Here is a 115343-nt window from a genome sequence, read left to right as displayed (position 1 = left end):
GAAGAAAATCAGCAGCAGTTGGCTCATTTTTTAGCAAATCACCCGGAATTTGTTCCAGATGAAGAGTTTTTGTCCCTTTTACCAGAGCATGTGAAACAAACAGCTATGATAGGAAAGGCTTGGGTACAGATTTTACCCCATCATTTCCGAAGTGATGGTTTTTTTATCGCAAAGTTGAGAAGAAAATAAATCACTCTTGAATCTCTGAAAGATAAGATACATTTGGTTAATGAAATCTGTATGGAAATGCCTATTGTCCCAGAAAAATGGGGAAAATCCTTGGAAGTACGGAGATTTTTCGAAAGCATGAACGGATACTTCCCATCTAGCTTTTTTCTTTGATATAATAGGAAATGTTTTTCGTTTGATAAAGTTGCGGTTTGTTGGAGCGATAGATATGAAATCATTTGTATACGACTATGGAACAGAAGATTGGACGAAATGGATAAAGAGTCAAGGCTATCCTGCCTTTCGATCAAAACAAATAATGGAATGGATTTATTCCAAACGTGTTACTTCTTTTGACGAGATGACCAACTTACCTAAAACACTCCGAGAAGAACTAACAACATACTTTGAATTCGAAACTCTGGAAACCATCACAACACAAACATCGCAGGACGGAACGGTTAAATTTTTATTTGGTCTTCATGATAAAAACGCGATTGAAACCGTTATAATGCGTCACCAATATGGAATAAGTGTCTGTGTAACTACACAAGTAGGTTGTCGAATCGGTTGTACGTTTTGTGCTTCTACTCTTGGAGGATTAAAACGAAATTTGACAACTGGGGAGATCGTCGCCCAAGTGTTAAAAGCACAACAGCACTTGGATCAAACAGGAGAACGTGTGAAATCTGTTGTCATCATGGGATCAGGTGAACCATTTGAAAATTATGACGCTACTATTAAGTTTATGCGCATCATCAATGAGGAAAATGGTCTTCATATTGGTCAACGACACATCACAGTTTCTACAAGTGGAGTAGTACCAAATATTTATCGATTTGCGGATGAAGATTGGCAAGTGCGTTTAGCTATATCCTTACATGCCCCAAATCAAGATTTACGTTCACGGCTTATGCCCATTAACCGCCGTTACCCTTTAAAAGATTTAATGACGGCATGCTGGTATTACCTTCAAAAGACAGGTCGAAGGCTTACGTTCGAATATGCATTGATCGGTGAAAAAAATGATCACGATGAACAGGCTCATGAATTAGGTAAGCTTTTGTCTGGAATGAACTGCTTGGTCAATCTCATTCCTGTCAATTTTGTCCCTGAGCGAAATTTCGTTCGTACTCCAAGGAAGCAAATTTTTGCTTTTCAACGTATTTTAGAGTCTTATCATGTCTCAACGACTATTAGAAGAGAACAGGGTCATGATATTGATGCAGCCTGTGGGCAACTTCGAGCTAAGCAACAAGGTTTACTAGAGAAATAAAGAAAGTATGGAGAAAGGGGTAAGCCGGCATGGAGATAGCACATCGGACTCACATTGGCCTTGTTCGTGATCTCAATGAAGATAGCATTCATCTATTCCGTTCCAAATGTAGACGAGTGGTAGCCATAGTCGCAGATGGAATGGGTGGACACCAAGCAGGTGATGTTGCTAGCCAGCAAACAGTTAAGATCATGGAACGTTACTTAGCACCAATTCAGTTTCAGCATACGACAGAAGATAAGAGCAATCACTTATTGCAAGCTGTTGGAAAAGCAAATGAACAAGTTTTTTCACTTGCCATGCGCAATAACCAATACCAAGGAATGGGAACAACAGTAGTTGGTGCTGTAATTGATCTAAAAGAAGTGGTTTTGGCACATGTTGGAGATAGTAGAGCATATATGTTACATGATGGAGGTTTGTACCAACTCACAGAAGATCATTCCTATGTAAACATGCTTCAAAAACATGGGCAAATCACAGCGGAAGAGGCAAAAAATCATCCACAACGCAATATGATTGTACGCGCGGTAGGTACAAGTGATGAAGTGGAAGTAGATTTGATCACAACACCATGGGAAAAAGACGATATTTTGCTTTTATGTTCTGATGGTTTGACCACGATGGTAAGTGAGAGAGAAATAGGCGAAGTGCTGTCTCAAGCAGGAGAGACAATGGATGAAAAAGCAGATCGTCTCTTGCAGATGGCATTAAATGCTGGTGGAAAAGACAATGTTTCTCTGATTTTGTTGAAACATAGAGGAGCGTCTAGCCCATCTTAAGTGGGACTTAAGGAGGAGCGAGGTGACCATGCAGATGGAAGGGAAGAAACTTGGGGGACGTTACGAGATCATTAGTCGAATCGGCGGCGGCGGTATGGCTGTTGTATATAAAGCAAAAGATATATTATTGCATCGAAACGTAGCGATTAAAGTTTTAAGTGAATCCCTAAGTAATGATCAAGAATTTGTTCGTAGGTTTGATCGCGAAGCACAGGCAGCTGCTAGTTTATCTCACCCGAACATAGTCAATGTATATGATGTTGGGCAAGATGGTTACATTCATTATATAGTGATGGAACTAGTGGAAGGTCCAACATTAAAACAAATGATATTAGAGCGAGGACAGTTAACAACAGCAGAAGCAGGTGATATCGCTGCTCAAATCTGCGATGGTCTCCAACATGCACACGATAATCAAATTGTGCACCGAGATATAAAACCACATAATATCTTGATTGGAACAAATGGCCGAGCAAAAGTAACCGATTTTGGGATTGCCAGAGCCGCGAGTTCTTCGACGATAACCCAGACTGGTTCTGTAATGGGATCTGTTCATTATTTTTCTCCAGAGCAAGCTCGTGGAGGACAGATAGGCTCAAAAGCTGATATCTACTCTCTTGGTGTTGTTTTATACGAAATGCTGACAGGTGAATTACCATTTGATGGAGATTCAGCAATCAGTATTGCTTTAAAACACTTACAAGAGCCAGTGATTGACCCAAGAGAATTAAACGAAAAAATACCTGAAAGTATGGTTAATATCGTTATGCGTGCTTTGGAAAAAGATCCAGAGATGCGTTATACATCGGTAAAAGCGATGATGCAAGATATCAATTATGCGTTGCAATTTGATAGTCGTCGTGAAAATCGGTGGGAAAGACCTACGAAAACGAGTGATATATTTCAAACCATTCCGATTTCAGCAGATGAAGAGACGGAAGTTCATAACGTTTTTCAGCCAAGGAACAATACAACATCCAATTATCAGTCGCCTGTACAACGCGAAGAAGTTCGTTCACCAAGACGATCCGATACAAAACATGCGACTAAAGTAGGACAGGAAACCATGGCAGGTTTGGAACGTTTCCGTAACGTCCCCAATGATAAAGATAAAACTGTTTTTCAACGGACTGTCATTTGGCTTGATAATGTGCAGGCAAAGTTACCATGGTGGCAAAAAGTATTGTTTAGTTTACTTACGGTTGGCATCATCGTATTTTTAGCGATCTATGGATTTAGTCTTGTTTGGGGTCTGATGTCTGGTACAGGTGATGATCCAACTCAGCAAACACAAAATGTTAGCATGATTAATCTTACTGGTAAGACACAAGATGAAGCTAAACAATGGTTTGAGACTCATGGTCTCAAGGAACCGAGTTTTGTCTATGGTGAAAGCTCAGATGAGAATAAAAATAAAGTGGTTAGTCAAACGCCCGAAGCAGGTGCGGAAATAAACTCGGATACCGCTACTAAACTCACATTAGGTGTGGGTGGTGCAAGTGATAAATTAAAAGTAATGGATTTTACTGGCATGTATGAAAGTAACCTAGCTCAATATACCAATTCTGATGAACTGGGTTACAAAGTAGATTACTCGAGAAGTCGTTGTTATAATAAAAATACAACGGATAAGGATTTGAAACAGGGTCAAATTCTAGAACAGACACCAAAAGCAGGAGAGAATATCGAAAAAGGTGGAACAGTATACCTATGGATATATGCTCCTAAGAGCGGTGGATGTAATGACATGCCTCCTTCGATGGGTGGAAATGCAAAAAATAAGGACAACAAGTTATTGGCTTACGGAAATCTAGATAAAGCTAGATTAGAAGATACGAAGGTACTAGCATAATAAAAAGAAAGGAGGATGTTTGGATGCCAAGTGGGCAGATCATCAAAGCAATAAGTGGTTTTTACTATGTGCGAGCAGATGAAGGGGAAGTCATTCAGTGTCGTGCCCGCGGCATATTTAAATTCGAAAAGAGAAAAATAAAACCATTAGTTGGTGACATGGTAGAGTGGGAAAGTACGGGGTTGGATCAAGGAGTAATTACTTCTGTCCAGCCCCGCTCTACTGAGCTCCTGCGCCCGCCAATTGCCAATGTCGAACAAGCAGTCGTAGTCTGTTCCCTCCGAGAGCCAAAGTTTCAATCTCTTCCATTGGATCGATTTTTGGTTCATGCGGAGAAAGAAAAGCTACGAATTGTAATTTGTTTAACAAAAAAAGATCTTGTGGAAGAAACTGAAGATATTGAGGCTGTTCGAGAAATGTATCGAAAAGCGGCTTATCCGATTGTAACTACTAGTATTCGTACAGGAGAAGGTATAGCAGAACTATTGGATTTGTTACGGGAAGAAACCACTGTATTTGCAGGTCTTTCTGGTGTTGGAAAGTCATCTTTGCTCAATCAGATTTTGCCAGAGAGTACCCAGCAAGTAGGTAGTGTCAGTGAAAAAATCGGGCGCGGCCGACACACTACCAGACAAGTAGAATTGCTATCTTTGATAGATGGCGGACAAATAGCGGATACCCCCGGTTTTAGTCAACTAGGACTCAAAGGCATGACAGCGGAAGAATTGACTTATGCATTTCCAGAGTACCATTCTTATCTCGAATCATGCCGTTTTCGTGGATGTTATCATCAAAATGAACCAGGATGTGCAGTGAAAGAAGGCGTAAAATCTGGAGAACTCAATGCAACAAGGTATGAACACTATTTACTCTTTCTCCATGAAATTCAGCAAGAAAAGAGGTATTGATCCACATGGTTAAAATAGCGCCATCTCTTCTTTCTGCCGATTTTTCTCGATTAAAGGAAGAAGTACGGGAAATTGAGCAAGCAGGAGCAGATTGGTTGCATCTGGATGTGATGGATGGCCATTTTGTCCCTAATATTACGTTTGGTCCGCTTGTAGTGGAGGCAATTCGTCCACATACGCTTCTTCCCTTTGATGTCCATCTGATGATAGAAAAGCCAGATACATATATCGATGCGTTTGCAAAAAGCGGTGCAGATTATATTACGGTGCATCAAGAAACATGTCCTCATCTTCATCGGACGGTTCATCATATCAAAGGTTTAGGTCTCAAAGCTGGTGTTTCTATTAATCCTGCTACTCCGATTTCCGTGATCGAACCTATTTTACCTGATGTTGACCTTGTATTATTGATGACCGTAAATCCTGGTTTTGGAGGGCAGTCGTTTATTACAAACGTACTTTCGAAGATAGCTGATTTACGGACTCTTATCGATCGACAAGGTCTTCAAGTGGAGATAGAAGTAGATGGTGGAATTGCGCCAGGAACAGCAAAACAGGTAGTCGAAAGTGGAGCAACTGTTTTGGTTGCAGGATCAGCTGTTTTTGGTCAAACCGATCGAAAAAAAGCGATTGACTTGATTCGATATGATTACCGTATAAAACAAGTATAAAAAATTCATTTGATTTAGCCATGTGTTTGATGGATATCCTTGAAATATAGGTACTTCCATCCATCCATGGTTTTTTGTTTAAAAAACCATAAAATTTGGTTTTGCTCGAGCTATTTTGATAAAATGATAGAGAATTATGTATATATGAAAGATGTGAATTTGAGGAGGAAGAAGTTTGAATCAACGCACGAAAGTCATCACACTAGTAGAAACAGCAATTGTAGCTGCATTAGCCATCGTGTTTAATATACTCACCCCTTTTCCATTATGGCCAAATGGAGGTTCCGTTACGTTAACGATGGTACCTATTGCGATTTTGGCATTTCGAAGAGGAGTCATTCCTGGGATTACAGCAGGTTTGATTACTGGACTCATACTTCTTGTTTTACCGGGAGCTTTTTATGCGCACCCTATTCAAGTTATTTTAGATTACCCATTAGCGTTTGCTCTTTTGGGATTTTCTGGTTGGTTGTCGATTAAGAACACCACGAAGCAGAGCAGTAAAATAATAAGAGTGGTGATAGGGCTATTTAGTGGTGGAATTTTAAGGTTTGTATCCCATTTTCTCTCGGGTGTGATCTTTTTTGCCGATTATGCTCCAAAAGGACAGTCTGTTTATGTTTATTCGCTTATTTACAACGCCAGCTATATTTTACCGGAAATTATCATTTCTATTATTGTAGTAATCGTACTGTTGTACGCTGCTCCAAAATTATTTCGCCCTTAAATGACAAAAAAGCGTGTGATAGTCGTTGCTGGTGGGACTGTTACAAAGAAATTTTTACAAGCTAATATCAAGGAAACAGATATTGTAATTGGTGCAGATCATGGTGTGATCGCTTTACTAGAAGCAGGAATCACTCCTCATGTAGCGATAGGAGATTTTGATACAACAGGACAAGAAAACATTCAGGAATGGAAATCGAAAGGAATGAGAGTTGTACCTCTCTCCGTGATGAAAAATGTGACAGACACTCATGCAGCACTAGAAGAAGCCATGACTTATGAACCTGATGAGGTTTATCTTTTTGGTGCATTTGGTGGAGGCAGGATGGATCACACGCTTGCTAATATAGGACTACTGGAGTGGTTAGCTTCTCATGGAGTACATGGGATTATACAAGATGAGACCAATCGCTTAAGTTTGTTGGTTGGTTCAGGTGAGCTCCAGCTCATCCACTCAGGTTATACCTATGTATCCTTAATTCCTGTAAGTGAAAAGGTGGTCGGTATATCGACCAATGGATTGACTTATCCATTGAAAGACGAGACTTTGATCCGAGGAGAGACAAGAGGAATCAGCAATGAAATGAAAGGGAAAATGGCAACTGTTTCGATTAGCAGTGGTAAATGTTTGGTGTCTTTGAGTAAAGATAAATGACTAAGGCACGCTTGAGGGGAAGGAATTTACTTTACCCAGTAAGTTTGGCTGTGTCAAAGTATCAAAAATAGATAAATTTTGTTCCCCGTTCTAGGTACAAATACCTATGGGTAGAATATATATAGGATGACAAACAGGAAATGTACCGAAGAAGAAGGAGGGAACTCGGTTGCGTTTTTATACATTGAAACTTCCTAAGTTCCTTGGTGGAATGGTCAAAGCAATCTTACATGTCTTTAAAAAAGAATAAAAAAAGCGACTCCAATATTTGGGTCGCTTTTTTTTGAACAAGACTAGTGAGACATTGTATAACGTTTTACGGGAAGCTGAGGAAGGAATTTCCATTTTTTTCGATTTTGCAACAGATCGACGAGAAATGGGGATTTCTTCTTCGTTTTGAAGATCGGCTAGTTTCTGATCGAATAATGGTGATGTCTTTGCTTGATGTTGTGATTAATGGTTAATTGTTGCAATTTATTTTTTGGGTTTCCTAATATTCAGTGACAGTAGATCAATTAGCACTTAGATCATCTACATTAGGGGCATGGTAAAAAGAAGCAGCTAAATTCAACTGGCTTAGGGTAGAACTTGAGTTATTTTGAAATTATTCCTTAATGTACTTTTTCGGGGATTGGGCAAAAATAGCTAGGTTGTTGAACTGGCTAGAAAAAATAATTTAATAAAAAGAACCTTGTCGATTTTTTATAGATGCTTCCGGCCGAACCATAACACTTGCTTACGACGGCAATAATCATGTACAAATCGTTACTGATTTTGCAAATCGATCCATCACATATGGATATGATGCAAATGGAAATTTACAGAGGGTTACTCATAAAGATACCGATGGAAGTACCTTATCGGTGGATCAGTATGACTATGATATTGCTCATCAGTTAACCAGCATTACAGATCCCAATAACAATAAAGAAACCATTGCTTACACATCCAATAAAGTAACTTCCATGAGTCATCCCATTACAGTCGGAGGAACGGTGCAAACTGCAACTACCACAATTGATTATGACACTGCTAACAATATTACCACCGTTACTGACCCCAAAAATCATGTAAGCAAATACACGCATAATGATAATGGGAATGTCGTGACCATGGTACAAGATTCTGGGGGATTAAATTATACAACGACGTATACGTACGATGGAAACAACAATTTAACCGATACCAAGGATGCGAATACCAATGCAGCAAGTGGTACTGCTACTACACACTATACGTATGACAACAAAGGAAACGTTCTATCGAAAACCAATCCGTTGAATGAGACAACGCAAACTACCTACGATTCCAACAATAATCCCATAACGGAAACCAATCCAAAAGGGAATCAGACCACCAATGAGTTTGATGATGAAGGAAATGAAACAGCAACTACCGATGCTGCTGACAAATCTGCTGCTACGAAATACGACACATATGGAAATGTAACCGAAGAAACAGAAGAAATGAGTGTTGGAAAAAACCTTGCCATCAATGGCAGCATGGAAATCGACCGGGATAGTGATGGTTGGCCAGATAACTGGAGCAAAACACCAACAGGAGCTACAACCATCAGTGTAGATTCAACAGGTTTAACGACCGATGGGATTACTCTTGGGAAAAAGAGCTTGAAAATCACCAATCCAACCAGCACAACAGCAGTGGACAGTGATCGGATTGCCTATGATGCTACCAAAACATATGTGTTTAGTGGTTATGCCAAGACATCAGGTGCAACAGGTCGAGCCATGATTTATGCATTTGGATTTAATACGACCAATGGAACTTATGTCGCTATTCCCAGTAGTTATATTACTGGGACACAAGACACCACTCGTTTACATGTTGTAATCAATCCAGGGGATTTACCTGCAGGTACCAACCAATTGGAGATTCGAGGATATACCACTTCTGGTTCCGGAACCTATTGGTTTGATGGTTTACAGGTAGAAGAGGGTTACTTTAAGCCTATAATGCACTGGAAAATAGTAGTTTTGAACGGGATACCGATCCTACCGATAGTTTTCCAGACCGCTGGACTTTAGTAGGGAATATTTCTTCTGGGGATGGGATCAATACCGTAGAAAAATACGATGGAAACAACGTGGTTGTGAGTTATACTTGGAATGGGATTCAGCCTGTAAGTATGACTCGTGGAGGTCAAACATATTACTATCAATTAAATGGACATGGAGATGTTGTCGCTCTTTCAGATTCTACAGGTGCTGTTGTGAACACGTATGATTATGATGCATTCGGAAATTTGATAAAGCAAACAGGCTCAGTTGTTAATCCCTACCTTTATGCGGGTTATCGATATGATAAAGAAACGGGATTCTACTACTTGCAAGCAAGATTTTATGATACTAAAACAGGAAGATTTATTACGGTAGATCCAGATACTGGTGATGAGTTAGATACTATTACACTCAATAAATATCTTTATTGTGGTAATAATCCAATAACCAACGTTGACCCCGATGGTAGTTCCTTTTTCTCACGGTTAGTGGGCTATTCAAAGTCAGTCCTTAAAAGTATAGTAAATTATGTATTTAACGATTTAAGGGCACACCCAGTCACTACAGTTGTTTGTTTAGGACTTCCCGGTGTGGGTAGTGGTTACAAAGCTTATAGGGCACTTAAACCAATTTCCAATTTGGCTAGAAGAACAGGTATTGGTAGGAAAATTTATAGAATTTTAAAGGCTGGATTAAGAGGTGCCGTAGCAGGTTGGATAGCTAGTACTTTTGCAAATCATAATACATTAAATGTAGTACTAAATAATGTGTTTAGGTATGGTGATCCTGATGGGCGATTTTTAAGAACTAGTTACGGGAAAAGGCTTAATTCTTATTTAGCGAACGCTCAAAGAAGAATCATAAGATATATTAATAATTTATAATACTGGAGTAGTACATATCTATTATTTGGTATGTACTACTAATCTTTATAAATGCGAGGGATTAGAATGGTATACCTTCTAAGGATTATGTTCGTTTCGATTGGAATTATTAATTTAATATATAGAAACAGAGGAACTAGTTTCTGGTTCTTTTTAAGTTTTGGGTTGACAGCAGTTTTTTGCCTTCTTTCATGGATTCAGCTTCAGAGAGCTGGGAAATCTTCTGAAATACTACTTTATGTTATTCTTTCAACTGCAGTATTGTTCTTAGGTATGTTTTACACATAAGGTGTTTAACCGAAAAAATAATATGTTTATGCTAATTTAAAACCAGAGAAGTGACTGAGATAATATAAAGAATTTAAATCCATAGGGTTGTAATTCGATACGATAATACATTACCTAGAATTGAGAGCCATATTTTAGCGGAATTTAGGTAGCTAGATCTATGGGAACTAAAATAATGTTAATTATTTTTAGTATTATTTTTATAATCGTAGGACTCTTATTTAAGAAAAAAGATACAAAGAATTCCTCTATCTATATTCAAGGTGATTTTATTGTTGCTTTGATTTTAAGTATATTGACATGGTATGTATATAAAGTTCTATTCATTGCTATTGGTATTGTTTTATTTATTTCTGGCTTTTACACCTAACACTAACGCCAATGTACCTTTCCTGAGGATATGCAAATTTACCCAACATCGTCAAACCATGTGATGGTTGTGGCATCCTGTTTGTCGGGTGATCTTTGTTTACAAACAGGACAAATAGCAGGAGAGGAATAAATCTCTGATATCATGAAACTCTAAAGAGAGAATATCTTTTTTCTAATGTTTTGGATATTCTATTTCCCTAGTTTGATGGGTATGTACGGTGACTCATTCTTGCACCAAATCCAAAAACATAAATATGTCTCACTTCTGATCAAGAATATCTTTGATAAACTTGGTTGGTGACTTATATGAATAGTTGCTTTTGTGATATGATTTTTTTGCATTTTTAAAATCAAAGATTTTTTCATGTCCTAAAAATACATTAAAGTCACCAGGCGCTTTTTGTTCGATTAATTCCATAAGCTTTTGAGCCTCGGGAAGAGTAAAAACATTATACATTGCCTCTTCAGATGTATAATTCCCTTCCATAACTAGTTGAATTTCTCTATTCTCTTGTGTAATGCCTTCACTTTTAATAGCTTTAGTTATATTTAAACTACTAACTCCAGGAAAAGTAATAAAAATAGGGAAGACTTCGCTTAAATAAAATTCTTGGAAAGCATACGGATTCCTAATATTCGTGCAAATACCAATTGATTTGACTTTAATTCGGTTGGAATCATTTTCATTTAAGGTTGTTAAGTGGTTTTGCGATCTGGAGTCAAATCTTTTTTCCATACCCAACATGTGACATGTTCCATCAAGGGAATATTCTTGGATTAGCTTCATAAGTTCTTGCCCCTCGGATGAGGACACAAATTTACTCATTGTTTTTGTAGACTCAAAATAAAATTCCATCATAAATTGGAGTCCTTCAAGATTTGACGGAATTTTTTCACTTACCTGTTGTGATACAGTGGTTAATTTTGCAAAAATAATAGCTGGTATCCTTTGAGTTCGAGGAAAGATATTCTCCCAAAAAAAATTTTGGAGATTAGCTGCATTTTCTACATCCCTATAAATAGTGATTGACTTTATCATAGGCAGTAATTTCCTTTCTTTGTTGTAGGGTGAATTAGAGTGAATCATTAATAACAATATTCAAAAATATTATAATAGTTTATTTTACTTTCTGCACCTTTTTTGTTTACTTCTGATTTTGATAATAGAGCCCTCTCCGATTACACAGGAAGGGGCTATTTGACGCTTACCGAAAGGAGCCTGACCTACCCAACATCTTAATGAAATTAAATTATTTTTTTTCTTTCGATGTAAATTGAACGAAGATCCGTTACTCTTCGGTCTATAGGTGAAGTGGGCCTAGTAGCAAAATTTTGGCCGTTTACCTAGGGCAAACGGCTAGAATGGAGGGTGTTATTTTTTTCTCCTCATCCATTTCCAGAAAAACGGAGCCGCATAAGAGCCCAAGGCCAAGATCCAAAAGGCATGACCAAAACCCCAATTTTCTCCAATTATTCCGCTGAACTGAACTGCGATACTGGTGGTCAGCATGTTAGCAACGATTAGAGCACTCAGGGCTGCTCCAGTATTACGGTCTTTCACGCTCTGGTCGTAAACCGATTGTCCCATGCACAGGTCGATGGAACGGGAAAACAACCCGATGAGAATTGCTCCTGCGAACAATACACCAGAAACTGGCCAAAAAGCCAATATTCCAGTGATAGAGGCAATGAGGATCACACTCGTCCAAATGACAAACGGATTCCCTTTCTTTGTCGCTACCCAAGCAGGGATAAAACCGGAAAGTCCATTGATCAGGCTCGCCAGAAGCAGATATTTTCCTGCATTGTCCGCCCCGATATAGAGTGGTAGATAGCTGTTGAAAACAGCATAAATTGCCACTACTGGACCAGCTAGAAGGGTAACATAGATAGCTGTGTGCCATGCGATACTGGTTGATCGTTGAGGCATGGATAGCTCTGCTTGGTCACCAACCTTATTTTTCTGTAGTTTTGGGTAAAGTGTTACCAAAGCGATCGCTCCAATTAGATTTGCTACTCCTACATAAAAGCAAATCCAATTCCATGCTTCAGGATTGGATGTCACAAACCAAAGCGCCAGTCCAGCTAGACCAAAATCAACCGCAGCGGTGAATGAACTCATCCACAGCTGAAACCTCTTAGGCACAGACTGACGGGGCAAAATTCCAGCAGGACTTCCACCCATGCCAACAGTAAATCCAGAGATAAGCCGAATCGCAATGTACAGCCAAATTTGTTGACAGTACATGTAGGCTATCAAAGCAGCAGAAGTGATCGAAAGCGCCCAAAATGAAACCCACTCAGGTTTATATTTATCGCACAAATGTCCACCCAACAATGCTCCAGGAATTGCAGCGATAAAGTAGGCCATCATGACGGTTCCGATAAATGCTCCAAGACCTTCTTCTTTTAGCACAAGAGGAAGACCTGCCAGCTGGATTCGGTCACTAATTGTTAGCATTACTCCAGCGATCATACTAACGAAAAGCTTTGTGTTCATCCACTCACGTGTGTGCGCAACCATTCTACGCAATTTCATTGTTTCTCCTTGATCGATGACAGTTATTTATTTGAATAGTCTATCTATTCTTCATTTTAATGCAAAAGAACAAATTAAAGTAGTTGTGAATTACGAATAAAGTTTGGTATCAGATTTGTCTGATCGGTATGATGTTTGTCCAGAAAGTAACAACTACCTTTTCAATCTTCTAAGTGGATTATTCTCTTAAAGATGTGGTAAAACAAGTATGTAGGATTTTTCCTATCATCAATAGAAAATAACGATAGAACGATAACGATTTTTAATAGATCAGAGAATCTGAAAGCATAGCGGTCGTTATACAAGATAAAAGGAGTTTTTTGCATGTTAAAAATAGGGTCACATGTATCATTTTCTGGTAAAGGGCTTTTAAATGCAGCAGAAGAAGCGGTTTCATATGATTCAAGTACATTTATGATCTACACTGGTGCGCCTCAAAATACAAGACGAAAAGCGATTGAAAAGCAATTTGTCGAAGAAGGAAAAGCAGTAATGGCTGATCATGGCATTGAAGAAATTATAGTCCATGCTCCTTATATCATCAACTTAGGAACCTATAAAGATGATAAATTTGAGTTTGCCGTTCGGTTTTTGCAAGAGGAAATTCGCCGAACAAATTATTTAGGGGTAAAAAATATCGTTCTTCACCCAGGAGCTTTCACGGAAAAAGATGTGGAGTATGGAATCGCCCGCATAGCTGAAGGTTTAAATCTGGTGTTAGATGGGGTGAAAGATACTGAAGTAAATATAGCGTTGGAAACAATGGCAGGGAAGGGAACGGAAGTTGGCCGTAATTTTGAGGAAATCGCTCAGATTATGGAGAGAGTGGAAGACAATCGAAGATTAACTGTCTGCATGGATACTTGCCACTTGCATGAATCCGGTTATGATATTGTTCATGATTTTGATGGGGTACTGGAGCTGTTTAATAAAACGATTGGTCTTGACCGCCTCGCGGTCGTCCATCTCAATGACAGCAAAAATTTCCGTGGAGCTGGAAAAGACCGGCATGCACCAGTTGGTGCGGGAATGATTGGATTTGATGCGATGAATTATATCGTCCATCATGAAAAAATCCGTCATCTTCCTTTAGTACTTGAGACACCATGGATTGGCAAAGAAAAAGGGAAAGAACGTCCTATGTACAAAGCAGAGATTGCCTTATTGCAGGGAGAGGTAGAAGCTCGATTTGGAGCGGATTACCTCGATCATGTGGAACGTTTGGAATTTTTCTTCCGCAAACATGAGGTAGAACCCAGAGATTTTGTTGTCCAGACATGGGAATTATTAAAGACAGATGCCAAAGCAAAGAAAGCAGATGGCAGGGAGCCAATTACACGTTTATACGATATGGTAAAAGAAGAGCGGTTATTTCCAGAACTCAGTGAAGAAGAAATCAATCATCGTATTATGGGTTGGTTTGCCGGAAAACATGTCTTCCGATCAGCATAAAAAATGGAACTCCAGTGGGAACTGGAGTTTTTTGTGATGGATAAGATCCATCACAAACCTACATATTAGCTAAAATGTTATAAAATAAAAAAGTAAGTTGATTTTTAAATGCTCAGAAAAGGGAAAAACATTTAACAGCGCAAGGAAAGGATGAAGAACGCACTATTTTTAATTTGCAAACGAGTATAGTGCTTTCAAAAATGAAGTATCATTATTCATACCTTTCATGCCACGAAATGAGAGAAGGGAGATTAATCATTTGTTATTGGAATGTTATATTGAGCGTATCGAAGATGAAGAACCTCTAGATGATATAGAAATATCCAATTCCAATTCCCTTGTTACAGTAGATAAATCCAATTATGTTGTATCAGGAGAAAAAGGAGCGATTGTCTTTACCTTTAATACTTTCATTCATCGAGGAAGTATGATGAAATACTTTAATGTGACGATTCATTCTTTGCGTTCCAATGGTGGATATAACGAAATAGAAGCAGAGAATTGTCATTACATCAATGGGCCATTGTGTTACGAGGTTCAATCGGAAGAGCTGGCTCTGCGTATAGTAGAGAGACTGGAAAAAGAAAATCAATTTGATCAAGAACATCTCTTCGAAGAGCTTATCACGCTTTACGGATATCTTTTTCAAGGCAAATAAAGAAGTGTTGCGTGTGACCTTTCCAGTATTTATTTTCCTATAGCCAAAAGCGGTGACTGAAATCAAAGGAGTTTTTATATGACGAAAGAACAATGGGAACACCTATCATTGGATGAACTGAAAGAACTATCTTTAGCGATAGATTTATTATATTCTGCTTCGAAAGATTTGGAAGCTCCGACAGAGAGAGTAGATACCATTATTCAGCTGCGTGAAAAAATTAGAAAGTCTTATAAACAACGATTAGAAGGGGAATTAGACAAAGAGTTGCAATTCATCCAAGGATTAGCAGATGAATCAGCGTGGTCAGCTGAGGAACAGTAGATTTTCAAATACAAGCGAAAAATGCTGAAGAAGAAATCGTCTTACAAAAAACACGAACAGCCCTCTCTCTATTTCATGTATAGCAGGGAGAGGGCGTTCATGCATGAGGTGCAGATCAGATGTTGTGCGTAATCCTTTTAGTCAAAATCCGTATGACGCAGATGGTTCGCCTCATACTAAACATTACTGCCAACTGTGTAGTCTCCAAGTGTGCCGTCGTGATTAATCACCTGTCCATTGTGATTTTCATCATCAAAAATAAAGCCCGTGATTAATTCTGCAGCCTGCGCAGGTGTTTTTACAAAATCTCCTGTTATATTCCCGTTCAAATCCGTCGTAACTGCTCCCGGCATCACCGCAAAGATCTCCACGGGTATATTCGTCTGTTCAAAACTCATTCCCCAAGACTTTGTCATAACATTCAAAGGTGCCTTAGCTGTTTGGTAAGCAAATGCATTGAAAATAGGATGGGGCTCAATAGGAATACTGATATTTACAATCGTGCCCTTATTGGCGATCAATAGTGGCAGCAAGCCTTTTGAAAGTGCAAAAGGACCAATAAAGTCAACTTGATGGGTTGCTTGTAATTCGTTCACTGTAAACTCCCATCCAGGTTTATACAAATCACCTGGAATGCCAGCATTGTTAACCAAGAGCGTCAATTCTGGGTAATTCTGCTTAATCATTGTCACTGCATTATCAATACTCTCTAATTCAGCAACATCCAACAGCACTAACTCTGCATTACCAAATTCTCGGAGGGCAGTTACTGCTGTTTCTCCGCGATTCTGATCACGTGCCCCAACTAAAACACGAAATCCCGCTTCTAACAAATGCTTTGCAATCTCAAAACCAATGCCTTTATTCGCACCAGTTACAAACGCTGTCTTGGTCATCTTTTTTTCTCCTTTTTATCGACATACTGCTGATAACGGGCAATCTTTCGTTCGACTCCCTGTAAACTTGTTTTACGCAGTTCCAGTTCTTTAAGAATCTCCTGACGATGAGCTTCTAACATAGCCAAACGTTTGGGAATCGTCTCATCGCCTTGCATTATCCAATCCACATACTGCTTTATTTGATTAATGGACATATCAGTATGTTTCAAATGTTGAATGGCCGTCAGCAGTTGAATTTGTGCTTCATTAAAGATACGACGACCTGCTAAATCACGTTCAAGCAAGGTTAGCAGCCCTCTCTTGTCGTAAAAACGCAGGGTCGACTCTGTTATGTGGAACATATCGGCCACTTCACTAATCGTGTAAGTTTTCATTTGGATACCCTCGATTCCTTACTGGGCATAGTATACCTGTTAAACCATGGTTTAAGTCAAGCAATACGTCAAGGGGACGGTTCTTGTGTCGCGCATAAAAGAAGTAAGACGATTGTTCGTTCTGCTTCTTTTATTTTGCGTAGTATCTGGTATTAATTTGTATCAATAGATCATTAAAATTAACAATATCTTTTCGATTATTTAAAAATTAAATCAAAGATTATATAACTGAAATATATTATTATTTAAATAACTCTATTTAGATAAAAAGATAGAACCTTTTATTTTCAATCCATAAGTAGAGTGAACAATAGATGGAGACGAGTGAGGTGTTGAGATGGAAACCATTATTGCCACACAAAATAAGGGAATTGGAACGATTCAATTCAATCGTCCAGCAAATGCAGTAAATGAAAAGATGGTAGAGGAGCTTGAACATGCAATTGCCCGTTTTTGTGACGAAAACGTAAAGGCAATCGTATTTCGCGGAAGTACAGATGTATTTGTCTCTGGAGGGGATATTGCATGGCATCAAACAAAAAACGGGGAACAAGTATATCCTGAAATGTTGCGTGTAGGTGCATTACTTGAAAAAATATCCCAAGTAGATGCGATAACGATTGCGGCAGTTGAAGGAAAAGCAATAGGAGGCGGCTGTGAAATCGTTGCTAGTTGTGATTTATGTTTTGCAGCAGAATCAGCCACGTTTCAATTTATTCAAGCGAGATTGGGTATACCCACTGCTTGGGGTGGAGCAAGTCGTTTGATGAACAAAATCGGTACGAACAAAGCACTTCATTTACTCTTATCAGGAGACGAGATTACTAGTCGTCACGCAGAGCGAATAGGCTTGGTTGATGCAGTTTATGAAAATGATGAATTTGAAAAATACGTAAAGAAGTTCACGAAAAAATTGATCGATATTCCTGAAATTGTAATAAATACCTTTAAAAATGTAGCTCAAAGAGTGGAAAGTGGCATCCCAACTTCGCAAATTTACCCATTAGAGGCGAAAGCCTGTGCTGAAAGCTGGGATCTCGATAAACATCAAAGAGCTGTTAAATTTATTTTGTCTCCATTAATGAAAGCACATCAAAAGTCAGACATCTAAGAAGGGGAAAAAATGGCATCCTTTAAATTCGGTCACTTCCTTGCACCAGAAAATATGTGGAAAGAAGCTAGTTGCTACGATTGGTATAAAAAAATGAGACATACTGCTCCGATTTCCTATGATCCAAAGCGAAGATGCTGGGATGTTTTTCGTTACAAAGATGCCCAGACCGTTTTGAAGAACTATCATGTATTTTCGTCTGAGCGATCCAAAGATAAAGTAGATAGTTTATTGAGTATGGACCCGCCAGAACATAAAAAATATCGCTCCATTGCAAATAAATCGTTTGGTAGTCATTATCGATTGCATATGGAATCATTGATCAGAGAAATAACCGCACAAACGATGGATGATATCAACAACAAAAGTCAGATAGATTTTATACAGGAAGTCGCTTTTTATATTCCGGTAATCATGATGATGCGCTTACTTGGTATAACAGAGAACCATTATCAAGAAGTTATTGACATGAGCATTGGAGGTTTAACAAGAAGCAATTCCGCAAATGAACTGAAAGCGGTATTAAAAAAAGTGAGAAACAGCATACATAATGGGAATCGTTTTTTTGAACGTCTCATAGAAGAGAAACAACGACATCCTCAAGATGATATGACTACTGATCTGCTTATGAGGCATGGAGATATCGAATTATCGAAAATAAGAGATTTCTTATACTCTGTCTTAACTGCTGGAAATGAAACATCCATTAATCTGCTTGGAAATACGATGTATCTTTTCTCCACACAGCCAAATGTATGGGCACTGCTACAAGAAGATCCTACACGAATTCCACAAGCGATTGAAGAGGTTCTTCGATTCCACTCTTCTGTTCATAATATCAATCGGATTGCAACAGAAAACATAGAGCTAAATGGATATACCATAAAGAAAGGGGATGAAGTAGTCGTATGGTTAGCCTCTGCAAATCGAGATGAAGAAGTATTTGCTCAAGCGGATGAGTTCCAAATCAATCGTTCACCAAACCCGCATCTTGCATTTGGGCATGGTATCCATACTTGTATAGGGAGTTCACTAGCGAGACTGGAAGCGAATATTATCTTCACCGCATTTATCACTAATTTTCCGAAAATAAGTATAATTGGGAAACCGATTCGAAATTCAAACTTTGTGTTCCAGGGGTTTGACCATATTTATATGGAATCTAACCAAATATAACCGGATACACCCTAGCTATCGTGCTAGGGTGTATTTGTTACCGAGTGTCCTTATTAAGATAGTGCCGTAATTCCGGTTTTTCGGTTTGCTCATGTTGTTAAAAAAGTGAAATGGGAATAGTTGAACTCATTCATTTGAATAGAAAAAGAAAGAATGATTTAATAAAAATAGAATTGCAATCTTTACTCAATTCAAGGAGTTCTTATGCGAAGTGTGTTTTCTATTTTTCCAAGAATGAGGACATGGTGGAGTCGACAATCCTTGAAACGATTTCCTGAGCCTACGAGGCGAATCATCCGAGGAGGCTCTCTGCTTACTTTTGCGGTGGGTTTTGTCTCTACTTCTCTCCCTCCCTATCTTGTTCAAAAGGGATTGCTAAAGAATGTAGGATACATCATGGCGATGTTCGCCATCTCTGAGTGTTTGACGGCGCTTATGGCAGGGAAGATGACGGATCGATGGGGAGGTTCTCGTGTCGTGCGAATCTTTCTCCCAATACCAGTCACACTTCCGTTTTTCTACCTGATGAGCAGTCGCCCGATAATGTTTATGGGGCTTCAGTTCGTACACGGCATGGTTAACACAATGGTATTGCTGCCATTGACCTCCATGCTGCGGGAACTTCACCCAGACGGGGATGAGTTGCGTAACGTAAACGCCATTGCTTCAGGTAGACAGTTCCTCATGGGAGGTGTAGGCCTGTTGACCGGATTGTGGTGCATGCAACAAGGATATGTCATGCTTTGGTTCTTGATTGGGACTATGGTGTACATGTTCGTTTGGAAAATGCTGAGCGTCCAAATCCCCTATCATCCACAAGAAAGGGAGAAAAATTCCCAACTTGGGCGGAGGATAGTGCCGTATGTGCTCACAACCGTTGGTGTGTTTGCATCATATAGGGTATTTTTGACTTATGTGCCCCTATATGTGACCTACGGGTTTTTCTGCGTTTGGATGGCGACATTTGCCAACTTTATAGGTAGTCTATGGATTCCCGAACTAGCTAAAAAGTTGGGGGACTTGCCTGTAATGGTAGGATCGATTGTTGCATTGGGAGGAAGTATCGCACTAATCCCCTCTGGCATACCTGTATTCCTCATCCTCGCAAGTGCGGGAATCGGCTTGGCCATACGAAGTTACGTAACCACAAGCACTCAGATCATTCTCAGTTTGACCTCCATAAAAGAGACAGGGTCGGCCATGGCACTGAACAATTTGTGCAGAGATATAGGCCAGTCTGCCGGCAACTGGGCTGCTGGAAATGCAGCCAATCTCTGGGGACTTGGAATCGTCTTTTGGACAGTGCAGCCGTGGCTTTTGGGATCACTGCTCATGCCGCTAATCGCCATTGTCTTCAAGAATAGGTGGAAAACACAGGGATAACTTCGCATATGCCACGCTTGCCTCTACAAGAGACAAGCGTGGTGCTGTTTAGAGAGACATTTTTTAAACAGGAGTGGTGTGTAAAAAATGAAGTTTATAGAAAAAATTTTTTAGGTGTGATATCTATTCCGTTGCCAAATTTTCTTCGCATACTCTGCAAACAAAGGTATACAATCAGGATTGCAATCGATTGCCCATCTCAGCTTGTCACATGCATCAAGCAGCAATAAAGAGTCTAAGGTAGGCTGCATGCTTTGAAAATCAGAGGCAGAGATACCATAACCTTGTAGAAAAACATGCATTTGTCCAATATTTGGAGTTCCGATGTCTATTTGAGACTTCAATAATTGCATTAATTCCCAATATGGAATGAGATGTACTTCGGCACATCCCCAATCTAATAGTGTTACAGTCCCTTTGTCATCGACGATCGTATTTTTTAAGGAAAGATCTCCATGTGTAAGGCCAAAAGAAAACGCCATCTGGGAGAGGTCTTCGAATTTTTGTTTTATTATTTTCGTATTTTCTATTGTGAAGACGCCTAATGAGATTAAGGGATCGTTTTCTGTTAAACTATTGATGTTATAATGAACAAAACTACGCCAAGTACCATCAAAGCCTTCATGAGTGGAGGCAGTGAAAGTACGGTTGGTTGGGTTAGATAAGATTTCTCCAAAACCATTTATATGGATGGCGTGAATTTGCTTCGTATACTCCCCTAATTTTCTCCAAATCATTTCTTTGTTCCAAGGGCTGTCTATGCCATTTTTTCCTGCTATGAATGTCTGAATCATATAGGTCACTTGATCCATCTCGCCAACAAAAAGTACTTCTGGTCCAGAGATACCTTTCCGTTTTGCCTGCTCTATACACCATTTTTCTTTTTCATAAATGGCTAATGTGTTTGGAGCTTCATTCATTCTTACAATAAACTCGGAAACATCAGTTTTTACCCGACAAACTCGGTTTACGGTTCCGTATCCGATAATGGGATGAATAGATTGGACTTTGTCTTCTGTGATTTGTCCACTAATCCTCTTGACTAGATCAAAGATATTTTTTGAAGGTAGCATGTCTATCTCCTGAAACACTATTTTCTTTGGGTTTATCCATTGTAGTTGAAAGAATAAACTGATTTATTAAATTCCTATTATATCATCAAATATTTTGATCTGAAGAGTAGGTATTTTTCCGATGGTTCTAATTGAGATTCGAAAATGAAAATGAGAATAAATGAGCACATAAGACAAAGATTGAGAATAAATTGTGATTCATTTGTTACATACTTAACAATTATAGGTATCCAAACAGAAAATAAAATGCATGCAAGCAAAAGAATCTATCGAAATGAGCGGAGTCAATCATTACCAATCATAAATGACTAGAAATAATCAAAAATTATTATATAATGAGCGTAGGTAAGCATTTTATATTAGGAGAGAATTATGTTCACAGAAGAAAGACATCAACAAATTTTATCTTATTTAAATAAGTATCAACGTGCTTCCGTTCCCGAATTAAGCCAAACGTTCCAAGTATCTGAATCTACTATCCGCAGGGATTTAAGTGAATTGGAACAAAAGGAAAAGCTGCGTCGAACACATGGTGGGGCTGTTTTCCTTGATTTTGTTCGCATGGAGCCAACGGTGAAAGAGAAGCAGACAACAAATTTAGCAGAAAAGGAGAGAATAGCGAAAACAGCCAGCGAATGGATTAAGGAAAAAGAAACGATTTTACTTGATTCTGGTACCACAACACTGCAACTTGCGAGACACCTTCATTCTTTAGATCTTACCATTGTCACAAATTCTGTAAGCGTTTTAACGGAACTACAGGATGCGAAAAACATAGAGTTACTCAGTACAGGAGGAACCGTTCGTTCACAGATTGGAGCGATGGTCGGGCCCTACGCAGAGGGTTTTATCAGAAGGATAAAGGTAGATAAATTGTTTTTAGGAATGAATGGTGTGGATGTAAGAAATGGTCTGAGTACTCCCAATGTGCAAGAAGCGCAAATGAAAAAAGAAATGATTTCAGCTGCCAGGCAAGTTATTTTGTTATGTGACCACAGTAAAATCGGTAAAATTACACTTCATCAGGTTGCATCATTATCTGAGATCGATAGGATTATTACCGATAAAAGTGCGCCTTTATCCTTTCTTGAAGACTGTGAGCAGTTAGGCATCGATGTGATAACGGTTTAATTATGTGAAAGAAGGTTCTTTATGATGAGAATCGCAACAGTATCTTTAAATCCCGCAGTTGATCAAACCATTGCGATCGAAAAACTACACATAGGACAAAAAAATGTGGCGATGAATACCCGCTATGACTTTGGAGGAAAAGGCATTAATGTTGCTCGGGTACTAGCTCATTTTGGCATACAGCCTACTGTAACCGGATGGCTTGGAAGAGAGGCTCAGCAGTACGAAAAACAGTTACATGATATGGGAATCCATTCCTCATTTGTATTTACGAATCAACGAATTCGAACAAATATAAAGGTTTTAGAGCAACATTCCGGTAAGATGACGGAATTAAATGAAGCCGGATTTCCCATTAGTGAATTGGAGAAAGACCGCTTTATCGAACACTATACTGGCCTGCTATCCAAGATAGATATGATAATTCTTGCAGGCAGTTTACCTCCAGGCATAGACCCAGCCTTTTATCGCTTTTTAATTGAACAAGCCAATAAACATCAGGTGTTGTCTTTTTTAGATACAAATGGACATTTACTAAAATACGCCTCAAAGTCTTTGCCATATGCAATAAAACCAAATCAAGAAGAATTAGAGGAATATCTAGGTTGCAAAGTACAAAATGAACAAGATGTTGTCGAAGCGGGTCTTGCCCTTATCGATCAAGGAATTTCATTAGTAGCGATTTCTTTAGGGGCAAAAGGAGCGTACTTTTTCAAACAGGGGCAAACAGTGAAGACAAAACCTCCACATATAGAAGTGAAAAGCACTGTAGGTGCAGGGGATTCTATGTTTGCCGGAATGGTTATAAGTGTGTTGAACAGCTGGGAGCTAGAAAAGATTGCGAGATTTTCCACTGCATTAGGATCAGCTACTGCTTCGAAAGCCGGTACACAATTAGGCAAGCCGGAAGATGTAGATAAATTACTTGATCTAGTCGAAGTTGAAGGAGTGAATGGGAGATGAAGAAAAAAATACTTGCTGTTACCGCCTGTCCTACTGGTATTGCTCATACCTATATGTCAGCAGAGGCGCTATCGGAGGCTGCAAAACGGAAAGATATTGATTTTAAAGTAGAGACACGGGGAGCTTCCGGAATTGAGAACAAACTGAGCAAAGAGGAAATTGACAAAGCAGATGCAATCATTATCGCAGCTGATGTGGATGTGGACGAAGAGCGTTTTCATCATAAATCAGTTACAAGAGCAAAGTTGAGTGAGGCAATAAAAAAACCCGAGCAAGTGATTGACAGGGCATTGGAGGAAGCTCAGCAGTTTGAACCAAGCAAAATAAAGACGAACGAGGTTTCCTCAAAGGAGACGAATCAAGCAAAAGGTTTGTATAAGCACTTACTCAATGGTGTATCTTACATGTTGCCACTGGTTGTAGTGGGCGGTATTTTGATAGCGATTTCATTTGCCTTTGGGATTAAAGCATTCGAGCAACAAGGAACATTTGCTGCTGCACTGATGGACATTGGAGGAAATAGTGCTTTTGCATTGATGATCCCTATTTTAGCTGGATTTATCGCTTTTTCGATTGCGGAAAAAGCAGGATTAGCCCCTGGTCTTATTGGTGGTATGTTAGCCTCTAAAATTGGAGCAGGATTTCTAGGCGGGATACTTGCAGGTTTCCTAGCCGGGTATGTGGCTAAAGCGTTGAAAGATTATATTCGTCTGCCAAAAAGCTTACAAGGTATTCATACGATTGTCATTATCCCTGTCGTTTCTTCCCTTATTGTGGGGCTGCTCATGATCTTTGTCCTTGGTACACCGATCAAATTGATTATGGATGGATTAGCAGCTTGGCTAAAGACATTAGGGACAACAAATGCTATTTTACTCGGTCTCCTCTTGGGAGCGATGATGGCAAGCGATATGGGTGGTCCGATCAATAAAGCTGCCTACACTTTTGGAGTAGGACTACTTGGAAGCGGAGTATATGGACCGATGGCTGCAATTATGGCTGCTGGAATGACACCACCTCTTGGAATCTGGTTAGCGACGCTGCTAGCTCGCAAAAAATTTTCTACAGACGAACGAGAAGCTGGGAAAGCAGCTGGCATACTAGGCCTATCCTTTATTACGGAAGGTGCGATTCCATTTGCGGCAGCTGATCCTATTCGGGTTATACCCTCTCTCATTGCTGGGTCGGCTATAACAGGCGCTTTGTCGATGGCATTTCATGTGTCATTAAAAGCTCCACACGGTGGAATTTTTGTGCTTGCAATTCCAAATGTAGTTACCAACATAGGGGCATATGTGATTGCAATAGCAGTTGGTATGATTGTGACAGCTGCCTTACTCGCACTATTAAAAAGAAATAAAGAAACGGAGATAGCAAAATGATAGCAGAGTATCTACTTCCAGACTCAGTTCAGTTGGATGTACAGGTAACATCCCGTGAAGAATTGTTGGAATATCTTGTAGAATCAATGGCTTCCAAAGGGTTGGTAACAGATGCCAATGTATATTTAGAAGATCTGTATACGAGGGAGAAACAAGGCTCCACCGCAATTGGTTTTGATGTAGCTACCCCACATGCAAAATCCAAAGGAGTTGCCAAACCAGCAATTTCACTAGCTCGTCTTGTCCAACCAATACAGTGGGATGAAGATGAAGAGGTATCATTGGTATTTTTAATTGCTGTACCAGAAGCACAAGCTGGAGATATACATCTGAAAATAGTAGCAAATCTTTTCCGCAAATTGATGCATGAAGATTTTCGTCAGTCATTAAAGACAGCAAATACAGCGGAAGAAATCTTAAATGCTATCGAAGATTAAGAGAAATATGAGTAATCGGAAAGGATATAAAGATCAATGATAAAAAAAGAGATAAAAGTAAATCTGGAACACGGTTTGCATATTCGACCTGCGAAAGAGTTTGTGCAAGTAGCAAGCCGTTTTAGTAGTGATATTGATGTGATCAAAAATAGCCAAACTGCAAATGGGAAAAGCATTTTAGGGATCGTATCATTAGGGATTGTAATGGGAGAAACCATTACTTTGGCGGCTGATGGTTCGGATGAAAACGAAGCGATAATTAGTTTGGAGAAGATTTTTATCGAAGGTGAAGCGTAATTCATTTTATTGAATAGTAGACGTATCTTTTGCACAGGCAGAAAATCATGATAGTAAACAAAATCAGGCAGGGGTGAAACCTAATTGGTTTTGTTTTTTTATGCATTTTTCTCGTACATTTATTGAATTTTATGTGTGACAAAAAAGCCGCTTCCTTGTCGCACTAGAAGCTTGCAAATATGAGGTCTGCCCCGAGCAGTACGTTAATAGCACTGATCGGAACAGGGATGGAACCTCACTTTCCTACATGTCGTCACAGGAAGGTTGATCAAGCACCGCTTCCAGTTTTTCTCTCTTCACGGGATTCAGGTACTTCAGTATCACATCACGATCCCAATGACGATAGCGGTAGAGTCGTTCCAATTTTTCCATTGTCAGCTCGTTCACATAAACGGGCAGTGATGGGACAAGTTCATCGTACATGGGAACGAGGGTACAGTTCAGGAGCCAGTAGTGCTGATTTCCCGGACTCATGACGGAGAAGTAATAGGGAATCTCCTCAGACTTCCCATGAGCGTGGAGAAACAAGAAAATCAGGTCAGAAACAAATTCCAGCTTCTTGACTTTTGATGAATCAACTTTTCTACTCACAAAGAGTTTGACTATTAGCCAAAAGTGCAAAAAAGAGGAGTATTATTTCCCCTTTTTCAACTGAGTTTGCATCAGAAATGACGTAAATAAATAGAAAATGCTATGATGGGTGTAACAGAAAGTTGAGTCTTTAACGTAAAAAAGAAGAGAGGGTTTTAGGTGGAGATTTCTGTTCCCACTAGTATTTTAATTTTATTTCAACCAACGAAAGCGGCAGAGCGAATTAGACAAAATCCAAGCTATTGGAAACCGCTGTTTTTAGTAAGTTTGTTTATAGCTGTTTATTTTTATATTGTTGATCCAGCAGGCAGCTTCTTGATGTCTGTCGTTGTTCTGGTATCGAAAATTTTATTATATCTCATCGCTGCGAGCATACAGGCGTTAATGATATTTTGTTTGTTAAAACTATTTAAGAAAAGCATCCCTTTTCGACTTGTACTGGCGATGGTAGCATATAGTCTGTTTGTACCTGAATGCGTATACTTTATTTTAAATTACAATTTACCGCTTGATGGGCCACATATAACAGCGTTGAGTTATTGGATAAACTCTTCTGGAATACAGACAGCGATATTGAATCTATTTGATCTCATGATTATCTGGGAAATAATCATAACCTTTTTTTGTTTACGACAACTTGCCTGTGTAACTAATTTACAGACGGGAGTGATAATGGGGGTTTACACACTATGTTATTTCTTATTGGAATTAACAACAAAATGACATGAAGCTATGAATAGGTTTTGTTAGAGGATTAAAGACAAGGGGAGGAAGGATTCCGAAAGATGAATGTTATACAAGCTAAGCATTTATTTAATCGTGATCAGGTAGTCGGAAATTATGATACCTGTAGTATCCACTTGGACTATAACGGTAATCCAATATTGTTTGCTTCCATCAAACATAAGAAAAGAAATATACATACCATTTTCCATATAAGAGATGAAGGGGTGCAGAAAATACTTCTTCCTCCTGTAGATGACGATTATCATACTGTTCAACCGTTAGGGGAGAACTGGCTGCTTGTGAATGCGAGAGTTCGGGATAATCAAACACATAATGCCTTTCTCTTCAATGAGAATCAGGAAATAGTGTCTTCTTTTCATATGGGTGATGGAATAGAAGATGTGCAGACGACCAAAAACGGAGATATTTGGGCGAGTTACTTTGATGAAGGAGTATTTGGAGGTACTATCGGGACAAGCGGTTTACTCTGTTTTGATCAGCAGGGGAGTATCACATTTGATTTTGACTCTTTTATCCAGAAACCAAGTAACAAAACTATTCCCTATATAGCGGATTGTTACGCCTTAAACGTCTCTTCGGATGAAACTGTATATCTATACTATTACACCGATTTTCCCTTGTTGGCTATCCATCATAAGACTAGTTTTGAAGTTTGCCAAGAGAAGGTATTTGATGAGGCTCCGATTGTTGGAAGTCACGCTTTTGCTGTCTGGAATAATAGTGTGTTATTTGCACATGGTTATGAACAAAAAGGAAAACTACATCTCTATTCTAAGTACAGCAAGGGGATTCAAACCTTTCAACCTATGAATGAAAAGAATGAAATTATTCATTATGACTATGCAGTGGCAAGAGCACATAACATGCTTTTAATTTGTAAAAATGATGTTTATTTAGTAGATATAGGAGAGTTGGTTTAGTTTTATGGTGTTTGTTCTTTTCGTATGGCAGGCTTCTCAAAGGTGTTATGCTCCAAAGTGAAGCAAGGATAAATTCGATAAATAGGATGGAGTTATTAGATTGCATGCGACATGTCTACTTATTGCAAATAGAATTACTATAAAAATAGTTAGCAAAATGTTATAATAATTACGAATTTGATGTGAGGGGAGAATTGGATGCAGCATTTACGTAAAACATTAGTGACTTTGACACTCGTCTTTGGCCTTTTATTATTTAGCTTTCCAAGTTTAACTCAAGCTCAAGTAAATCATGTAACATCAAATGCGAACTTAGTTCATAAAAAATGGTTGATCGAAACAAAAGTACTAGCATATCAAGGAAAAACATTAAATAGTGGTCGTTTTGGTCTTGGAAGCAAGAAACAATCGATCTTGCATGCTTGGGGTGGACCTGACGTGGACAATGACTATTATATCTACTTCTATGAACGTAGAATTGGTTTTGCATTTGATTTCAACTATTTCGTAAACTACATCGAATCCCAAGACAAGCGGCTCCAATCTATTACGTTGAAAGAAGTAAAATCGACGTACGGTAAAGCCACTCGCGAGTATGACACGGAAGGTGTCCATATATTGCAATATCCAGCTGGAAAGCACCAACTTCGGATCGAGACTGCTATTCCATCCAAATCCAATACCAATCCAACTATTTCTACAGTAACTATAAATTAGCAACAATAGGAGACCAGTTTTGCATAATCTATGCTAGCTGGTCTCTTTTTTGAGGATTTTTATCTGAGTGTAAACACAAAATCTTTTTTAATAAAAACGATCGAATCAATAAAAATGACTTTCAGTGAAAAATTGCTTTAATTAATCTCTATCCTATACTGGGATTTCATTAACTCGATTTTCCGTTTTAGATAGTCTCTCGCTTCTTTTGGTTCTATTATTTTAGCGTCCTCTCCCACTCCCCAAATCATATCGCAAAAAAATGTCAGGTTATTTATTGGGACTAACATTTGAATGATTCCACTTCCATCTTTCAGACGTTCCATAGCCTGCCCAAACCAACTGTTTGATTCAAGTGTTCGCACGCCTTTTTGCGTTATCTTGACAACTAGCATAGTTTTCTCTGATTCCTCTATTTCAGGGGTATTCCACTCCGTTACAGATCTTTGGTCCACATCTTCCCGGCAACGGATAGATTCATTCGATTTTGCAGATTGAATACGATCTGCGCGGAATAATCGATATGCTTCCCGCTGAAAACAGTATGCTGGACAATACCAATATCCTTGTGCCGCATAGAGACCGATTGGCTGTATATCTCTTGTGGTTATGCCTTTGCTGGAATTGTACTCGATCGTTACAGCACTTCGAACCATGATTGCTTCTAATAAAGTTCTCAAACACTCGGAAGACATGGATCGATAAGGGTTCCAAATGACCATCTTATCTTTTAATCGGTCAATTTGTTCTTTCACATCTGCTGGTGAGTAATGGTAAAACTTATGAAGTGCTGATGTTGCTCCCTCATCAAAAGGCAGAGAGCCAAAGTACTGTAAGGATTGGCAAGCAAAGAACATTGCGATCGCTTCACTTTCTGTAAATGTAATTGGAGGAAGCATCCTTTCTTGCAGTAACCGATAACCGCCTCCTCTTCCTTGCACAGAATAAATCGGAAACCCTAGTTCGCTCAATTCTTGTAGGTCACGTGTTATTGTGCGAGTAGAAAGCTGAAACTCATCAGCGAGTTCCCGAACCGTAAAAGCTTTTTTGGCATTAATCATCATAATAAGTTGAATTAAACGCTGTGATTTTAGCAAAACAACCTTATCCTTTACTTTTTTTTTATTTTAGCATGAAAATAAGACATGATCTGTCCTATTTTCATGCTAAAGTCATTTTGTAAACCATAAATGAAGAAAGAAGGCTGAAAATAAGATGGATAGTATACAAGATTTTGTGAGTAGATATAACAAAGTTTGGAATGAAGCAAATGTTGATCAACGCAGAAGAAGTATTGAAGAACTTTGGTCCGATGATGCAACCCATTGTACGGAGAACATAGAAGCACATGGACATGAAGCAATAGAGGTTCGAATTCAAGAAGCATATGAAGAGTTTGTTGAAAAAGGTGGATTTACCTTTGAGCTTTTTCAAACGATTTCCAGTCACCACAATGTAGTGAAATTTTATTGGAAGATGGTGCCACAAGATGGGGGTTCAGCAGCAGGTGCAGGTTCTGTCGTTGCTATTTTAGATCAAGATGGTCGAATCATATCTGATTATCAATTTACGGAGCCACTACCAATCACTTTATAAGAATCTTTTAAAATAAGAAAAAAAGTAGGGAATTCGATGAAGAGCTACCATGTAAATTTAGGTGCAGGTCTCGAAGGTCTTTATGTAAAAGAACACGATGTACCCGTTCCTGGTCCTCGTGAAGTACTTGTTCGAGTACGAGCGTGTTCGATCAATTATCGCGAGATGATGATCATTTTTCAAGGAAACTATTCTTTACCTATTTTACCTGATGTTATACCGATATCAGATGGTGCTGGAGAAATTGTGGAGATAGGTAAAGGTGTTACCCGAGTAAAGGTAGGTGATAGGGTAGCAGGAAATATATTTCCAAATTGGATAGATGGCTCCTTTCATTGGGATAATGCTGCTCAGCTAGGTGGATCGCTCAATGGAATGTTGGCGGAATATGTGGTGCTGAGTGAAGAGGGAGTTGTTCACATTCCAGACCATCTTTCTTATGAGGAAGCAGCAACCTTACCATGTGCTGGTGTTACCGCATGGAATGCATTGACAGGAGGACAATCGTTAAGAGCTGGTAATACGGTGCTTACACTTGGTTCAGGTGGGGTTTCACTTTTTGCTATTCAGTTTGCCAAACTCTTTGGAGCGCGTGTTATTTCCACCACGTCTGATGAAGAAAAAGCAAAACGATTGAGGGAGTTAGGAGCTGATGAAGTAATCAATTACCACACAACATCCGACTGGCATCTTGCTGTGCATGAGTTGACCAATGGACGAGGCGTGGATCGAGTAGTAGAGGTTGGTGGTGCTGGTACCCTCGAAAAATCCATTAAATCAACAACAGGTAGTGGAGAAATTAGTCAAGTTGGATGGTTAGCTAACTGGGATTCGTCTATTCCTATAAGTGCTATTGCTTCCAATGTCTTTACCCTTCGGCGGATCGCTGTCGGAAGCCGTGCCCATTTTACTGCTATGAATCGTGCTATTGCCGTTAACCGATTAAAGCCAGTGATTGATCGTGTATTTACTTTTGAAGAAGCTGGGTCTGCCTTTCAGTATTATAAGGAGCAGTCTCGTTTTGGAAAAGTGGTTATTCGTCTCAATTAGTAAAAGACGGAATATTTATTCTATTGCGGATATTGATAACAAATGAGGAGGCATACAATTATGAGTGAACATTTAAGCAAACAGCTAGAAGCTAGAGAGCAGGAAATGAAAAGCAACACACCTAGAGAGTATCAAATTCTTCAAGAATCAATCGAATACTTGCAACAGACAGGTCTTGTAAGTGGATTAAAGATGGGTGACACAGCACCTGACTTCACCTTGAGCGATGCACTTGGTAATAAGGTTTCTTTAGTAGAAAAAACAACAGATGGGCCAGTAATTTTGACGTTTTATCGTGGAGGATGGTGTCCTTTTTGCAACCTGCAACTAAGGGCTTATCAAGAGGCTTTACCTCAGTTTCAAGAATATGGAGCCACACTAATTGCAGTCTCTCCACAGAGTCCTGATAACACCTTGAGTCAACAAGAAAAAGAACAACTTACTTTTGTGATCGCAAGCGATATAGATGGGTTCGTGGCAAATCAGTATAATGTTCTATATGAAGTCTCAGGTTCTTTAAGAGAAGTATACGAGAAGTTTAACTTGAATTTGGAGGAATATAACGCAACAGACCGTTGGGTATTGCCGATATCTGCAACTTTTGTGATCGATAAGCAAAATATCATCCGGTACGCTCATGTTGATCCAGATTTTATGCGCCGGTTAGAACCAGAAGTGATTTTAGACGTTCTTAGAAAGCTATAAATATTGATATCTAAGACACCCGAAAAATCCGGATAAATAGTAGATTATCCGGATTTTTTTCGTTCTTTTTATTTATTTGAATCCACTCATGCTTGTAGTGGCGGCATACCTCGAGTGTATCCTGTGTACTTTTTTTTCTTTTTTGAGATGTTTGAGAAAAAGAGGTTATTTATATCTTTGCTTTATTCTATTTGATAAACACAAAATTTCATATTTTACAAATAACTACCATTTTGATATTATTTGGAATAGAGGGATAATTATTTCATATCCCTTATTTTTTATGTCTATCAGAGGAGTGAGAGAAATGGCTGTTGGAGGAGAATTAAGTGTTAGCGTTGATGTTTTAGGTATAGCAAATGCAATTGCAGATGCTATCAAAAAAGATACGAATCGCGATGGCTTTGTAAAAAATCTGATGGAACAAACTTTTTATGCCGTAGGTCAGCAGTACAATGTGATGGTTTTTAATTTGAGTCAAGACTATGAAGATCATTTTAATGGGGTTAAGTTTTATGGTTCTGCGACGTATGATGGTGTCGTTTTTGGAATTTGGGCATTTGAAGATGGGGAATTTACCAATAAAGGGGATGGTGGATGGATTAATTGGGCATTTAGAGGCTGGTTTGACCGTGATGGCGGTCATGTAGCTTTTCACCGCCCATAAATATGTGCGATAAGGGGACAGGCTTTTACCTTATAGGAGAGTAAGATGTAAACAATCCAGTCAGGGTTAAAACCTAGACTGGATTGTTTGAATAGTTTTATTAAATATAAAGTACAATAAATCAAAAATAGACTATATTTTATCTCACCACATGATCTATTCTTATGTTATCAAAGTAGCTGATCTTTAAGATGAAGAATCATAATTTTTTAACAGTCTATATAAATTATGCGTCAGGGGATTCAGAATCCATTAATCTAGAAAAAATCGATTCATTTTGGAAAAAGATGCTTTTTCACACCCCTGAGATGAATGGTGAAAGGGAAGCTTGTTTTTTTGCTTCTTAATAGTCAGGTGGCTCTGCTTCTAGATGCTTAGGTATTCCTAGTTTATGATGAAAAGTCATATTCTCACCGCCTTTCCATAATTTTAATGATAGCTGATGGAATTGTTCTACATATTTTCCATAGAGATCGGGATTATCCGATTTGCATGTTTCTGCTAGTTTCATCAAGATATCCCATTCATGCTGGGTGTAAGAATTAGACTGAGCAATCAAAAGTGCATTTTCATACTGATAGTGTGCTTTGATCAATTGTCCTTGTTGAAGGTAACAATCACCTAAAGCAATTAGGGCACTCATTAAACGCAGGTTATCTTTGGTTTCCTCACCAAGCTGGATAGCTTGTTCTAGTGTTTTCTGTGATTTTTGAATATCCATTAATTCTAAGTATAGCAAACCTAATTCAGTGTAGGTAGAGACAGCAAGAGGGAGGTATTGTATTTTTCCTTTTAGTTTTAAGGCTGTTTTCAGGCAGTGTTTAGCGTTAGCGAATGATCCTTTTTTTCGATAACTTTCCCCTTGTGTTGTCCATAGTTCAAATATTCGATCGTAGAGTTTGTCTAAGCGAGCAAGGATAACTCCTTCTTCGGCAATTTGGATAGATTTATCATAGAGCCCAAATTTATTGAACAAAGTTGCTTGTAATTGAGCGAGGTTGGTTTTTGCTTCTGTACTTGCAATTAAGGATCGATTTTCTCTTAATTCTTCGGAAATGCGAAATGCTTCTTCATTTTGATTTAGTTTTTCAAGGTAAATTGCTTGGCTCAGAATTAGGTTATATTCAAGATAGCTTCGCTCACCCTTCTCTATAAAACTATTCATCCCTTTTTTTATAGCTAATATGGCATGATTTAGTTTTCCTTGCTTTCCAAATACCCTGCTAAGTCCATAGTAACATCCTGCTTGAATGTTTGAGTTTTGGATTGCTGGAAACTGATCTACATAACGGATCGCTCTCTCGAAAAATTCTTGTGCTTTAACCCAATTTCTTTTTTCTTCATAGATTTTACCTTGCAAAAAATAATACTCGCCAAACAAAGGATCATCTGGTTCAAATTGAATTTTATTTAATTCTTCCCATACTTCTGTCGTTTCAATCAAATTAATATCTTGTTCAATTGTCTTCAATAACAACCGAATATCTACCTGCTCATCCTCATCCCCATTTTTCTCTTCTAACACTTCCTCAATCTTTAACCCCAAATAATCACAAATTGCCACCAAGTTATCTTCTGCCACTTGATATGCCCCACATTCGATTTTACTCACCAAAGAAGGGGAGATGTTGATGGAGAGGGCTAAGTCTTCTTGGGTAATTTTCTGTTTTCTCCTCGCTTTGCGGATTTTCTCTCCTTGTTCATACGAAACAAATACCGTTGCTTTCATTGGATTTCACTCCTTCAATCACAATAAATTGTAATCAAGTTTCTTTTATTTAAGTAGAAAATGATAATTTCTATAAATAATTATGAATATTGGTAAAAATTATTGTACTACCTTATGCTTATTAAAGAAAGAGGTTTAAATGGGAAAAGGAGGAAAATAAATGGATTTATTGTTGAAAATCGAAGGAAGAGGAGAAGCGGTTCGTGATTTTATTACTTTTATGAAGACCGACGATCGCTATGCCATCTATACGAGTGCTAGGTATACCGTTGTCCTTAGAGAAGGATGTCGTTGAGTTTGTGTTTGAAGAGGGGGGAAGCAGTGGGGGAAGTACAGGTTTTTCAAATTGGAAGAGAGGTTGCTAGATTTCTTGTTGCTTATGGTGAGGGAATAGAACTTATTTCTTTAATGAAACAGTTTCGGCAAGCAAAAACACGTAGTATGTTGATTGAAGTTATCCATCAGATTATCTATCTAGGAGAAGCGGTCAAGGTTCAACAGAAGCGATTACAAGTCTCTCCGACGAAATGGGAAACACTCCTCTGTTTTATGGAAAAAGGTAATATCTCAGATGTCCGCAGGCTTCATATATTGATGATCGAAAGCATGGAGAAGTTTCAGGTTGATAAACTGCTGAAACTAGAGCAACATCTGGAGCAATTAAAAAGGAAATAGGAGGGAAAAGTATGCTAACGATGCATCTAAAAGGCGAGTATCACTACATAGAAGCATTTGTCACCCATCTCAAAACCCAACCCTTTTTTACCTTATTATCAGAAAATCAAATCAAAGCAGGGGAAGTAGAGTTAAACTTTACTACCAATCTATTTAAACCAAGTCTATCACCTCGATCAGTAGTAGAATTAGTGACAATCGATGAGCAAGTGATTCAAATCGAACTTCTTCACCCTGTAGAAATAAGAGTAGATGAATATATTCGGCAAATTTCCGGTTTCAGCTACGACATATTCGCTGCACCTCAGAGATAAAGAAAAAAGAGTGACCCATCGGTCGCTCTTTCTTGATCATGACTTTAACCAGTTATTTACACTGGTGTATAGCTTTATTGGGTGGTAATTTTTATAAGAAATACGCTATCCTTGCTAGGTGTAGGGCTCTATCCTTACAGTAAGATTATTTCATAAGAGATTGGGCTTATTTTCATTGACCTATATTCACTACATTTATCGGGCTATCTTGCTTATCGCTTGAAAACATAAAATAAACGTAGACAAGTTTCCCTTGATTTTCTCTTTGGACTTTGTACTTGATGATATGACCTTCACCATCATCACCAGAGCCATCATAGTCTGCCTTGCCTAATATCTTTCTCACTTCGGCAAGCGTAATGTCATGGTATTTGTTATCTTGAGTTACGAAACTATCAACTTTATAATTTTTTTCAGCATTTAGGTTAAAAGAAATTTTCCTTTTATTATAGTTTAAATATATTTCCTTAATACTTCCTTGATCAGGTTTTCCCCATTTTTCCACAATAGCATTAGCATCAGAGTCCAGACCAAATTCTTCACTATTAATTGCTTTTCCCTCAGCAGCCAACACCATCGTTTTTTGTAACAGTTGTGAATGGCTATCTTCATTGGTTGTTGGGGTAGAATTACTCGGATTCGTGTTAGAAGTAGTTTGAGTACTATTGTTATTAGATTGGGTACTATTATTATTGGTTGGAGTATTTGAACTAGATGAAGGTGTGTGGCTTGTACAACCACTTAATAATAGAAAACTAAGAGAAGCAATTACAAAAAGTTTTGACAGTTTCAGTAAGATCATCTCCAAATAGTAAATATTATCGTAAAAATGATAACTAATGATTTATTCATCTTGGTTCTTCCTCAAAGAGAAGAATTCGTTTAATGTGCATCAGGAGGTATAACTTGCAGATATTTTGGTCTATTCAATCGTTTTCAGGGATTTTTAGTTTTCTCACCACACTTCATTATCTGTTATTTCTGAATATCTATTCATTTTAAGTATAACAAATCTAGTTGTGAGTAGGAAAGTATGGATCGAACACCTTCGTCCTGTTGAACAGTGGATTTTGGATGAAAATTTTCGAAAAGTCAAATAAAAATGATATACTCGGTACGAAAGAGATAAAAAAACTATCGCTAGGAGATACTGTTGAAAAACAGATTCGTGATCGCCTTCTTCATGAGTGTCATGGTAGGAATGATGACAGGATTCTTCTGGTCTCCGCTATCGAGGATATATGAGACAGCTGGATTCGAAGGACTTGTCCCATATATCCCCCTGAGTTATGGGGTAGGATCGCTGCTTTTCGTTTGGTTGTATACCAAAAAAGACCTTGATCCAGAGAAATGGACTTTTCTTTCTTCTCTTGGGCTAAGTAGTGTCATGTGGGGTATGGCCGCTACATTCAAATGGCCATCCTCCCTGCAACCTCTCCTACTCATGGCCTTCCCACTAATGTATGGTGGGATTTGCGGAATGCTCTTTATGAGTACGGATACATTCTATCGATTTCAATTGGGCAAACGAGCCAAGGCTCATCAGAGGGGAGTAGCACTTAAGGCTACTGTTTTTTCTTTGGTTTACCTGGTGTCCAGTTCATTGAGTTTTTGGGTATTGGATAGTTTGCATTCTGTCTATGTGTGGGTAGAAATGGCTGCTTGTACACCTCTCGTGATTGGTGTTCTAGCTTGGTGTATCTTCCCTAAGAAAACCGTTTGGGATGCGATTTGTCTTCGATCTCGAAGTATCCACCGTCTAAACATCGTCCAGAAAAAGCAAGGGAAAGAGCGATCGGCAGATACAAAAACAAAAGAGCCTCTCTTTCCGCTGTTTGTACTGGTAATCGGCCCATATACGCTGGCTGGATATGTTCTAGGATATGTGTTTCTGAGGGATGTTGTCCTCTGGGCATGGTTGGCAACACCGGCAATGATTGCTTTTTGGTACTTCTGGATTCGATTGTTTCGTCAGAAACAACCCATTCAGGACCAAAAGGAGATTGTCATGACTACTCGGTTGTTTTGGATTCTGCTACTGAGCGATTTGCCAAGTCAAATGCCTGTGAGTTTAGGTCCTCTCTATGTACCATTGCTGCTGAAAAATGTAGCCTTGGTCAGTTTCGTTCTGTCGGGATCACTCTTCGGTGGGATCGTAGGGGGATGGATTGCCACCTTGATTCCTCCTCAATATAACCGTCAGACTCTCACAATTTGTTTTATCCTGACGGGAACAGGATTGACATTGGTTGCGATGCAGACAACGGCCACTCCAGATGCTGTCTTCCTGTCCCTGTTTCTGATTGCTGTTGCAAGTTCGCTGTCGGTCACGATTCGATCCCAGCTCCTATTTCGGCATATGAAACAAAAGACTGGTGCTGTAGGTGCTGCGAAATTGATTAATGCCATCACCTTTATGATGATGTTTGTTCTCGGATGGATGACACAGCGATTTGGATTGCCATACAAGGCAATTTGGGGATTGCAACTCGTTCTGCTTCCGGCTGGTGGTATCGCTCGGCACTATTTGGTACAGTATTTCCGAATCCAAGAGGAGCAAACTTGGAAAGAGTGTCGAGATGAGCTGATGCAGCCAGTCGTCAAGGGCATTCGCTCCTTGGTACTCGCCATGGTGATCTACACAAGCCGACCGGTATCTCCGATGAAGAAAATCTAGCTTTACTATCCCTGCTAAGGGAGTACAAATCCCCTGTCCATGTGTTCCAATAGGACAGGGGATGGCTGTTTATTAGGATTCTCTTATATCGGCATCGTTTGTAATCGATAAGAAGAATATCACCCCATACGTTCATATTAATCCAAACGATATGCAGTTTTCCTTCTATCTTACTTTCCTTGGTATGCTTTCTCTAATTCAGCAAGGTCAAACTTTTTCATGTTTAGAAAGGTTTTTGTAACGCGGTTTCGCTTTTCTCTATCATCTGTCCGCATCATTTCATCCATGTTTTTGGGAACAATTTGCCATGAAAGTCCGTATTTATCCTTTAACCATCCACATTGCTCTGCCTCCGGCACTGCCGAGAGTTTCTCCCAATAGTAGTCTATTTCTGCTTGGTCTTCACAATTTACGAGAAACGATATCGCCTCATTAAAGGAAAAGCCATGAGGATAGGAACTGTCCATAGCAGAAAATTTTTGACCTTCCAAGGTGAAGGCAGCAAATTTTAACATCCCCTCTGCATTAGGATCTTCTCCTTTTTCATAATGTGCAAATGCATCAAAATTGGCATGCGGAAATACGGAGGTGTAAAAGTTTATCGCCTCTTCGGCTTTCCCGCAAATATCACCAGTAAACATAAGAGCAGGAGTGATCTTTTGTGTGAACTCCTGAGTATTATACATGATTTGCCATGAAAGTCCGTATTTGTCTTGCAACCATCCATATCGTTCGCTAAATGGATAGGAGTCAAGCATCATCAAAGCTGTTGCCCCTTCAAACAACTTGTCCCACAACTTATCAACTTCCTCTGTTGTTTGACAATGAACCATAAAAGAAATGGAAGGATTAAACTGAAAATGAGGTCCAGCACTGATCGCCATAAATTCCTGTCCAGTCAACACAAAAGAGACTATATCGCAGTCTTCTGATGGAGTACCTTCAATGGTTGTGATGTTTGTGATCCTTGAGTTCTCCCCAAAAACAGATGTATAAAACTCGGCAGCTTCTTTCGCTTCTTGATCAAACCATAAATGAGGGATGATTTTTTGCATGTTTTCGCTCCTTTCTTTTTCCATATTGTATCCAATAATGAAAGAGATATCGAACGTAATTTCGGGATGAATACATATTGATCAAATCGAGGATTTGAGGCGGAAATTTATGAAAAGTCAAATAAAAATGATATACTCTGTACGAAAGAGAGAAAGAATCAATCACTAGGAGATACTGGTGAAAAACAGATTTGTGATCGCCTTCATTATGAGTATCATGGTAGGAATGATGACAGGATTCTTTTGGTCCCCGCTATCGCGGGTGTACGCTGGAGCTGGATTCGAAGGACTTGTCCCGTTTGTCCCTCTGAGTTATGGTGTAGGATCATTGCCATTCATTTGGTTCTACACCAAAAAAGCTCTTGATCCAGAGAAATGGACTTTTATCTCTGCATTGGGGCTGAGTGGAGTCATGTGGGGGATGGCTGTTATTTTCAAATGGCCCTCTTTCCTAGATCCATTCCTGCTCATTATTTTTCCGGCGGTGTATGGTGGATTTTCAGGTATGCTCTTTATGAGTACGGATACATTCTATCGATCTCAATTGGGCCAACGAGCCAAGGTGCATCAGAGGGGAGTAGCACTTAAGGCTACTGTTTTTCCTCTCGTTTACCTGAGTTTCAGTTCCGTGAGCTTTTTGGTAATGGATAAAATGCTTCCGAACTATGTATGGGCAGTGATGGCTGCTTGTACACCTCTGATGATTAGTATCCCGGCTTGGATCATTTTTCCTAAGCATGCGAATAATGCGGGTCAACGGTCGAAGGCCGTACAGAAGAAACAGGTAAAGGAGAGGTCGGCAGATAAAAAAACAAAGGAACCTCTCTTTCCGCTCCTTGTACTGGTAATCGGTCCGTATACACTAGCTGGATATGTGCTAGGGTTCGTGTTTCTGAATGCTGTTGTCCTCTGGGCATGGTTGGCGACACCCGTGATGATTGCTTTTTGGTGCTTTTGGCTGCGACTGCTTCGGCAGCGACAGCAGATTCAGAACCAAGAGCAGATCGTTTTGACTCCAAGGTTGTTCTGCCTTGTGGTGCTGACTTATTTGCCAAGTCTACTTCCCGTCACCATCGGCCCCCTTTATGTACCACTGCTGCTGAAAAATGTTGCTTTGGTCAGTATCGTTCTATCTGGAACCACGATCGGCGGTGTGGTTGGTGGATGGATCGCACCTTTGATTCCTCCACAGTATAATCGTCAGACATTGACATGTTCTTATGTCCTGACAGGAACAGGGTTGACATTGGTTGCATGTCAGACAACGGTCACTCCGAGGGTTGTGTTCGTGGCGATGTTTCTCAATGCACTAGCTAATGCACTCTTGTCTACGATCCAGTCCCAGCTCCTGTTTCGGCATATGGAGCAAAAGACAGGTGCTGTAGGTGTGGTGAAATTGATGGTTGCTGTCGATTATTTGATGATGTTTGCTCTCGGATGGATGACACAGCGATTCGATTTGCCATACAAGGCTATTTGGGGTCTGCAACTGGTGCTGCTCCCAGCTGGCGGTATTGCACTGTACTATTTGGTACAGTATTTTCGAATCCAAGAGGAGCAAACTTGGAAAGAGTGTCGAGATGAGTTGATGCAGCCAGTCGTCAAGGGCATTCGATCCTTGGTATTCGCCATGGCGATCTACACAAGTCGACCGGTATCTCTGATGAAGAAAATCTAGCCTTCCTATCCCTATAAGGGAGAACAAATCCCCTGTCATGTGTTCCAACATGACAGGGGATGGCTGTTTATAAGCTACATAGGGATTGTATGTGAAAGGTGAAATAAACTTGGTAGAATATTGCGTATTCAGCTTATAAAGTGAGCAGTACCATAATTACCAATAGTGTGAAAAGTCGATCAGAACTATGAAGCATATATGGATTTATTTTTTATTTAAATATTAAATTTACATTATAATTAGATATGGGAATCTTATGATGAATATGAATATACTTGCTGTTTACTATGTTTAAGTCCGTTATTCTCCTTATTTCAATCTAGTTTAACAATACATTAATATAAATGAAATAATCCTTTAATATTAAATATCAATCGTTTGTTTATAATTTGAATAATCCTATTGATTATATAAATGTAATTAATAGGATAAAAATGGGGAGGTGTATGGAAGTGAAGAGAGGGAAGTTGTTAGGATTGACCTTTATTTTTATGCTTTCTATTTTCGCCTCAGGATTTGCGCTGGAATGGAATAAAGCTTATGCTTTGAGTTATCCCAGTGATACAGATCCTTATACAACTGGTTGTGCGTATAACAAGCCAGTTACGTATGCAACAAAGCATATTTACAAGAACGGAAAAGATATTGGATATGTGCAACTAAAAGGTAGTGCAGGATGCCATACTGCTTGGGGTTATATCTATCTATACAATAGCGCACCGTCTAATGGATATGCGGATGCGTATATTCGCAGAAGTGATGGAGCACAACGCGATTGTGCTGACTCTGGTGGAAACGGAGTAGTAAATAAAAATCAACATTCTTGTTATACTCCACAACTTTGGGATTATAGTCCTTACACTTCATATGCCCAAGGTTTTGCCGATATCTATGGGGATACAGTAAGTGCGAAAACAGGATCATATTAATAATAGTAGAGCTTAAATAGGGTCAAATGAAAACGAATTCAATACGCAAAAGAGCGGCAATGGCCGCTCTTTTGCGTTGGCAGGAAGTGTGAATTTGTTGCTGGAATCACATTTCCTTTTAAGAAGGGTCTACTTCGTCATAGGATAGAGTGACAACTTTTGTATAATCTCCTTTCGCGATCTCTTCTTTGGTTGCGTTTTGCTTTAATTCTTCTTGATCATCCATACCATTTGCAATGGTAGGCTCTTTTTGTTTGTCTTTTTTCTTCATAAAATAAATCACTCCTTTTTTGTATTATTACCAGTTGGCGTGATTTATATGGATTTAGAGGATATGCTATTTTTTACAGATATTATGATGCTTAAAAATCAGCTTTCGTACTGTCCCATGGGGAAATCGTTGTATCTACACCTTTGCCAGATTCGATTTGATCTTCTATTCCTTTGCCATCTTGCCATTCGGTGACCTTTTCGCCTCCTGATCCAGCCCAAGGATTTTTCAGCATATCATCAGAACTGCCCATTAGTAAAACCTCCTTTAACTAAGATGTTTTAATATGTGCGGTGAAACCCCGAAAAGGGACTTTTAAAAAGCGGAGATAGCCATTTGAAGAGAGATTCATCGATGATAATTTCGGAAAAAGAATACATGATATACTTTTCTAAAAAGCAGCAAGGAAGAGAATATATGAAAATTTTAGTTGCGGATGACGAGAAAAACATTACGGATGCGATTGGATATGCATTGCATCGAGAAGGAAATACGGTCGAAGTGGCATATGATGGGGAGGATGCCGAACAAAAAATTGCTGCTTTCCAGCCTCATATTGTTATCTTAGATATCATGATGCCAAACCGATCAGGCTATGAGATTGTCGAAGATACGAAAAAGGGATAAAATGGGAATTATTTTAGTGACAGCTAAAACAGATATCTCGGACAAGGTTCTTGGTTTGGACTTAGGTGCTGATGATTATATTACGAAACCTTTTGATATGCGAGAATTGCTCGCACGAGTGAAATCGTTACTCAGACGATTTCAAAAGTTTGACCAAAATGAAAATGAAATGATCCGAATCCATGATCTACAAATCGAGTAGAAGAAGCGAAGAGCCGAGTTGGAAAAACAACCCCTTGACCTAACCCCCAAAGAATTCGATTTATCTATGTATGTGTTTACTTTAAAGCACTAAGCTAATTTACTTCAAACGAAGGAAAGAAAACTCTCTATATGCTCCTTTATTTCATTTATTCATCATCCAAGAACTTAATATTATTGTTAGCGGGCAAAAATTACTTCTTGTATATGGCAATTTCAGATTTCTGAGAACGAATTTAATAATGAAACTCTGATAAGTTTTCTTCATGAAAAAATCACCCCTGTGAAGTTAGATTTGTTGGTCTAACTTTTGGGGTGCACATCAGATGAGGGTTTTATTATATTTCACAAAGTGTTGGTTAAATCCATTCACTAGTATAAATTAACCTTCCCTACAAAATTCATTAATCATTTGTGTCTTTATCTCCTCAATAGGAAACTGCTCAGGATAAGTAGAGATCATCAACATGATACCTTGAAGGGTTGAGGAAAAATATAGTGATCTTTTTCTTGGTTCTGTGGCTCCTAATCTCTCAAATATCTCACATTGGAATTGAAATTGTTTGGAGTATTCGTCGGTCAGCAATTTTCCATATTTGGCTACTGTTTCATCTGACTCGGGGTGAGTTTGCAAATGGAGATAGAACCGAAATATTTCAGGATTTTGATGTACATTATCGAGCGCACCATTGATGATGTGTTTCAATTGGTCAGTGGGTGATGCATAAAGCATTGCTTTTTCCATCACTTGAACTAATTCACCGATCCGATATTCAATCATGGTAGATAGGAGCTCTTCTTTTCCTTTGTAATAATTGTAAAGGAGTCCTTTGGAGATACCAGCGTGTTTGGCAACGTCGTTAATAGAAGTAGCGTGATATCCTTGCATCATGAATAATTCCATTGCTGCGGTACGGATTTTTTCTATGGATATTTGCCGTATTCGTTCATTTTCTTCCTGCGTTCGTGGCATGAGTTATTCCTCCAAGAAACGGGTAATATGATGAGTCAGTGCTTTAGGATGGGTTAAGGTTACCATATGATCGGCATCAGATAGGAGCACAAAACGTATATTTGGAACCCTTTGGAAGTGTTCTGCCACAAGCTTGTTATCAGGAAGTTCCACTTCACCAATGATAAATAGCGTTTTGACGGATAGGTGCTCCAATCGTTCGATTGCAGGCTTTGGCCAAACGGATTCAAACGTAGTCCATTCCTCGATTTTCTTTAGATGATGACGAAGCATCTCTTCCATTAGTTCACGATGAGGACTAGCCATCGTGATTTGATATAAAGGAGCACTTAGGGAAATCTCTGCAACTTTATCCATATCAGGTAAAGCTGAATTGACTTTTTTCATCCAATTTTTGAATTCTAACGAGCGTTCAAAGCCGGATAATTCAGGTGCAATTAATATAAGTTCTGATACTCTTTCTGGATATTGCAATGCGAAGTCTGTGGCGATCTGCCCCCCCATTGAATGTCCAACTAGGGTAGCTTGAGCGATTTGAAGATGATTAAGCAAATCGAGTAAATCTTGTATATAGTTAGCAGGTTCTACAGGTGATGGAGATCTACCGGCACCACGGCCGTCTACTGCGATCACTTTATAGTTTTTGGCTAAAAGAGGTACAACAAACTTCCAATCACGCAAATCAGCGCCACCACTGTGGAGAAGAATGATTGGTTTTCCAGTACCACTTACTTCATAATATAAATCCATAACAATCCCTCCATTTGATGATTGTTGTAGAGGCTACTTATCATTTTATTATTGGGTGGACATTTGGTCAATGAAAAATCGGAGCGCTTTTAAAAATGCAGAAAGCACTTTCGATCTATATATATTTGTTATTGTCAGCAAAGATGGATCGATTTAATAAAATAACGATAAAACCCTATGAAAGAAGCTCATCATCGCTTATGCTTGATGAGCTTCTTTCATGTATTCCTCCACTTGATCGAAAAACTCTCGAAATTCAAACGCCATTTCATTCCATCCATTCCTTATCATCCATTCGATCATATTTGCCATATGAGGACGTCCGGATGGATAGTCTTCGTGAAAGCCTAATTCCAGTAATGGCTTCATTCGACCGATCATCTGAAACCCTAGCGTGATAAAATCAAACTTACTTTTTGCAAGCGGTATCAAATATTTCAGACTTCTGCATTCTTTTTCCCAAGACTTCAATATACGACGTTTGGTGAATGTTACTTTTTGTGTTTCGTATACCATTTTAAACCTCTTTGTATGTATTTTGGAAAATATTATAGCATTTCGGTTAGTGAAATTGTTCTAGTATCCTGTTTTGTAACAAAAAAATAATTTGAGTATTACAAATTTGTAATTTTTTTATTCCGTGTACTACCCGAGTTTATCATTTTTAGTCAATAAAAGTGAAAGAGTAACAAAATAGGAGTATGTTTCGTATCTTGTAATATATGAAATTTGTGCATATTCTATAAATAGGAATCAACTTCATAACCTACTATAACAAAGAAAATGGATAGGGAAGTTGATGAGAAAGGGTTCCCGACTCGAAGAAAGGCAGATTCATGCGAAAACCGGACCCGGACATCTGGAATAGAAAGACCATCCTCACGGTCTTTGTTCTGTTTATTATTGCACTCAATATCGATATCTATGGTAGTGCTTATACCTTGTGGATGAGCCTCCATAAAATGTCCTCCTTGATCACAGCAATGGTGATTATTACGACACTTGTCGAAGTAATCGGTTGGTCAATCAGTGGGGTATTGATTGATCGATATGGGACAAAGAAAGTGCAGTTTATCTCTTTATTGATTTTGCTCATCACAGGAGCGATAGGGGCGATGCTGGGTGGACTTGTCGTCTTGGGTTGTCTTCTCATGCGATTTATGGTCTGTGGGATTGCGTTGACAGCAAACACGATCCAGATCAGAGATCTGCTACCAAAGGAAAAGCAGGGCAAGGGCTTTGGTCAGCTGTTTATGGTGGGTTTTTTTGGCGGAGTAGTTGGTGCAGCCATCGGGTCTTGGTTGGCGAGTGAATACCAGGCTGTATGGAAATGGGTTGGACCCATTCTGACGATCTTTGGGATCATAGTCTTGATGTATACACAGCAGTCCAATCGAGTACCGGAGAAAGCCTCCATTCGACCTCATCCAGAAGTATTCCGACTGAGCGTTCCAATGATGGGCATCATGGTCATCCAAAGTGTGTTTATCGCTTATGTTGTGATCGATTTGGGTGTCGAAAATGGAACCATCGTCAGAGTGGGCAGCTATGCTGGCAGCGGTTTGGCTGGTTGGATCGTACCTAACCTGCTCAAGAAGATCAAAGAGAATGAGAAGGCATTTATTCGATTTGGTGTGGCTATCGCATCAGTGTCCATGCTCTTCTTTTACTGGCCCAATGTCGTAGGGCTAATGGTAGCTTCCTTTGTTATTGGGGTTATCTTCAGTGGGATTCAAACTCAAATCCTGGGAACAAAGGTATATCTCCTCACTGATCAAAAGGGAAGAGCGGCCTCAACCAGCCGTCTGGTTCAAGGAGGGAGTAGGATTATCGGTATCTATGGTCTTGGAATGATTCGAGACCATGTGGGAGAAACAATGTGGCTCGTTCTGCCGATTATTCTCCTGCTCTCTCTTCCTGTATTTGAGTGGACTTTTCGCCGCTGTTCTGCATGGAAGAAATAGAGTTAGGAAGCCACCTAAAAAACGATCACTTCCAATTCTGAAGAACTGGAAGTGATCGCCCTCAAAATCCTACAAATGATAGTAATAAGTTAAGGTCTTACTTCATTGGTTGTTACAAAAGTGGAAAGTGAACTTTTTATCTATATAAATAAAAACAAAAATCCAGTTCCGGTTGCCCGATCTGGATTCGTTTGCATCTATCCGATTATACACGAGTTACCTTGCCGGATTTGAGTGCTTTTGTGCTCACGTACACACGTTTTGGTTTTCCATCAACCAAAATACGAACTTTTTGTACGTTTACGCCCCATTTTTTGCGGGTTTTGCGATGGGAGTGACTTACATTGTTACCTGCATGTCCTTGTTTTCCTGTGATAAAGCAACGACGAGCCATTGTTACACCTCCTAACACTAACGTTTGCCATTGTAGCATATTCTGGGGGCTTCTTGCAATCCACTTTCCTTCTTTAACTGGTTTATTGTACAATGAACAAAAGCCATTTTAAAATATCATGCCATATAAGGGGAATTGTTTGTAATTTATATCCATTACACAAAGAATACTATTATATCTGAGTCATATAAGGAAGGTTGATGAAATGAGTTTACAATTTTCAAACAAACTCGGTCACATCAATGTTGCAAATGATGTAATCGCAACTTTGGCTGGTGTCGCCGCACTTGAATGTTATGGTTTAGTAGGTATGGCTTCCCGTAGTCAACTAAAAGATGGGATTACGGAATTGCTAAGAAGAGATAATTCTTCTAAAGGAGTAGAAGTACACACGGATAAAGAAAGTGTCACGATCGATATGCATATTATAGTTGGTTATGGTACGAAGATTTCAGAAGTAGCCAAAGGTGTACAATCAAGAGTGAAATATACCTTAAATGAGTTACTGGGCATTCAAGTAGAACATGTGAACATTTTTATTCAAGGCGTACGTCTAGTTAACGAAGATTAAGGAGGTCCTCGGTTGGAAAAAGCAACGATTAATGCACCTCTCTTTCTCTCGATGATGAGAGCTGGAGCGATGGAGTTGACGAATAATGTAGAACGAGTGAATGCGCTCAACGTCTTCCCAGTTCCAGATGGAGATACTGGTACGAACATGAACCTGACGATCACGTCTGGTGTTGCTGAAATGGAAAAAAAAGCGGCAGAGCCAGCAGTAGGTAAATTAGCGGAAGCGCTTTCAAAAGGCCTTTTGATGGGAGCTCGTGGGAATTCTGGAGTGATTTTATCTCAGTTGTTTCGCGGGTTTGCAAAAGCTGTGTCCAAAAGTGAAGTCATCGGTCCAAAAGAACTAGCAGATGCTTTTCAAGCAGGAGTGGATACAGCATACAAAGCAGTGATAAAACCAGTAGAAGGTACGGTTTTAACCGTCGCAAGAGAGGCGGCAGCAGCAGGTGTATTCCAAGCGCGTGTAGCAGATGAAGCTCTCCAAGTAATGGATGCCGTTGTAAAAGAAGCGCGAAAGTCACTGGCTCGAACTCCGGATATATTGCCAGTATTGAAGCAAACGGGTGTAGTAGATGCAGGAGGGCAAGGATTGGTATTTGTTTATGAAGGGATGAGAAAAGTGCTAGCTGGAGAAGAAGTGTCACTTGAAGCAAAACCTACATCCAATTTGCCAAGCTTAAAAGATTTGGAGCACGAAGCACATGCTGGTGCAAATATAGATCCTGCAACGATCATACATGGATACTGTACGGAGTTTATGATTTTACTATCTACAACAAGACGGAAAACTCGTAAATTTAATGAAGTTCATTTTCGTGAAGAGATTTCTCAGTATGGAGATTCCTTATTGGTTGTTTCTGATGATGAACTGGTCAAAGTACATATACACGCAGAGCATCCTGGTGATGCAATAAACTATGCTTCCACATATGGTGATTTAACCCGGATTAAGATTGATAATATGCGTGAGCAGTTTGAAAACGTTACCGGAGTTGATGCCATTCATCAAGCACCTATCGAAAAAAAGACACCAGAAAAGCCATATGGGATTGTAGCAGTAGCTACAGGACAAGGAATAAGTGACATATTTGAAAGCGTTGGGGTTGATGTCGTGATCACTGGCGGTCAGTCGATGAATCCCAGCACAGAAGACTTAGTAAAAGCTGTGGACTCGATATCAGCAGAACATGTATTGATTTTACCAAATAACAAAAATATCATTTTGACAGCAGAGCAAGCAGGCGAGTTAGTAGATGTCGATGTAACCGTAATTCCAACGAAAACCATTCCACAGGGATTGTCTGCTTTGCTAGCATTTGATGAAGAAAAAGAAATACAAGATAATAAAGAAAAGATGAACAGAGCTCTTACTTCTGTTCAATCTGGAGAAGTAACCTATGCAGTTCGTGATACGGTTGTGGATGGGGTTACCATTGAAAAAGACGATTTTTTGGGGATTCGGGAAGGAAAGATTATAACTGCCGGAAAAAATATGTTAGAAACTTCCTGCGAACTCCTGTCTAATATGATGACATCAGAGACGGAAGTAGTTACCGTACTGTTTGGCAGTGATGTATCTGAAGAGGAAACAAATGAATTAGTTGCTCGCTTAACAGAGTCATATCCAGATGTTGAATATGAGGTTTATGAAGGTGGTCAGCCACTTTATTATTTCTTATTTGCAGTGGAGTAGGAGAAGGGGGAATGGTATTGGCGCGTGTTCATGTGTTTACGGATAGTACAGCAGATATTCCCAAAGAACTTCAAGAGGAATTAAATATTCGTGTTATTCCATTGAAGGTACATTTGGATAACCAATCTTATTTAGATGGAAAGACCCTCACACCAGAGGAGTTTTATCGCAGATTGGAAGTAGCAGAACAACTCCCTACTACTTCACAGCCATCACCTATGGATTTTTGTGATGCTTATAAACAAGCAATCGCAGATGGTGCTGAAGAGATCATCTCGATTCATCTTTCCTCTGCATTAAGCGGTACCTATCAGTCAGCTGTGTTAGCAAAAGGAATGTTGGAAGAGGAAGCAAATGTAAAATTAACTGTTGTTGATTCTAAATCTGCTTCTTATGGTATTGGGGTTGTTGTAGTAGCAGCAGCAAGAGCAGCGCTTGCTGCTAAAAGTCTAAAAGAATGCCTGGAGATTGCAAATTATTATATTGAAAATCAACAAATATATTTTTTAGTGGATACATTGGAATACTTGAAAAGAGGCGGTCGGATTGGAAAAGCGGCAGCTGTGGTTGGGTCTCTTTTAAATATTAAACCCATACTTTCCATCAACAAAGAAGGAGAAATCTATTCTTTAGAAAAAGTTCGCGGTAAAAATAAAGCATTTGGTCGTATTTTAGAACTTGTCAAAGAAAAGATCCCGGATGGTGCTTTGTCAGCTACAGTCATTCATGCTGATGCACCTGAAGAAGCCAGTCGATGGATGGAAAAGTTAATGGAACAGCCTGAATACGATATTCGTGAGAAAGTGATTTCTTCGATTGGTCCTGTTGTCGGTACACATACAGGGCCTGCTACCCTTGCTTATATCCTAGTTCCTTTAAAGAAAGAATGATGAGATATGAAATACCGTACTGTATTTGATATTATCGGTCCTGTAATGATTGGTCCATCGAGTTCCCATACAGCAGGTGCAGCAAGAATCGGGCGAACAGCTAGGACGATATTTGGTCGAGTTCCTAAGGAGATTACCATCACTTTGTATGGATCATTTGCCAAGACATATAGGGGGCATGGTACTGATATTGCGTTGGTAGGTGGAATACTGGACTTTGACACTTATGATGAGCGCATGCCACTATCATTACAAATGGCAAAAAAAGCAGGAATAGATGTTCTGTTTGTCGAATCAGAAGAAATAGCAGATCACCCAAATACAGCTCGTATCCTTCTTTCTGATGATCAAGGAAAATTAGAAGTAGTCGGTATTTCCATCGGTGGCGGAAAAATAGAGATTGTAGAGCTAAATGGCTTTGAATTAAAGCTTTCAGGAAATTCTCCCACTCTTCTTGTGCTTCATAAAGATCAATTTGGTGCTGTTGCCGATGTAGCTACTATCTTAGCGAAGCATGAGATTAATATTGGCTATATGCAAGTAGCTCGTAAGGAAAAAGGTTTGGAAGCGCTAATGTCTATTGAAACAGATCAAAGTGTCACACCCGAATTATTAAAAGAAATTCGTCAAAAATCGGGTATGTACTCGGTGACAGTGCTAAATAATTAGAGCCACCGCTAGTCGGTGGTTTCTATTTGATAACAAGCTTTTTGGAATGGTGTTTAGTGAAATAATTGTCATTTTTATTTCGAAAGGAGTAGGACCTGTGAATTTTCGAAGCGTAGCAGAATTAGTGGAACTAGCAGAAACAGAACGGCTGAAAATTTCCGAAGTAATGATTCGACAAGAAGTTGAAGTGATGAATCGATCTCGTGAAGAGATCTGGCAGGAAATGGGGAGAAATTTGGATGTGATGGGACAAGCCATCGAACGAGGTCTATCCCAAGATAGCCGTTCGGCTAGTGGCTTGTCTGGTGGAGATGCGAAACGCATTCAAGCTTATAAAGAAAATGCCCCTGTACTACTCTCAGGAGAAACAGTATTGGATGCAGTAGCAAGTGCAACCGCAGTCTCCGAAGTGAATGCAATGATGGGGATCATCGTGGCTACTCCAACAGCTGGTGCATGTGGTATATTGCCAGGTACAATTTTTACGACAGCGAAGAAGTTTCAGTTGGACCGTGATGCGATGATAGCAGGCTTATTTGTATCTGGCGCCATAGGGTATTGTATTGCCAACAATGCATGTATCTCAGGGGCGACTGGTGGCTGTCAAGCAGAAGTAGGAAGTGCTACCGCAATGGCGGCAGCAGCAGTGGTAGAAATGGCAGGTGGTACTCCTTCGCAAAGTGCAGAAGCAGTTGCCATTGCGTTGAAAAATATGTTAGGACTCGTATGTGATCCTATTGCCGGTTTAGTAGAGGCTCCATGTGTAAAACGAAATGCAATGGGAGCAGCGATCGCAATGGTTGCAGCTGACCTAGCATTGGCAGGGGTGAAAAGTATTATTCCTACTGATGAAGTAATCAGCGCCATGTATAAAATTGGTCGAGATATGCCTGTTGCACTTCGTGAAACGGCACTTGGCGGATTGGCGGCCACTCCTACTGGAAGAGCCTTAGAGAGACAAATTTTTCAAAATACAAAGGAAGACGAATGACAAAACTTACGTATATTCCCGTTACTGAATTGCCCGGAGTGGGACCAGAGAGAGCAATACATTTAGCTGAGCTAGGTATCAAAAGTATGGAAGATCTACTTACTTATTACCCTTTCCGCTATGATAACTTTCAACTAATTAGTCCAGTTGATGCTCCACATGAAGAAAGGGTAACTTTTCGTGGAAGGATAGTCGGCAGTCCCAGCATGCGTTGGTTTGGAAAAAAACAATCTCGTCTGACGGTAAAGATGGAAGTAGATAGTATACCCATTACGGTGATGTGGTTTAATCAGCACTATTTGAAGCCGAAACTTTCATATGGCTCTACGATTATGGTGACAGGAAGATGGGATCGTGAAAAATTATTGATCAATGGGGAGAGAACGTTTTTTAGTCAAAAAGAACAAGAAGCTCAACTTGGTCATTTTGAACCTATTTATTCCGTGACCAGTAAAATAAAAGTGTCTTGGTTAAGAAAACTCATCATGGAAGCCTTTAAGGAATATGGTAGTCAAATTGAAGAAGTGTTACCTGCAAGCTTACGTTCTAAATATCGATTGATACCAAGAGCAAAGGCAATGTACTTTCTTCATTTCCCAAGGGATATAAAAGATAGTCAGCAGGCACGTCGAAGCATTGTTTATGAAGAGTTATTTCTGTATGAATGCCGTTTAATATGGTCCAGGTTACAAAATCGCCGTGAGACAAAAGGGATATCTAGAGAAATCGACGAAGGAAAATTGCAAGAAATGATAGACGATCTAGCATTCCCATTGACTGGTGCACAGCAGAGAGTAGTAGACGAAATTTGTGCTGACCTGAAATCTCCGTTTCAAATGAATCGCTTATTACAAGGAGATGTGGGTTCTGGAAAAACAGTTGTAGCGGCAATCGCTCTCTATGCGAATTACTTATCTGGTTATCAAGGTGCTATGATGGTACCTACTGAAATTTTAGCAGACCAACATGCAACTTCCTTGAAAGCCATTTTGGAGAAATGGGGATTACAAGTAGTAACACTCACGGGAAATATGAAAGCTGCTAGCAGGAGAGAAACGTTAGAGCAGATTCAGCAAGGTTCAGCTGATGTGATAGTTGGAACTCATGCATTGATCCAAGAAGCTGTCGTGTACCAAAAACTAGGTTTGGTCATCACGGATGAACAACATCGATTTGGAGTTAAACAGAGAGGTACACTTCGTGAAAAAGGGGAGTTTCCAGACGTTTTGATGATGACAGCTACCCCAATTCCACGAACGCTGGCCATTTCAGTTTACGGAGAAATGGATGTTTCGATTATTGACGAGATGCCGGCAGGTCGTGAACCTATTGCAACCTATTGGGTGAAAAAAGAAGCATGGAAAAGAATAATCGCGTTTGTGGCAAAAGAATGTCAAGCAGGTAGACAGGCATATATTATCTGTCCATTAATAGAGGAATCTGAAAAGTTAGATTTGGCTAATGCAGTAGAGTTATTTGAACAAGTTACATTGGAATTATCTCCTATTCGTGTCGGTCTATTGCATGGTCGTATGAGTTCTGTTGAAAAAGAGGAAATCATGAGTCTCTATGAACAAAATGATGTTCAAGTTTTAATTTCGACCACCGTAATTGAGGTTGGAGTGAATGTACCCAATGCTACTGTTATGGTCATCTATGATGCGGATCGCTTTGGTTTAGCACAATTGCACCAATTAAGAGGGAGAGTTGGCCGTGGTGGAGGAGCGTCAACTTGTGTGTTAGTTGCAAATCCAAAATCAGAAACAGGAAAAGAACGAATGGAGATTATGACAGAAACTACAGATGGATTTGTGATTTCCGAAAGAGATCTGCAAATGAGAGGGCCAGGCGATTTTTTAGGAGTAAAACAGAGTGGTTTACCAGAATTTCGTCTAGCTGATCTTACCCATGATGAGCGAATTTTAGAAGTGGCCAGAGCAGATGCAAAGGAAATTTTTCAGTCTAAAGCCGGGATAACCTCAGAAGAATACCAAGATTTATGGGAAAGAATGCAAACTGATGAATCCATATTAGACTAAAAGGTAGCAGAGAGCTACCTTTTTTATTTGGGAAAAATTCAAAGCGTTAGAGTTGAGTTACATACGAAATTTTCCCATAATGATTACTGAAAAACTTTTTGTCAAAATAAGTGATTATATATTTAATTGACAAATGAAATATTTTATTTTTAATATAAAAATATGGATTGTAAATTCTTTTCACATTATTAACTGACTAAAAAATGCAGCAATTATTCTAACACAAAAACCAAAGGACAGGGAAAGCAGATGAGCATACTCATTCTTAATCAAAACAGCTATGAGTTTTTTCCTTACAAAAAATGGCTAGAAGATGTACAGGAAGAAATTTTGTTTCTTACCCATTCGTCAGTGGGGGAACAGTTTGAAAGTAACCATTTTTTGTATTTTGAGTCTTTTCCTAATTATGAATCTGGTCTGGTAGATTTTAGAGCCAAACAACTTTTTGAGAAGTATCATTTTGATACCATTATCGCATTACATGAATTTGATCTTTTGCGAGCTGCAAAATTACGAGAGAGCTTGGGAATAAAGGGTCAATCGTATGATAATGCATTTCGCTATCGAAATAAAATAAAGATGAAATCAGTTTTACAACAGAATGATAGAATAGAAATTCCTCACTTTCAAGAAATGAATTATCCTCTAGATGCTGTTCGTTTTATCGATCAATATAACTATCCTGTAGTCATAAAACCTGCTGACAGTGCTGGATCAATGGGGACAAGCGTGATTCATAATGAAAAAGATTTGGAAAAATTAGCATCCGATATGACGATGTATCAGTTTGCTAGTCATCAACCAACAAATAATCTATTGTTGGAAACATATGTACCTGGCGAAATGTATCATGTCGATGGGTATATTCAAGACAATGAGCTGATTCTCATCTGTGCCTCGAAGTATTTAGAAGATTCATTGATATACTTAGATCAAAACGATATAGCTGGTAGTTTTACACTGCCCCCGGACAGTCCACTTAGTAAACGACTCATAGAAGAAACAGAAAAAGTAATTCATACTCTTGGTTCTGCTGATAGTTTTATCTTTCATGCTGAATTCTTTCATACCCCTGACGATCGTTTAGTATTTTGTGAAATTGCTAGTCGACCTGGCGGAGCGAGAATTGTGGATATGATAGATGTCGCGTATGATTTTCATATTACAAAAGCATTAACCCGAGCTTTTTGTGGGAAAGAAAAAACATCATCAGCTGTGAGCTTAAAAAGATTGGCGGGTCATGTTGTGCCTATTCCCCAAAAAGGGACACTGGTAGATGCTCCAATAGAGGCGCCTTTTCCTTGGATCGTCCAATATCGTTTAAATATTAAGTTAGGGACTAATTTTGATGGAGTTGCCTATAGTTCTCAACATATAGCCTATATGATTGTTGAGGCGGATACAGAAGATCAATTAAAAGAAAGGCTGATAGAAGCCAATAATTGGTTCCAACAAGCGTGTGTTTGGGAAAAATCTGAATAATATTGGAGGAAGAGAGTGATGGGCATAAAAAGATTTTTTCCCCCATACCCAGCAGGAGTTTGGTATCTTGCTGGGGTAAACTTTCTTACACGTTTTATTACTTTTATGATGCTTCCTCTGTCCATCATTTATTTGGGGAAGATAGGATATGATGAGTCTGAAGTTGGATGGATTTTAGGAATTGGATGGATTATTGGTGCCTTTGGGGGGCCATTAGTAGGATATTTGGTCGATAAATTTGGTTCAAAGCGTGTATATGTGGTCATTCTCATCCTATGGTCGGTATCGTTTGTTGGATATGGATTTACCCAGTCTTTTTGGATATTGATGTGTTTGGCAATACTCAATGGATTTTGCCGAAGCACGGTTGAGGTTGTCATATTATCTCGAATGTTTGCTTCTGTTCCAACTGATCAGCAAAGTAACATAAATCGCTTCCAATATATTATTTTGAATTGGGGAGCGATTATTGGGACTGCGGCTGGTGCATATACTGGAAAATATGTAGAACAAAATTGGTTTACGTATATGGGACTTGTATTTCTAGTACTAATTGTCGTAGATAGATTTATTCCTCAAGTGAAACAAGAGAAGGAAGAGCAGACAGATCAAACGCAACCTAATCCCTCCTTGGCAGAGGTATTGCGGATTATTTCCAAAGACCGTGTGTTACTACTTCTACTATTTTCAGGTATTTGCTATATGGTAGGATATATTCAATTGGACTCTACCATTCCTATTGCATTAAATGAGCAAAATCAGATGCATACCTATGCATTTTTAAACGTAGAAAATTCCTTGTTAGTTATTGTCCTAGCAGTGCCAATTATGAATTGGGCTTCTAAATGGAGACCTTCTGTCGTTGTGTTTATCATGTGTCTGTTTGTTAGTCTTTCTTTACTCTGCTTTGCATTTCCTTACGAACCTTTATATTATGTAGGTGTCTTGTTTTATACGATTGGAGAAATCGCCTTTTTCCCACTCTGGCGTCAAAAAGTAGCTGATTTAGGCGGTCCTATGAAAGGGACATACCTGGGGTTAACCAATTTTTCTTACTTAGGCTTTTTCTTTGGTAGTTTTTTAGGAGGAACATTTTTTGAGCAAGGTGGGAGTCTGCTTGTTTTCTCGATCATGGCCATAATTGTGCAATTTACTTTTTTGTTCTACATTTTTGCAGTGATGCTTCAAAACAAAAACGAGAAAGAAATGATATCTAGACAGGAAGCATAACAAAGGAGAGAACTTATTGGATTTTTCGTCTTTTTTCGCCTATCCGCTTGCGGATATCCCTTACGTAGTAGTCGCCTTATTGCTGGCATTTACCATACATGAATTAGCTCACGCCTATACTGCTTATCGATTTGGTGACCCAACTGCAAAAAATGAAGGGAGATTAACTTTAAATCCACTTGCACATATTGACCCGGTGGGGACGATTCTGATTTTTTTAATGGGGTTTGGTTGGGCCAAACCAGTTCCGGTTAATCGATTTTATTTTAAGTCTCCAAGGATAGCAGGAGTATGTGTAGCTTTAGCAGGTCCAGTTAGTAATTTGTTACTTGTTTTTGTGTTTATGAGTATTTTAAAAATATTTTTGCTATTGGGAGTATTGGAGAGTAACGTAGCCATTGCAGAGGTATTATTTCGATTGATTGATGTAGTGGTTCAGCTCAACCTCGTATTGTTTCTGTTTAATCTTTTTCCGTTTCCTCCACTGGACGGGTACCGGATCATAGAAGAATTGGTAAGTCCGAGTATTCGATTAAAAATGCAGCAATACGAACATTATGGATTACTTGTCTTCGTTATTCTGTGGATAACGCCACTCGGGGAATTTGTACTCACTCCTGTTTTTCAACATATAAGCCCGATGATATATCATTTTTTTGCAGCTTTATTAGGAATTTCTTTTCCTTAACGAAAACCACCAACTTCTTTATGAGTTGGTGGTTTTCTATATACACAATTCCTCTTTGCGTGATAGAAGTCCCTTTTTTTGATTTTTTAGTGAATTCATTTCATTTTGCTTCCAGATGTGATAAATTAACACATGAGTGAATATGTTAATTTAACATATAAGGGGCGTTTGTCATGAGTTCATCAAATCAAACTATTCTTTTACAAGAAATATCAAAGTTTAATTCAAAAGAAGAACAATGGGAACCTTTTGGTTGGTACCAACAGATGAGAGAGAATAATGCCGTTTTTTATGATGCAGAGCAGGATGTTTGGAATGTATTTTTATATGATCATGTGAAGACTGTGCTTTTTGATCACCAGTTATTTTCCAATAAAAAAGTACGAAGTTTAATTCCTATTCCACGGAAGATGGATAACCGAAGTAATATCAACTTAGTAGACCCTCCTGAACATCGGAAACGACGAGCTCTTCAGTCTCAAGCATTTATGCCAAGAAATTTGAAACAATGGGAACCTAGAATACAAGCTATTGTGGATGAGTTAGTCGAAGAGATGGAAGGCGAGTCTACAGTGGATATTGTGCAGAAATTAGCGATTCCTTTACCAGTTACGGTAATCGCAGAATTGTTAGGTGTTCCTTCTAAAGATAGGGGTATAATTAAGGCTTGGTCGGATGTTCTCTTTCTCCCCTATAACAAAGAGGCATACAGTGATATTGCCCAAGAAAAAGGTAAGGCTATGAAGGAATTCCAAGAATACTTGCATCCGATTGTCCAAGAAAAACGAAAACATCCTGTAGATGACATTATCTCGGATTTGACAAAAGCAGAGCTAGAGGGAGAACAACTAACGGTTGAAGAAGTGGTCATGTCGAGCATTGGATTGCTAGGCGCAGGTAATGAAACGACAACTACGCTTATTTCCAATGTATTCTATTCACTATTGTTTGACCAACCAGGCATTTATCAAGAACTGAGAGCTGACCTATCACTGGTTCCTAACATGATTGAAGAAGTGCTCCGCTTCCGTTTTCCAGCTACTATGGATCGAAAGGTAGCGATAGACACGAATGTTTTTGGGCATGAGATGAAGGAAGGACAAGCAATAGTAGCATGGATTGGCTCCGCAAATCGAGACGAAGCTCAATTTGGTCATGCCGAAGAGTTTGATATCCACCGCCAAGGAAACCAACGTCATCTCACATTTGGAGCAGGTCCCCATTTTTGTTTAGGCGCCCCCCTCGCCAGAATGGAAGCCAATATTGCTTTAACGACATTCGTGAAACGGATTGCGAATATACAAAAGGTAGAAGGATTTAAGCTTACAGAGCATTTAACAGATTCAGTAATCGGTCAAGCGTTAAAAAGTTTCCCTATTCGATTAATGAAAGCATAATAGGGAGAATATTACCATAAATACAAAAAAGGCGATCCTCATGGATCGCCTTTAATTATTAATGCATAGCAGGAGTGGCAGGTGCAAATGCATGAACTAATGCATTTGTTGTTTGCTGATCATATTGAGGAACTTGGTAATGTCCATTTTTATTTCTCCAAAGGAAGAGTTCATAGGTCATTTCGATTGCATTTGGAACGCCATCTGCAATGACTCTGCGGACGACAGGGTTGGTTACTTCTGTTGCAGCCATAGCTTTCGAGGAAGCCAACCCTTTTACCAAATTGAGCATAAATCCTGAAATACAAGCATCATCGATGGCATTAGGTTGTTTGGGTTGTTTAGGGGTAGGAGATGGTTTTAATCCATAAACAATAGACTCATTGTTTTGATTAACCATTTGATATCTATTGGTTCCATGAGCTGGATCTTGTCCTGTCGAAAATGCTTGCACAAGCATATTGTATTCATCAAGAATAAATTGATATTGATTGTTGGCGATTTGAACTAATTCTTGATTTTTCAGTTGACCACGGAACATTGCATATTGTTCCAATGCACCGATCATACCGCCTAGTATTTCATGTACATCATTTAGTTCATGACCACCGTGGTTATAGGTAACAGAGCCAGTCTGCATGTTTTGTTGTGGTCTTTCATTTTGGAATCCATTTTGTGGTGTTTGCATCGAACATTCCTCCATCAGATTGATATAATTACTCTCCCCTTAGTCAGGAAAAATATTCATTTTGTTTGATACAAATTTCTCTAAATGAAATCGAAAAAAGACTTGAAATAAATATCATTTTATAATTATTATTATATAGGAAAGATAATCAATTACAGATAGGAGCATCTACTTATATGAGTGAACGCTTAACAACTAATCAAGGTTCTCCAGTAGGAGATAATCAAAATTCACGTACCGCTGGGCAACGAGGTCCTACACTGTTAGAAGATTATCATTTATTAGAAAAGTTGGCACATTTTGATCGAGAAAGAGTACCTGAGCGTGTTGTTCATGCACGAGGTGCAGGGGTGCATGGTGTTTTTACCGTCCATAATAGTATGGAGAAATATACAAAAGCTGCATTTTTACAAAAGAAAGGTAAAGAAACTCCTGTATTTGTTCGTTTTTCTACGGTGATTCATCCAGCTGGTTCTCCAGAAACAGCTCGTGATCCACGGGGATTTGCAACAAAATTTTACACAGAAGAAGGTAACTATGATTTGGTCGGAAACCATTTGCCGGTTTTCTTTATCCGTGATGCGATAAAATTTCCTGACATGGTGCATTCCCTAAAACCCGCACCAGATACCAACATACAAGATCCAGATCGTTACTGGGACTTTATGACTCTATCTCCTGAGTCTACACATATGCTTACATGGGTATTTTCTGACTACGGGACCCCTGCCAACTATCGTCAGATGAATGGCTTTGGTGTCCATACCTTCCAATGGGTAAATACACAAAACGAGCGCTTCTATGTCAAATATCATTGGAAACCTTTACAACAAGTGAGGAATTTGTCTGCGAGTGAAGCTCAAGTAGTTCAAGGTCAGGACTTTAACCATGCCACAAGAGATTTATTTGATCATATTGAAAAGGGCGATTTTCCAGAGTGGGATTTATACGTTCAAGTCTTCCCCATAGCAGACGAAGATGCTTTTATTGATAAATTCGAATTCGATCCCTTAGATCCAACTAAAGTGTGGTCAGAAGAAGAATACCCTCTGCAATTAGTTGGTCGTATGACTCTAAACCGAAATCCAAAAAACTTCTTTGCAGAAGTAGAGCAATCTGCTTTCTCACCTAGTGCATTGGTTCCTGGTATTGAACCCTCTGCAGATAAACTATTGCAAGGTCGATTGTTCTCTTATCCAGATACCCAACGTCATCGGATCGGGCCAAATTATTTGCAATTGCCAATCAATTGCCCATATGCTACAAAAGTGAACAATTACCAGGTAGATGGAAATATGCAGGCACGTACGGATATATCCACCATTAACTATGAACCAAATAGATATGATGATACGCCAAAAGAAACAGGCAGTAATGATGTAGAGAGTGAAACACCACTTACTGGTGCAGCTGGTAGGAAGCCCATATCCCAAACACTTAATTTCCGGCAAGCTGGTGAATTGTATCATTCCTTTTCAGCAGAAGAAAAAAATAATCTGATACACAATTTGACGAATGATTTGTCAGATGTAGATGAACGTACTAAATTACTAGCAATTTGCAATTTTTATCGAGCAGATAAGGAATATGGAGAAAGATTGGCTAAAGCATTGGGTGTTGATATCACACCGTATGTATCGAAAATATAAATAAAAAAACCAGCTTGTAGGCTATCCAGTCGATAAGCTGGTTTTTTACTATTAATACCAAAATCCATTGTAGGGGTTATTTTCATAACTATCCTGCTTGGATCGTTTGTATTTTTTTGTTTGTGAAACTTGGGAATTTTGTGTTTCGAAACATGATTCACCTACACACTCATCCGTTGGTCCGATGAGAGGCATTTGATTTTTTAATGGAGCTAGTGCTTTTTTTAGCAGTTTTGGATCTAAACAATACGTATGAGCAAAAACTTCAGTTGGCGTCTTGGTTAAAATATCAGAACCCGCAATATACTCTGGATAAGGTGCATCAAAGATGGCAAGTAGATGAGTTCCGTCTGTTGTGGCTACCTCCCAGTGCCACCAACCTTGAGGAATATTTGCAACTTGACCTGGAGTAATCGGAATGTCTGATTTTTTATTGGTAAAAGGATTGATAAGAGAAACGAGCGCCGAACCTGAAATACAATAGACCAATTCCGCAGCATTTTGATGATAATGTGGTTCTACTACACGGTTTTTGCTTAAAAAAATATCCAGCAAGGAAACATTTCCTAATGTGGTTAATTCATCTCTACCTAATTTATTTATAAAATTGCAATTATTGAGCGTGAAAAATCGATTTTGATTGACATCAGAAAAATATTGTACATCTGGGCTTTTGTAATCCATGTAACGTGTTGTCACAGCGATGTACTCCTTCCTAAATGGTGATTCCCTTGTAACATATGACTAGTCAAGAAATACGTGACAAATATCCCAAACAGCAAAAAAAAGATCCTCCAATTGCAGGAGGGATTAAAATTAGAAAACGACGATATCTTGGACAGTAGTATCTCGAATCGTTGGAAGAAGGTACTTTTTTTTCAATTTCCAATTTGAGATATCATACACTCCAACCAATCCTTGTCCATTTGCTGGGATTTGAGATAGCACATATAATTCATTGGCTTTTTGTTTTAGTTTGAAAACAGGTTGTGGAAGTTCAATTTGTTCGAGGATTCGATATGTTTTCCGATCGATCTTCGTCAATTTTTTACTGTTTTGAAATGAGATGAGCAAGTACCGTGACGTTGTAACAATATATTCGGGTCGTGAGTCAGGCAAAGTTTGATAGGTGATTTTCTTTGTTTTGCAATCGAAAATTGCGATTTGTTTTTGATTGGCGACAGAGGTAATAAATAAGTGATGATCGATGATTTGCATGTCATTTGCTTGGTCAATTTTGATTGGTATCGTCGCAGTAATTTTTGCAGAATCACGGTTTATTATATAAAGGACAGGCTTTCTTTGTTCTATAATCGTAGCAAAGACATAAATATAAGTTTGGTCAAAGGTTGCGATTCGCGGAAAGCCTGATACTATTGTCGATCGGCTTGTTTTTCCTTCCTGCCACTCCACTGTGCCAGCTTGTAGTGCTGAATTAAAAGTGGTGACACGAAAGTTTCCTGTTTGTTTCATATAAATAGGATAAAGGTGACTCTTTGCTTCTTTTAATTCATTATTTGCAAGGGTTAGCGAATAAATTTTATTTTCATATTGAACTGGGAAAAATAAATTTCCTGATCCATTATTTACGATTTGAAAAATGCCCATTGCGGGTATTTCAAATTCATCATCCTTATCTCCATTTTGGTCGAAAAGGACAAAAGCACTGTCAGGTATAGTGGCATTTGTGTAGATGGCCCCGAATGTATGGGTACTTGGCAAGGAGGAAACGGTGCAGCTTGTTATCAGAATGCTGATGCAAAGAAAATGTAGAAAATACCGGAGTCTCACATATCCATCTCCTTCTGTAAAACAGGTTATTTTCTATAAAACATAGAAAATAACCTGATGGCTTAACCTTGTGAGTAGTAGGGGATCGTATAGGGGCTTTTAATGAGATCAACAGGCCAAACGGCATAGCCTCCATAGTTGAGATCCCATCCTCGGTTATACCATGCCCTCCATACCAACTGAGAACAGTAGAATCGCGCTGTAGTGGTAATATTGAAAAAATTGTAATTGTACCCTTTGCCGATTTGTTCTCGGTTGTAGGCAGCTACATACTTGTAATCTTTTGAAGCAGCACCTTCTACCCACAAAGCTTTTACTTTTTTGTATCTTGTTTTCCAATCGTTCACCCAATGCCGTACGCCGTTTAATCCGATGGATTTGTTACCAAAAGATTCAACTACATAGCCAGGTACATCGGATACGATACCTGTGTGCCCACCAGCCCATTCAAATCCTGCGCTTGTGCCATCTAGTGTCACTAAAATATCTCCAGGTTCACCGATGGCATTGCCGGCTACAAATAAGGACTGCATATGTGCGTCTTTAATTTTTACGTGTTTTACAGCAGCTTCTTTTTGTATGCGTTCGATGGGAAGATTGTTATTCCATTTGTAGACTTGGTTTAATGTTTCCTTTTTAGCTTGAAGGGACATCTTAATTTTGTTAAAGTCAAGGGTGGCTGCATGACTGGTAGAGGGTATTAAAATAGTAAACAAAGCGATGAAAAAGGCGATAATCGAATAAAAAGAAAAGCGCATATTTTCACTCCCTTCTTTCCCTTATTGTAATTAAAATTCCATAAAATGTTCAATCTTTATTTTGTATTCGATTTGGTCAATTTGTTTATCCACTTTAACGACATGTGGAATAGACTAGAAAAAGATTGTTTTACTGGAGGTGGACAATTTTTGAGTAGAGAGCGAGAATATCAAGAGATTTCGGATTCCATCAATCACTTGGTTGGTCGAAAGGCAGTAACATCCAAAAAAATAAAAAATGTGGTACAAGAGGCAAAACATCTTCGTAAAACCCAAGGGACGTCTGGTTTAATGCGTTTTGCTTCAGCGTTGCCTTACAAGTTTTTCACGCCAAAAGAGTTGGATTATATACAAACTACTCCACAATATCGAGAACTATCTAATAGATTGATCGATTTGTTAGTTGTTGAAGGGGTCATATCCTCTTTTGAAGCGATGTTTTTACGCAAGCAAGTATAAAAAAAAGGAAGCGTAACTTTTCGTTCGCTTCCTTTTTGTGTATTGTTATTAGTAGATTAGGTCTAAGAAATCTGCTTTGCTGATATTACCAAAGTAATGCTTTACTTCTACATTTTGTAATGCTTGTTCTAAATCAGCACGGTCATATCGGATACCTTCTAATCTTTTTTCTACATCACTTACATCTCCAACACCAAAAAAGTCACCATAGATTTTACAATTTTTTATTACTCCCCGTTCACCGACATTTAAGCGTACATCAATAGAACCGATGGGAAAACGTTTGGATTGTTGAACATTAAATACAGGAGACTCTCCAAAGTTCCAATCCCAATTTTGATAACGGTCTTTAGATATTTGATGGATTTTTGTCCAATCGGAATCTGTGAGGATATATTCTGGTATTGGATAGTTACCTTCGAATATAGAATTTAACAAGGCGTCACGAAATTGTTTCATTGTAAGGGGTCTGTCGAGAAATTCGGAGATATTCGCTACTCGACTACGCACGGATTTGATCCCTTTAGACTGTATTTTGTCTTGTTTTACATGGAGCGCTTTGCTTACTTGGTCTAGGTCGACATCGAGCATTAATGTTCCATGACTAAACATGCGTCCACGCCGAGAGAATTGGGCGTTTCCGGATACTTTTTTGCCCTCCACTATAATATCGTTTCGACCACTTAGTTCTGCATGGACTCCTAATTTTTGAAGTGCTTGTATAACAGGCTCGGTAAATTTACGGAAGTTTGCAAAGCTCTTACCATCATCTTTGGTTAAGAAGCTAAAACTCAAATTTCCTAAATCATGATATACTGCTCCACCACCTGAAAGTCGTCGTACGACATGAATTCCATGTTCTCGTACATAATCGACATGAATTTCTTCGACTGTATTTTGATGTTTTCCGATAATGATGGATGGTTCATTGATATAAAAGAGTAAATAACTTTCCTGATCTATCTTTAAGTGCTCCAATACATATTCTTCAATTGCTAAATTAATTTTTGGGTCAGTAATATTACGATTGTCAATGAATAACATGGAAATTTCCTCCTAAGTTATGATAAACAAGTTCATCATAACGCGATAGAGATTGCATGAGAAGTATAATATTATTTATAATTGAATTGAAAAGGTGTGATTTGTAGTATCTTTTGCAAAAACAGGGGTACTATATTCAAATCTTTGTTAGAAATATGGTTCATGCAACGTTAAAATATGTGAAGTGTACGGATGGAAAAAACATGTTATTCTTATGAATGTATTGCCAGCATAACCATAATGGTAAACATGAAAAACAATACAAGGGTATGATATAAAGGGTTGTTATTGGATGAGCGAAAAGAAAAAAAAGAAAATACCAAATTGGTTTTTACAAATTCCACGTGCAATCCGCTACAATTACCTCAAGTTGTTACGGTCGCCTGAAGGAGGAAAGAAAGTTTCTTTAGGCTTTGCATTGGGATTTGGATTGGAAATGATTGTTTTACCTACCGCTTCCTTGATTTATATTCTGTTTTATCCAATCGTTCGCCTATGCGGAGGATCATTTCCAGCCTCTATCATCGGAAATGTAATTGGTAAATTGTCTTTTTTGCCAGTGATTTTGCTTCCTTTCTCCAAAAAAATAGGAGAGCTTATCTATCCAACCCCATATGAAGACCATGTAGTCAAGTTTCATCATATCTACCACCAGTTATTACAGGGTGATTTTCGTGTGGTCAAGGATATTTTTCGTGGGGGTCTGCACATTTTAATTGGTCAGACTATATTTGGTTGTATCTTGGGTATCGCTTCCTATTTTGTTATTTACTATCTTTATGAACGTCAGAGAAAGAAAAGGATGGCACAGGGAGATTAAGGGGAGATGGTCAACTGCTGAAGGAGTAGTTGATCTTTTTTGTTTATTCCACTTGTGTCTGTTTTCACAAAGCTTATATTTAGTATAATGGAGTAGTAATGCAAAAAAAATGACTCGCGAGCTTTTCGCGAGTCCATGGTATTTTCACCATATGGGAAAATACGAAATGGGAGAGGAGAAACCGGAGGAAGAGCTTATGGGGAAACGTAAGTCTTCTCCGCGGTTAGACAGACCTTAATGGGTACTGTCTTTATTTATTGTTGCCATAGCTTGCTTGTTTATTCAACAATTTGATATTTTTATCAAGAGAAAAAAAGTTGAAGGTGCTAAAGTTATGCGAATTATAGCAGGAAGTGCAAAAGGAATACGATTAAAAATGGTACCTGGAAACCATGTCAGGCCAACGACTGATCGAGTGAAGGAATCGCTCTTTTCGGTAATTGGTCCCTTTTTTGATGGTGGAAAAGGATTAGATTTATTTACTGGGACGGGTTCCCTTGGACTAGAAGCAATAAGCAGGGGTATGGATCAAGTTTATTTTGTAGATCAATCTGACGTTAGTTTACGAATTGCCAGAGAAAATGCGGTGCATTGCGGATTATCCGAACAGGCTGTATTTTTAAGAAGAGATGCGAGAAGTGTTTTAAAGTATTTTGCGACAAAATCATTGCAATTTGATCTGATTTTCTTGGACCCACCTTATCATGAAAAACTTTTGCAACCAGTTCTTTCTTTGATACAAGAAAAATCACTTTTATCGCAGGCAGGATTGTTGGTGGTGGAACATCCGCATACTTTATCGATTCTTTCATCTGATAGTAGCTTTGTTACTTCTAGAGAACTCTCTTATGGAGATACTATTATTACATTGTTGAAACAGAAGGGAGAAACATCAGCGTGAAGGTAGCTGTATATCCAGGTAGTTTTGATCCGATCACTTATGGTCATCTCGATATATTAAAAAGAGGGGCTAAAATATTTGATAAAGTGATCGTAGCAGTACTGATCAATTCAGCCAAACAACCTCTCTTTAGTGTAGAAGAAAGAAAACAAATGATCACGGAAGCCATCAGTCAAACTGATTATGGTGTACCAGTTGAAGTAGATAGTTTCGAGGGGTTATTGGTAGACTATTTACGAGATAAAGATATTCATGTCATACTTAGAGGTTTACGTGCCATTTCGGATTTTGAGTATGAACTTCAAGTTGCTTCTATCAATCGAAAACTAGCTAATGACGTGGAGACAATTTTTTTGATGACCAATAACATGCACTCCTTCATCAGTTCAGGAAGTGTAAAAGAAATTGCCAAATATGGAGGAGATGTAACGGATTTGGTACCTCCTCATGTAGTAACGGCTTTAAGAGAAAAAGCAGATGTCGTTTAAACCGGAAAATGGTCTTGTTGTTTTCGTATCCGTTTCAGCAAATAGAACAGCCAGAAGGACAAGACAACAAGAGAAAAAACTTGCAAGTAAACCCACCAGTGCATAGGATTGTGAGTGATCCCAGTTGTCCAAGTGGGTGCAATGGCTTGTAATTTGGGTTTGAATAATTTCCAAAAAGCGAAAGTCAAGAAAAAAGCTAGTACAGCATGCAGTATTCTCGCAAAGAAATACGGACGATAGCGAATATCACTTTTACTCAGCACACTTGCAACTTGTGCATGAATAGACAGACCATTCCAGCCGAGAAAAAAACTGACGAGTGCGAGTTGTATAAGCAGTGAAACGTTTGGGCTGTACTCGCTGATCATTTGAGAACCAATGGTCATCTCCAGTATTCCGGCAACTAAGGGAATGGATAGTATATCAGAAAGATGAAGCAATTGAAGGATTGGTTGTAAAATGGAGGCTAATAATGCTGTAATTCCAACATACGTAAAAACATGAATCAAAACAGAAAAGATAATAACAAAACCACCGATCATGAGTAGTGTCTGTACAGCAGAAGTAACTGCCTCACCAAGCATTTGACCAATCGGTCTTCCATCTTCTATTCTAGCATGATGCATGGCGGCAAAAGCTCTGATGAAGCGTTTGCCACCGTGATTAGCTGAGGGTGTAAGCTGTTTTTCTCTTGCGTGAAATCGCATAAGGAAGGCAACAATGAAACAACTTACATAATGAACTACTGCTAGGATCATACCCACTGAAGGATTTTCAAAAAAACCGATTGCAATTGCTCCAAAAATAAATAGTGGTCCTGCGGTACAAGCAAAAGAGACAAGACGTTCTCCTTCTTCTTTTGTGATTAAGTTTTGTTCTCTGAGTCGAGTAGTGAGCTTGGCTCCCATCGGGTTTCCTGAGATGAGGGCAACAGCCATAACAAATCCACCAGAACCAGGTACACGAAATAAGGGACGCATAAAAGGTTCAAAAAATACACCTAACAAGTGGACAACCCCGAATCCCATCATGAGCTCTGCAGTAATAAAGAAGGGTAGCATCGCAGGAAAAACGACATCCCACCATATTTTTAACCCTCGCAAAGAGGCTTTAAATGCAATTTCGGGATAGAATACTAGCGTAACCGCAAACAATAGAGCAAACATACCTAAGAATAAAGTTTTCGATTGACTTTGAAGGCGATGGGAAATCATTGCCATACTGTAGTTCGCTCCTAACTTCAATTGTAACGTTACTTTATCGTACGCGGTTGTCCTACATAATATGAGTTGTTTGAAAACAGTTTCCTGGTTATAGTGAAACTTAAAATTGAATATTTTTCTACAAATTGGCAAATCAACAAAGATAAGCAGCTTACATTTTTCTTATTTTTTATGGAAGTTTTTAAGCGTGGGGTGATGTGGTGGGTAGGCCTAAAGTAGGGATTGCATTAAGTGCCGGAGCAGCGAGAGGATTTGCGCATCTAGGTGTATTGCAAGTTTTAAAAGAAGCAAATGTTACAATTGATTATATTGCAGGAAGCAGTATGGGAAGTTTTGTTGGTGCACTTTATTCCAATGGTTTAGATTTAGAGATGGTGAAACATCTTGCTATTCATTTAAAACGAAAACATTGGGTAGATGTCACACTCCCTGGATTAGGATTTATTACAGGAGATAAGATGCAAGCCTTGACTAGACTCTTAACCCATCATAAAAACTTAGAAGATCTACCAATACCACTTGCAGTAGTAACCACGGATTTAATAAAAGGAGAAAAGTTAGTTTTTCGAACAGGATCGGTAGCTGACGCTGTTCGTGCAAGTATTTCCGTACCTGGTGTTTTTGAACCGGTTCCTTATGGGGATAAGTTGTTAGTCGATGGAGGAGTAGCAGATCGTTTGCCTATTTCCGTTGTTCGTGACATGGGGGCAGACTTTGTTATTGCTGTCGATGTGTTGTCCAAATCATATGATGTGCAAGTTAAAAATATTTTTGATGTGATTACCCAAGCGATTACGATCATGGAGCGCCAAATTTTAGAACAACAGGATCTGGCTGCGGATTTTCTTGTTGCACCAGAGGTGGGCGACATTGCTCCAACTGCTTTTCATCGAGTAGAAGAATGTATACGCCGTGGGGAACGAGCTATTCGTCCTTATTTGACAGATTTACTAGATAAGCTAGCCAATTGGCAAGGGGAGAACAAACATGAGTGAAACATCCAGTAACAAACAAGCGATCCGGTTGTTATGGCTTTCTATATTACTTTTAATCATTGGTATTTGCTTTCTCATACATGTTCCCTACTATGCAATGCAACCTGGAGATGCAATTGATACAGGAACAGTAATTTCAGTTGATGGAGGTTATACGGAAAAAACAGGTGACTTTTTTTTAACAACCGTTGCGATGAAACAAGCTAATGTGTTTGATTATCTGTTAGCAAAAGTGAATAAAAAAATAGAGCTAGTACCCATAAAAGAAGTATTAGCTGAGGATGAAAACGATAAACAGTATGAACAACAACAAGTTGAGAATATGTTAGAATCCCAACATAGTGCTGTTATTGCTGCTTTTCATCAATCTAAAAAGCCCTATCGTGTTACATACAAAGGAGTAGAAGTTCTAGGAGTAACTTCAGGAGCAAAAAATCATCTGAAAAATGGTGATATCATTCAATCCATCGATGGAAAATCCACACTCACAACGTATCAGTTATTGAACTTGTTTAAAACAAAAAAAGCCGGGGACAAGGTGAGCGTAGAAGTACTGAGAGCGAATAAAAAAGTAACAGAACAAGCGACTTTGATTTCATTAGATACTGGCAACAATAAAGAAAAACGAGTTGGACTAGGTTTTCTTCCGATGGATCGTTTGCTTTCTTTGACCTCTAATCCAAAAGTAAATTTCAAAACGAATAATATTGGCGGACCATCTGCAGGTCTCATGTTTACATTGGAAATCTTGAATCAACTGACTTCAAAAGATTTAACCCACGGTTATGAAATTGCTGGAACAGGGACGATTTCCCCAACAGGTGCAGTAGGACAAATCGGTGGTATCCAGCACAAGATTGCCGCAGCGATGGAAAAAAATGCAACAATATTTTTTACCCCAAAAGATATTTATGAGGGTGACGATAATGAAGCGATTGCCAAAAAGACTGCAAAAGAATTAGGGGCAAATATGAAAATCGTTCCTGTAGCTACGCTTCAAGAGGCGATCGATTATTTGAATAAATTGAAGTAGATAATGAAAAAACAACTATCTCATTTGTTTGGTGAAGAATAGTTGTTTTATGTAAAGAGAGAGATCCTTCACCATCTCTTATCGGATCTTTGATATTTCCGGTAGAAAAATACTCTTAAATAGAAGAGATAATGGGTAAGATACAAGTATGTTTTCCACAAGCTAAGATGTGTAAAGATAAATAGGTTGACACCTAAATTTGATATCTCGTATAATTCACCTGTTAGGGAGTGGGCATATTGATCATTACAATAAACCAAATAAATCAAAAAGCTGAAGGTGTCTATCCTTTTCAGGGAAAGGTTTATTTGGAAGATTTAGTGGAAGAAGATCCAAATATTGTGAAATTGGAACCGGTTCAGGTAGAGGGAGAAGCAAGTAAGCTAGACTCCCATCTTTACCAAGTTTCAGCGAAACAAAAATGTGTCGGGAAATTGATATGTTCCAGATGTCTGACGACTTTTCCTACTTCATTGGAATCTTCTTGGTTTGAGAAGTTTACAGATAAGAAGGAATTGACCATAGACACAGAAGAAGAGACCATTCATCTTCTTATAGACGGACAGATTGAGCTTGATCAGTTTGTTAGAGAACAATTGGTGATCCATCTTCCCTATGCCCCGCTGTGTAAACCTGATTGTGCAGGTCTTTGTCCGGAATGTGGGGCAAACAAAAATGAGAACTCTTGTGATTGTAATACCCAGCGGATTGATCCGAGGCTTACGAAGTTACAAGATTTGCTTACAGAAGATAAAGATTCTGTATCCTAGCACTCTTTTTAGATTTGTAGTATAATGTTTCACATTGGAATTTTTTTTAGGAGGTGACTTTCCCATGGCAGTACCTTTTCGTCGTACATCCAAAACACGTAAAAGATTGCGTCGTACACACTTTAAATTAACAGTAGCAGGTATGGCTACTTGTGAAAAGTGTGGATCAGCTAAATTAGCTCACCATGTCTGCAAAGAGTGTGGACATTACAAAGGCGCAGAAGTTGAAGGCGTAGTAAGCCAATAAAAAGTCGGTGATACCGGCTTTTTTTTGTAGGACATCATACATATATTCAAAATAGGAGATGGTTCCCTTTCTTTGTGATTGCCAACTGAAGTCATTTTTTGTATACTAATTTAGTACTTGGTACTAGAATGTGGTCATAAAAAGGGGCTGATTCCGTCATGCGCCTGTCCAAAAAAATGCGTCAATCTCGATTGGTTCAATCATTTCAAGAAAATCCTTTCTTGACGGATGGAGAAGTAGCCAAGCAATGTCAAGTCAGTATTCAAACCATTCGTTTAGACCGTATGGAGCTCGGTATCCCTGAGCTGCGAGAACGATTAAAGCATATGGCAGAAAAAAGTTTTGATGAAGTGAGATCCTTGTCTCCAGAAGAAGTAATTGGAGAAGTGGTTTCGCTTGAGCTGGACCAGAGTGGGGTTTCGGTGTTAGAAATCAGTGAAGACCATGTGTTTGAACGAAATCAAATCGCAAGAGGGCATTATTTATTTGCGCAGGCGAATTCTTTAGCTGTAGCTATTGTAAATGCAGATCTTGTATTAACTCGTTCAGCAGCCATTCGCTTTGTGCGCCCAGTAAAATTAGGAGAAAAATGTATAGCACATGCAAAAGTGGTGCAAAAACAACCATCACGTTTTCAAGTGGATGTTGAAACAAAAGTACTTGATGACATGGTTTTTCAGGGAGTGTTTGATGTATACCGTGCAACCAACTGAAAGGAGTTCGCTATGCGAATCGCATTAGATGCACATGGTGGAGATGATGCACCAAACTCAGTTGTAGAAGGATTAAAGCTCGCTGCAAGAAAGTGGCCTGATATTTCTTTTATTCTTATTGGTACAGATGATTCGTTACTTCTTGGTAACAATCTTCCAAATATACAGTTTCATAAAGTTTCAGAAATAATTTCACCAGAAGATGAACCAGTTAAGTCTGTTCGAAAAAAGCGAGACTCATCGATGGTTGTCGGTTGTCAAATGGTGAAGACAGGTATGGCAGATGCGTTTATCAGCGCTGGCAATACAGGAGCACTCATGGCGGCTGGATTGTTTTATACTGGTCGAATGAAAGGCGTGGATCGTCCAGCGCTTTCTCCGGTATTTCCTACCCTGCAAGATAAGGGTATCCTGGTTTTGGATGTTGGTGCAAATCCCGAAGCTAAAGCAAATCATTTGCACCAATACGCTCTTCTTGGAAGTCTTTATGCCAAACATGTCCAAGGAATAGAAAACCCAAAAGTTGGCTTGTTGAACATAGGGGCTGAGAATGGAAAAGGTACTGCATTGACCAAAGAAGCATTTGATTTGTTGCAAGATGATGATCGTCTTCAGTTTGTAGGAAATGTAGAAGCAAGAGAAGTCCTTTATCGTCCTTGTGATGTGCTAGTCTGTGATGGTTTTAGTGGCAACATCCTTTTAAAGGGTACAGAAGGTGTTGCCAAAGCTTTGTTTGATCGACTAAAAGATGTATTTACTAAAAATATTTTAACGAAATTAGCAGCCAGTTTGTTACTGCCTCATTTAAAAACATTGAAGTCAGAGATGGATTACAAAGAACATGGAGGGGCTCCGCTGTTAGGATTATCAGGTGCGATTATAAAAGCACATGGTTCCTCTGATGCGACTGCTATTTTCCATGCAATTCGACAGGCCCGTCTTTTTGCAGAAGGGAATGTCATCAAACAAATGGAATCACATTTACACCCTACAGAAGGGAATGTGGGAAGATGAGAAGTGTAGGTATCATAGGTACAGGTGCATATTTACCTGAGAGGCGCCTGACAAACTTTGATTTAGAAAAGATGGTGGATACTAGTGATGAATGGATCACTTCTCGCACTGGTATCACAGAGAGAAGAATCGCGGCAGAAGATGAGGCATCATCAGATCTAGCTGTCAAAGCTGCTAAACAAGCGATGGAGAATGCTGGTATTACTGCGGATCAAGTAGATTTGATCATTGTCGCTACTGTAACACCAGATATGTCTTTTCCAGCCACTGCATGTCTTGTTCAAGAACAGATCGGAGCGCCAAGAGCAGCTACGTTTGATTTATCTGCTGCTTGTACTGGCTTTATTTATGGAATTTCTACTGCAGCACAGTTTATCGCTACTGGAACTTATCAACATGCGTTGGTTATTGGTGTAGAATGTCTCTCTCGGATTGTAGACTGGACAGACCGCAATACTTGCGTATTGTTTGGAGATGGGGCAGGAGCCGCAGTTTTGGGACCAGTAAAAGAAGGGTATGGATTTCAATCCTTCGAACTAGGCGGAGATGGAAGTGGGAAAGATCTGCTTAAAGTGGCGGCTGGTGGATCTCGTTTACCTGCATCGGAAAATACAGTAGCAAATAGTTTACACACTCTTTATATGAATGGGAGAGAAGTTTTTAAATTTGCCGTTCGTGTTATGACGTCTGCTTCAGATGTTGCATTAGAAAAGGCAAATCTCTCGTTTGAAGACATTGATTTATTTATTCCTCACCAAGCAAATTTGCGAATTATTGATGCGGCAATGAAGCGGTATGGATTACCAGATGAAAAAGTAGTGGTCAATCTAGATCGTTATGGTAACATGTCGTCTGCATCTATTCCAGTAGCCCTTCATGAGGCGATAGCAGAAGGTAGAGTTTCAGATGGGGATACCCTTGTCCTCTGTGGATTTGGTGGAGGACTCACATGGGGCGCCACCGTGCTAAACTGGGGAGGAGCTATAAAATAATGAGTAAGATCGCCTTGCTTTTTCCTGGACAAGGTTCCCAAAAAGTAGGGATGGGAAAAGAAGCATTTGATCAATCGGAAGAGGCACAAAAGGTATTTGAATCTGCGGATCAAGTGTTAAACTTCTCTTTATCAGATATTATTTTTCAAGGACCAGAGGAAGAATTAAAACTTACCTATCATACTCAACCAGCTCTCTTAACTACTAGTATAGCCCTTTATCGTTGGTTGCAGACCAAAGTAGATATCAAACCTGCATTTGTTGCTGGTCATAGTCTAGGAGAATATGCTGCTTTGGTTGCAGCAGATTCCCTATCTTTTGAAGATGCTGTCTCCGCTGTATATCAACGTGGTTTATACATGGATCAAGCGGTACCGGCTGGAGTAGGGGCAATGTCAGCAATCTTAAACCTAGATCGTGATGTATTGGATCAAATTTGCGAAGAAGTTTCTACAGCTGAAAATGTTGTCCAAGCTGCCAATTATAATTGTCCAGGACAGATTGTTATTTCTGGACATGCAAAAGCAGTAAAGATAGCTGGTGAGAAGGCTTTAGAGGCTGGAGCTAGAAAAGTTGTTCCTTTGGCAGTCAGTGGGCCTTTCCACTCTTCTCTTATGCAGCCAGCAGCAGAACAGTTACAGGAGAAATTTTCAACCTATGCTTTCCATGATGCTAAAATCCCAGTTGTAGCAAATGTCACTGCTAGACCTGTTACAAAAGCTGCTGATATACAAACGGCCCTTGTTCGGCAAGTAGCTTCACCCGTCTTGTGGGAAGATACGATTCGATATTTGCTTCAAGAGGGAGTCGATACTTTCATTGAAGTAGGATCAGGATCAGTACTTGCTGGATTGACTCGTAAAGTAAATCGCAAGGTGACGATGTTAAATGTTCAAGATCAAGCTTCATTGGAAAAGAGCCTTTCTCAGCTTGAAGGAAAAACGGAAGGAATGACGAGATAGAGATGCTAACAGGAAAAGTAGCTGTTGTAACAGGTGGTTCTAGAGGCATCGGACGATCCATTGCTTTGGATTTGGCCAAAGAAGGAGCAAAAGTAATCATTTTTTATGCTGGTAATCATGGGGCAGCAGAAGAAACAGTTTCGGCTATCACAGATTTGGGAGCAGAGGCAGCAGCATTTCAAGTAGATGTTGCCGATAGCGCGCAAGTTGATGATGCATTTAAACAAGCAGTAAAGCAATTTGGACGAGTGGATATTTTGGTCAACAATGCTGGTATTACAAGAGATAATTTGTTGATGAGGATTAAAGAAGAAGATTGGGACCAAGTAGTAGACACCAACCTTAAAGGTGTTTTTCTCTGCTGTAAGGCTGTTGTTCGTCCCATGATGAAACAAAGAGGCGGCAGAATCATCAATATTAGCTCTGTAGTGGGTGTTTCAGGGAACGCTGGGCAAGCTAACTATGTAGCGGCAAAAGCAGGAGTAATTGGGCTAACCAAAACAATGGCAAAAGAATTTGGCAGTCGGAATATTACTGTCAATGCAATTGCTCCAGGTTTTATTCAAACAGACATGACTTCTGTTTTAGATGAAAAAGTAAAAGAGACTATCCTTGCTTCTATTCCACTTGGTAGATTTGGTGTTGCAGAAGAAGTAGCGAATACAGTTTCTTTTCTAGCAAGTGATAAAGCGAGCTATATAACTGGCCAAACTCTCCATGTAGATGGCGGCATGGTACCAAATTAAGAAAATGGATGAGAAAGGTTTGCGTCTGAGCCTATCATTCAACTATACTACGATAGGGAGGTGAAGAGCATGGCAGACACTTTAGAACGTGTAACACAAATCGTTGTAGAACGTCTAGATGTTGAAGCGGATGAGGTAACTTTAGAAGCATCCATTAAAGAAGATCTTGGCGCCGACTCCCTAGATGTTGTTGATTTGATTATGGAATTGGAAGATGAATTTAATTTAACTATTGAAGAAGAAGATGCAGAAAAGATCAACACTGTTGGAGATATTGTTAATTATATTAGTGCGAAAGTCTCGTAATTATAAGGTAAGTCCCAAATTTTGGGACTTACCACTTATTTCATCTAAAATAGGTCAACTCTAACGTGAAAGGTGGTTGATCCATTATGTTAAATAGAGTAGTTGTAACAGGGCTAGGTGCTGTATCTCCTATTGGAAATGATTTGTCTACTTTTTGGGATAACCTATTAGCAGGTAAATCTGGAGCTGGTCCACTTACGCGTTTTGATCCTGATTCATTTGCCACTCCATTTACAACCAGAATAGCAGCGGAAGTAAAAGATTTTGATCCTCTTTCTTTTATTGATAAAAAAGAAGTTCGTAAAATGGATATTTTTATTCAATATGCAGTAGCTGCAGCAAAAATGGCGATTGAACACGCAAAATTGGATATGGAAAAAGAAGATTTGGATGAAGTTGGAGTCTATATTGGTTCTGGGATTGGTGGCATGAATACCATCGAAGCAAATGCACGAATATTGCATGAGCGTGGTCCTAAGCGTGTAAGCCCATTTTTTATCCCCATGCTTATTGCAAACATGGCATCGGGACAAGTATCGATCTTAACAGGAGCAAAAGGTCCAAATAGTGCTTCTGTGACCGCTTGTGCATCTGGAACACATAGCATCGGCGAAGCTTTTCGTATCTTACAACGCGGAGAAGCTTCTGTGATGATTACAGGTGGTACGGAGGCAACTGTAACACCACTTTCCTTTGCAGGATTTTGTTCTGCTCATGCTATGTCTACTCGCAACGATGATCCAGAACATGCTAGTCGTCCTTTTGACAAAGAGCGGGATGGATTTGTGATGGGAGAAGGTTCTGGTATTTTGGTATTAGAGACCTTAGAACATGCACTTGCACGTGGAGCGAATATTATTGCTGAAATGGTTGGCTATGGAATGACTGCTGATGCTCACCATTTAACCGCCCCTGCACCAGAGGGTGAAGGTGCTCGTCGCAGCATGATTCGGGCACTCAAAGATGCAAATTTAGAACCAACTGAAGTGGACTATATCAATGCACATGGCACTTCCACAGATTTGAATGACAAATTTGAAACGATGGCTATCAAAGGCGCATTTGGGAACCATGCCTATAAGCTGGCTGTCAGCTCTACAAAATCAATGACAGGTCACCTACTAGGTGCAGCTGGTGGTATAGAAGCGATTGTATTGGCAAAGTCCATTCAAGATCAAGTAATACCTGCAACTATTAACTATGAATTCCCTGATCCAGATTGTGATCTTGATTATGTGCCAAATGAAGCCCGCAAAGCCAATGTGCGAGTTGCTTTGTCCAATTCTCTTGGTTTTGGAGGCCACAACGCTACCATTATCATGAAAGCCGTTGAGGAAGTATAATGTTGATCGATTTTGAAAAAGTGGAGCAAATAACAGGAATCTATATTCAAAATAGAAATTTATTCGTACAAGCATTCACCCATACTTCCTTTGCCCACGAACGAAAATCCCCCGGACGTGTTCAAGATAATGAACGCTTAGAATATCTCGGAGATGCGGTATTAGAACTACTCGTGTCTGAATTCCTGTACTATCGCTTTCCCAAAATGAGTGAAGGGGAATTAACCCGAACCCGAGCAAGAGTGGTATGTGAACCATCCCTTGCTTCCTTTGCTCGTGAACTCGAATTTGGTAAGTTTGTTCGATTGGGAAAAGGAGAAGAGCTTACAGGAGGCCGTGAGAGACCATCCTTATTGGCAGATTTATTTGAGGCTTTCATCGGTGCACTATATTTGGATCAAGGATTAGAAAAGGTTCGCCAGTTTTTAAACAAACTCGTTTTCCCACAGATCAATGGTACCTGGTTGGAGCAAATGACAGATGCTAAGAGCCAATTACAAGAATTGGCTCAGCAAGAGAAGAGAGGATCATTGGAGTATCGAATTGTAGATGTCCAAGGACCTGCGCATGATCGTTTCTTTTCAGCTGAAGTCTACTTGGATGATAAAAAATTGGGTAGAGGATCTGGACGTTCCAAAAAAGAAGCAGAGCAACAGGCTGCAAATACTGCTTTAAAAGCGTGGAAAACAAACTAAACCACTGTGAGGGAATCACGGTGGTTTTATTTTTGTATCACGAAGAAATCCTGCCGTTAAACGCTAAAGTGTAACCACAAAAAAGATTAACTCTAAAGTCCATTGTAGATAATGTTAATCTTCTTTTGTGAATGTTATTAATATTTGGGAATGAATTTTACAAGGTAGGTTTGCTAGTGAAGTGACAAGTTAAGAAATTATCAAGTTTTATTATTTATGGTTTGTTCTTGTCCTGCTTCTTTTATAGACTCAGATTGGTTTAAGAAAATCGAGAGAATCATACCAGTGGCTGCTAAAAGAGTTGCCACCATGAATGACATGTTTACACCTCCGATGGAACTATCCATTCCTTTTTCAGTACCGGAACTATTCGTCATAATGGTGATTAATACAGCTGTACCTAATGTACCAGCGATTTGTCTCATCGTATTGTTCATCGATGTTCCATGTGGGATGAGTTTTTTAGGGAGTTGGTTGATAGCTAATGTTGTAATGGGGGTTGTTACCATTCCAATTCCCACCATACGAAAGAAATAGACAACAGACAAATAGAGAAAAGTGGTTTCTGTCGTTAGATTAGAGAGCATCCATGTAGTGATGGTCACAAATCCTAACCCTATAATAGATAGCCACTTTGCACCCTAATTCATGTTATTCAATCTGAATTAGCGGAAAAAATGTTACAACGATTTTCTCCCGAACAACGACATCAATTGATTCATCTTCTTGAAGGGATGATGGATAATTTAAATCTCGACTGAATTGGTAATGAATTGTCTTTGAAAAGAGAAGAATATTAGATTATTAGTGGGCCAGCTTTCAATAAAATAAATAAGATACAAGCTCCCTATCATCTCAGGGAGCTTGTATTTGGAAATATCAAGCCTCTTAAAACGATAAGTGAGAGAAAAGAGGAGAAATTTTAGTATTTTCAAAATGATAAATGTAGGCAAGTCAATTTTTTGCAAAATATATGCTACAATATGCAGGTTAGCGATCAAGAAAGGAGGCAGCTTTTCGATGCATCTTAAACGCTTAGAGATGTCAGGATTTAAATCTTTTGCAAGTCGCACTGAATTGGAGTTTGTACCTGGGATTACGGCAGTAGTGGGTCCAAATGGCAGCGGCAAAAGCAATGTCACCGATGCGATACGCTGGGTATTGGGAGAGCAAAGTGCGAAGTCCCTGCGTGGTACGAAGATGGAAGATGTAATCTTTGTCGGGAGTGATTCGCGTAAACCGGTTGGTTTTTGTGAAGTTTCCATCACCTTGGATAACACCAGACGAATTTTGCCTTTGGATTATGCTGAAGTTACCGTAACTCGTCGAGTTTATCGATCCGGAGATAGTGAATATCTCCTCAATCGGCAAGCTTGTCGGTTAAAAGATATTCAAGAATTGTTTATGGATACAGGAATCGGGAAAGAAGCATATTCGATGATTGGACAAGGTCGAATAGAAGAGATGATCAGCAACAAATCAGAAGATAGACGAGCTATCTTTGAAGAGGCAGCTGGCATTGTTAAATATAAATCCCGTAAGAAAGAAGCAGAAAAAAAACTTGCAGATGCAGAGCAAAATCTAGTTCGGATTCGCGATTTAATCCATGAACTTCGCAACCAACTGGAACCACTGCAAAAACAAGCAGAGCATGCTCAGCAATTTAAAGCATGGCAACAAGAATTAACTGAGGTAGAAATATCTTTTTATGTACATAAAATTGAGACTTTACATGAAGAGTGGACCAAAACTTCTCAGCAGGTAAAGCAACTGAAAGAACAACATATCTCTGGCGCTTCCAAGCAGAGTAAAGAAGAAGCAGAATTAGCACAAGTCAAATTTCAATTGGTGGAATTAGAAAAGAAATGGGAAATTCTCCAGTCAGAACTGCTAGACACAAGTGAAAAAGTGGAAAAAGCGGATGCAGAAAAACAGGTATGGCAAGAGCGAACAAAAAGTCGAGCAGAAATGGAAGAAAAATTACAAGAACAATTGGAAGCTTATGTTGCAGAATATACAACAAGTGAGAAAGAACGGCTAGCAAAACAGCAGCAGCATCAAGCAAAAAAACAAGAATTATCTACCCTCCAGGACCAAATGAAGGCGATAAAATTTACAGTAAACGAAGAAATCGAATCAAAAGTATCTTCAACGCAGATCGAATGGGAAAAGATAAAGAATGAACAAGTTCGAGATGATAGTGAAAAGAAATATATTTTAAATCAGTGTGAAGAGATAGAGCAAGATTTTACGACTTACCAGCAAGAAAAGCAGACTTTGAACGAAGAAACGAAAAAGTTAGAGCAGATCAGTAATGAAATGAAGCAAAAAATCGAGGCAATAGAAACAGAACTGGAGATAAAAACAACAAAAGCTAGCGCTTTAGAATCGGAAAAAATAGAATGTTTGTCAGAACAGAAAAATTTTCACAATCAATTATTACAACTAGAAAAGCAATTGGTTCGAATCCAGTCGGAGCGCGATGTATTGCAATCCATGGAACAAAATCATGCTGGTTTTTTCCAAGGAGTCAAAGCTGTTTTGGAGAATCGTGCACTAACTGGTATCATTGGAGCCGTTGCGGAGTTGATCCAAGTACCAAAAAAAGTAGAAGTAGCGATGGAAACAGCACTTGGTGGAGCTTTGCAGCATGTTGTTGTAAAGGATGAAACAGCTGCTCGTAGCGCAATTACTTATTTAAAAGAGAAACGACTAGGACGAGCAACCTTTTTGCCGATTAATGTGATAAAAGGAAGAAGTATTCCTGAACAAGATTTAGCAAAACTTACACACATCAGTGGCTTCTTAGGGGTTGCAGATGATTTGGTTTCGACAGCTGTTACTTATCGTCCGTTATGCTCTCAGTTACTTGGAAATGTTTTGGTAACGGATAACTTAGTAACGGCAAATAAAGTTGCCCAAGTTTTATCGCATCGTTATCGAGTCGTTACCTTGGAAGGGGACGTTGTCAACCCTGGAGGATCGATGACTGGAGGAAGTAGACAGAATAAGACTCCTAATCTGCTTGCACGTAGTCGTCAACTGGAAGAATTGAATCAACAAGTACAACAATGGCTTGATAAACAAAAGAAACTACAAGCGGATGAGAAGATACAAACGGAAAGATTAGCATCACTGGAGAATGAAAGGAAAATTATCCAAACGAATCTAAACGATTTGTTTGTTCAGCAGAAGGATTTAGATGCCAAAAAACAAGAAAAACAATTACAGTTAAATAACAATATGCACCGCTTGCATCTAATTGTCATTAGAGAAGAGGAATCAGATAAAAAACGTGCTCAATTGCAACAACGATTAAGTGAAATGGAAGATATTCACCATAACAGGATGGAAAGACTTAAAGGATTAGAAGTCTTACTGGAGCAAGAGGAGTTTATACGAAAACAACAAGCAGATGAAGAGAGAGAAAGAAACTCCCAATTGACGGAGTATCGAATTGAAGAAGCAAAACTGCAACAAATGATAAGCAGTCTAGAAGAAGATTTACACCGGATCGAAGAGGCACAACAAAAAAATCTCTATTTGCAGCAGAATACAAAGAGAGAACAACAAGAGCTTTTAGAGATGGAAGACTTAAGTGAAGATGCATGGCAAAGATTACTTGCTTCCCTCTATCAACATCAAGAGGCAAAAAAAGCCCTTCAGTTAAAGATTTCTGAGCTCCGCGATGAGCGTGATGGTTGTAGTCAAAAACATCAAGAGTTAGAGCACATTGCTTATGAAAATAGCAAATTGCTTCGTTCTTATGAAGAGAAACTTCACCAGCAAGAAGTACGAGTAAATCGCCTTGATGTTGAGCTTAACCATCTTCTGCAAAAATTAGCAGAGGAGTATGAAACAAGTTTTGAAGGTGCAAAAGAAAAGTATGGTGTTCCTGAGAATCCAACACAGGCAGAAAGAAAAGTCAAATCTTTAAAGCAAAAATTAGAACAATTAGGCGATGTGAATATTGGAGCAATTGAAGAGTACCAGCGATTAACTGAGCGTCTTACTTTTTTGACGACACAAGAAGATGATCTACTTCAGGCCAAACAACAGCTTTATCAGATGATCGCACAAATGGTTTCTGAGATGGGAAAACGATTTTCTGATAGTTTTGTGCTTATCCGTGAAGAATTTCAAGATGTATTTGTGAAGATGTTTGGGGGAGGTCGTGCTGATTTGCAACTCAGCGACCCTAATAATTTACTAGATACTGGGATTGAAATTGTCGCACAGCCTCCAGGAAAGAAACTGCAACAATTGTCGCTATTGTCTGGTGGGGAGCGATCTTTAGCAGCCTTAGCTCTACTCTTTGCTGTTCTGCGAATCAAACCTGTACCTTTTTGTTTTCTAGATGAAGTAGATGCGGCTTTGGATGAAGCAAACTTAACACGGTTTACGCACTACTTACAAAAATTTGCTAATCAGACGCAGTTTATTATCATCACACACCGCAAACATACGATGGAAGGCGCGGATGTGTTGTATGGAATTACCATGCGAGAATCTGGTGTATCTACCCTAGTATCTGTCAAATTAGAAGAGTATGATGAGAGCAGAGAAGAAGTTGCCGCGGCAAAAGCATGAGGAGGATAACCGTTGAGTTTTTTTTCAAAGTTAAAAGAAAGTGTTTCCAAACGAACAGAATCAGTGACTCAAAAATTTGTTTCTGGGTTGAGTAAAACGAGTTCTAATCTCGTTGGTGCGATGGGCAGTATCTTTACTGGTCGTACTAAGATCGATGAAGATTTATATGAAGAACTAGAAGAAGTATTGATTGGAGCAGATGTAGGAGTGCCCACTACGATGCACCTAGTGGAACGACTCCGAGCTGAAGTAAAAGAGAGAAAAATCAAAGATCCGAATGAATTACAACCCATTATGACGGAATTGATCGCTGAACTTTTGGAAGATGAGGATGGTCCTGCTCTGAGACTAAATCAAGATGGTATGAGTATCATCTTGTTTGTAGGGGTCAATGGGGTGGGAAAAACGACTACCATTGGGAAACTCGCTCATACCCTCAAAAAAGAGGGGAAGAAAGTTATTTTAGCAGCAGGAGATACGTTTCGAGCTGGAGCCATTGAACAATTGGAGGCATGGGGAACACGTGCAGGTGTAGATGTAATTAAGCAACAAGCTGGTTCTGATCCTGCCGCGGTTATTTATGACGCAATCCAAGCTGCCAAAGCTCGAAAAGCTGATGTATTGCTTTGTGATACTGCTGGTCGATTACAAAATAAAGTGAATTTGATGGAAGAGTTAAAAAAGGTGTTTCGTGTTGTGCAACGTGAAGTTCCTGATGCTCCACACGAAGTGTTGCTCGTATTAGATGCGACAACGGGTCAAAATGCAATGCAACAAGCAAAAACGTTTGGTGAAGCAGTAAATGTATCAGGTATTGTTCTCACGAAACTAGATGGAACTGCTAAAGGCGGTATTGTTATCGCGATCCGTCACGAACTAGACTTGCCAGTGAAATGGATTGGTTTAGGAGAGAAAGCAGATGATCTGCAACCGTTTGATCGTGAGCAATTTTTGCATGCGTTGTTTCAAGAGGCGGATATCTCATCGTTACAATAGTAAAAAGGCGTTCCTCTTTCTAGGGACGCCTTTTGTGATTCTATTTTTATGCTCTATTTTCTTGTAATTCACGGACAGGGACGATCTTCTCATCTTCTCGATTACCGACTGTATACACATTAGCGATTTGAGTAACATCATTCACCGATTGAATCCAAACTGGATCACCTTGGAATGTGACGGTTATATTGTCTGGGGAATTTAAAATTTCCTCTGCGCGTTTAACATCCATTTTACAAACCCTCTTTTTGTGAGATATAGATTTTATTGTAGCGATTGTTCAATAATTTCTATTTGTTGTTCCATACTCATTGATTTATCCATTCTTTCATCTATGGATATATTGGTAACAACACGGTGTGCACCATTGGTAATGGCATTTTGATGGATTGCTTTTGCTGCATCCATCAGTTGATTTATGTCACCTTCAATGATGGTGGCTGTAGGGGTAATTTGATACTTTAACCCTTTTTCTTCAATGAGTCTCACTGCATTGACAACAGATGAACTAAAACTAGGGCTATCTGTTCCGATTGGGATGAGACTTATCTCCATTAATGCCATTTACAGACCTCCTTATAGATAGTAATTTTCTCGTTTTGAAGTTTTATACATGATTCATTTTAGGATCAAATTTTTTTCTTTTTTAATGTAGGGAGTGTTCAAGTGAGATGTTGTTTTGGTAGTATTTTCGGATACGAGGAATTGTCTTGACTCGACATCTGTTTTCTGTTACTATTTTCAACTGTAAAGGAAATCACCTTGACACAAACAAGAGGTGATCTTGGTGCTTGAACAAACTACGGAAATAAACTTGCTATATGATTTTTATGGCTCGTTATTGACTAAAAAGCAACAACTTATTTTAGAGTGTTATTATTTAGACGATTGGTCTCTCTCGGAGATTGCTAGTCACCAAGGAACATCGAGACAAGCTGTGTTTGAAGGCATCAAGCGTGCTGAACAACATTTGATAGAGTTTGAGAAAAAGCTGGGTATGGTGCAAAAGTACCGTCAGCGAGATCAGTTAGCAAAGAAGATTCTCTCCAAATTATCTGCTGATCCAACCCTTCAAGCGGAGATTTCTCCCCTGATCCAGCAGATGATAGACTAGCGAAGAGGTGAGAAGATGGCTTTTGAAGGATTATCAAGCCGTTTGCAGAGCGTCATGCAAAAGCTTCGCGGAAAAGGAAAAGTGAGCGAAGCAGATGTAAAAGAGGCCACACGAGAGATTCGCCTTGCACTTCTTGAAGCAGATGTAAACTTTAAAGTAGTAAAAACATTTATCGATCGAGTGAAAGAGCGTGCGACCGGTCAAGAAGTATTGAAAAGCCTCACCCCAGGTCAACAAGTAGTAAAAGTAGTGAATGAAGAGTTAACATCTCTGATGGGCGGTCAAGAGAGTAAACTTGTTATTGCGAGCAAAGCTCCAACTGTTATTATGATGGTGGGGTTACAAGGGGCAGGGAAAACCACCTCATCTGGTAAGCTGGCAAGAATGCTTGCGAAACAAAACAAGAAACCACTGTTGGTAGCAGCAGATATTTACCGGCCTGCTGCAATCCGGCAGTTGGAAGTATTAGGGGAACAGCTAGGTGTTCCTGTTTTCTCTCTCGGCGATAAGGAAAGTCCAGTAAATATCGCTAAAAAAGGGATTGAAAAAGCGAAAAGCGAACAGTTCGATACTGTTATTATTGATACAGCTGGTCGATTGCATGTAGACGAACAGATGATGGATGAGCTGAGGAATGTTCGGCAAATAGCAAACCCTGATGAGGTATTACTCGTAATTGATGCGATGACTGGTCAAGATGCAGTCAATGTGGCGGAGAGTTTTCACCGTGAAATGGAATTGACTGGTGTCATCCTTACCAAATTAGATGGTGATACACGTGGTGGAGCTGCTTTATCTGTAAAAGCTGTAACCAACTGTCCCATTAAGTTTGTGGGGATGGGGGAGAAAGCAGATGCTCTAGAGCCTTTCCACCCAGATCGTATGGCTTCCCGTATACTCGGGATGGGTGATGTGCTTTCCTTGATTGAAAAAGCACAAGAAGCTGTTGATATAGAAAAAGCCAAAGAGCTGGAAAAGAAAATGCGCAGCCAGAAGTTGACGTTAAATGATTTTTTGGATCAACTTCAGCAAGTGCGCAAAATGGGGCCACTGGAAGATATGCTGGCGATGATCCCAGGAGCAAACGCTAAGGCCTTGAAAAATGTCACAGTAGATGAGAAAAAAATGGATCGGATCGAGGCGATTATTCGCTCCATGACGGTCTATGAAAAGGATCATCCAGAAATATTAAACGCAAGCCGCAGAAGGAGAATCGCATTGGGGAGTGGTACTTCTGTTCAAGAAGTAAACCAATTACTCAAGCAGTTCCAAGAAATGAAGAAGAGTATGAAGCAGATGGCTTCGATGATGAAAAATACGAAGAAACGAAAAGGATTTAAATTTCCTTTTATGGGATAGCAGTTCCATGTGTATTCTAGAGTGGAGGTGAAAGAAAAATGGCAGTGAAAATTCGTCTAAAACGGATGGGTGCAAAAAAAGCTCCTTTCTACCGTGTAGTTGTAGCGGATGCTCGTGCTCCTCGTGATGGTCGCTTTATCGAAGAGATTGGTTATTTCAATCCTTTGACTGAACCAGAAACAGTGAACATTAACGAAGAAAAAGCTTTAAAATGGCTTCAAACAGGTGCACAACCTTCAGATACAGTGAAAGCTTTGCTTCGTAAAGAAGGTATCCTAGATAAACTACAAAAATAAGGTTGGGCTGACGTGAAAATGGAATTTCTTCGTGTAGGTCAATTTGTCAATACACACGGGATTCGCGGTGAAGTAAAAATCATGGTGAATACGGATTTCCCTGAGCAACGGTTTGCAGTTGGTAAACAAGTTTGGCTTGAGCATCCAGCACTTGGCAATAAGCAGGCTTTAACCATTGCAGGGGTTCGTAAGCATAAATCTACCCTACTGATTCGTTTTCAAGAATGGACAGATATCAATCAAGCTGAGCCTTTTAAAGGAGCAGGCTTGTTGGTACCAGAAGAAGCAGTAGTGTCAGATGAGGAGGATGGTTTTTTCTTTCATCAAATAATTGGCTGTCAAGTGGTTACCACTGAGGGAGAACAAATAGGGAGCGTAAAAGAAATTTTGACCCTTCCGGCGAATGACGTGTGGGTAGTATCCAGAGAAGGAAAAGGAGATTTACTTCTCCCGTATATCGAGGATGTTATCAAAGAAGTAGATGTGAAAAAGCGAGTTGTCACAATGAAGTGGATGGAAGGACTGGAGTAAATGGCGACGATTCGCTTTGATGTATTAACCTTATTTCCGGAGATGTTTCATGGATTCCTTTCTCATAGCATCATGGGTAGAGCGAAGGAAAGAGGGTTAATTGAGGCTAATCTCATTAATTTTCGTCAGTTTTCCGACTCCAAACATCATACTGTCGATGATACTCCTTATGGAGGCGGCGGTGGGATGGTACTAAGACCACAACCAATCTTTGATGCGGTCGATCATCTGTTAGAAAATGTAGCAGAAAGACCACCAATCATCATGATGACGCCACAAGGAGAACCTTTTTCTCAAGAAAAGGCAGAAGAGCTCTCGCAGTTTCCTCATCTAGTGCTGCTCTGTGGACACTACGAAGGTTTTGACGAGCGAATCCGTGAGCATCTGGTGACCCATGAAATATCGATGGGAGACTATGTGCTAACGGGTGGTGAATTACCAGCGATGATTATTATGGATAGTGTAAGTCGCTTGCTTCCAGAAGTATTGGGGAATCCCACCTCTCATGTGGATGATTCTTTTTCTACGGGATTGTTAGAGTATCCACACTACACCAAACCAGCTGATTATCGAGGAATGAAGGTACCAGATGTTTTATTGTCCGGTCATCATGCTAAGATAGATAAGTGGCGTAGGGAACAAGCATTACTTCGTACATGGAAACGCCGACCGGATTTGTTAAAATCTTCGATTTTGACCGAGGAAGACCGTAAATTTTTGCGTCAATTAAAAGCAAATCAAGATTAAATTGTCTTCATGAAAGACATATGATAAAATATTTCCGTTTCCGTGATTCGGAATTTTGAATAGGACAGAAGGGAGGTCATCCGATCATGCAAGAACTTATCAGAAGCCTTACAGAAGATCAATTGAAAAAAGATATCCCACTATTTCGCGCTGGGGACACACTTCGTGTTCATGTGAAAGTAAAAGAGGGCCAACGTGAACGGATTCAGCTTTTTGAAGGAGTTGTAATTCAACGTCGTGGTGGTGGAATTTCTGCTACTTTTACAGTTCGTAAGATTTCTTACGGTGTAGGTGTAGAGCGTACTTTCCCACTGCATTCCCCACGTTTGGATAAAATTGAAGTAATCCGTCGTGGTAAAGTTCGTCGTGCGAAACTGTTCTATCTCCGTAAACTTCGTGGAAAAGCTGCTCGCATCAAAGAGAGAATTACACATAAATAGAATGCACGATTCGCGAAAAAGGGCTTGAGATAATCAAGTCCTTTTGCCATATTTACATAGGGGGCGTCTGGTGATTGAGTGAATTTATGTCTCGCTCTGAGCGGCAAAGGAAAGAACGTCTAGAACGAAGAAAACAAAAACGCGATAAACGTTCATCTAATGCATTTGATTGGGTGAAGGCAGTTGTGATTGCTTTAGTTGTCGCTGTTATCATTCGTGGATTTTTTCTTGAACCAACCTACGTGCAGGGCCCTTCCATGTTAAACACCATGAGAACTGGAGATAAGATTATTATCAACAAACTTGTCTACTGGTTTACATCCCCAGCTCGTGGTGAAGTAATCGTATTTCATTCAACAGAAGATAGAGATTTGATTAAACGAGTAATTGGTTTACCTGGCGATACTATCCAAGTGAAAAACAATCATGTATACATCAATGGCAAAATATTGTCAGAACCTTATTTGACTTTTTCAACACAGACTTCCACTGTCCCACTTATAAAAATTCCTGCCAATCAACTATTTGTAATGGGAGATAATCGTGAAAATAGTACCGATAGCCGTGAGTTAGGGCCTATTCCAATCGATCAAATCATCGGTAGGGCAGAGTTTATTTATTGGCCGATTTCAGAATGGAAGTTATTGTGATTTTAATAGACTTGAGGTGTTAAACATGTCGATTCATTGGTTTCCTGGTCATATGGCAAAGGCAAGAAGACAAATAGAGGAAAAATTAAAACAAGTAGATATCGTGATCGAACTGTTAGATGCCAGACTGCCACTGGCTAGTCGTAATCCTATGATTGATGAGATAACAGGTCATAAAGCTCGTCTTGTTCTATTTACAAAAGGGGATATGGCAGATGAAGCAATTACCAATGAATGGGTATCCTATTTTACCAGTATTGGTGTTTCTGTTTTACCAATCGATGCAAAAACTGGAAAAGGAGTGCAAAAGATCGCTGCTACCTGTGAGCGTGTATTGGAACCGCTTTTTATTTCGAGGAAAAAGAAAGGTATCGTTTCTAAAAGAATGCGTGCAATGGTTTTAGGAATACCCAATGTTGGAAAGTCATCTTTAATCAATCAATTGGCAGGAAGACATGCTACTCAAACAGGAGACCGACCAGGGATAACAAAAGCACAACAATGGATACGAGTGGGGAAACAACTAGAATTATTAGATACACCGGGAATTCTATGGCCCAAATTTGAAGACCCAAATGTAGGAATGCGATTAGCTATGAGTGGTGCGATTAAAGAGGAAATTTTACCAACAGAAGAAGTAGCACTGCATACTTTAAAATATCTAAGTTCGCAGTATCCAAAATTGTTAGAAGAACGCTATAACATAGAAATATTAGAGCACACTCCAGTAGAATTATTAGATGAAATTGGTAAGAAAAGAGGATGCTTGATGCGTGGAGGTCAAATCGATTGGGATAAAGCAGCAGATATCGTCATGGGAGATTTGCGGTCTGGCAGACTTGGTCGAATCTCTTTGGAAATTCCAAGTGATTATGAGGGGGACATCCATGAAGAGAACGATTGAGGCTTGGCGTGAATGGATTTCTACGAATGAAGTTACAGAAGAAGTATTGGCTGAACTTTTGGCTGATACACGGCAAGGGGTCAGACAGCTAGGCAAGCGGTATCAAATGCAACAGGAAAAAGAAAAGGCTGAACAAGAGAGATTAAATCGAATGTGGAAATATGAAAAACAGTTTTGGCAAAATGGTCAAATATTGATTGCTGGTGTTGATGAAGCTGGCCGCGGTCCATTGGCAGGTCCTGTTGTGGCTGCGGCTGTTATATTGCCACAAGATTTTGATGTAACAGGATTAAATGATTCAAAACAAGTAACTGCGACTGATCGCGATATCTTGCGAAAACGAATTGAACAAACGGCTATTGGAGTCGGAGTGGGGATTGTAGATGTCGCATTTATAGATGAATATAATATTTTGCAGGCAACATATCGAGCGATGAGAATAGCAATCTCTCAATTACCAAAGAAACCTGATCAGCTTTTACTCGATGCGGTAAAACTACCAAAAGTTCCTATTCCCCAGCGAAGTCTCATCAAAGGAGATAGTTTAAGCCATTCTATCGCTGCTGCTTCCATTATCGCTAAAACAACGAGAGATAAATGGATGATGGATATACATAAGCAATATCCGCAGTATGGATTTGATCAGCATATGGGGTACGGTGTCCCAGCTCATCTGGAAATGTTAAAAAAATATGGCCCATCCCCGATTCATCGACGCAGCTTTTCTCCTGTGCGTGCAGTTCTTGGTGTGTCTTTGTAATGGATAAAAGAAAAGAAGTTGGACGAAGAGGTGAAGATATCGCCGCACAATATCTGGTTTCGAAAGGATGGGAACTAATAGCACGAAATTGGTCTACCAACTTAGGGGAGTTAGATATTGTTGCTCACGATGGATTACAACTCATTATTGTAGAAGTTCGTACAACAACATCCAAGCAGTATGGACTTGGTTTCCAATCTGTGCAGCATCGCAAACAACAACAAGTCCGAAAGCTGGCTCTCCAGTTTATTAGTCAGAGGCGTTTGAGCCATCTACCAATACGTTTTGATGTAGTATCCATATTATTGTCCAAAAATTGGGAGTTTGTCGATTTAAATCATTTAGAAGGTGCTTTTTAAAAATTAAGACCGATGACCCAAAAAAATAGATGCTTGATTCATACTAGCAGGAAATATGCTAGTTTTTCCTTATTTGAAGTGATAATATATTTCTGTTGAAGTAATTAGTAAGGACAATTTAATCAGGCAGGAGTAGGGGCGTAATGGTAAGAAAATTTTCTCTGTTTCTATTATTGATCACTATTTTGTCCTTTTCTATGGGAACGATGGTATTTGCTGAAGCAAAAAAACCAACCGTCCAAGCAAAGGCCACCTATGTGATTGATTATTCAAGTGGAGCTATTTTAACTGATGATTACGGAAACAAAGAACTAGCATTAGCAAGTCTGACAAAATTGATGACAGTTCTGATTGTGCTTGATCAAATTTCTGCTGGCAGATTACACTGGTCAGATATTGTTACTGTGAGTAAAAAAGCAGAAGCTGTCAATGAATCAGAGATTCGCCTGGTAGCAGGGGAAAAAATAACGATAAAAGAACTTGTAACTGGAATGATGGTTCAATCGGCAAATGACGCAGCGTATGCTCTGGCAGAAAAGATAAGTGGTTCAGAATCAAAGTTTGTTGCTTTGATGAACCAAAAAGCTAAGCAACTAGGATTGACCAAAACGCATTTCTATACGAGCAATGGTTTGATCTATAAATCGTCCTCTGGAAAAGTCTATAATAACTATATGTCAGCCGCTGATATTGCTCACTTAACGAGGACTTTAGTAGCGACCCATCCAGAAATCTATACATTTAGTAAAATCACTCATTATACGTTTCACAAGGGTACCAAGCGTGAAATGAAGGTAACGAATACCAACCTCATGTTACCGACACTTGCGTATGGTTATAAAGGAGTAGATGGCTTAAAAACGGGTTATACATCTGCTGCTGGTTATTGTTATACAGGAACCGTACAACGAAACAATTTTCGTTTAATAGCAGTAGTGCTAGGCTCGAGTTCTGTATCAAAACGTTTTTCCGATACCAAAAAACTATATGATTACATTTACAGTATCTATACACCACGAAAAGTTTTAGAGGCAGGTAAACCGATCTCCTCTTATAAAACGATCACCATACAAGGTCATAAAGGACCAGTAACGATTGCACCATTACGAAATTTGACAGTACCGCTACGCAATGGTCAAGAAAAAAATTATACTTATCATATTGTGATTTACTCCAATTTAAAAGCACCGATGAAAAAAGGTACAGCAGTTGGGTATGTTCAAGTGTATGACAAAGGAAAAGCTGTAGCTGGTACACCGCCAATCTCGCTCGTAACAACGACAAGTGTAGCAAAGAATTAGAAGATACATCTGATAGATTAATTGGATACCTAGATGACGTCGATATGAATATGTTTGCACTAAAAAAGACTCCTTAGGAGTCTTTTTTTCAAAGAATTAGATAAGCAAATTAAACAATTGTGGATTATTGTTTACTTCTGTATACGGAAATCCATACTGTTCCATACGTTTTAAAAGTGCTGGATAATCTTTTGGGTCTTTCAGCTCAATCCCGACAAGAGCTGGCCCTGAGCTTTTATTGTTTTTCTTGGTATACTCAAACCGAGTGATATCGTCGTCCTCACTTAAAACATGTTGGACAAACTCACGAAGTGCTCCTGCTCTTTGGGGGAAAGAGACGATAAAATAATGTTTCAATCCTTCATAGATCAGAGATAGTTCCTTCATTTCTTGCATACGATCGATATCATTATTGCCACCGCTAATGATGCAGACGACATTTTTTCCTTTAATTTCTTGGCGATAGAAATCAAGAGCAGCTACAGAAAGAGCTCCCGCGGGTTCTACCACTAATGCAATTTGATTGTAAAGTTCAAGGATAGTACTACAAACTTTTCCCTCTGGTACTACGGTGATATCATCTACTAATTCTTGAACGATTTGAAAAGTTAGCTGACCTACTTGCTTTACTGCTGCTCCATCAACGAAAGGATCAATCTTATCCAGCGTCACCACTTTCCCAGCTTCTAATGATTTTTTCATGGAAGGGGCACCTTGTGGTTCTACACCAATTATTTTGCAATCTGGGTTTACACCCTTCATATAAGAGCTGACCCCTGATATCAGACCACCGCCACCAACTCCTGCAAACAACATATCTACTTTATCAATGTCATTCATGATTTCCATTCCTATGGTGCCTTGGCCTGCAATAGTGCGGTAATCATCAAATGGATGGACGAAAGACATCTGATTTTGATCACAATATTCTTTCGCTTCTAGATAGGAGTCGTCGAAAGTATCCCCAGTCAAAATAACTTCTATATATGATCCACCATAGCGCTTTACTTGTTCTACTTTTTGCCTGGGAGTGGTAGTTGGCATGAATATTTTACCTTTGATGTTAAGCTTACTACATGAATAGGCTACCCCTTGTGCATGATTTCCAGCACTGGCACAGACGACCCCTCTGTCTCTTTCTTCTTCTGATAAACTTTGAATCATATAGAAAGCACCGCGTATTTTAAAAGAGCGTACTACTTGTAAATCTTCTCTTTTTAAATAGACATTACAGTCGTATAGATTAGATAAATATTCATTTCTTTGTAATGGAGTGCGAAATACCACATCTTTTATCATCTGATTTGCGATGATGATATCTTCCATTTTCATTAGTATGGATTGTGTAGTCATGGATAATTTCATTCCTTTTTTCACAAGTATCTTGAAAAAGATTCTATCATATTTTTAACATCCTTGTGTAAGAAGTCCCCTGCTCCTATAGGAGGAAAATTGCTAGCGGCCTTTTTGTGAGGTTGGAATATGCAGAATTATTACAAACTGTGTCCGATCATTGACACAACTTATTTTAGTCTGATAGTATGTCATTATAATTTCCAAAAAATTCATCATATAGAAATGAATGTATTTTTTCTTCCGTATATCGAACTTTTTTAATAGATGAAGGAGGAATCATGGATAAAATATTTAGAACTTTGATCGATATTGCTAGATACCGTGCCCAATATCAAGGGAATCGAAAAGCATACACCTTTTTAAAAGATGGAAATAAAGATGTAGTGAGTTATACATATAAAATATTAGATTTACGAGCTAGAGCAATTGCAGCATGGCTTCAAAGCAAAGTCCGAGAAGGTGATCGAGTTATGTTGATGTATCACCAAGGACTTGATTTTATTAGTGCATTTTATGCTTGTTTATATGCTGGAGTTATAGCAGTTCCTGGCTACCCACCTGAAGAACAGCATCGACGAACAGCTCGTTTGCAAGCAGTGGTGAAAGATGCAGGAGCTAAGATTGCTTTAACAACAACAGATGTTTTACACCAAATAAATGTAGAAAAAAGCAAGGATTTAGTAGGTTTGGATATGGAATGGTTTCCAACAGATACATTATCGGACGAATGGGCAGAGTCTTGGAAAGAGGTCACAATAGATCGTGATACAGTCACTTATTTGCAATATAGTTCAGGTTCCACTGGTGATCCCAAAGGTATCATGGTAAGCCATGGTAATATGTTGGATAATTCAGCGATTATTTGTGAGCGATTACAACATACGGAAGATGATGTTAGCGTTTCATGGCTTCCAATTTTTCATGATTTGGGCTTGATTGGTTGTGTGATCCAACCTATGTATGTTGGTTTTCACGCTGTTTCACTATCACCTTATCAATATGTTGAAAATCCATATCTATGGTTAAAAGCGATTGATCGTTTTCGAGGTACGACGACTTGTTGTCCCAACTTTGGTTTTGATCTATGCATCCGAAAAATCACACCTGTAGAGCGAGCTTCTTTAGACTTAAGCAGTTGGAGAGTTGCAGTTAATTGTGCAGAACCAGTCAGGCATCGGACTTTAGAAAAGTTTACAGAAGTATTCTCTCCTCATGGATTTCGTGCAGAAGCGCATTATCCCATGTATGGAATGGCTGAAACTACATTATTTATCACTGGAGCAAAATGGAATGAGAAACCAAAATATCAATCTGTTTCTATTTCCGATTTAAACCATGGAAAAGTTTGCTTCACGGATTCGAAAGATTCAAGAATAGTTGTCAGTTGTGGACCTGTTGGAACAGGATTGACCGTCAAAATTGTAAATCCGGAGACTTTGACCTTATGTGAAAACAGTGATGTGGGTGAGATATGGGTTAAAGGAAGTAGTGTAGCTCATGGGTACTGGAATCGACCAGAAAAAACAAAGGAAGATTTTGCTGTATCGATAAATGGTGATGGCCCATATTTAAGAACTGGTGATTTGGGATATTTTGTGGGCGATGAATTGTTCATTGCTGGTAGATATAAAGACCTTATTATTATTCGTGGAAAAAATCTATATCCACAAGATTTAGAACTGACAGTAGAGTCCTGTTCTTCTTTTATTCGTCCAGGTTGTGGGGCAGCTTTCTCTGTTGATCATGAAAACGAAGAAAAACTGATTATTGTGCAGGAGTTGAGAAAAAATGCGAAGGAACTCATAGATGTTTCTCAGTTAGCACACCAAATACAGCAAAGATTGTCAGAGGAACATGGTGTTGCGTGCTATGAAATGGTCTTTATTGAAGAAAATAGTGTAAATAAAACATCAAGCGGGAAGATACAGCGCCGAGCTTGCAAAGAGGCTTATCTGGCAGATGATTTGAATGTAGTACATCGATTGGTAGAAAAGAATACTTCTTCTATAAATGTAAACAAAGGTGAGTTTGATTGGCAAAAATGGAGTTTATTAACTCCTTCTATGCAACGAATCGAGTTGCAATCAGATTTGGTTGGTCTATTAGGATTACAAGGTATAGGAACAAAGTGGGAGCAACAAAGGCTTTCTTTTTTTGGATTTGATTCTATAAAAATCCTTCAATTCAAATTTTTATTAGAAAAAAATTGGAATATTGAATTGCCCTCCATACCAATTTTACTTTCTTGGACTTGGGATCAACTTATTAGTTGTATTCATTCCCAATTACTTGAACGTCCTAATGAAAGTAAAATTTTAAATACAAGCCCTATTCCCTGTATGGAAATTCCTTTGAATCGAGGACAAGAGGCGCTCTGGTACATTCATGAAACATGTCCTCAAAATGCAGCTTATTTAATGCCGATGGCTGTTCGATTTCCAAAAGAATTAGACAAGTATATTTTGTCTCAAGCTGTTCAGCAGCTTGTCGATCATAATACCATTTTGCGCTCTTCTATTCAGGAAAAGGAGGATGGGAATTTATTTTTTCAAGCGCAAGAGAATGTATCTCTTGATTGGTCAGAGAAAGAAGCAATAGTAGATTTTAGATCACAACTGATGGAGGATGCTTATAAGCCATTTGATTTACAACAAGCTCCATTGTTTCGGACAAACTTATATAAACATTTGGATGGTTCGTATACTGTTTTGTTCTGTTTCCATCATATTATTTGTGATTTATGGTCATTGGATATGTTTCTTTCTGAACTTCGTACCTGTTATCTGGCTTTAGAGGCAGGGACAAAAGTTGCTTTACATTCCAATGCCCCAATACAGATGGAGAAAGAGACGTTAACAGCATCGACCCTTTCTTACTGGAAAGAAAAGTTAACTGGTGAATTGCCTATTTTGTCTTTGCCTCAAAAACGATCTAGAGGAATGAATCAATCTTTTCAAGGTCGAACCATAGAGACCAAAATTTCATCTGAGTTTGTTCAATCTCTACGTACTTTTGCTAGAGAATATGGAGCAACAGTTTACCAAGTTTTGTTAGCTGTCTATCAATTGGTTCTATCTCGTTACAGTGGACAAAAAGATGTGATAATTGGATCACCTGCCACAACTAGATCGACGATTTCTTCCTCGAAACAAGTGAATCACATGGTAAATCCTATCGCTATCCGAGGAGACTTGTCGAATTCTCCTACATTCATTCAATTGTTAAAACAAACAGTTCAACATGTACAAGAGGCTTTTGAAAATGAGATACGCTTTATTGATTTAGTAGAACATCTTAATGTTTATCGTGATCCGAGTATTCCTTCGATTTTTCAGGCGATGCTTGCATTTGAACAAACACTATATGTTCCTGAAACAGCAGCAATATCGCTTGGAGTAGGTAACATTAAACTAAAATGGGAAAAATGGGAGCTGGAGAGTGTAGCATTGCCAGATCCTACATCCCAATTTGATTTGACATTAAAAATTGCTGAATACGAAGGTGAATTATTTCTTCATTGGCAATATGATTCATTTCTTTTTGAAGAGAGTCTCATGCAACAATTAGCAGGGAGTTTTTCGATTATGCTAGAGCAAATATTGCATAATCCAAACCATTCCATTGACTCGTATTCGAGTATGTCAAAAGAACAAGAATTGCAGATCATTCAAGCAGGCCTTGGAGAAAAAACACAAGCTCCTGTTCTGACGTTAAACCAAGCATGGATGGAACAAGTAAGAAAAACACCGGAAGCGATAGCAGTAGTAGATGGCCTTGATCGTTTCTCTTATCAACAGATGAAAGACGATGTTAATCAATTTACACATTTGTTAAAAGCAAGAGGAATAGGAAGTCAGCAAGTAGTCGGTATTGCACTAAGACGAAAGTATCCGTTATTAGTAGCGATGATGGCTGTATTACAGACCGGAGCAGCCTATGTTGGTTTAGATCTTTCTTATCCAGAAGATCGTTTAAATTATATGATACAAGATGCAAAGACATCTTTGGTAATAATCGAACCTGATAGGCAATCAAAACTTGGGAGAATCGATACACCAACATTACTTGCTACAAGAAGTGTTTGGCGAAATTTTCCTAAGTATGATACAAAGACGAATCAAGATGTACATGATCTTGCTTATCTTATTTATACATCTGGTTCTACAGGAAAACCAAAAGGTGTTGCCATTGAACATTTTCAAGCGATGACTTTTGTACAATGGGCACAAAGCGTATTTCCAGCAAGTGAATTGGCTGGAGTATTATTTGGGACTTCTATCTGTTTTGACTTATCTATCTTTGAGTTATTTGTACCTTTGTTGACAGGTGGTAAAGTGATTATTACTGAAAATGCACTTTCTCTACCATCTCTATCAGCAGCAGAGGAAGTTACTCTTCTCAATACGGTACCTTCCGTGGCAAAAGCCCTCGTTGCATTAGGTCTACCATCATCTGTAACGACACTAAACCTTGCTGGAGAGGTTTTAACTAGGAAACTCGTCGATGAATTATATCAAGTTAAGACAGTACGTAAAGTCTACAATTTATACGGACCATCTGAATGTACGACTTATAGTACTTATACGCTTATATCCAAAGAAAAAAAAGCGTCTCCAACAATCGGAAAACCTATCTCCAATACCAATGTTTATATATTAGACTCCCATCTTCAAATCGTTCCTAATGGAACCGTTGGTGAACTATGCATCGGAGGGGCAGGAGTTGCCCGTGGGTACGTTGGTCAACCTGAGAAGACAACAGAAAAGTTCATTGATCATCCCAAATATGGAAAATTGTATCGTACAGGTGATTTAGTGAAATTTTCGTCAACACAAGAGCTTATTTATATTGGTAGATCGGACTTTCAAGTCAAAGTGAGAGGTTATCGTATTGAATTAGGAGAAATTGAGGCTGCACTCTGTGAGTATCCCACAGTAGAAGATGTTGTTGTGATGGTGAATGAACAACAACTAATAGCTTACTTTACGAAAAAGCAGGATAGAAAAGAACTGGAGTTGTCTTCTATAAAGGAGTTTTTAGAAAACAAATTACCTTCTTATATGGTGCCAAATCATGTAGTAGAGTTATCTTCTTTTCCATTGACCTTAAATGGAAAAATTGATCGAAAGTTACTGCCGGAACCTACTGAGAATCACCATGAAAATAAAATCATGCAACCAACAAATGAAACAGAAATGAAACTATTAGCTATTTGGCAAAAAGTGTTGAAGAAAGATGGTATCGCAATCAATGATCGCTTCTTTGAATTAGGTGGAGACTCTATTTTGAGTTTACAAGTAATTGCGGAAGCTAAGAGGGTTGGTTTACAACTAAGTCCCAAACATTTCTTCACTCATCCGACGATTGGTATGATGGCTTGTATAGCAGTAAATAAATCAAAACTTTCCATTGACCAAAGTGTAGTTACTGGTGAAGTAGGCCTTACACCTGTGCAAAAATGGTTTTTTTATCAAAATATACCTAATTATAACAATTGGAACCAATCGATGATCCTTACACTTGAGAAAAGAGTGAAATCCTCTCTTTTGGAACAAGTTTTACAAAAAGTGGTGGAGCATCACGATGCGTTGCGTCTTCGATTTCGCAAAGAACAAGATCATTGGACATGTTGGAATGCAGAAACCGAAAAGCAATCTTTTTTCCGAGTGGTGGAAGCGAAAGAGGCATCATTAACAGAAATACATCGACAATCAGAACAACAGTTAAATATTATGGATGGCCCATTAATACATGCAACTTTTGTCCAGAAAAAAGGAGAGGCTGCAAAATTAATTCTTGTCGTTCATCACTTAGCAGTGGATGGTGTTTCATGGAGAATATTGCTTGATGATATCAATCGACTGTATCATCAACTGGAAACCGGGATTCCTTTGGCACCTCCAGCAAAAACTACATCCTATGCTAATTGGTCTAAGTATTTGAAGTTTCACAGTACAGATTCTATACTCACTCAGAAAGAGAAACATCAATGGCTAGAAATTATTCGGCCTGCCAAAGATCGTTTCCCAATAGATTACAAAGATGGAGTAAACACTGATACTCAGGTGGAGGAGTATATACAAGTCTTTACCAAAGAGGAAACCAAAAATTTACTTGAACAGTCATTCACAATAAAGATGAATGAATTGCTATTAACGGCACTTTGGAAAGGTTATCAAAAGTGGTCTGGAAAGCAAACATTGAAGTTAGATGTAGAAGGACATGGAAGAGATCATCAAAGGGAAAATTTGGATGTCTCACGGACAATTGGATGGTTTACGAGTATATTCCCTGTTATCTTTCAAGGAGATGCTACAAAAGATGGTATTTCGATTGTTCAAAAACAACTCCGAAGCATTCCTAATGGAGGTATAGGATTTGGAATTTTACGGTACCTAAGCAGAGATGAAGAGATAAGGAGTACTGAAACATCACCTATTTGTTTCAACTATTTGGGCCAGTTTGATCAGATGATCGAAAAGGATGGGATATTTACCCATTTGTCTTTTTATGGACCACGCAAATATCAAGAAGTAACTCGTCCTTATTTGATGGAGATCAATTGTTATATTCAAGAGGGTAAGTTGATTGTTTCTTGGGCTTATAGTAGAGCGCTCTATCGAGCGAATACCATTTCTGTTTTCGCTGCCGCATTTCATGAGGAGTGTATGTCTTTCAAGCAAAAAGATCGAAAGTTGAAGTCAGGGAACAATAGTAAAATAAAAGATTCCGACTTATCTAGAATCTTTTCTAAAATCAAGGAGAGAAAGGGCCGATAAATGTTGCAAGAAGGAATACAAGACGTTTATCCTTTAACACCTGCTCAACAAGGTATATTGTTTCATTCGCTGGATGACACTACCGTTGGTGTGTATGTAAATCAATTGTGTCTTCGACTTAATGGTTCTATAGATTTGATTCGATTTGAACAGGCATGGAAACATATTGTACAGCGTCACGACGTGTTTCGTACTGCTTTTTTTTGGGAAGAGTTGTCCACTCCACTTCAAGTGGTCTCAGATGAGGGAAATATACCCTTTGAGATAAAAGATTGGAGTCATCTTACAGAAAAAAGGCAAGAAGAGTCCTGGGAGCAATTGCTTATTCAAGATAGAGAGTTAGGATTCGATCTACAAGAGGCTCCTCTAACTAGAGTAACAATGATCAAAGTTGCAGAAAAACAGTATCGAATTTTATGGACATTTCATCATTTACTTTTGGATGGCTGGAGCTGTCCTATTGTATTGAAAGAGCTACTTGATTTTTATAATAGGAAGGCAGACTTTTTGGAATCTTCTTTGTTTTCCGAGTTTGTGGCTTGGATAGATGCAAATGATCAGTCAGAAGCCTTAGATTATTGGGGAAAGCAAGTAACTTCGATAGAAGAACCAACTTTTTTATCGGATCAGCAAATCCATGAACAATCTCAGTCAGTAGTACCATCCGAGCATAATCTTGTTTTTTCAGCTGAACAGACGAAATTAATAAGACAGATAGCAAAACAGTTGAATATTACAGAATCTACTTTGCTGCTAGGCGCTTGGATGCTGACAGTCAGCCTTTTTACCTCGAAATCAGATATTGTTGTTGGAATGGCTGTTTCAGGACGATCTGCTTTACTAGAAAATTATGAGAATCGTGTCGGTATGCATATGAATACGGTACCTGTACATGAGGCAGTAACATTTGAAGATGCAATACAAGATTGGTTACAACAATTGCAACAAAAATTGCTAGATATGCGGATGTATGAACATACATCATTGGCTGATATAGGAGCATACAGCCAAGTAGCAAAGGATCTCAATCTATTTGATAACATATTTGTTTATGAAAATTACCCATTAGAAGAATGGAAACAAGAGGATTTTTCTTTGGTGATAGAAGAATCGATTGAGCGATCACATTTTCCATTGACTTTGATGGTTATTCCAAATGAAGAAATTCGTTGTAGATGGATATATAACTCGACTGTGTCATCTGCAAGGGTGAATGCACTTGCTTCGCATTACCAACATATTTTGCTGCAGATACTAGCGATGCCAGATCAAAGTCTATCTTCTATAGAATGGACAACCATGGAGGAAAAACAACAAATTTTTTCTTGGAATCCGTCCGATTCTAATTTGATTCTTTCTGATGAACGTATGCATCAACTTTTGGAAAAACAAGTAACTGTATCTTCTGGCAAAATTGCTATTCATTGGGGAACAGAAACGATTACGTATCAAGAATTAAATAATCACGCCAACCAGTTGGCACGTCTGCTTTTACAAAGAGGGATGCAGGCAGGAGATGTGATAGCAGTCGGTATGCCACGCTCCATTGAGATGGTGATTGCTTTTTATGCCATCTGGAAAATGGGCGGTGCCTACCTTCCGATTGATCTGACTTACCCAGAGGCGAGGTTATCGTACATACTAAGTGATGCAAAAGCTAAGTTCATGATCACTACTTCGGATGTAGTGACAGCATATCAAGGAGAAACGCTGCTATATGATCAAGTGACGGATCTTATGGCAAGTTTATCACCCGAAGACTTACAGTTAGAGGGAAGTAATATGTCCCTTGCTTATGTGATCTATACTTCGGGTTCTACAGGAGAACCAAAAGGTGTAATGATTACTCATCGTAATGCTGTTCATTTGATGCAATGGGCGAGTACGATATTTTCACCAGAAGAAAGAGCTGGAGTGTTAGCATCCACTTCCATTTGCTTTGATTTATCCGTATTTGAGTTGTTTTTCCCTCTAAGTAATGGCGGAATGGTTATTGGAGTTGAAAATATACTTGAATTGGCAGAATTGACCGAAAGAAAACAGGTGACCCTAATAAATACGATTCCTTCTGCTATTGCTGAGTTATTGGAGCTTGATGCTATACCATCTAAAGTAAAAACAGTAAATCTAGCAGGAGAGTCTTTAACAAATGGTTTGGCACAAAAGCTTTATGAATTGGGTAATGTGGAAAAAGTCTATAACTTATATGGGCCAACTGAGGATACCACCTATTCTACTTATTCTTTAGTAGAGAAAGGTTCGATGAAAGTTCCCACCATTGGTCAGCCGATTGATCATACAGAAGTATTTGTGATGAATGATCATGGAAAGTTGATGCCAATCGGCATACCAGGAGAACTATACCTTGGAGGAGCTGGAATATCAACTGGTTATATGAATCGACCTACATTAACGGAAGAAAAGTTTGTCAATCATCCTTTTCGTTCAGGAGAGAAACTCTACCGTACAGGAGATCAAGTAGTATTGCTGGGAAACGGGGAGTTAAAGTATTTAGGTAGATTGGATCATCAAGTTAAAATTCGAGGGTTTCGCATTGAATTAGCAGAAATTGAGCATATCTTAGAAAAACATCCAGAAGTAACAAAAGCCATAGTAGTAGCCAAAGAAAATCAGCTGATCGCATATGTGATGGGTCAAGTTAATCACTTTGACTACGAAAATTATCTCACGTCATTTTTGCCTTCTTATATGGTGCCTAACCATTTTATTGAAATAGGTGAGTTTCCTTTGACCCCTAATGGAAAAATTGATCGGAAAGCACTTTTAGACAGGCAAATGGAACGGGTGGATGTCATTCTTCCTACAAACGATTCCCCATTAGAAGAGATTCTCAAGGGGGTTTGGAAAGAAGTATTGGGAATACAAAGCGTATCCACAACCGATAACTTTTTTGCTCTAGGTGGACATTCTTTGCTGGCGACGCAAGTTATTTCGAGAATAGCTAGAATTTTTCAAGTGACAATGCCGATTCGTTCTTTATTTCAATCGCCAACTATCAAGCAATTAGCACGAGATTTGGATCAGATGTTACATACTCACCAAGAAGAACATGAACCAATTGAAAGATACCAGAAAACTGGAAAATTACCACTTTCTCCATCACAAAAGAGAATTTGGTTTTTAGAACAAGTCTTGCCTTTGAAGCATGTGTATCACTTGCCTTTCGTATTAAAAGTAAAAGGTCATATGGAAATACAAGGTTTGGAACAAGCAATTTGTTATCTAATTGCCCGTCATCCAGCTCTTCGAACTTCTTTCTATCAAGAAGATGGTGTTCCTTATCAGTTGGTTGAAGAAACTCTAACCATTTCATTGGAAGAGATGGATGTTTGCTCTGCTGAAAATCCAGAGCAAGAGGCCAAATTGCAAATTGAAAAAGAGATAGAAGTTCCATTTTCTTTAGATTCTTCGCCGTTAATTCGGGTAAAGCTGTACCGGCTTGCTGACGATGAGTTTTATTTATTTTTCTTGATGCATCATTTGATCGCAGATGGATGGTCCTTGTCTATTTTAGCTCGTGAGCTTTTCCATGTTTATGAAAGTATTTGGATGGAAAAAGATATTGATTTACCAACTCTTCCATTGGAACCAGTAGATTATGCCAAATATTTAGAAGAGATGGCTGAATCAACAAGTTGGAATCGGAAAATATCCTATTGGAAAGAAAAGTTGTCAGACTTGCCATCTCTTGTTCTACCAACTGACTTTCCGAGGCTGAATGAACAATCCTTTGAAGGAAACAGCATATATCATCTATTATCTGTTTCTTTGTCTCAAGATTTGAAAGCATTGAGTAATGAACAAGGTTCCACGCTGTATATGGTATTACTTGCTGCGTTCCAAGTATTGTTGAGTCGTTATACAGGTCAAACTGACATTGCAGTTGGTAGTCCTGTGGCGGGGAGAGATGATGAGCAGTTAGAAGGGTTGATAGGATTTTTTGTAGAAACGATCGTTATTCGTGCAGATTTGAATAATGCTGTGACATGGACAGATTTATTGCAGCAGGTTCGAGAAATATCACTCGAAGCATATGCCAACAGTCAGGTACCATTTGAAAAAATAGTGGATGCAGTAGCTCCAGATCGTAAATTAGGCGAATCTCCTTTGTTTCAAATAATGTTTGCGATGCAGTCGATTTCCAACGAAAGGCAGAACAAAGGAGATCTTGTTATTCAACCTATTCCAGTTTCTCTCCCATCTGCCAAATTTGATTTAACTCTTACTGCTGTAGAGCAGACAGATGGTATATTTCTAACATTTGAATACAATTGTAATCTTTTTGAAGAGAAGACCATTCGGCGTATCATGAAAAATTACGAACAGATTTTACAAGAAATGGTTCGTGATTTGGATCAGAACTTCCAAAGTTTTTCTTTATTGAGCGAAGAAGAAGTGGAGATGCTTCATTTATGGTCTGTGTCAGAGGAAAAGGCTAGTTTTGAGTTTCGATCATTAACTGATCATATTCAAGCACAAGTTGAAATCGTTTCAGAGGGCTTAGCAGTAGTAGAAGATCAAAAATCATTATCTTATTTAGAATTAGAACAACAATCGACTCAACTAGCATTATTTTTGCGTTCTATCGGAGTCGGTAAGCATGATCGAGTTGCCATATGCTCTCATCGTTGCCCTGAATTGGTTGTAGCACTTTTAGGTGTGATGAAGCTGGGAGCATGTTATGTACCATTAGATCCAACATATCCACTTGATCGATTAGCTTTTATGATTGAAGACTCTGGTGCATCCGTCCTATTGACTCAACATCACCTGACTGGGTGGCTTGACGGATTAGCAACAACCACGTTTGTCATAGACAAACATCCTGTTTCCTGGGACCATATGCCAACAGATGCGCTATTTTCTCCAATCGAAGAAAATCAGCTCGCTTATATGGTTTACACGAGTGGATCAACTGGATTACCTAAAGGAGTGTGTATCACACACGGAGGACTTCATAATTTGGTGCAGTGGCATCGCCAATCTTACCAATTGACAATTGAAGATCGAACAACAATGTTAGCAGGACCAGCATTTGATGCTGCAGTATGGGAAATTTGGCCAACTTTAGCAGCTGGGGGAACATTGATAATACCGAATGAAGAGAAAAAAGCAGATCCAACTGAATTGCGGGATTGGTTAATCTGTCAAGGTATAACGATTAGCTTTATACCAACACCGTTACTTGCACAGCTACTTTCTATTCCTTGGGCAAATGGAGGAAGTTTACGATACTTATTAACGGGTGGAGATCAGTTGCATGTCTATCCTCCAGATGATTTTCCAGTGCCAATATACAACCATTATGGTCCTACAGAAAATACAGTAGTAACTACAGCAGGTCTTGTGCCATCTAAAGGAACTTGGTCTCCTTCTATTGGAAAACCGATTTATGGGGTACATATATACATACTAGATGAAAAAGGATTGCTGGTTCCCATAGGTGTGCCTGGGGAATTATGTATTGGTGGAAATCAGTTGGCAGCAAGGTATCATGAGTTATCGGAGAAAACCGAACAGTCTTTTATTCAACATCCTAAATATGGTCGTTTGTACAAAACAGGAGATCGTGTGAGGATGATGGCTGATGGAAATCTTCATTTTCAAGGCAGGATGGATCGACAAGTCAGTATACGAGGTTATCGAGTGGAATTGGGGGAGATAGAAGCTACCTTAGCACAATTAGATCGGGTTCATGAATCGGTGGTAGTATTGGTTGCTAACAACAATCTAGTAGCTTATGTAGAAATGGATGGCGATGATATCCAGTATGTAAAGGATGAACTAGCCCAAAAACTTCCTACTCATATGTTGCCGAAATTATTCATTCCTTTACCGTCTCTACCACTTACGGAAAATGGAAAATTTGATCGTGCTAATCTGCCTGAACCAAAATGGGTTCAGTTAGTAGACGAAGATGCTTTTATTGCTCCCCGTACGAAGATAGAGTGTCAATTAGCAGAAATATGGGAGCAATTACTTAACATCGAACAGGTCAGTGTACATGATAATTTTTTTCAACTTGGCGGAGATTCGATTATCAGCATTCAGATGGTTGCACGTGCAAAAAATGCGGGTGTAGCAATTACTGCCAAGCAAGTGTTTAGCCACCAAACTATCTTTGAACTATCGAAAGTTGCAAAATTAGCACAAGAAGCCAAACATGATCAAGGATTAATTGTAGGTGAAGTTTCGCTTACACCAATACAGACTTGGTTCTTTGATCAAAAGATGGAAAATCCAAATCATTTTAACCAAGCGATGTTGCTGACTTTGAAACAACATCTGTCTGCCTCCATTTTAACTAACGCACTAGAGAAATTAATGGAACATCATGACTCGTTCCGGTTGAGATTCGTAGAGACAGACAGAGGATGGCGCCAATCGTATAGCACAATATCGGCTAGTGTACCATTTCAGGTATTGGATATTAGTTCATTTTCCGAAGAGGAACAAATGGAAGCGATTAAGCAAGTAGGTGAGAGAACACAGATAAGTCTTCACTTGAACGAAGGCCCTGTATTTCGTGCTATCTATTTTAAACATGCTATCAATCAAGATGATAAATTATTATTGGTGGCGCATCATCTTATTATTGATGGTGTATCTTGGAGAATTATTCTAGAAGATTTATCTGACATATATCAGCAAATAGAGATGGGAAAAGAACCGATACTTTCTGCAAAAACGACATCCTATCAAGCCTGGTCTAATACATTATGGAAACTTACTCAATCTCAAGATTGGGCAAAAGAAATTGCTTTTTGGAATGAGCAACAAGTTAAAGAAGATGAATTATTGCCGGTATGTATGGGAGAAAGTGAAAATAGACAGAGTGATGCGAAAGAAATCTCTTTCCGATTGCCAAAAGAACTTACAAGACAACTTTTAACTCAGAGCTTTCAATCATACAGAGCTCATGTTTCGGAGTTGCTACTATCTTCACTAGTGAGTTCCTATCATGCTTGGTCAGGTAATGATACTGTATCCATTGATTTAGAAGCACATGGACGAGAAGAATCGATTGTAGATGGCACAGATCTCTCTCGAACAATTGGATGGTTTACAGCTGTCTATCCAGTAAAGTTTAATATTGCAGCTGAAGAGTGGGAACAGTTAGTGCCAATTGTTCAAAAACAACTATCTCGTGTTAGGAAACAAGGAATAACGTATGGGATGTTAAAATGCTTAAAAATGGAAAAATTATCATCTAATTCCCAAATTAGTTTTAATTATCTTGGTCAGTTTCAAGCTGATCCTCAGTCTATCTGGGCAACTTCTACATCAGAAAGAATAGGGAGTTTAATAGATCCTGCTTTCCGTCGACCCTATGCTTTAGATGTGTGGTCCGCTGTTCAAGAAGATCAGCTTCAAGTGAAATTTATTTATGACCCACTCCAGTTTTCGAAAGTTCAGATTACATCTTGGATAACACTTTATCAGCAACAGTTGAATTTACTTATTCAACATTGCGTGGCTAAAAAAACACAACCGATGTTAGCTGATTTTCCATTAGCAAAGCTATCAACTGAAGAGCTTTTAAAAGTACCAAGATTAGCAGATGTGAAAAGTATTTATCCTTTGAGTCCACTTCAGGAAGGTATGTTGTTTCATAGTCTCTATGAAAATGACAATGAAGCTTATGTCATTCAAATGACTATGAAGATCACAGGTGAACTAAATGTTACGGCTTTTCGTGAAGCTTGGAACAGGTTAATGGAAAGGCATCCCCAATTAACTGTTTCGATTTGGTGGAAAGGGGTTCGTAAGGCGCATCAGATTGCGTGGAATCACTTGGAAATACCCATTCATCAAATGGACTGGTCTGACAAGAATAGAGCAGAACAAGAACAATTACTAATAGACTTTTTAGTAAACGATCGTAAAAAAGGATTTAATTTGACCGAACCTCCTTTGATGCGTGTGGAGTTCATTTCGATTGGGGAACATGAACATCGAGCAATATGGAGTTATCATCATGTTGTATTTGATGGATGGAGTATGCCGATTATTTTAGAAGAATTGCTGCAAATCTATCAATCATTGTTAACACAACACAGATTACAGTTACCATCTGCCGCTTCTTATGAACAGTATTTCAAATGGCTGTCAGAACAAGATGAGGAGCTAGCCAAATCTTACTGGTCACACCAATTGGCAGATGCAACTGCTGCAGTAATAGCAATACAAGCCCATGATAGCAGTAAATCGACTCATGAAGAATGGACCACCTACTTGTCAGACGAATGGACGGAACAAATCAAGTTGTTTGCAAAACGACAAAAAGTGACCATGAATACAGTTATTCAAGCTGTCTGGGGTATTTTCTTATCAGCCTATAGTGGTCAAACTCATTTTCTATACGGAACGACAGTTTCAGGTAGACCAGGTTCTTTAAATGGTGTGGAACAAATCGTCGGACCATTTATTAACACCGTTCCAGTGAGAATAGAATTAAACAAAAATCTATTAATCAACAACTATCTTATTGGATTGCAACAACAGCTAAAAGATACAGAAGAATATGCATATGTTCCACTGACCAAAATTGCTGATTGGGCTGGTGCAGGTAAAAAGGAGCCATTGTTTCACTATTTGTTAGTAATGGAAAATTACCAAATGCGCTCTTTAGAAAAGGAAAGTATTCAAATCTCAGAGTTAAAAGGGTTAGAGAAAAGTCATTACCCTCTTGTATTGGTGGTAGCGCCTGGAGAACGTTTGTTTTTTAAATGGATGTACAACAGTAGTAATTGGAATGAAGGCACAATAAAGCGATTTATGCGTTTGTTTACCAGCCTTCTTCAGCAGCTTGTCCAATCCGATGATGGAACAATTGCAGGACTAGATTTCTTGCCGGAAGAAGAAAAAGTACAACTTCAAAACTGGCATCAAACAAAAGAGGTGTCGAATCCTTTATCAGTACTAGAACGAGTTGTAATTCATGCTACAGAATCTGCTGATCATCTTGCTATTGAAAGCCCTACGGGAACTCTGACATATGGTGAGTTATATCAAAATGCAGCGCAGCTTGCTTATTATTTGCGAATGGCAGAAGTAAAACCAGAAGATTGCGTGGGTGTGCTTTTAGACCGGTCTATCGAATTAGCTATAAGTTTGGTAGCGATTCATCTTCTAGGAGCTACCTATGTACCGATCGATCCAGCTTATCCAGATGATCGAATCAACAATATGATCCAAAATTCTGGGATGAACGTAATTATTACAGATAGTTGCTTCCGATCCAAGTGTACAGATTCCAATAAGCATTTGATATGTATGGATACAGATAAATCAAAATGGATCAGTATGCCAACCATCCATACGCGATTAGTTCAGCCTCATCATCTAGCTTATGTCGTTTACACTTCAGGATCGACAGGAAATCCAAAAGGAGTGGAGATTACTCATTCATCTTTGCAACAACTCGTAGATTGGCATCAAACTACTTATGAGCTTACTCGCAAGGATAGGTGTTCTATGTTAGCGGGAGTTGGATTTGATGCTTCTGTTTGGGAGATATGGACAGCATTAGCGAGTGGAGCGACATTAGTAATAGCAGAAGAGGAAAATAGGCTTTCTCCTAGTCGATTGAAAAATTGGTTGATCCAAGCTAAGATTTCCATCAGTTTTGTTCCTACAGTAATTTGTGAAGCGTTTTTCCAATTGGATTGGTCTGGTGAAACTTCATTACGTGTATTGCTAACTGGCGGAGATCAGCTTCGCCGATATACACCAGCATCATTTCCAGTAAAAGTAGTAAATCACTATGGGCCTACAGAGAATACAGTTGTCGCTACATCTGGTGTAGTGCATGCAGAAGGGGATGGGCATGATCTGCCTTCGATCGGATTTCCTATAGCTGGAACCTCGGTCGCGGTTGTGAATGGATTTGGTCAACAACTTCCAATCGGTGTTCTTGGCGAATTGTGGCTATCAGGAAAGAGTCTAGCCAATGGTTATCGAAAGCAAACGGATCTTACAACAGAAAAGTTTATCCATCACTCCCAATTAGGCAGAGTTTATCAAACTGGAGATATTGTCCGCTATGGAATGGATGGTCAACTACTGTTCATTGGGAGAAAAGATGATCAAGTTCAACTACGCGGATATAGAATTGAACTAGGAGAGATTGAAGCAGTATTGATGGAGCATGAAGAAGTGACCCAAGCTGTGGTACTTATGCAAGAACAAGCAAATGGAGAAAAAGTGTTACATGGTTTTGTCCAGGCAAATCGAGATTTACAAACAGAATGGCAAACATTAATAAAGCAGAAGTTACCTGAATACATGCATCCAGCATCAATTAAGTGGTTAACGCAAATTCCGATGACAGAAAATGGTAAAATCAACAAAGCATCATTGCTACAAATGGAAATTGAGCTTACATCATCTTATGTTGCACCTTCTACTCCTATGGAGCAGAGGTTGGTCTCGATCTGGGAGGAACTAATCGGATCAAAGCAAAAAATCGGTGTAGAGGATAATTTTTTTCAGCTAGGTGGGCATTCCCTTCTGGCTACTCAAATTATTACTCGAGTGAATGAATTGTATCGTTGTAACCTTCCGCTTAAGGTGTTATTTGAATCTCCGACAATTAGTGAGTTAGTCAAGCAAATAAAACAAAATCTTCTTCGTAAGGCTTCTGTAAGAAAGGGTTGACCAGAGTGGATAACAAAAATACAAACACAAAGGGAAAAGCATTAGAAGCTATATTAATGCAACATCCTTTCCTATCTTATATGGAAATCAAAAGAGAGCAAAATAAGCAAATTGTCTATTTTGTCTCTAAAAGAACAAAAGCTCTTAAAAGATTTGAACTTCGACAGTATTTAAAAATGATGGCAGTTGATAATCTCGATTCTACCATATTTGTAGAAGTTCCTTCGTTTGAAAAAGCGGAGGGAACTTCTTTTCCTATTTCTTTTCATACTGTCACAGAAGAATTAGTTGCAGAAATATGGGGAATTTGGAGTGATAAAACATATACAGGCGTTTACGACTTTTTTTCTGAAAAACATGTTGCTGAAAATATGATAGATCACCTTAGAGAAACTTTCGAAGTAGATATTTCAGTTGACTATGTACTTGATGTTCCTTTATGTGAAGTAGCTGAATATATTGATGTCCAATTAGAAACAGATACTCCCACCAAAGTTATATTAGATAAACAAAAACCAGTCATACTTTCCTCTGCACAACAAAGGATATGGTTTTGGGAGCAACTTGTCCCTAACACAACGGTTTACTCTGTACCTGCTGCTTATAAGTTGACAGGTAATGTAGAACTTACAAGACTATATCACGCATTAGAACAATTGATGGAAAGACACCCTATCCTTCGTGTTACTTTTCATGCAAATGAAGATGGGACTCCTGAACAACACTTGCATTCACAGCTTACCGATTGGTTTTTTTATCAAGATTTAAGGGGAGAAGCACAACCTGAGAAATTTGTAGAATCTTGCATACACCATGACTTGGAACAAACATTTGATCTTTTACAAGGGCCTTTATTTCGAATTTATCTATATCAATTGAAAAACGAATGGAGACTGCTAATTTTAGCTCATCATCTTGTAATGGATGGATGGTCTTTAGGGGTACTTGTTAGAGATCTAGCTGCTCTTTATGATGGGAAACAATTGCCAGTAAATGAAATTGATTATCTTGATTATGCAGCTATTGAACAAGGAAAAGATTGGGGTAAAGAAGCCAGTCAGTTGGCTTATTGGAAGAAAAAATTACAAGACTTACCTATGACACGAGTAGCGACTGATTATCCTAGAGGCGCAGAAGAATCTTATCGAGGTTCAAGTATAACGACAACTTTTCCCTCTCATTTGGTTCGTAGGCTTCACCAAGTTGCACAATCGACTGGTTCAAGTTTCTATATGGTTTTACTCACGGCATTTCAATTACTTCTATCCAGATATGATGGGGGAAAAGATATTGTAGTTGGAAGTCCTGTGGCGGGTCGTTTTCAGTCTGAATGGGAGAAAGTGGTTGGATTTTTTGTGAACACCATTGTGCTTCGAACAGATTTATCAGGGAATCCAACATGGGACCAATTGATTGGACGTGTAAAAGATACGGTATTAGATGCTTTTTCTCATCAAGAGGTTCCATTTGATAAAGTTGTGGAAGCAGTTTCACCAGATAGGCAAACCTCCCTATCTCCATTCTTTCAAGCTATGTTTGTATTACAAAATATGAATTTAGACACACCAACTGATTCTTCTATCCAGTTTGAGCCAATGTTATTACCCCAGTCCATTGCAAAGTTTGATCTGACGTTGACAATGATAGAAGAAGATGAAGAACTTCGTGCTATTTTGGAATACAATTCAGATTTATTTGCAACTACTACCATTGCTAGGATGCTAGAGCAGTTAGAGCTGCTGCTAGTTAGTTTGACGTCTGACCGAAATGCATGTGTTCATCAAGTAAGTATACATACAGAAGGTAAAAAAAATGAAGCATTGGAATGGAATCGTGCTGAGAAAACATATGAAGAACAATCTATTCCAGCTCTGTTTGAGCGACAAGTACAACAAAATCCACATGCTATCGCAATGCAATTGGGTGGGGAATGCTGTACCTATCAAGAATTGAATGACAGAGCAAATCAAGTAGCCCGCTATTTATCTGCACACGGAATTGGAGCAGGAGACCGAATTGGTATCTGCTTCGAGCGATCTATGGAACTTTATATCAGTATGCTTGGAATTACAAAATTGGGTGCTGTCTATGTACCTTTTGATGTTCAGTATCCTAACGAGCGCTTTGCTTATCTGTTATCTGATGCAAAACTATCTTTAGTATTCACTTCAGCTAAGTTTGTAGATCGATTTCAAGATGTATCATTTTCTACATTAATATGGGAGAAAATAGATTTTGGTGAAGTGAGTACAAGCAATTATGATTCACCTGCAACCATTGATTCCCTTGTTTATGTGATGTATACATCCGGATCGACAGGTCAACCAAAAGGCGTGGAGATCACTGCAAGAGGAATTGTTCGTCTCGTCCAAAAACCAAATTATATGGAAATTATACCAGATGATGTTTTTTTACAATTGGCTCCAGTTGCTTTTGATGCTGCTACATTGGAAATTTGGGGATGTTTCTTAAATGGTGCGAAGTTGATAATTATGCACCCTGTTACGCCATCTTTAGAAGATATAAGTGATGCCATTGTACAAAATCAAGTAACAACATTATGGTTGACAGCCGGACTGTTTCGACTCATGGTCGAAGAACATCTCCCATCGATCTTAGGTCTTCGATACTTGATAACTGGTGGAGATGTTGTATCGGCAAGCCATGTAAAACAAATATTAGCGCAAAATGGACCACAATTGATCAATGGTTATGGCCCAACAGAAAATACAACTTTCACTTGTTGTTATCCAATTCCAGCAGATTGGTATGGAGGTGCATCCGTTCCAATCGGAAGGCCGATAAATGGCACCTATGTCTATATTTTAGATGACAATGAAATGGAAGTTCCGCTTGGTGTACCAGGAGAATTGTACATTGGTGGAGATGGTTTAGCATCAGGTTATGCCGACAGACCTGAACTTACAGCAGAAAAATTTGTAACTATTGCCGGTAAAGGTAGATTGTATCGTTCTGGTGATCTGGTTCGTCTTGATCAGGATGGTTTGATACATTTTGTAGGTCGATTGGATCATCAAGTCAAAATTCGTGGTTTTCGTGTAGAACTTGGTGAGATTGAAGCAGTTATGACAACACATCCAGCAGTAAGTGATGTTGTTGTACTCGCTAAAGAAATGAGACAAGGTGATAAACAGTTAGTTGCTTATCTGAAAGCAAATAGACAAAGTGATTGGAAGGCTTGGCTCGAGAGTAAACTTCCTGCCTATATGATTCCTAGTAATTTCATCGAATTATCTACTTTTCCACTGACCTCAAATGGAAAAGTAGATCGAAAGCAGCTAGCTGCGCAATATAACTTTATAAACAAAAACCAACAGACCTATTATCATCCTGTGAGCGAGGAAGAGAAACAGTTATATAACATTTGGTCAGAGGTTTTAGGGCATGACCAATTTGGTATACAAGACAATTTTTTTTCTATTGGTGGGCATTCATTGCTAGCAACACAAATCATTGCTCGAATTCAAAGAGATTGTGGAGTTTCTCTACCATTACAATCGCTATTTACTAAGCCAACAATTGAAACATTATCTCCGCTTTTGCAACTTCCGGCAGCGGATTCGCATCTTTCTTCAAAACAAGAGGTGAAACCGAGGGAAATCCCTGCATCATTTGCACAAAAACGATTGTGGTTTTTTGATCAGTATTCTTCTGAACGTAATTTATATCGTATGCCAATTGTTTTACAAGTAAGAGGGAAATTGGTTCGTGAAAAGTTAAAGGAAAGCTATCGATCCTTACTTCAAAGACACAAAGCCCTTCGTACAATTTTTTACTTTGAAGATGGACAGCTATATCAGCGGATAACGGAACTTTACGATGATTGCTTCCAATATGAAGATTTACGTTTGCATGGAAACCCGCCGGTAGAAGGCAATAAACGGATGGATCAAGTTCTAACAAGTGCTCTTGATCTTACGGAAGGACCGTTAGCCAAGTTGTATGCATATCAATTGGCAGATGAGTGTTGGTATCTCTTGTTCGACATGCATCATATTGTCGCAGATGGAGCTTCATTGCAGATTTTGACAGATGGATTTTTCCAGTATTATCAAGGAGAGGAAGTTGCTCCACTTTCTATACAATATGTTGATTACACTTGGCAGGAACAATTATGGATGGAAACGGAGCAAATGCAACAGGAA

The 115343-nt window shown here is 39.0% G+C and carries 105 protein-coding genes and 2 pseudogenes (1 of these 107 running past the window's edge); 81 read left to right on the top strand and 26 right to left on the bottom strand.

The window, feature by feature from the left end; genetic code table 11:
• The 9 genes from rsmB to spoVM form a co-directional block, all read left to right on the top strand.
• Positions 1-189: the 3' portion of a 16S rRNA (cytosine(967)-C(5))-methyltransferase RsmB gene (gene rsmB, locus AC5WOE_RS12650; protein ID WP_496048924.1), read on the top strand. It extends 1158 nt beyond the left edge of the window; 189 of the gene's 1347 nt are visible here — the last part of the coding sequence; the start codon falls outside the window, past its left edge; the stop codon is at positions 187-189.
• A 208-nt stretch (positions 190-397) separates the two neighbouring features.
• Positions 398-1444, top strand: a complete 1047-nt coding sequence (gene rlmN / locus AC5WOE_RS12645) for a dual-specificity RNA methyltransferase RlmN (protein ID WP_496048923.1) — start codon at positions 398-400, stop codon at positions 1442-1444.
• Positions 1445-1473: 29 nt separating this feature from the next.
• Positions 1474-2226: a Stp1/IreP family PP2C-type Ser/Thr phosphatase gene (locus AC5WOE_RS12640; protein WP_240875022.1), complete on the top strand. Its 753-nt coding sequence runs from the start codon at positions 1474-1476 to the stop codon at positions 2224-2226.
• Between the two features lie 34 nt (positions 2227-2260).
• Entirely contained in the window at positions 2261-4078 is a 1818-nt protein-coding gene (gene pknB, locus AC5WOE_RS12635; protein ID WP_496049431.1) for a Stk1 family PASTA domain-containing Ser/Thr kinase, read from the top strand.
• A gap of 23 nt (positions 4079-4101) precedes the next feature.
• Positions 4102-4986, top strand: a complete 885-nt coding sequence (rsgA, locus tag AC5WOE_RS12630) for a ribosome small subunit-dependent GTPase A (protein ID WP_496048922.1) — start codon at positions 4102-4104, stop codon at positions 4984-4986.
• Between the two features lie 5 nt (positions 4987-4991).
• Positions 4992-5657, top strand: a complete 666-nt coding sequence (gene rpe, locus AC5WOE_RS12625) for a ribulose-phosphate 3-epimerase (protein WP_496048921.1) — start codon at positions 4992-4994, stop codon at positions 5655-5657.
• Positions 5658-5832: 175 nt separating this feature from the next.
• Complete coding sequence (gene thiT / locus AC5WOE_RS12620) at positions 5833-6384, top strand: energy-coupled thiamine transporter ThiT (RefSeq protein WP_496048920.1); 552 nt, start codon at positions 5833-5835, stop codon at positions 6382-6384.
• Positions 6385-7038 carry a thiamine diphosphokinase gene (locus AC5WOE_RS12615; protein WP_496048919.1) on the top strand — a complete coding sequence of 218 codons (654 nt, stop codon included), beginning with the start codon at positions 6385-6387 and terminating at the stop codon, positions 7036-7038.
• A 169-nt stretch (positions 7039-7207) separates the two neighbouring features.
• On the top strand, positions 7208-7288 hold the full coding sequence (spoVM, locus tag AC5WOE_RS12610) for a stage V sporulation protein SpoVM (protein WP_420833061.1): 81 nt from the start codon (positions 7208-7210) through the stop codon (positions 7286-7288).
• Between the two features lie 77 nt (positions 7289-7365).
• Here spoVM and AC5WOE_RS12605 read toward each other — a convergent pair.
• A pseudogene (locus tag AC5WOE_RS12605) lies at positions 7366-7470 on the bottom strand (hypothetical protein); the annotation flags it as partial.
• Between the two features lie 431 nt (positions 7471-7901).
• On the opposite strand from AC5WOE_RS12605, the gene AC5WOE_RS12600 reads away from it, so the two are divergent.
• Positions 7902-9083, top strand: a complete 1182-nt coding sequence (locus tag AC5WOE_RS12600) for a hypothetical protein (protein WP_496052725.1) — start codon at positions 7902-7904, stop codon at positions 9081-9083.
• Between the two features lie 101 nt (positions 9084-9184).
• Positions 9185-9940, top strand: coding sequence for an RHS repeat-associated core domain-containing protein (locus AC5WOE_RS12595; RefSeq protein ID WP_496052724.1), 756 nt, complete (start codon positions 9185-9187; stop codon positions 9938-9940).
• Positions 9941-10859: 919 nt separating this feature from the next.
• Here AC5WOE_RS12595 and AC5WOE_RS12590 read toward each other — a convergent pair.
• Both AC5WOE_RS12590 and AC5WOE_RS12585 read right to left on the bottom strand, forming a co-directional pair.
• Positions 10860-11639, bottom strand: a complete 780-nt coding sequence (locus tag AC5WOE_RS12590; RefSeq protein WP_496052723.1) for a hypothetical protein — start codon at positions 11637-11639, stop codon at positions 10860-10862.
• A 333-nt stretch (positions 11640-11972) separates the two neighbouring features.
• Entirely contained in the window at positions 11973-13139 is a 1167-nt protein-coding gene (locus AC5WOE_RS12585) for an MFS transporter (protein WP_496052722.1), read from the bottom strand.
• Between the two features lie 324 nt (positions 13140-13463).
• Here AC5WOE_RS12585 and AC5WOE_RS12580 point away from each other — a divergent pair, with 324 nt between their 5' ends.
• The 3 genes from AC5WOE_RS12580 to AC5WOE_RS12570 all read left to right on the top strand — a co-directional run bounded on the left by AC5WOE_RS12580 (position 13464) and on the right by AC5WOE_RS12570 (position 15573).
• Positions 13464-14591 carry a deoxyribonuclease IV gene (locus AC5WOE_RS12580; RefSeq protein WP_496052721.1) on the top strand — a complete coding sequence of 376 codons (1128 nt, stop codon included), beginning with the start codon at positions 13464-13466 and terminating at the stop codon, positions 14589-14591.
• 259 nt (positions 14592-14850) lie between these two features.
• A complete protein-coding gene (locus AC5WOE_RS12575) occupies positions 14851-15249 on the top strand; it encodes a hypothetical protein (RefSeq protein ID WP_496052720.1) in 399 nt (132 codons plus the stop codon).
• 78 nt (positions 15250-15327) lie between these two features.
• Entirely contained in the window at positions 15328-15573 is a 246-nt protein-coding gene (locus AC5WOE_RS12570) for a hypothetical protein (RefSeq protein WP_496048912.1), read from the top strand.
• Positions 15574-15749: 176 nt separating this feature from the next.
• Here AC5WOE_RS12570 and AC5WOE_RS12565 read toward each other — a convergent pair whose 3' ends face one another.
• Positions 15750-16469, bottom strand: a complete 720-nt coding sequence (locus AC5WOE_RS12565; RefSeq protein ID WP_496052719.1) for an SDR family NAD(P)-dependent oxidoreductase — start codon at positions 16467-16469, stop codon at positions 15750-15752.
• The gene (locus tag AC5WOE_RS12560) at positions 16466-16846 is read right to left on the bottom strand and encodes a MerR family transcriptional regulator (protein ID WP_496048910.1); all 381 of its coding nucleotides are present in this window, start codon (positions 16844-16846) and stop codon (positions 16466-16468) included. Before AC5WOE_RS12560 ends, AC5WOE_RS12565 begins: the two co-directional genes overlap by 4 nt.
• A gap of 337 nt (positions 16847-17183) precedes the next feature.
• Between AC5WOE_RS12560 and AC5WOE_RS12555 the strand changes: the two genes are divergently transcribed.
• From AC5WOE_RS12555 to AC5WOE_RS12545, 3 genes are all read left to right on the top strand, one after another.
• Positions 17184-17957: an enoyl-CoA hydratase/isomerase family protein gene (locus AC5WOE_RS12555; RefSeq protein ID WP_496048909.1), complete on the top strand. Its 774-nt coding sequence runs from the start codon at positions 17184-17186 to the stop codon at positions 17955-17957.
• 12 nt (positions 17958-17969) lie between these two features.
• The gene (locus AC5WOE_RS12550) at positions 17970-19133 is read left to right on the top strand and encodes a cytochrome P450 (RefSeq protein WP_496052718.1); all 1164 of its coding nucleotides are present in this window, start codon (positions 17970-17972) and stop codon (positions 19131-19133) included.
• 204 nt (positions 19134-19337) lie between these two features.
• Positions 19338-20516, top strand: a complete 1179-nt coding sequence (locus tag AC5WOE_RS12545) for an MFS transporter (RefSeq protein WP_496048907.1) — start codon at positions 19338-19340, stop codon at positions 20514-20516.
• A gap of 110 nt (positions 20517-20626) precedes the next feature.
• On the opposite strand, the gene AC5WOE_RS12540 is transcribed toward AC5WOE_RS12545, so the two are convergent.
• Positions 20627-21589 carry an aminoglycoside phosphotransferase family protein gene (locus AC5WOE_RS12540; RefSeq protein ID WP_496052717.1) on the bottom strand — a complete coding sequence of 321 codons (963 nt, stop codon included), beginning with the start codon at positions 21587-21589 and terminating at the stop codon, positions 20627-20629.
• Between the two features lie 372 nt (positions 21590-21961).
• Here AC5WOE_RS12540 and AC5WOE_RS12535 point away from each other — a divergent pair, with 372 nt between their 5' ends.
• The 9 genes from AC5WOE_RS12535 to AC5WOE_RS12495 all read left to right on the top strand — a co-directional run bounded on the left by AC5WOE_RS12535 (position 21962) and on the right by AC5WOE_RS12495 (position 28774).
• Positions 21962-22720, top strand: coding sequence for a DeoR/GlpR family DNA-binding transcription regulator (locus AC5WOE_RS12535; protein WP_496048905.1), 759 nt, complete (start codon positions 21962-21964; stop codon positions 22718-22720).
• Between the two features lie 24 nt (positions 22721-22744).
• Entirely contained in the window at positions 22745-23683 is a 939-nt protein-coding gene (gene pfkB / locus AC5WOE_RS12530) for a 1-phosphofructokinase (protein WP_496052716.1), read from the top strand.
• The gene (locus AC5WOE_RS12525) at positions 23680-25065 is read left to right on the top strand and encodes a fructose-specific PTS transporter subunit EIIC (RefSeq protein ID WP_496052715.1); all 1386 of its coding nucleotides are present in this window, start codon (positions 23680-23682) and stop codon (positions 25063-25065) included. The genes pfkB and AC5WOE_RS12525 overlap by 4 nt, the downstream gene beginning before the upstream one ends.
• Entirely contained in the window at positions 25062-25502 is a 441-nt protein-coding gene (locus tag AC5WOE_RS12520) for a PTS sugar transporter subunit IIA (RefSeq protein WP_496052714.1), read from the top strand. Before AC5WOE_RS12525 ends, AC5WOE_RS12520 begins: the two co-directional genes overlap by 4 nt.
• A 36-nt stretch (positions 25503-25538) precedes the next feature.
• Positions 25539-25799 (top strand): HPr family phosphocarrier protein, encoded by a 261-nt coding sequence (locus tag AC5WOE_RS12515; protein WP_496048901.1) that lies wholly within the window; start codon positions 25539-25541, stop codon positions 25797-25799.
• 179 nt (positions 25800-25978) lie between these two features.
• Positions 25979-26275, top strand: coding sequence for a hypothetical protein (locus tag AC5WOE_RS12510; protein ID WP_496052713.1), 297 nt, complete (start codon positions 25979-25981; stop codon positions 26273-26275).
• 274 nt (positions 26276-26549) lie between these two features.
• Entirely contained in the window at positions 26550-27113 is a 564-nt protein-coding gene (locus AC5WOE_RS12505; RefSeq protein ID WP_496052712.1) for a YIP1 family protein, read from the top strand.
• Between the two features lie 62 nt (positions 27114-27175).
• Entirely contained in the window at positions 27176-28057 is an 882-nt protein-coding gene (locus tag AC5WOE_RS12500; RefSeq protein ID WP_496052711.1) for a YxiH-YxzG fusion protein, read from the top strand.
• Between the two features lie 198 nt (positions 28058-28255).
• A complete protein-coding gene (locus tag AC5WOE_RS12495; RefSeq protein WP_496048897.1) occupies positions 28256-28774 on the top strand; it encodes a DUF4309 domain-containing protein in 519 nt (172 codons plus the stop codon).
• A gap of 137 nt (positions 28775-28911) precedes the next feature.
• Here AC5WOE_RS12495 and AC5WOE_RS12490 read toward each other — a convergent pair whose 3' ends face one another.
• Positions 28912-29871 (bottom strand): helix-turn-helix transcriptional regulator, encoded by a 960-nt coding sequence (locus tag AC5WOE_RS12490; protein WP_496052710.1) that lies wholly within the window; start codon positions 29869-29871, stop codon positions 28912-28914.
• A 118-nt stretch (positions 29872-29989) separates the two neighbouring features.
• Between AC5WOE_RS12490 and AC5WOE_RS12485 the strand changes: the two genes are divergently transcribed.
• From AC5WOE_RS12485 to AC5WOE_RS12470, 4 genes are all read left to right on the top strand, one after another.
• On the top strand, positions 29990-30370 hold the full coding sequence (locus tag AC5WOE_RS12485) for a hypothetical protein (protein ID WP_496052709.1): 381 nt from the start codon (positions 29990-29992) through the stop codon (positions 30368-30370).
• 36 nt (positions 30371-30406) lie between these two features.
• A complete protein-coding gene (locus AC5WOE_RS12480) occupies positions 30407-31420 on the top strand; it encodes a zinc-dependent alcohol dehydrogenase family protein (protein WP_496052708.1) in 1014 nt (337 codons plus the stop codon).
• Between the two features lie 60 nt (positions 31421-31480).
• Positions 31481-32125 (top strand): peroxiredoxin-like family protein, encoded by a 645-nt coding sequence (locus AC5WOE_RS12475; protein WP_496048893.1) that lies wholly within the window; start codon positions 31481-31483, stop codon positions 32123-32125.
• Positions 32126-32408: 283 nt separating this feature from the next.
• Positions 32409-32792 carry a stress protein gene (locus AC5WOE_RS12470; RefSeq protein ID WP_496049430.1) on the top strand — a complete coding sequence of 128 codons (384 nt, stop codon included), beginning with the start codon at positions 32409-32411 and terminating at the stop codon, positions 32790-32792.
• 343 nt (positions 32793-33135) lie between these two features.
• Here AC5WOE_RS12470 and AC5WOE_RS12465 read toward each other — a convergent pair whose 3' ends face one another.
• The gene (locus AC5WOE_RS12465) at positions 33136-34521 is read right to left on the bottom strand and encodes a helix-turn-helix domain-containing protein (RefSeq protein ID WP_496052707.1); all 1386 of its coding nucleotides are present in this window, start codon (positions 34519-34521) and stop codon (positions 33136-33138) included.
• 160 nt (positions 34522-34681) lie between these two features.
• Here AC5WOE_RS12465 and AC5WOE_RS12460 point away from each other — a divergent pair, with 160 nt between their 5' ends.
• From AC5WOE_RS12460 to AC5WOE_RS12450, 3 genes are read left to right on the top strand one after another with little or no spacing between them, the layout of a single operon-like run.
• Positions 34682-34816, top strand: coding sequence for a hypothetical protein (locus AC5WOE_RS12460; RefSeq protein WP_496052706.1), 135 nt, complete (start codon positions 34682-34684; stop codon positions 34814-34816).
• A 26-nt stretch (positions 34817-34842) separates the two neighbouring features.
• On the top strand, positions 34843-35196 hold the full coding sequence (locus AC5WOE_RS12455; protein ID WP_496052705.1) for a hypothetical protein: 354 nt from the start codon (positions 34843-34845) through the stop codon (positions 35194-35196).
• 11 nt (positions 35197-35207) lie between these two features.
• Positions 35208-35510, top strand: a complete 303-nt coding sequence (locus AC5WOE_RS12450; protein WP_496052704.1) for a hypothetical protein — start codon at positions 35208-35210, stop codon at positions 35508-35510.
• Positions 35511-35682: 172 nt separating this feature from the next.
• Here the strand turns inward: AC5WOE_RS12450 and AC5WOE_RS12445 are convergent, their stop codons facing one another.
• On the bottom strand, positions 35683-36312 hold the full coding sequence (locus tag AC5WOE_RS12445; protein WP_496052856.1) for a DUF4309 domain-containing protein: 630 nt from the start codon (positions 36310-36312) through the stop codon (positions 35683-35685).
• A 351-nt stretch (positions 36313-36663) separates the two neighbouring features.
• Between AC5WOE_RS12445 and AC5WOE_RS12440 the strand changes: the two genes are divergently transcribed.
• On the top strand, positions 36664-38187 hold the full coding sequence (locus AC5WOE_RS12440) for an MFS transporter (protein WP_496052703.1): 1524 nt from the start codon (positions 36664-36666) through the stop codon (positions 38185-38187).
• 170 nt (positions 38188-38357) lie between these two features.
• On the opposite strand, the gene AC5WOE_RS12435 is transcribed toward AC5WOE_RS12440, so the two are convergent.
• Entirely contained in the window at positions 38358-39242 is an 885-nt protein-coding gene (locus AC5WOE_RS12435) for a VOC family protein (RefSeq protein ID WP_496052702.1), read from the bottom strand.
• Positions 39243-39420: 178 nt separating this feature from the next.
• On the opposite strand from AC5WOE_RS12435, the gene AC5WOE_RS12430 reads away from it, so the two are divergent.
• Together AC5WOE_RS12430 and AC5WOE_RS12425 are read left to right on the top strand one after the other, a co-directional pair.
• Positions 39421-40920, top strand: coding sequence for a hypothetical protein (locus AC5WOE_RS12430; protein WP_496052701.1), 1500 nt, complete (start codon positions 39421-39423; stop codon positions 40918-40920).
• A 452-nt stretch (positions 40921-41372) separates the two neighbouring features.
• Positions 41373-41849: a DUF2690 domain-containing protein gene (locus AC5WOE_RS12425; protein ID WP_496048884.1), complete on the top strand. Its 477-nt coding sequence runs from the start codon at positions 41373-41375 to the stop codon at positions 41847-41849.
• 118 nt (positions 41850-41967) lie between these two features.
• Here the strand turns inward: AC5WOE_RS12425 and AC5WOE_RS12420 are convergent, their stop codons facing one another.
• Both AC5WOE_RS12420 and AC5WOE_RS12415 read right to left on the bottom strand, forming a co-directional pair.
• Positions 41968-42120 carry a hypothetical protein gene (locus AC5WOE_RS12420; RefSeq protein ID WP_496052700.1) on the bottom strand — a complete coding sequence of 51 codons (153 nt, stop codon included), beginning with the start codon at positions 42118-42120 and terminating at the stop codon, positions 41968-41970.
• 91 nt (positions 42121-42211) lie between these two features.
• Positions 42212-42373: a hypothetical protein gene (locus AC5WOE_RS12415; protein WP_496048882.1), complete on the bottom strand. Its 162-nt coding sequence runs from the start codon at positions 42371-42373 to the stop codon at positions 42212-42214.
• A 101-nt stretch (positions 42374-42474) separates the two neighbouring features.
• Here AC5WOE_RS12415 and AC5WOE_RS12410 point away from each other — a divergent pair.
• A pseudogene (locus AC5WOE_RS12410) lies at positions 42475-42949 on the top strand (response regulator transcription factor).
• Positions 42950-43330: 381 nt separating this feature from the next.
• Here the strand turns inward: AC5WOE_RS12410 and AC5WOE_RS12405 are convergent.
• From AC5WOE_RS12405 to AC5WOE_RS12395, 3 genes are all read right to left on the bottom strand, one after another.
• On the bottom strand, positions 43331-43921 hold the full coding sequence (locus tag AC5WOE_RS12405; protein ID WP_496052699.1) for a TetR/AcrR family transcriptional regulator: 591 nt from the start codon (positions 43919-43921) through the stop codon (positions 43331-43333).
• Positions 43922-43924: 3 nt separating this feature from the next.
• The gene (locus tag AC5WOE_RS12400; protein WP_496048877.1) at positions 43925-44671 is read right to left on the bottom strand and encodes an alpha/beta fold hydrolase; all 747 of its coding nucleotides are present in this window, start codon (positions 44669-44671) and stop codon (positions 43925-43927) included.
• 198 nt (positions 44672-44869) lie between these two features.
• Complete coding sequence (locus AC5WOE_RS12395; protein WP_496048876.1) at positions 44870-45187, bottom strand: hypothetical protein; 318 nt, start codon at positions 45185-45187, stop codon at positions 44870-44872.
• Between the two features lie 320 nt (positions 45188-45507).
• On the opposite strand from AC5WOE_RS12395, the gene AC5WOE_RS12390 reads away from it, so the two are divergent.
• Positions 45508-46635: an MFS transporter gene (locus AC5WOE_RS12390; protein WP_496048875.1), complete on the top strand. Its 1128-nt coding sequence runs from the start codon at positions 45508-45510 to the stop codon at positions 46633-46635.
• A 205-nt stretch (positions 46636-46840) separates the two neighbouring features.
• Here the strand turns inward: AC5WOE_RS12390 and rpmB are convergent, their stop codons facing one another.
• A complete protein-coding gene (gene rpmB, locus AC5WOE_RS12385; RefSeq protein ID WP_240875167.1) occupies positions 46841-47029 on the bottom strand; it encodes a 50S ribosomal protein L28 in 189 nt (62 codons plus the stop codon).
• A gap of 205 nt (positions 47030-47234) precedes the next feature.
• Between rpmB and AC5WOE_RS12380 the strand changes: the two genes are divergently transcribed.
• The 10 genes from AC5WOE_RS12380 (at position 47235) to AC5WOE_RS12335 (ending at position 58678) form a co-directional block, all read left to right on the top strand.
• Positions 47235-47600 (top strand): Asp23/Gls24 family envelope stress response protein, encoded by a 366-nt coding sequence (locus AC5WOE_RS12380; protein WP_496048874.1) that lies wholly within the window; start codon positions 47235-47237, stop codon positions 47598-47600.
• 12 nt (positions 47601-47612) lie between these two features.
• Positions 47613-49292: a DAK2 domain-containing protein gene (locus tag AC5WOE_RS12375; RefSeq protein WP_496052698.1), complete on the top strand. Its 1680-nt coding sequence runs from the start codon at positions 47613-47615 to the stop codon at positions 49290-49292.
• Positions 49293-49303: 11 nt separating this feature from the next.
• Complete coding sequence (locus AC5WOE_RS12370; RefSeq protein WP_496052697.1) at positions 49304-50182, top strand: DegV family protein; 879 nt, start codon at positions 49304-49306, stop codon at positions 50180-50182.
• Between the two features lie 6 nt (positions 50183-50188).
• Positions 50189-50851, top strand: a complete 663-nt coding sequence (sdaAB, locus tag AC5WOE_RS12365; protein ID WP_496048871.1) for an L-serine ammonia-lyase, iron-sulfur-dependent subunit beta — start codon at positions 50189-50191, stop codon at positions 50849-50851.
• 97 nt (positions 50852-50948) lie between these two features.
• The gene (sdaAA, locus tag AC5WOE_RS12360; RefSeq protein ID WP_496048870.1) at positions 50949-51842 is read left to right on the top strand and encodes an L-serine ammonia-lyase, iron-sulfur-dependent, subunit alpha; all 894 of its coding nucleotides are present in this window, start codon (positions 50949-50951) and stop codon (positions 51840-51842) included.
• Positions 51839-53881: an ATP-dependent DNA helicase RecG gene (gene recG, locus AC5WOE_RS12355; protein ID WP_496048869.1), complete on the top strand. Its 2043-nt coding sequence runs from the start codon at positions 51839-51841 to the stop codon at positions 53879-53881. Before sdaAA ends, recG begins: the two co-directional genes overlap by 4 nt.
• 249 nt (positions 53882-54130) lie before the next feature.
• Complete coding sequence (locus tag AC5WOE_RS12350; protein WP_496048868.1) at positions 54131-55363, top strand: ATP-grasp domain-containing protein; 1233 nt, start codon at positions 54131-54133, stop codon at positions 55361-55363.
• Between the two features lie 18 nt (positions 55364-55381).
• Positions 55382-56593: an MFS transporter gene (locus AC5WOE_RS12345; protein ID WP_496048867.1), complete on the top strand. Its 1212-nt coding sequence runs from the start codon at positions 55382-55384 to the stop codon at positions 56591-56593.
• Between the two features lie 16 nt (positions 56594-56609).
• The gene (locus AC5WOE_RS12340; protein WP_496052696.1) at positions 56610-57281 is read left to right on the top strand and encodes a site-2 protease family protein; all 672 of its coding nucleotides are present in this window, start codon (positions 56610-56612) and stop codon (positions 57279-57281) included.
• Between the two features lie 173 nt (positions 57282-57454).
• Positions 57455-58678, top strand: a complete 1224-nt coding sequence (locus AC5WOE_RS12335; protein WP_496052695.1) for a cytochrome P450 — start codon at positions 57455-57457, stop codon at positions 58676-58678.
• 58 nt (positions 58679-58736) lie between these two features.
• On the opposite strand, the gene AC5WOE_RS12330 is transcribed toward AC5WOE_RS12335, so the two are convergent.
• Positions 58737-59366 carry a spore coat protein gene (locus tag AC5WOE_RS12330; RefSeq protein WP_496048864.1) on the bottom strand — a complete coding sequence of 210 codons (630 nt, stop codon included), beginning with the start codon at positions 59364-59366 and terminating at the stop codon, positions 58737-58739.
• A 176-nt stretch (positions 59367-59542) separates the two neighbouring features.
• Here AC5WOE_RS12330 and AC5WOE_RS12325 point away from each other — a divergent pair, with 176 nt between their 5' ends.
• Positions 59543-61015: a catalase gene (locus AC5WOE_RS12325; protein WP_496052694.1), complete on the top strand. Its 1473-nt coding sequence runs from the start codon at positions 59543-59545 to the stop codon at positions 61013-61015.
• A 51-nt stretch (positions 61016-61066) separates the two neighbouring features.
• Here AC5WOE_RS12325 and AC5WOE_RS12320 read toward each other — a convergent pair whose 3' ends face one another.
• The 3 genes from AC5WOE_RS12320 to AC5WOE_RS12310 all read right to left on the bottom strand — a co-directional run bounded on the left by AC5WOE_RS12320 (position 61067) and on the right by AC5WOE_RS12310 (position 63564).
• On the bottom strand, positions 61067-61714 hold the full coding sequence (locus AC5WOE_RS12320; RefSeq protein ID WP_496052693.1) for a cupin domain-containing protein: 648 nt from the start codon (positions 61712-61714) through the stop codon (positions 61067-61069).
• Between the two features lie 117 nt (positions 61715-61831).
• Positions 61832-62806 carry a hypothetical protein gene (locus AC5WOE_RS12315; protein WP_496052692.1) on the bottom strand — a complete coding sequence of 325 codons (975 nt, stop codon included), beginning with the start codon at positions 62804-62806 and terminating at the stop codon, positions 61832-61834.
• 62 nt (positions 62807-62868) lie between these two features.
• The gene (locus AC5WOE_RS12310) at positions 62869-63564 is read right to left on the bottom strand and encodes a YiiX/YebB-like N1pC/P60 family cysteine hydrolase (RefSeq protein ID WP_496052691.1); all 696 of its coding nucleotides are present in this window, start codon (positions 63562-63564) and stop codon (positions 62869-62871) included.
• Positions 63565-63714: 150 nt separating this feature from the next.
• Here AC5WOE_RS12310 and AC5WOE_RS12305 point away from each other — a divergent pair, with 150 nt between their 5' ends.
• The gene (locus AC5WOE_RS12305; protein WP_496048859.1) at positions 63715-64023 is read left to right on the top strand and encodes a hypothetical protein; all 309 of its coding nucleotides are present in this window, start codon (positions 63715-63717) and stop codon (positions 64021-64023) included.
• Between the two features lie 48 nt (positions 64024-64071).
• On the opposite strand, the gene lplA is transcribed toward AC5WOE_RS12305, so the two are convergent.
• Positions 64072-65067: a lipoate--protein ligase gene (lplA, locus tag AC5WOE_RS12300; protein ID WP_496048858.1), complete on the bottom strand. Its 996-nt coding sequence runs from the start codon at positions 65065-65067 to the stop codon at positions 64072-64074.
• A 292-nt stretch (positions 65068-65359) separates the two neighbouring features.
• Here lplA and AC5WOE_RS12295 point away from each other — a divergent pair, with 292 nt between their 5' ends.
• From AC5WOE_RS12295 to coaD, 3 genes are all read left to right on the top strand, one after another.
• Positions 65360-65887: a DUF2062 domain-containing protein gene (locus AC5WOE_RS12295; RefSeq protein ID WP_496048857.1), complete on the top strand. Its 528-nt coding sequence runs from the start codon at positions 65360-65362 to the stop codon at positions 65885-65887.
• A gap of 274 nt (positions 65888-66161) precedes the next feature.
• The gene (gene rsmD, locus AC5WOE_RS12290; RefSeq protein WP_496048856.1) at positions 66162-66788 is read left to right on the top strand and encodes a 16S rRNA (guanine(966)-N(2))-methyltransferase RsmD; all 627 of its coding nucleotides are present in this window, start codon (positions 66162-66164) and stop codon (positions 66786-66788) included.
• Positions 66785-67276 carry a pantetheine-phosphate adenylyltransferase gene (gene coaD / locus AC5WOE_RS12285; RefSeq protein WP_496048855.1) on the top strand — a complete coding sequence of 164 codons (492 nt, stop codon included), beginning with the start codon at positions 66785-66787 and terminating at the stop codon, positions 67274-67276. Before rsmD ends, coaD begins: the two co-directional genes overlap by 4 nt.
• On the opposite strand, the gene ylbJ is transcribed toward coaD, so the two are convergent.
• A complete protein-coding gene (ylbJ, locus tag AC5WOE_RS12280) occupies positions 67273-68490 on the bottom strand; it encodes a sporulation integral membrane protein YlbJ (protein WP_496049429.1) in 1218 nt (405 codons plus the stop codon). The two genes, coaD and ylbJ, sit on opposite strands and share 4 nt — an antisense overlap.
• A 209-nt stretch (positions 68491-68699) precedes the next feature.
• Here ylbJ and AC5WOE_RS12275 point away from each other — a divergent pair, with 209 nt between their 5' ends.
• The 12 genes from AC5WOE_RS12275 (at position 68700) to rnc (ending at position 78315) form a co-directional block, all read left to right on the top strand.
• Entirely contained in the window at positions 68700-69494 is a 795-nt protein-coding gene (locus AC5WOE_RS12275; RefSeq protein WP_496052690.1) for a patatin-like phospholipase family protein, read from the top strand.
• The gene (locus tag AC5WOE_RS12270; RefSeq protein WP_496048853.1) at positions 69487-70527 is read left to right on the top strand and encodes a SepM family pheromone-processing serine protease; all 1041 of its coding nucleotides are present in this window, start codon (positions 69487-69489) and stop codon (positions 70525-70527) included. The genes AC5WOE_RS12275 and AC5WOE_RS12270 overlap by 8 nt, the downstream gene beginning before the upstream one ends.
• A 239-nt stretch (positions 70528-70766) precedes the next feature.
• A complete protein-coding gene (locus AC5WOE_RS12265; protein WP_496048852.1) occupies positions 70767-71297 on the top strand; it encodes a YceD family protein in 531 nt (176 codons plus the stop codon).
• A gap of 64 nt (positions 71298-71361) precedes the next feature.
• The gene (gene rpmF, locus AC5WOE_RS12260) at positions 71362-71544 is read left to right on the top strand and encodes a 50S ribosomal protein L32 (protein WP_240875104.1); all 183 of its coding nucleotides are present in this window, start codon (positions 71362-71364) and stop codon (positions 71542-71544) included.
• Positions 71545-71708: 164 nt separating this feature from the next.
• The gene (gene fapR, locus AC5WOE_RS12255) at positions 71709-72257 is read left to right on the top strand and encodes a transcription factor FapR (protein WP_496049428.1); all 549 of its coding nucleotides are present in this window, start codon (positions 71709-71711) and stop codon (positions 72255-72257) included.
• A 12-nt stretch (positions 72258-72269) separates the two neighbouring features.
• On the top strand, positions 72270-73271 hold the full coding sequence (plsX, locus tag AC5WOE_RS12250) for a phosphate acyltransferase PlsX (protein WP_496048851.1): 1002 nt from the start codon (positions 72270-72272) through the stop codon (positions 73269-73271).
• The gene (locus AC5WOE_RS12245; protein WP_496052689.1) at positions 73268-74263 is read left to right on the top strand and encodes a beta-ketoacyl-ACP synthase III; all 996 of its coding nucleotides are present in this window, start codon (positions 73268-73270) and stop codon (positions 74261-74263) included. The genes plsX and AC5WOE_RS12245 overlap by 4 nt, the downstream gene beginning before the upstream one ends.
• Complete coding sequence (gene fabD / locus AC5WOE_RS12240; protein ID WP_496048849.1) at positions 74263-75225, top strand: ACP S-malonyltransferase; 963 nt, start codon at positions 74263-74265, stop codon at positions 75223-75225. Before AC5WOE_RS12245 ends, fabD begins: the two co-directional genes overlap by 1 nt.
• 2 nt (positions 75226-75227) lie before the next feature.
• A complete protein-coding gene (gene fabG / locus AC5WOE_RS12235; protein WP_496048848.1) occupies positions 75228-75971 on the top strand; it encodes a 3-oxoacyl-[acyl-carrier-protein] reductase in 744 nt (247 codons plus the stop codon).
• Positions 75972-76040: 69 nt separating this feature from the next.
• Positions 76041-76277: an acyl carrier protein gene (locus AC5WOE_RS12230; RefSeq protein WP_496048847.1), complete on the top strand. Its 237-nt coding sequence runs from the start codon at positions 76041-76043 to the stop codon at positions 76275-76277.
• A gap of 86 nt (positions 76278-76363) precedes the next feature.
• Entirely contained in the window at positions 76364-77620 is a 1257-nt protein-coding gene (gene fabF / locus AC5WOE_RS12225) for a beta-ketoacyl-ACP synthase II (protein ID WP_496048846.1), read from the top strand.
• Positions 77620-78315: a ribonuclease III gene (gene rnc, locus AC5WOE_RS12220; protein WP_496052688.1), complete on the top strand. Its 696-nt coding sequence runs from the start codon at positions 77620-77622 to the stop codon at positions 78313-78315. The genes fabF and rnc overlap by 1 nt, the downstream gene beginning before the upstream one ends.
• Positions 78316-78515: 200 nt before the next feature.
• On the opposite strand, the gene AC5WOE_RS12215 is transcribed toward rnc, so the two are convergent.
• Positions 78516-78920: a hypothetical protein gene (locus tag AC5WOE_RS12215; RefSeq protein ID WP_496048844.1), complete on the bottom strand. Its 405-nt coding sequence runs from the start codon at positions 78918-78920 to the stop codon at positions 78516-78518.
• A 415-nt stretch (positions 78921-79335) separates the two neighbouring features.
• Between AC5WOE_RS12215 and smc the strand changes: the two genes are divergently transcribed.
• Together smc and ftsY are read left to right on the top strand one after the other, a co-directional pair.
• Complete coding sequence (smc, locus tag AC5WOE_RS12210) at positions 79336-82905, top strand: chromosome segregation protein SMC (protein ID WP_496048843.1); 3570 nt, start codon at positions 79336-79338, stop codon at positions 82903-82905.
• A gap of 12 nt (positions 82906-82917) precedes the next feature.
• Positions 82918-83901: a signal recognition particle-docking protein FtsY gene (ftsY, locus tag AC5WOE_RS12205; protein WP_496052687.1), complete on the top strand. Its 984-nt coding sequence runs from the start codon at positions 82918-82920 to the stop codon at positions 83899-83901.
• 46 nt (positions 83902-83947) lie between these two features.
• Here the strand turns inward: ftsY and AC5WOE_RS12200 are convergent, their stop codons facing one another.
• Both AC5WOE_RS12200 and AC5WOE_RS12195 read right to left on the bottom strand, forming a co-directional pair.
• Positions 83948-84133, bottom strand: a complete 186-nt coding sequence (locus tag AC5WOE_RS12200; RefSeq protein ID WP_496052686.1) for an H-type small acid-soluble spore protein — start codon at positions 84131-84133, stop codon at positions 83948-83950.
• A 32-nt stretch (positions 84134-84165) separates the two neighbouring features.
• Positions 84166-84465 carry an MTH1187 family thiamine-binding protein gene (locus AC5WOE_RS12195; protein WP_496048840.1) on the bottom strand — a complete coding sequence of 100 codons (300 nt, stop codon included), beginning with the start codon at positions 84463-84465 and terminating at the stop codon, positions 84166-84168.
• A 223-nt stretch (positions 84466-84688) separates the two neighbouring features.
• On the opposite strand from AC5WOE_RS12195, the gene ylxM reads away from it, so the two are divergent.
• The 11 genes from ylxM to AC5WOE_RS12140 all read left to right on the top strand — a co-directional run bounded on the left by ylxM (position 84689) and on the right by AC5WOE_RS12140 (position 92362).
• Entirely contained in the window at positions 84689-85015 is a 327-nt protein-coding gene (ylxM, locus tag AC5WOE_RS12190) for a YlxM family DNA-binding protein (RefSeq protein ID WP_496048839.1), read from the top strand.
• 15 nt (positions 85016-85030) lie between these two features.
• Positions 85031-86374, top strand: a complete 1344-nt coding sequence (ffh, locus tag AC5WOE_RS12185) for a signal recognition particle protein (RefSeq protein ID WP_496052685.1) — start codon at positions 85031-85033, stop codon at positions 86372-86374.
• Between the two features lie 38 nt (positions 86375-86412).
• Positions 86413-86670, top strand: a complete 258-nt coding sequence (rpsP, locus tag AC5WOE_RS12180; RefSeq protein WP_496048837.1) for a 30S ribosomal protein S16 — start codon at positions 86413-86415, stop codon at positions 86668-86670.
• Between the two features lie 18 nt (positions 86671-86688).
• Positions 86689-87201 (top strand): ribosome maturation factor RimM, encoded by a 513-nt coding sequence (rimM, locus tag AC5WOE_RS12175; protein WP_496052855.1) that lies wholly within the window; start codon positions 86689-86691, stop codon positions 87199-87201.
• A 9-nt stretch (positions 87202-87210) separates the two neighbouring features.
• Complete coding sequence (gene trmD / locus AC5WOE_RS12170) at positions 87211-87948, top strand: tRNA (guanosine(37)-N1)-methyltransferase TrmD (RefSeq protein WP_496052854.1); 738 nt, start codon at positions 87211-87213, stop codon at positions 87946-87948.
• An 86-nt stretch (positions 87949-88034) separates the two neighbouring features.
• Positions 88035-88388, top strand: a complete 354-nt coding sequence (gene rplS, locus AC5WOE_RS12165; RefSeq protein ID WP_240875126.1) for a 50S ribosomal protein L19 — start codon at positions 88035-88037, stop codon at positions 88386-88388.
• A gap of 74 nt (positions 88389-88462) precedes the next feature.
• Positions 88463-89038, top strand: a complete 576-nt coding sequence (gene lepB, locus AC5WOE_RS12160; RefSeq protein ID WP_496048836.1) for a signal peptidase I — start codon at positions 88463-88465, stop codon at positions 89036-89038.
• Between the two features lie 25 nt (positions 89039-89063).
• Entirely contained in the window at positions 89064-89942 is an 879-nt protein-coding gene (gene ylqF / locus AC5WOE_RS12155; RefSeq protein WP_496048835.1) for a ribosome biogenesis GTPase YlqF, read from the top strand.
• Positions 89926-90702, top strand: a complete 777-nt coding sequence (gene rnhB, locus AC5WOE_RS12150) for a ribonuclease HII (RefSeq protein WP_496048834.1) — start codon at positions 89926-89928, stop codon at positions 90700-90702. The genes ylqF and rnhB overlap by 17 nt, the downstream gene beginning before the upstream one ends.
• Entirely contained in the window at positions 90702-91061 is a 360-nt protein-coding gene (locus tag AC5WOE_RS12145) for a YraN family protein (protein ID WP_496052684.1), read from the top strand. Before rnhB ends, AC5WOE_RS12145 begins: the two co-directional genes overlap by 1 nt.
• A gap of 143 nt (positions 91062-91204) precedes the next feature.
• Positions 91205-92362: a D-alanyl-D-alanine carboxypeptidase family protein gene (locus AC5WOE_RS12140; RefSeq protein WP_496052683.1), complete on the top strand. Its 1158-nt coding sequence runs from the start codon at positions 91205-91207 to the stop codon at positions 92360-92362.
• Positions 92363-92458: 96 nt separating this feature from the next.
• Here the strand turns inward: AC5WOE_RS12140 and ilvA are convergent, their stop codons facing one another.
• On the bottom strand, positions 92459-93715 hold the full coding sequence (gene ilvA / locus AC5WOE_RS12135; protein ID WP_496048831.1) for a threonine ammonia-lyase IlvA: 1257 nt from the start codon (positions 93713-93715) through the stop codon (positions 92459-92461).
• Positions 93716-93996: 281 nt separating this feature from the next.
• Between ilvA and AC5WOE_RS12130 the strand changes: the two genes are divergently transcribed.
• The 3 genes from AC5WOE_RS12130 to AC5WOE_RS12120 all read left to right on the top strand — a co-directional run.
• On the top strand, positions 93997-100497 hold the full coding sequence (locus AC5WOE_RS12130; RefSeq protein WP_496052682.1) for an amino acid adenylation domain-containing protein: 6501 nt from the start codon (positions 93997-93999) through the stop codon (positions 100495-100497).
• Positions 100498-111177, top strand: coding sequence for an amino acid adenylation domain-containing protein (locus AC5WOE_RS12125; RefSeq protein ID WP_496052681.1), 10680 nt, complete (start codon positions 100498-100500; stop codon positions 111175-111177).
• A 5-nt stretch (positions 111178-111182) separates the two neighbouring features.
• Positions 111183-115343, top strand: a 4161-nt coding sequence (locus AC5WOE_RS12120; protein ID WP_496052680.1) for a non-ribosomal peptide synthetase, incomplete at its 3' end; no start/stop codon positions are given.

The sequence above is a fragment of the Shimazuella sp. NTD248 genome (assembly GCF_059510395.1).
The sequence above is the reverse complement of the archived record's forward strand: the minus strand, read 5'-3'. Positions and strand labels throughout refer to the sequence as shown.

Coding starts and splice junctions, on each gene's coding strand:
- rlmN (WP_496048923.1), top strand. CDS start 398: ATGAAATCATTTGTATACGACTATGGAACAGAAGATTGGACGAAATGG.
- AC5WOE_RS12640 (WP_240875022.1), top strand. CDS start 1,474: ATGGAGATAGCACATCGGACTCACATTGGCCTTGTTCGTGATCTCAAT.
- pknB (WP_496049431.1), top strand. CDS start 2,261: ATGGAAGGGAAGAAACTTGGGGGACGTTACGAGATCATTAGTCGAATC.
- rsgA (WP_496048922.1), top strand. CDS start 4,102: ATGCCAAGTGGGCAGATCATCAAAGCAATAAGTGGTTTTTACTATGTG.
- rpe (WP_496048921.1), top strand. CDS start 4,992: ATGGTTAAAATAGCGCCATCTCTTCTTTCTGCCGATTTTTCTCGATTA.
- AC5WOE_RS12615 (WP_496048919.1), top strand. CDS start 6,385: ATGACAAAAAAGCGTGTGATAGTCGTTGCTGGTGGGACTGTTACAAAG.
- AC5WOE_RS12595 (WP_496052724.1), top strand. CDS start 9,185: ATGACTCGTGGAGGTCAAACATATTACTATCAATTAAATGGACATGGA.
- AC5WOE_RS12590 (WP_496052723.1), bottom strand. CDS start 11,639: ATGATAAAGTCAATCACTATTTATAGGGATGTAGAAAATGCAGCTAAT.
- AC5WOE_RS12585 (WP_496052722.1), bottom strand. CDS start 13,139: ATGAAATTGCGTAGAATGGTTGCGCACACACGTGAGTGGATGAACACA.
- AC5WOE_RS12580 (WP_496052721.1), top strand. CDS start 13,464: ATGTTAAAAATAGGGTCACATGTATCATTTTCTGGTAAAGGGCTTTTA.
- AC5WOE_RS12570 (WP_496048912.1), top strand. CDS start 15,328: ATGACGAAAGAACAATGGGAACACCTATCATTGGATGAACTGAAAGAA.
- AC5WOE_RS12565 (WP_496052719.1), bottom strand. CDS start 16,469: ATGACCAAGACAGCGTTTGTAACTGGTGCGAATAAAGGCATTGGTTTT.
- AC5WOE_RS12560 (WP_496048910.1), bottom strand. CDS start 16,846: ATGAAAACTTACACGATTAGTGAAGTGGCCGATATGTTCCACATAACA.
- AC5WOE_RS12555 (WP_496048909.1), top strand. CDS start 17,184: ATGGAAACCATTATTGCCACACAAAATAAGGGAATTGGAACGATTCAA.
- AC5WOE_RS12550 (WP_496052718.1), top strand. CDS start 17,970: ATGGCATCCTTTAAATTCGGTCACTTCCTTGCACCAGAAAATATGTGG.
- AC5WOE_RS12545 (WP_496048907.1), top strand. CDS start 19,338: ATGCGAAGTGTGTTTTCTATTTTTCCAAGAATGAGGACATGGTGGAGT.
- AC5WOE_RS12540 (WP_496052717.1), bottom strand. CDS start 21,589: ATGCTACCTTCAAAAAATATCTTTGATCTAGTCAAGAGGATTAGTGGA.
- AC5WOE_RS12535 (WP_496048905.1), top strand. CDS start 21,962: ATGTTCACAGAAGAAAGACATCAACAAATTTTATCTTATTTAAATAAG.
- pfkB (WP_496052716.1), top strand. CDS start 22,745: ATGAGAATCGCAACAGTATCTTTAAATCCCGCAGTTGATCAAACCATT.
- AC5WOE_RS12525 (WP_496052715.1), top strand. CDS start 23,680: ATGAAGAAAAAAATACTTGCTGTTACCGCCTGTCCTACTGGTATTGCT.
- AC5WOE_RS12520 (WP_496052714.1), top strand. CDS start 25,062: ATGATAGCAGAGTATCTACTTCCAGACTCAGTTCAGTTGGATGTACAG.
- AC5WOE_RS12515 (WP_496048901.1), top strand. CDS start 25,539: ATGATAAAAAAAGAGATAAAAGTAAATCTGGAACACGGTTTGCATATT.
- AC5WOE_RS12510 (WP_496052713.1), top strand. CDS start 25,979: ATGAGGTCTGCCCCGAGCAGTACGTTAATAGCACTGATCGGAACAGGG.
- AC5WOE_RS12500 (WP_496052711.1), top strand. CDS start 27,176: ATGAATGTTATACAAGCTAAGCATTTATTTAATCGTGATCAGGTAGTC.
- AC5WOE_RS12495 (WP_496048897.1), top strand. CDS start 28,256: ATGCAGCATTTACGTAAAACATTAGTGACTTTGACACTCGTCTTTGGC.
- AC5WOE_RS12485 (WP_496052709.1), top strand. CDS start 29,990: ATGGATAGTATACAAGATTTTGTGAGTAGATATAACAAAGTTTGGAAT.
- AC5WOE_RS12480 (WP_496052708.1), top strand. CDS start 30,407: ATGAAGAGCTACCATGTAAATTTAGGTGCAGGTCTCGAAGGTCTTTAT.
- AC5WOE_RS12475 (WP_496048893.1), top strand. CDS start 31,481: ATGAGTGAACATTTAAGCAAACAGCTAGAAGCTAGAGAGCAGGAAATG.
- AC5WOE_RS12470 (WP_496049430.1), top strand. CDS start 32,409: ATGTCTATCAGAGGAGTGAGAGAAATGGCTGTTGGAGGAGAATTAAGT.
- AC5WOE_RS12465 (WP_496052707.1), bottom strand. CDS start 34,521: ATGAAAGCAACGGTATTTGTTTCGTATGAACAAGGAGAGAAAATCCGC.
- AC5WOE_RS12460 (WP_496052706.1), top strand. CDS start 34,682: ATGGATTTATTGTTGAAAATCGAAGGAAGAGGAGAAGCGGTTCGTGAT.
- AC5WOE_RS12450 (WP_496052704.1), top strand. CDS start 35,208: ATGCTAACGATGCATCTAAAAGGCGAGTATCACTACATAGAAGCATTT.
- AC5WOE_RS12445 (WP_496052856.1), bottom strand. CDS start 36,312: ATGATCTTACTGAAACTGTCAAAACTTTTTGTAATTGCTTCTCTTAGT.
- AC5WOE_RS12435 (WP_496052702.1), bottom strand. CDS start 39,242: ATGCAAAAAATCATCCCTCATTTATGGTTTGATCAAGAAGCGAAAGAA.
- AC5WOE_RS12420 (WP_496052700.1), bottom strand. CDS start 42,120: ATGAAGAAAAAAGACAAACAAAAAGAGCCTACCATTGCAAATGGTATG.
- AC5WOE_RS12415 (WP_496048882.1), bottom strand. CDS start 42,373: ATGGGCAGTTCTGATGATATGCTGAAAAATCCTTGGGCTGGATCAGGA.
- AC5WOE_RS12405 (WP_496052699.1), bottom strand. CDS start 43,921: ATGCCACGAACGCAGGAAGAAAATGAACGAATACGGCAAATATCCATA.
- AC5WOE_RS12400 (WP_496048877.1), bottom strand. CDS start 44,671: ATGGATTTATATTATGAAGTAAGTGGTACTGGAAAACCAATCATTCTT.
- AC5WOE_RS12395 (WP_496048876.1), bottom strand. CDS start 45,187: ATGGTATACGAAACACAAAAAGTAACATTCACCAAACGTCGTATATTG.
- AC5WOE_RS12390 (WP_496048875.1), top strand. CDS start 45,508: ATGCGAAAACCGGACCCGGACATCTGGAATAGAAAGACCATCCTCACG.
- rpmB (WP_240875167.1), bottom strand. CDS start 47,029: ATGGCTCGTCGTTGCTTTATCACAGGAAAACAAGGACATGCAGGTAAC.
- AC5WOE_RS12380 (WP_496048874.1), top strand. CDS start 47,235: ATGAGTTTACAATTTTCAAACAAACTCGGTCACATCAATGTTGCAAAT.
- AC5WOE_RS12370 (WP_496052697.1), top strand. CDS start 49,304: ATGGTATTGGCGCGTGTTCATGTGTTTACGGATAGTACAGCAGATATT.
- sdaAB (WP_496048871.1), top strand. CDS start 50,189: ATGAAATACCGTACTGTATTTGATATTATCGGTCCTGTAATGATTGGT.
- recG (WP_496048869.1), top strand. CDS start 51,839: ATGACAAAACTTACGTATATTCCCGTTACTGAATTGCCCGGAGTGGGA.
- AC5WOE_RS12350 (WP_496048868.1), top strand. CDS start 54,131: ATGAGCATACTCATTCTTAATCAAAACAGCTATGAGTTTTTTCCTTAC.
- AC5WOE_RS12345 (WP_496048867.1), top strand. CDS start 55,382: ATGGGCATAAAAAGATTTTTTCCCCCATACCCAGCAGGAGTTTGGTAT.
- AC5WOE_RS12335 (WP_496052695.1), top strand. CDS start 57,455: ATGAGTTCATCAAATCAAACTATTCTTTTACAAGAAATATCAAAGTTT.
- AC5WOE_RS12330 (WP_496048864.1), bottom strand. CDS start 59,366: ATGCAAACACCACAAAATGGATTCCAAAATGAAAGACCACAACAAAAC.
- AC5WOE_RS12325 (WP_496052694.1), top strand. CDS start 59,543: ATGAGTGAACGCTTAACAACTAATCAAGGTTCTCCAGTAGGAGATAAT.
- AC5WOE_RS12310 (WP_496052691.1), bottom strand. CDS start 63,564: ATGCGCTTTTCTTTTTATTCGATTATCGCCTTTTTCATCGCTTTGTTT.
- lplA (WP_496048858.1), bottom strand. CDS start 65,067: ATGTTATTCATTGACAATCGTAATATTACTGACCCAAAAATTAATTTA.
- AC5WOE_RS12295 (WP_496048857.1), top strand. CDS start 65,360: ATGAGCGAAAAGAAAAAAAAGAAAATACCAAATTGGTTTTTACAAATT.
- ylbJ (WP_496049429.1), bottom strand. CDS start 68,490: ATGATTTCCCATCGCCTTCAAAGTCAATCGAAAACTTTATTCTTAGGT.
- AC5WOE_RS12270 (WP_496048853.1), top strand. CDS start 69,487: ATGAGTGAAACATCCAGTAACAAACAAGCGATCCGGTTGTTATGGCTT.
- rpmF (WP_240875104.1), top strand. CDS start 71,362: ATGGCAGTACCTTTTCGTCGTACATCCAAAACACGTAAAAGATTGCGT.
- plsX (WP_496048851.1), top strand. CDS start 72,270: ATGCGAATCGCATTAGATGCACATGGTGGAGATGATGCACCAAACTCA.
- AC5WOE_RS12245 (WP_496052689.1), top strand. CDS start 73,268: ATGAGAAGTGTAGGTATCATAGGTACAGGTGCATATTTACCTGAGAGG.
- fabD (WP_496048849.1), top strand. CDS start 74,263: ATGAGTAAGATCGCCTTGCTTTTTCCTGGACAAGGTTCCCAAAAAGTA.
- fabG (WP_496048848.1), top strand. CDS start 75,228: ATGCTAACAGGAAAAGTAGCTGTTGTAACAGGTGGTTCTAGAGGCATC.
- AC5WOE_RS12230 (WP_496048847.1), top strand. CDS start 76,041: ATGGCAGACACTTTAGAACGTGTAACACAAATCGTTGTAGAACGTCTA.
- fabF (WP_496048846.1), top strand. CDS start 76,364: ATGTTAAATAGAGTAGTTGTAACAGGGCTAGGTGCTGTATCTCCTATT.
- rnc (WP_496052688.1), top strand. CDS start 77,620: ATGTTGATCGATTTTGAAAAAGTGGAGCAAATAACAGGAATCTATATT.
- smc (WP_496048843.1), top strand. CDS start 79,336: ATGCATCTTAAACGCTTAGAGATGTCAGGATTTAAATCTTTTGCAAGT.
- AC5WOE_RS12200 (WP_496052686.1), bottom strand. CDS start 84,133: ATGGATGTTAAACGCGCAGAGGAAATTTTAAATTCCCCAGACAATATA.
- AC5WOE_RS12195 (WP_496048840.1), bottom strand. CDS start 84,465: ATGGCATTAATGGAGATAAGTCTCATCCCAATCGGAACAGATAGCCCT.
- ffh (WP_496052685.1), top strand. CDS start 85,031: ATGGCTTTTGAAGGATTATCAAGCCGTTTGCAGAGCGTCATGCAAAAG.
- rpsP (WP_496048837.1), top strand. CDS start 86,413: ATGGCAGTGAAAATTCGTCTAAAACGGATGGGTGCAAAAAAAGCTCCT.
- rimM (WP_496052855.1), top strand. CDS start 86,689: ATGGAATTTCTTCGTGTAGGTCAATTTGTCAATACACACGGGATTCGC.
- rplS (WP_240875126.1), top strand. CDS start 88,035: ATGCAAGAACTTATCAGAAGCCTTACAGAAGATCAATTGAAAAAAGAT.
- ylqF (WP_496048835.1), top strand. CDS start 89,064: ATGTCGATTCATTGGTTTCCTGGTCATATGGCAAAGGCAAGAAGACAA.
- rnhB (WP_496048834.1), top strand. CDS start 89,926: ATGAAGAGAACGATTGAGGCTTGGCGTGAATGGATTTCTACGAATGAA.
- AC5WOE_RS12145 (WP_496052684.1), top strand. CDS start 90,702: ATGGATAAAAGAAAAGAAGTTGGACGAAGAGGTGAAGATATCGCCGCA.
- AC5WOE_RS12140 (WP_496052683.1), top strand. CDS start 91,205: ATGGTAAGAAAATTTTCTCTGTTTCTATTATTGATCACTATTTTGTCC.
- ilvA (WP_496048831.1), bottom strand. CDS start 93,715: ATGACTACACAATCCATACTAATGAAAATGGAAGATATCATCATCGCA.
- AC5WOE_RS12130 (WP_496052682.1), top strand. CDS start 93,997: ATGGATAAAATATTTAGAACTTTGATCGATATTGCTAGATACCGTGCC.
- AC5WOE_RS12125 (WP_496052681.1), top strand. CDS start 100,498: ATGTTGCAAGAAGGAATACAAGACGTTTATCCTTTAACACCTGCTCAA.